At 62.5% G+C, this 112,973-nt stretch carries 103 protein-coding genes, 1 tRNA gene and 4 pseudogenes (1 of these 108 running past the window's edge); 58 read left to right on the top strand and 50 right to left on the bottom strand.

Annotated features, from left to right (window positions below):
- The 3 genes in view from WBQ96_RS21515 to WBQ96_RS21505 are tightly spaced (each overlapping or abutting the next) and all read left to right on the top strand, a layout consistent with a single transcriptional unit that may run on beyond the window.
- Positions 1–232 carry the end of a glycosyltransferase gene (locus WBQ96_RS21515; RefSeq protein WP_336554135.1) on the top strand. It extends 944 nt beyond the left edge of the window, so only the last 232 of its 1,176 coding nucleotides appear in the window; its start codon lies beyond the left edge, outside the window; it ends in the stop codon at positions 230–232.
- Complete coding sequence (locus WBQ96_RS21510; protein WP_165114833.1) at positions 229–1,011, top strand: WecB/TagA/CpsF family glycosyltransferase; 783 nt, start codon at positions 229–231, stop codon at positions 1,009–1,011. Before WBQ96_RS21515 ends, WBQ96_RS21510 begins: the two co-directional genes overlap by 4 nt.
- A complete protein-coding gene (locus WBQ96_RS21505; RefSeq protein WP_165114835.1) occupies positions 1,008–1,925 on the top strand; it encodes a DUF6492 family protein in 918 nt (305 codons plus the stop codon). Before WBQ96_RS21510 ends, WBQ96_RS21505 begins: the two co-directional genes overlap by 4 nt.
- A gap of 18 nt (positions 1,926–1,943) precedes the next feature.
- Here the strand turns inward: WBQ96_RS21505 and WBQ96_RS21500 are convergent, their stop codons facing one another.
- Positions 1,944–3,239, bottom strand: coding sequence for a lipopolysaccharide biosynthesis protein (locus WBQ96_RS21500; RefSeq protein WP_336554131.1), 1,296 nt, complete (start codon positions 3,237–3,239; stop codon positions 1,944–1,946).
- 168 nt (positions 3,240–3,407) lie between these two features.
- On the opposite strand from WBQ96_RS21500, the gene WBQ96_RS21495 reads away from it, so the two are divergent.
- From WBQ96_RS21495 to WBQ96_RS21485, 3 genes are all read left to right on the top strand, one after another.
- Positions 3,408–6,017: a GumC family protein gene (locus WBQ96_RS21495; RefSeq protein WP_336554129.1), complete on the top strand. Its 2,610-nt coding sequence runs from the start codon at positions 3,408–3,410 to the stop codon at positions 6,015–6,017.
- A 129-nt stretch (positions 6,018–6,146) separates the two neighbouring features.
- Positions 6,147–7,046, top strand: a complete 900-nt coding sequence (folD, locus tag WBQ96_RS21490) for a bifunctional methylenetetrahydrofolate dehydrogenase/methenyltetrahydrofolate cyclohydrolase FolD (protein WP_336554127.1) — start codon at positions 6,147–6,149, stop codon at positions 7,044–7,046.
- 67 nt (positions 7,047–7,113) lie between these two features.
- The gene (locus WBQ96_RS21485; RefSeq protein ID WP_091914284.1) at positions 7,114–8,076 is read left to right on the top strand and encodes a GlxA family transcriptional regulator; all 963 of its coding nucleotides are present in this window, start codon (positions 7,114–7,116) and stop codon (positions 8,074–8,076) included.
- A 3-nt stretch (positions 8,077–8,079) separates the two neighbouring features.
- On the opposite strand, the gene WBQ96_RS21480 is transcribed toward WBQ96_RS21485, so the two are convergent.
- Entirely contained in the window at positions 8,080–8,880 is an 801-nt protein-coding gene (locus tag WBQ96_RS21480; RefSeq protein ID WP_336554123.1) for an SDR family NAD(P)-dependent oxidoreductase, read from the bottom strand.
- 77 nt (positions 8,881–8,957) lie between these two features.
- On the opposite strand from WBQ96_RS21480, the gene WBQ96_RS21475 reads away from it, so the two are divergent.
- Positions 8,958–9,401, top strand: a complete 444-nt coding sequence (locus WBQ96_RS21475) for a MarR family winged helix-turn-helix transcriptional regulator (RefSeq protein ID WP_197716886.1) — start codon at positions 8,958–8,960, stop codon at positions 9,399–9,401.
- Between the two features lie 211 nt (positions 9,402–9,612).
- Here WBQ96_RS21475 and edd read toward each other — a convergent pair whose 3' ends face one another.
- The 3 genes from edd to zwf all read right to left on the bottom strand — a co-directional run bounded on the left by edd (position 9,613) and on the right by zwf (position 13,739).
- On the bottom strand, positions 9,613–11,436 hold the full coding sequence (gene edd, locus WBQ96_RS21470; RefSeq protein WP_336554120.1) for a phosphogluconate dehydratase: 1,824 nt from the start codon (positions 11,434–11,436) through the stop codon (positions 9,613–9,615).
- 127 nt (positions 11,437–11,563) lie between these two features.
- Positions 11,564–12,265: a 6-phosphogluconolactonase gene (gene pgl / locus WBQ96_RS21465; protein ID WP_336554118.1), complete on the bottom strand. Its 702-nt coding sequence runs from the start codon at positions 12,263–12,265 to the stop codon at positions 11,564–11,566.
- A gap of 4 nt (positions 12,266–12,269) precedes the next feature.
- Positions 12,270–13,739 carry a glucose-6-phosphate dehydrogenase gene (gene zwf / locus WBQ96_RS21460; protein ID WP_336554117.1) on the bottom strand — a complete coding sequence of 490 codons (1,470 nt, stop codon included), beginning with the start codon at positions 13,737–13,739 and terminating at the stop codon, positions 12,270–12,272.
- A 197-nt stretch (positions 13,740–13,936) separates the two neighbouring features.
- Between zwf and WBQ96_RS21455 the strand changes: the two genes are divergently transcribed.
- The 3 genes from WBQ96_RS21455 (at position 13,937) to WBQ96_RS21445 (ending at position 17,328) form a co-directional block, all read left to right on the top strand.
- Complete coding sequence (locus WBQ96_RS21455; protein ID WP_336554115.1) at positions 13,937–15,412, top strand: aldehyde dehydrogenase family protein; 1,476 nt, start codon at positions 13,937–13,939, stop codon at positions 15,410–15,412.
- A gap of 15 nt (positions 15,413–15,427) precedes the next feature.
- Entirely contained in the window at positions 15,428–16,177 is a 750-nt protein-coding gene (locus tag WBQ96_RS21450; protein WP_336554113.1) for an SDR family oxidoreductase, read from the top strand.
- Positions 16,178–16,380: 203 nt separating this feature from the next.
- Positions 16,381–17,328 (top strand): cell wall hydrolase, encoded by a 948-nt coding sequence (locus tag WBQ96_RS21445; RefSeq protein ID WP_336554111.1) that lies wholly within the window; start codon positions 16,381–16,383, stop codon positions 17,326–17,328.
- Positions 17,329–18,621: 1,293 nt separating this feature from the next.
- Here the strand turns inward: WBQ96_RS21445 and WBQ96_RS21440 are convergent.
- The 7 genes and pseudogenes from WBQ96_RS21440 to aceA form a co-directional block, all read right to left on the bottom strand.
- Complete coding sequence (locus WBQ96_RS21440) at positions 18,622–19,314, bottom strand: outer membrane protein (RefSeq protein WP_336554110.1); 693 nt, start codon at positions 19,312–19,314, stop codon at positions 18,622–18,624.
- Between the two features lie 131 nt (positions 19,315–19,445).
- Positions 19,446–20,732 carry an NAD(P)/FAD-dependent oxidoreductase gene (locus WBQ96_RS21435; RefSeq protein WP_336554217.1) on the bottom strand — a complete coding sequence of 429 codons (1,287 nt, stop codon included), beginning with the start codon at positions 20,730–20,732 and terminating at the stop codon, positions 19,446–19,448.
- Between the two features lie 48 nt (positions 20,733–20,780).
- Positions 20,781–21,099, bottom strand: a pseudogene (locus tag WBQ96_RS21430) (four helix bundle protein).
- Between the two features lie 94 nt (positions 21,100–21,193).
- Positions 21,194–22,627 (bottom strand): glutamine synthetase family protein, encoded by a 1,434-nt coding sequence (locus WBQ96_RS21425; protein ID WP_336554107.1) that lies wholly within the window; start codon positions 22,625–22,627, stop codon positions 21,194–21,196.
- 96 nt (positions 22,628–22,723) lie between these two features.
- A complete protein-coding gene (locus WBQ96_RS21420; RefSeq protein ID WP_336554105.1) occupies positions 22,724–23,182 on the bottom strand; it encodes a response regulator in 459 nt (152 codons plus the stop codon).
- Between the two features lie 252 nt (positions 23,183–23,434).
- Positions 23,435–23,674 carry an SMc00767 family acetate metabolism repressor gene (locus tag WBQ96_RS21415; protein WP_091914306.1) on the bottom strand — a complete coding sequence of 80 codons (240 nt, stop codon included), beginning with the start codon at positions 23,672–23,674 and terminating at the stop codon, positions 23,435–23,437.
- 92 nt (positions 23,675–23,766) lie between these two features.
- Complete coding sequence (gene aceA / locus WBQ96_RS21410) at positions 23,767–25,056, bottom strand: isocitrate lyase (RefSeq protein WP_119820240.1); 1,290 nt, start codon at positions 25,054–25,056, stop codon at positions 23,767–23,769.
- 389 nt (positions 25,057–25,445) lie between these two features.
- Between aceA and WBQ96_RS21405 the strand changes: the two genes are divergently transcribed.
- Complete coding sequence (locus tag WBQ96_RS21405) at positions 25,446–26,885, top strand: helix-turn-helix domain-containing protein (protein WP_336554101.1); 1,440 nt, start codon at positions 25,446–25,448, stop codon at positions 26,883–26,885.
- Positions 26,886–27,030: 145 nt separating this feature from the next.
- A complete protein-coding gene (locus WBQ96_RS21400; protein WP_165114869.1) occupies positions 27,031–27,918 on the top strand; it encodes a DUF2167 domain-containing protein in 888 nt (295 codons plus the stop codon).
- 57 nt (positions 27,919–27,975) lie between these two features.
- Here WBQ96_RS21400 and WBQ96_RS21395 read toward each other — a convergent pair whose 3' ends face one another.
- The 3 genes from WBQ96_RS21395 to WBQ96_RS21385 form a co-directional block, all read right to left on the bottom strand.
- On the bottom strand, positions 27,976–29,196 hold the full coding sequence (locus tag WBQ96_RS21395; RefSeq protein WP_336554098.1) for an MFS transporter: 1,221 nt from the start codon (positions 29,194–29,196) through the stop codon (positions 27,976–27,978).
- Positions 29,193–29,741, bottom strand: coding sequence for an NADPH-dependent FMN reductase (locus WBQ96_RS21390; protein WP_336554096.1), 549 nt, complete (start codon positions 29,739–29,741; stop codon positions 29,193–29,195). Before WBQ96_RS21390 ends, WBQ96_RS21395 begins: the two co-directional genes overlap by 4 nt.
- Positions 29,742–29,866: 125 nt before the next feature.
- A complete protein-coding gene (locus WBQ96_RS21385; protein ID WP_336554094.1) occupies positions 29,867–30,742 on the bottom strand; it encodes a LysR family transcriptional regulator in 876 nt (291 codons plus the stop codon).
- Positions 30,743–30,827: 85 nt separating this feature from the next.
- Between WBQ96_RS21385 and WBQ96_RS21380 the strand changes: the two genes are divergently transcribed.
- Both WBQ96_RS21380 and WBQ96_RS21375 read left to right on the top strand, forming a co-directional pair.
- A complete protein-coding gene (locus WBQ96_RS21380; RefSeq protein WP_337035922.1) occupies positions 30,828–31,007 on the top strand; it encodes a hypothetical protein in 180 nt (59 codons plus the stop codon).
- A 129-nt stretch (positions 31,008–31,136) separates the two neighbouring features.
- A complete protein-coding gene (locus WBQ96_RS21375) occupies positions 31,137–32,084 on the top strand; it encodes a DMT family transporter (RefSeq protein WP_336554091.1) in 948 nt (315 codons plus the stop codon).
- A 35-nt stretch (positions 32,085–32,119) separates the two neighbouring features.
- On the opposite strand, the gene WBQ96_RS21370 is transcribed toward WBQ96_RS21375, so the two are convergent.
- Complete coding sequence (locus WBQ96_RS21370; RefSeq protein ID WP_337035921.1) at positions 32,120–32,305, bottom strand: hypothetical protein; 186 nt, start codon at positions 32,303–32,305, stop codon at positions 32,120–32,122.
- A gap of 91 nt (positions 32,306–32,396) precedes the next feature.
- Here WBQ96_RS21370 and WBQ96_RS21365 point away from each other — a divergent pair, with 91 nt between their 5' ends.
- The 5 genes from WBQ96_RS21365 (at position 32,397) to WBQ96_RS21345 (ending at position 37,927) form a co-directional block, all read left to right on the top strand.
- A complete protein-coding gene (locus tag WBQ96_RS21365) occupies positions 32,397–33,650 on the top strand; it encodes a glutamine synthetase family protein (RefSeq protein ID WP_246245647.1) in 1,254 nt (417 codons plus the stop codon).
- Positions 33,651–33,769: 119 nt separating this feature from the next.
- The gene (locus WBQ96_RS21360) at positions 33,770–34,867 is read left to right on the top strand and encodes a polyamine ABC transporter substrate-binding protein (protein ID WP_091914321.1); all 1,098 of its coding nucleotides are present in this window, start codon (positions 33,770–33,772) and stop codon (positions 34,865–34,867) included.
- Between the two features lie 120 nt (positions 34,868–34,987).
- Positions 34,988–36,130 (top strand): ABC transporter ATP-binding protein, encoded by a 1,143-nt coding sequence (locus WBQ96_RS21355; RefSeq protein WP_336554084.1) that lies wholly within the window; start codon positions 34,988–34,990, stop codon positions 36,128–36,130.
- 8 nt (positions 36,131–36,138) lie between these two features.
- Positions 36,139–37,107, top strand: a complete 969-nt coding sequence (locus tag WBQ96_RS21350) for an ABC transporter permease subunit (protein WP_336554082.1) — start codon at positions 36,139–36,141, stop codon at positions 37,105–37,107.
- 1 nt (position 37,108) lies between these two features.
- Positions 37,109–37,927 (top strand): ABC transporter permease subunit, encoded by an 819-nt coding sequence (locus tag WBQ96_RS21345; RefSeq protein ID WP_165114887.1) that lies wholly within the window; start codon positions 37,109–37,111, stop codon positions 37,925–37,927.
- 6 nt (positions 37,928–37,933) lie between these two features.
- Here the strand turns inward: WBQ96_RS21345 and WBQ96_RS21340 are convergent, their stop codons facing one another.
- Positions 37,934–39,823 (bottom strand): AsmA family protein, encoded by a 1,890-nt coding sequence (locus tag WBQ96_RS21340; protein ID WP_336554080.1) that lies wholly within the window; start codon positions 39,821–39,823, stop codon positions 37,934–37,936.
- Positions 39,824–40,020: 197 nt separating this feature from the next.
- On the opposite strand from WBQ96_RS21340, the gene WBQ96_RS21335 reads away from it, so the two are divergent.
- Both WBQ96_RS21335 and WBQ96_RS21330 read left to right on the top strand, forming a co-directional pair.
- Entirely contained in the window at positions 40,021–41,979 is a 1,959-nt protein-coding gene (locus tag WBQ96_RS21335) for an acetoacetate--CoA ligase (protein WP_336554078.1), read from the top strand.
- Between the two features lie 332 nt (positions 41,980–42,311).
- Positions 42,312–43,901, top strand: coding sequence for a peroxidase family protein (locus WBQ96_RS21330; RefSeq protein WP_336554076.1), 1,590 nt, complete (start codon positions 42,312–42,314; stop codon positions 43,899–43,901).
- 302 nt (positions 43,902–44,203) lie between these two features.
- Here the strand turns inward: WBQ96_RS21330 and WBQ96_RS21325 are convergent, their stop codons facing one another.
- Positions 44,204–45,682 (bottom strand): ABC transporter permease, encoded by a 1,479-nt coding sequence (locus WBQ96_RS21325; RefSeq protein ID WP_442920877.1) that lies wholly within the window; start codon positions 45,680–45,682, stop codon positions 44,204–44,206.
- A gap of 307 nt (positions 45,683–45,989) precedes the next feature.
- On the bottom strand, positions 45,990–47,039 hold the full coding sequence (locus WBQ96_RS21320; RefSeq protein WP_165114895.1) for a Fe(3+) ABC transporter substrate-binding protein: 1,050 nt from the start codon (positions 47,037–47,039) through the stop codon (positions 45,990–45,992).
- A gap of 344 nt (positions 47,040–47,383) precedes the next feature.
- On the opposite strand from WBQ96_RS21320, the gene WBQ96_RS21315 reads away from it, so the two are divergent.
- Complete coding sequence (locus WBQ96_RS21315; RefSeq protein WP_336554073.1) at positions 47,384–47,848, top strand: GNAT family N-acetyltransferase; 465 nt, start codon at positions 47,384–47,386, stop codon at positions 47,846–47,848.
- An 18-nt stretch (positions 47,849–47,866) separates the two neighbouring features.
- Here the strand turns inward: WBQ96_RS21315 and WBQ96_RS21310 are convergent, their stop codons facing one another.
- Positions 47,867–48,220 (bottom strand): hypothetical protein, encoded by a 354-nt coding sequence (locus tag WBQ96_RS21310; protein WP_336554071.1) that lies wholly within the window; start codon positions 48,218–48,220, stop codon positions 47,867–47,869.
- A 170-nt stretch (positions 48,221–48,390) separates the two neighbouring features.
- Here WBQ96_RS21310 and WBQ96_RS21305 point away from each other — a divergent pair, with 170 nt between their 5' ends.
- The gene (locus WBQ96_RS21305; RefSeq protein ID WP_336554070.1) at positions 48,391–48,834 is read left to right on the top strand and encodes an SRPBCC family protein; all 444 of its coding nucleotides are present in this window, start codon (positions 48,391–48,393) and stop codon (positions 48,832–48,834) included.
- An 82-nt stretch (positions 48,835–48,916) separates the two neighbouring features.
- Here WBQ96_RS21305 and WBQ96_RS21300 read toward each other — a convergent pair whose 3' ends face one another.
- The gene (locus WBQ96_RS21300) at positions 48,917–52,588 is read right to left on the bottom strand and encodes a PAS domain S-box protein (RefSeq protein WP_336554068.1); all 3,672 of its coding nucleotides are present in this window, start codon (positions 52,586–52,588) and stop codon (positions 48,917–48,919) included.
- Between the two features lie 271 nt (positions 52,589–52,859).
- On the opposite strand from WBQ96_RS21300, the gene WBQ96_RS21295 reads away from it, so the two are divergent.
- From WBQ96_RS21295 to WBQ96_RS21285, 3 genes are all read left to right on the top strand, one after another.
- Positions 52,860–53,321, top strand: coding sequence for a phasin (locus tag WBQ96_RS21295; RefSeq protein WP_165114905.1), 462 nt, complete (start codon positions 52,860–52,862; stop codon positions 53,319–53,321).
- A gap of 270 nt (positions 53,322–53,591) precedes the next feature.
- Positions 53,592–53,668: transfer RNA gene (locus WBQ96_RS21290), tRNA-His, on the top strand.
- A 583-nt stretch (positions 53,669–54,251) separates the two neighbouring features.
- A complete protein-coding gene (locus WBQ96_RS21285; protein WP_336554065.1) occupies positions 54,252–54,506 on the top strand; it encodes a hypothetical protein in 255 nt (84 codons plus the stop codon).
- Between the two features lie 35 nt (positions 54,507–54,541).
- On the opposite strand, the gene xseA is transcribed toward WBQ96_RS21285, so the two are convergent.
- The gene (xseA, locus tag WBQ96_RS21280) at positions 54,542–56,107 is read right to left on the bottom strand and encodes an exodeoxyribonuclease VII large subunit (RefSeq protein WP_336554064.1); all 1,566 of its coding nucleotides are present in this window, start codon (positions 56,105–56,107) and stop codon (positions 54,542–54,544) included.
- A gap of 125 nt (positions 56,108–56,232) precedes the next feature.
- Here xseA and WBQ96_RS21275 point away from each other — a divergent pair, with 125 nt between their 5' ends.
- The gene (locus WBQ96_RS21275; protein ID WP_336554063.1) at positions 56,233–57,177 is read left to right on the top strand and encodes a DMT family transporter; all 945 of its coding nucleotides are present in this window, start codon (positions 56,233–56,235) and stop codon (positions 57,175–57,177) included.
- A 40-nt stretch (positions 57,178–57,217) separates the two neighbouring features.
- Complete coding sequence (locus WBQ96_RS21270) at positions 57,218–58,255, top strand: zinc-dependent alcohol dehydrogenase family protein (RefSeq protein ID WP_336554062.1); 1,038 nt, start codon at positions 57,218–57,220, stop codon at positions 58,253–58,255.
- 234 nt (positions 58,256–58,489) lie between these two features.
- Here the strand turns inward: WBQ96_RS21270 and WBQ96_RS21265 are convergent, their stop codons facing one another.
- Positions 58,490–59,446: a LysR substrate-binding domain-containing protein gene (locus tag WBQ96_RS21265; protein ID WP_336554061.1), complete on the bottom strand. Its 957-nt coding sequence runs from the start codon at positions 59,444–59,446 to the stop codon at positions 58,490–58,492.
- 183 nt (positions 59,447–59,629) lie between these two features.
- Here WBQ96_RS21265 and WBQ96_RS21260 point away from each other — a divergent pair, with 183 nt between their 5' ends.
- Positions 59,630–59,920, top strand: a complete 291-nt coding sequence (locus tag WBQ96_RS21260) for a DUF1127 domain-containing protein (RefSeq protein WP_336554059.1) — start codon at positions 59,630–59,632, stop codon at positions 59,918–59,920.
- A 110-nt stretch (positions 59,921–60,030) separates the two neighbouring features.
- Here WBQ96_RS21260 and WBQ96_RS21255 read toward each other — a convergent pair whose 3' ends face one another.
- Positions 60,031–61,092: a DUF937 domain-containing protein gene (locus WBQ96_RS21255; RefSeq protein ID WP_336554057.1), complete on the bottom strand. Its 1,062-nt coding sequence runs from the start codon at positions 61,090–61,092 to the stop codon at positions 60,031–60,033.
- 92 nt (positions 61,093–61,184) lie between these two features.
- Positions 61,185–62,558, bottom strand: a complete 1,374-nt coding sequence (locus tag WBQ96_RS21250; protein WP_165114921.1) for a glutamate--cysteine ligase — start codon at positions 62,556–62,558, stop codon at positions 61,185–61,187.
- A gap of 198 nt (positions 62,559–62,756) precedes the next feature.
- Here WBQ96_RS21250 and WBQ96_RS21245 point away from each other — a divergent pair, with 198 nt between their 5' ends.
- The gene (locus WBQ96_RS21245) at positions 62,757–63,161 is read left to right on the top strand and encodes a GNAT family N-acetyltransferase (RefSeq protein WP_336554054.1); all 405 of its coding nucleotides are present in this window, start codon (positions 62,757–62,759) and stop codon (positions 63,159–63,161) included.
- Positions 63,162–63,202: 41 nt separating this feature from the next.
- Here WBQ96_RS21245 and WBQ96_RS21240 read toward each other — a convergent pair whose 3' ends face one another.
- Positions 63,203–63,937, bottom strand: coding sequence for a 16S rRNA (uracil(1498)-N(3))-methyltransferase (locus WBQ96_RS21240; RefSeq protein ID WP_336554052.1), 735 nt, complete (start codon positions 63,935–63,937; stop codon positions 63,203–63,205).
- Positions 63,938–64,151: 214 nt separating this feature from the next.
- A complete protein-coding gene (locus WBQ96_RS21235) occupies positions 64,152–64,799 on the bottom strand; it encodes a hypothetical protein (RefSeq protein WP_336554050.1) in 648 nt (215 codons plus the stop codon).
- A 74-nt stretch (positions 64,800–64,873) separates the two neighbouring features.
- Between WBQ96_RS21235 and WBQ96_RS21230 the strand changes: the two genes are divergently transcribed.
- Positions 64,874–65,572, top strand: coding sequence for a type 1 glutamine amidotransferase (locus WBQ96_RS21230; RefSeq protein WP_336554048.1), 699 nt, complete (start codon positions 64,874–64,876; stop codon positions 65,570–65,572).
- A gap of 221 nt (positions 65,573–65,793) precedes the next feature.
- The gene (locus WBQ96_RS21225; RefSeq protein WP_337035924.1) at positions 65,794–65,925 is read left to right on the top strand and encodes a hypothetical protein; all 132 of its coding nucleotides are present in this window, start codon (positions 65,794–65,796) and stop codon (positions 65,923–65,925) included.
- Between the two features lie 20 nt (positions 65,926–65,945).
- On the opposite strand, the gene WBQ96_RS21220 is transcribed toward WBQ96_RS21225, so the two are convergent.
- The 4 genes from WBQ96_RS21220 to WBQ96_RS21205 form a co-directional block, all read right to left on the bottom strand.
- Positions 65,946–66,470 carry a hypothetical protein gene (locus tag WBQ96_RS21220; protein ID WP_336554044.1) on the bottom strand — a complete coding sequence of 175 codons (525 nt, stop codon included), beginning with the start codon at positions 66,468–66,470 and terminating at the stop codon, positions 65,946–65,948.
- Positions 66,471–66,508: 38 nt separating this feature from the next.
- Complete coding sequence (locus tag WBQ96_RS21215) at positions 66,509–67,216, bottom strand: metallophosphoesterase (RefSeq protein WP_336554216.1); 708 nt, start codon at positions 67,214–67,216, stop codon at positions 66,509–66,511.
- A 79-nt stretch (positions 67,217–67,295) separates the two neighbouring features.
- Complete coding sequence (locus WBQ96_RS21210; RefSeq protein ID WP_336554042.1) at positions 67,296–68,432, bottom strand: alpha-hydroxy acid oxidase; 1,137 nt, start codon at positions 68,430–68,432, stop codon at positions 67,296–67,298.
- A gap of 16 nt (positions 68,433–68,448) precedes the next feature.
- Positions 68,449–69,255, bottom strand: a complete 807-nt coding sequence (locus WBQ96_RS21205; RefSeq protein WP_336554040.1) for a FadR/GntR family transcriptional regulator — start codon at positions 69,253–69,255, stop codon at positions 68,449–68,451.
- 177 nt (positions 69,256–69,432) lie between these two features.
- Here WBQ96_RS21205 and WBQ96_RS21200 point away from each other — a divergent pair, with 177 nt between their 5' ends.
- The 6 genes from WBQ96_RS21200 to glcF all read left to right on the top strand — a co-directional run bounded on the left by WBQ96_RS21200 (position 69,433) and on the right by glcF (position 75,475).
- Positions 69,433–70,929, top strand: a complete 1,497-nt coding sequence (locus WBQ96_RS21200; RefSeq protein WP_336554038.1) for an FAD-linked oxidase C-terminal domain-containing protein — start codon at positions 69,433–69,435, stop codon at positions 70,927–70,929.
- 89 nt (positions 70,930–71,018) lie between these two features.
- The gene (locus tag WBQ96_RS21195; RefSeq protein WP_442920876.1) at positions 71,019–71,486 is read left to right on the top strand and encodes an endonuclease domain-containing protein; all 468 of its coding nucleotides are present in this window, start codon (positions 71,019–71,021) and stop codon (positions 71,484–71,486) included.
- Positions 71,487–71,754: 268 nt separating this feature from the next.
- Entirely contained in the window at positions 71,755–72,996 is a 1,242-nt protein-coding gene (glcE, locus tag WBQ96_RS21190; RefSeq protein WP_336554036.1) for a glycolate oxidase subunit GlcE, read from the top strand.
- A 10-nt stretch (positions 72,997–73,006) separates the two neighbouring features.
- Positions 73,007–73,387: a DUF4870 family protein gene (locus WBQ96_RS21185; RefSeq protein WP_336554034.1), complete on the top strand. Its 381-nt coding sequence runs from the start codon at positions 73,007–73,009 to the stop codon at positions 73,385–73,387.
- A gap of 2 nt (positions 73,388–73,389) precedes the next feature.
- A complete protein-coding gene (locus WBQ96_RS21180) occupies positions 73,390–74,139 on the top strand; it encodes an endonuclease NucS domain-containing protein (protein WP_336554032.1) in 750 nt (249 codons plus the stop codon).
- Positions 74,140–74,146: 7 nt separating this feature from the next.
- A complete protein-coding gene (gene glcF, locus WBQ96_RS21175) occupies positions 74,147–75,475 on the top strand; it encodes a glycolate oxidase subunit GlcF (protein ID WP_336554030.1) in 1,329 nt (442 codons plus the stop codon).
- Between the two features lie 55 nt (positions 75,476–75,530).
- Here glcF and WBQ96_RS21170 read toward each other — a convergent pair whose 3' ends face one another.
- The gene (locus WBQ96_RS21170) at positions 75,531–76,142 is read right to left on the bottom strand and encodes a hypothetical protein (protein ID WP_336554028.1); all 612 of its coding nucleotides are present in this window, start codon (positions 76,140–76,142) and stop codon (positions 75,531–75,533) included.
- A gap of 87 nt (positions 76,143–76,229) precedes the next feature.
- Positions 76,230–76,868 carry a DNA-3-methyladenine glycosylase I gene (locus WBQ96_RS21165; protein ID WP_336554027.1) on the bottom strand — a complete coding sequence of 213 codons (639 nt, stop codon included), beginning with the start codon at positions 76,866–76,868 and terminating at the stop codon, positions 76,230–76,232.
- A gap of 195 nt (positions 76,869–77,063) precedes the next feature.
- On the opposite strand from WBQ96_RS21165, the gene WBQ96_RS21160 reads away from it, so the two are divergent.
- The 5 genes from WBQ96_RS21160 (at position 77,064) to WBQ96_RS21140 (ending at position 81,411) form a co-directional block, all read left to right on the top strand.
- A complete protein-coding gene (locus WBQ96_RS21160) occupies positions 77,064–77,870 on the top strand; it encodes a L,D-transpeptidase (RefSeq protein WP_336554026.1) in 807 nt (268 codons plus the stop codon).
- A 163-nt stretch (positions 77,871–78,033) separates the two neighbouring features.
- The gene (locus tag WBQ96_RS21155) at positions 78,034–78,432 is read left to right on the top strand and encodes an iron chaperone (protein ID WP_336554024.1); all 399 of its coding nucleotides are present in this window, start codon (positions 78,034–78,036) and stop codon (positions 78,430–78,432) included.
- Between the two features lie 238 nt (positions 78,433–78,670).
- Positions 78,671–79,588, top strand: a complete 918-nt coding sequence (locus WBQ96_RS21150; RefSeq protein ID WP_336554022.1) for a bifunctional 5,10-methylenetetrahydrofolate dehydrogenase/5,10-methenyltetrahydrofolate cyclohydrolase — start codon at positions 78,671–78,673, stop codon at positions 79,586–79,588.
- A 272-nt stretch (positions 79,589–79,860) separates the two neighbouring features.
- A complete protein-coding gene (locus tag WBQ96_RS21145; protein ID WP_336554020.1) occupies positions 79,861–80,361 on the top strand; it encodes a DUF4145 domain-containing protein in 501 nt (166 codons plus the stop codon).
- Positions 80,362–81,066: 705 nt separating this feature from the next.
- A complete protein-coding gene (locus WBQ96_RS21140; RefSeq protein WP_336554017.1) occupies positions 81,067–81,411 on the top strand; it encodes an immunity protein Imm33 domain-containing protein in 345 nt (114 codons plus the stop codon).
- A gap of 113 nt (positions 81,412–81,524) precedes the next feature.
- Here the strand turns inward: WBQ96_RS21140 and WBQ96_RS21135 are convergent, their stop codons facing one another.
- Positions 81,525–82,400, bottom strand: coding sequence for an aldo/keto reductase family oxidoreductase (locus WBQ96_RS21135; protein WP_336554016.1), 876 nt, complete (start codon positions 82,398–82,400; stop codon positions 81,525–81,527).
- A gap of 95 nt (positions 82,401–82,495) precedes the next feature.
- Here WBQ96_RS21135 and WBQ96_RS21130 point away from each other — a divergent pair, with 95 nt between their 5' ends.
- Positions 82,496–83,437, top strand: a complete 942-nt coding sequence (locus WBQ96_RS21130; protein ID WP_336554015.1) for a LysR family transcriptional regulator — start codon at positions 82,496–82,498, stop codon at positions 83,435–83,437.
- Between the two features lie 63 nt (positions 83,438–83,500).
- Complete coding sequence (locus WBQ96_RS21125) at positions 83,501–83,692, top strand: hypothetical protein (RefSeq protein ID WP_165114965.1); 192 nt, start codon at positions 83,501–83,503, stop codon at positions 83,690–83,692.
- Between the two features lie 101 nt (positions 83,693–83,793).
- Here the strand turns inward: WBQ96_RS21125 and WBQ96_RS21120 are convergent, their stop codons facing one another.
- Positions 83,794–84,024 (bottom strand): hypothetical protein, encoded by a 231-nt coding sequence (locus WBQ96_RS21120; protein WP_336554014.1) that lies wholly within the window; start codon positions 84,022–84,024, stop codon positions 83,794–83,796.
- A gap of 513 nt (positions 84,025–84,537) precedes the next feature.
- Here WBQ96_RS21120 and WBQ96_RS21115 point away from each other — a divergent pair.
- Positions 84,538–85,884 (top strand): DUF2778 domain-containing protein, encoded by a 1,347-nt coding sequence (locus WBQ96_RS21115; protein WP_336554012.1) that lies wholly within the window; start codon positions 84,538–84,540, stop codon positions 85,882–85,884.
- A 10-nt stretch (positions 85,885–85,894) separates the two neighbouring features.
- Here the strand turns inward: WBQ96_RS21115 and WBQ96_RS21110 are convergent, their stop codons facing one another.
- The gene (locus tag WBQ96_RS21110; RefSeq protein ID WP_336554010.1) at positions 85,895–86,215 is read right to left on the bottom strand and encodes a putative quinol monooxygenase; all 321 of its coding nucleotides are present in this window, start codon (positions 86,213–86,215) and stop codon (positions 85,895–85,897) included.
- A gap of 1,429 nt (positions 86,216–87,644) precedes the next feature.
- On the opposite strand from WBQ96_RS21110, the gene hisS reads away from it, so the two are divergent.
- From hisS to hisG, 3 genes are all read left to right on the top strand, one after another.
- A complete protein-coding gene (gene hisS / locus WBQ96_RS21105) occupies positions 87,645–89,177 on the top strand; it encodes a histidine--tRNA ligase (protein WP_336554008.1) in 1,533 nt (510 codons plus the stop codon).
- A gap of 219 nt (positions 89,178–89,396) precedes the next feature.
- Positions 89,397–90,515 (top strand): ATP phosphoribosyltransferase regulatory subunit, encoded by a 1,119-nt coding sequence (locus WBQ96_RS21100; protein ID WP_336554006.1) that lies wholly within the window; start codon positions 89,397–89,399, stop codon positions 90,513–90,515.
- Positions 90,512–91,210, top strand: a complete 699-nt coding sequence (hisG, locus tag WBQ96_RS21095) for an ATP phosphoribosyltransferase (protein WP_336554004.1) — start codon at positions 90,512–90,514, stop codon at positions 91,208–91,210. The genes WBQ96_RS21100 and hisG overlap by 4 nt, the downstream gene beginning before the upstream one ends.
- Positions 91,211–91,213: 3 nt before the next feature.
- On the opposite strand, the gene WBQ96_RS21090 is transcribed toward hisG, so the two are convergent.
- Positions 91,214–92,128, bottom strand: coding sequence for a hydrogen peroxide-inducible genes activator (locus WBQ96_RS21090; RefSeq protein WP_336554002.1), 915 nt, complete (start codon positions 92,126–92,128; stop codon positions 91,214–91,216).
- Positions 92,129–92,404: 276 nt separating this feature from the next.
- Here WBQ96_RS21090 and katG point away from each other — a divergent pair, with 276 nt between their 5' ends.
- From katG to WBQ96_RS21050, 8 genes and pseudogenes are all read left to right on the top strand, one after another.
- Complete coding sequence (gene katG / locus WBQ96_RS21085) at positions 92,405–94,600, top strand: catalase/peroxidase HPI (RefSeq protein WP_336554000.1); 2,196 nt, start codon at positions 92,405–92,407, stop codon at positions 94,598–94,600.
- A gap of 183 nt (positions 94,601–94,783) precedes the next feature.
- Positions 94,784–96,073 (top strand): RsmB/NOP family class I SAM-dependent RNA methyltransferase, encoded by a 1,290-nt coding sequence (locus WBQ96_RS21080; RefSeq protein ID WP_336553999.1) that lies wholly within the window; start codon positions 94,784–94,786, stop codon positions 96,071–96,073.
- Positions 96,074–96,174: 101 nt separating this feature from the next.
- Positions 96,175–96,633, top strand: coding sequence for a PaaI family thioesterase (locus WBQ96_RS21075; protein ID WP_165114985.1), 459 nt, complete (start codon positions 96,175–96,177; stop codon positions 96,631–96,633).
- 4 nt (positions 96,634–96,637) lie between these two features.
- A complete protein-coding gene (locus tag WBQ96_RS21070) occupies positions 96,638–97,270 on the top strand; it encodes a 5'-methylthioadenosine/S-adenosylhomocysteine nucleosidase (protein ID WP_336553997.1) in 633 nt (210 codons plus the stop codon).
- Positions 97,271–97,382: 112 nt separating this feature from the next.
- Complete coding sequence (gene guaA / locus WBQ96_RS21065) at positions 97,383–98,945, top strand: glutamine-hydrolyzing GMP synthase (protein ID WP_336553996.1); 1,563 nt, start codon at positions 97,383–97,385, stop codon at positions 98,943–98,945.
- 97 nt (positions 98,946–99,042) lie between these two features.
- A pseudogene (locus WBQ96_RS21060) lies at positions 99,043–99,457 on the top strand (zincin-like metallopeptidase domain-containing protein); the annotation flags it as partial.
- Positions 99,454–99,798, top strand: coding sequence for a DUF2958 domain-containing protein (locus WBQ96_RS21055; protein WP_336553994.1), 345 nt, complete (start codon positions 99,454–99,456; stop codon positions 99,796–99,798). The pseudogene WBQ96_RS21060 and the gene WBQ96_RS21055, both read left to right, overlap by 4 nt.
- Positions 99,799–99,892: 94 nt before the next feature.
- Complete coding sequence (locus tag WBQ96_RS21050; protein ID WP_336553992.1) at positions 99,893–100,819, top strand: LysR family transcriptional regulator; 927 nt, start codon at positions 99,893–99,895, stop codon at positions 100,817–100,819.
- A gap of 437 nt (positions 100,820–101,256) precedes the next feature.
- On the opposite strand, the gene WBQ96_RS21045 is transcribed toward WBQ96_RS21050, so the two are convergent.
- Positions 101,257–102,993, bottom strand: coding sequence for an FAD-dependent oxidoreductase (locus WBQ96_RS21045; RefSeq protein WP_336553990.1), 1,737 nt, complete (start codon positions 102,991–102,993; stop codon positions 101,257–101,259).
- Positions 102,994–103,225: 232 nt separating this feature from the next.
- On the opposite strand from WBQ96_RS21045, the pseudogene WBQ96_RS28310 reads away from it, so the two are divergent.
- Positions 103,226–103,342, top strand: a pseudogene (locus tag WBQ96_RS28310) (helix-turn-helix domain-containing protein); the annotation flags it as partial.
- A 230-nt stretch (positions 103,343–103,572) separates the two neighbouring features.
- Here the strand turns inward: WBQ96_RS28310 and WBQ96_RS21035 are convergent.
- The 12 genes and pseudogenes from WBQ96_RS21035 to WBQ96_RS20980 all read right to left on the bottom strand — a co-directional run.
- Positions 103,573–105,072 carry a tripartite tricarboxylate transporter permease gene (locus WBQ96_RS21035; protein ID WP_336553986.1) on the bottom strand — a complete coding sequence of 500 codons (1,500 nt, stop codon included), beginning with the start codon at positions 105,070–105,072 and terminating at the stop codon, positions 103,573–103,575.
- A gap of 9 nt (positions 105,073–105,081) precedes the next feature.
- The gene (locus WBQ96_RS21030) at positions 105,082–105,552 is read right to left on the bottom strand and encodes a tripartite tricarboxylate transporter TctB family protein (RefSeq protein WP_336553984.1); all 471 of its coding nucleotides are present in this window, start codon (positions 105,550–105,552) and stop codon (positions 105,082–105,084) included.
- Positions 105,553–105,599: 47 nt separating this feature from the next.
- The gene (locus WBQ96_RS21025; RefSeq protein WP_337035920.1) at positions 105,600–106,565 is read right to left on the bottom strand and encodes a tripartite tricarboxylate transporter substrate binding protein; all 966 of its coding nucleotides are present in this window, start codon (positions 106,563–106,565) and stop codon (positions 105,600–105,602) included.
- A gap of 236 nt (positions 106,566–106,801) precedes the next feature.
- A complete protein-coding gene (locus WBQ96_RS21020; protein WP_336553980.1) occupies positions 106,802–107,452 on the bottom strand; it encodes a PulJ/GspJ family protein in 651 nt (216 codons plus the stop codon).
- Positions 107,449–107,817 (bottom strand): PulJ/GspJ family protein, encoded by a 369-nt coding sequence (locus WBQ96_RS21015; RefSeq protein WP_336553977.1) that lies wholly within the window; start codon positions 107,815–107,817, stop codon positions 107,449–107,451. Before WBQ96_RS21015 ends, WBQ96_RS21020 begins: the two co-directional genes overlap by 4 nt.
- Positions 107,814–108,290: a hypothetical protein gene (locus tag WBQ96_RS21010; protein WP_336553976.1), complete on the bottom strand. Its 477-nt coding sequence runs from the start codon at positions 108,288–108,290 to the stop codon at positions 107,814–107,816. The genes WBQ96_RS21015 and WBQ96_RS21010 overlap by 4 nt, the downstream gene beginning before the upstream one ends.
- Positions 108,271–108,714 (bottom strand): type II secretion system major pseudopilin GspG, encoded by a 444-nt coding sequence (gspG, locus tag WBQ96_RS21005; RefSeq protein ID WP_336553973.1) that lies wholly within the window; start codon positions 108,712–108,714, stop codon positions 108,271–108,273. Before gspG ends, WBQ96_RS21010 begins: the two co-directional genes overlap by 20 nt.
- A gap of 8 nt (positions 108,715–108,722) precedes the next feature.
- Complete coding sequence (locus tag WBQ96_RS21000; RefSeq protein ID WP_336553972.1) at positions 108,723–109,931, bottom strand: type II secretion system F family protein; 1,209 nt, start codon at positions 109,929–109,931, stop codon at positions 108,723–108,725.
- A 3-nt stretch (positions 109,932–109,934) separates the two neighbouring features.
- The gene (locus tag WBQ96_RS20995; protein ID WP_336553970.1) at positions 109,935–110,432 is read right to left on the bottom strand and encodes a hypothetical protein; all 498 of its coding nucleotides are present in this window, start codon (positions 110,430–110,432) and stop codon (positions 109,935–109,937) included.
- Complete coding sequence (locus WBQ96_RS20990; RefSeq protein WP_336553969.1) at positions 110,429–111,040, bottom strand: GspMb/PilO family protein; 612 nt, start codon at positions 111,038–111,040, stop codon at positions 110,429–110,431. Before WBQ96_RS20990 ends, WBQ96_RS20995 begins: the two co-directional genes overlap by 4 nt.
- A complete protein-coding gene (locus WBQ96_RS20985; protein WP_336553968.1) occupies positions 111,037–112,104 on the bottom strand; it encodes a hypothetical protein in 1,068 nt (355 codons plus the stop codon). Before WBQ96_RS20985 ends, WBQ96_RS20990 begins: the two co-directional genes overlap by 4 nt.
- A 29-nt stretch (positions 112,105–112,133) precedes the next feature.
- A pseudogene (locus tag WBQ96_RS20980) lies at positions 112,134–112,973 on the bottom strand (dihydroxy-acid dehydratase domain-containing protein); the annotation flags it as partial.

Genomic DNA, 112,973 nt, shown 5'->3' with positions numbered 1-112,973 from the left:
TCCCGCGGTGGCGACCCGAAGTGCGCTCCGCGGCATAGACCATATGCCGGAAAACTGCGTCGTGACCGACAATCCGGCGGTATTTGCCAAGGCGCTCGAACGGGCGGCGTCCGGCAAGGTGGCCGACGCCGATGGCCGTATCTTCTATCGCCAGCAGCGCGCGGCACTCGACGCGCAGGTCATGCGCGGCCTGGACAAGATCGGCTACCAGAGAAACGGAGCCGCCGCATGAACGTCCATGCCGGCCGCCGGTCCTCAGATGTGAAGTCCTGGAGAATGATACTTGGCATCCACGTTGCCAATATCGAATGGGGCGAGGCGATCACCATCCTGAAGCGCAAGCTGGATGACAACCGCTTCACCAAGATCAGTTTTCTCAACGCGCACAACGCCAACATCGCCTGCGTCGACGAGGCCTTCGCCGATGCGCTGAACGATTTCGTCATCCTGCCGGATGGCATCGGCGTCGATATCGCGTCGAAACTGCTTTACGGCGCGCCGTTTCCGTCGAACCTGAACGGCACCGATTTCATTCCCGCGTTCCTGAAAGCGTCTGCCCGCCCGCTGACGGTCGGGCTGATCGGTGCCACGCGCCGCAACGCCGACGAAGCCGCGCGCAAACTCGCAGCATTGGCCGAACAGCACAGCTTTGCCGTCATCCATGACGGCTATTTTGCGCCCAAGGATGAGCCGGAAATCCTCGAACGCATCAGAATCCTGCGCCCCGACATCCTGCTGGTCGCCATGGGCGTGCCGCGCCAGGAATTGTGGATCGCCCGCAACCTCACCAAGCAGCATTGCATTCTGCCGATCGCGGTCGGCGCGCTGCTCGATTTCCTCAGCGGCTCCGTGCCGCGCGCGCCCGGCTGGATGCGCACCCTGCGGCTCGAGTGGCTGTTCCGCCTCATCATCGAGCCGCGCCGCCTGTGGCGCCGCTATATCGTCGGCAATCCGCTCTTCCTCGCCCGTGCCTTGCATCAGAAGTTTTTCGGCGTGAGGGAAGAACGGTGAACAGCCGGTTCGTTCCCTCCGATGACAGGCGCTCGAACATGCCGGTGACCTTGCAGTCGGCAATGGTGACCGCCAGCTACGCGCCCGATTTCGAACGCTGCCGGCTGCTTTGCGAGACCGTCGACCGCCACGTCACCGGCATGGCGCATCACTACATCCTGGTCGAGCATCGCGACGTGCCGCTGTTTCGCCAGCTTGAAACGCCGAACCGCACGGTGGTCGACGAGCGCGACCTGCTGCCGAACTGGCTTCATGTTCTGGACGACCCGCTCAGCCTGTTTCGCCGCCGCGTCTGGCTCAGCCTGCGCACCATGCCGCTGCGCGGATGGCATGTGCAGCAGTTGCGCCGCATCGCGGTAGCAGTGCATGCGAAGGAGGACGTTCTTGTCTATGTCGATTCCGACGTCGCCTTCCTGAAGCCGTTCAACTTCTCCGCCTTCCAGCGCGAGGGCAAGGTGCGGCTTTTCCGGCGCGACAACGCGATGGCAGGCGGCGATCAGGGCGAACACCGCATATGGTCGCGCAATGCGGGTGCCGCGCTCGGTATTAAAAACCCCGAAACATCCCCGCATGACTACATCTCGACGCTGATCGCATGGCGGCGCGACAGCGTGCTGGAAATGTGCCGGAAGATCGAGGCGGTGCATGGCCGCCACTGGATCGCGGTTCTCGGCTCGGCGCGAAAATTCTCCGAATGCCTGCTCTATGGCCGCTTCGTCGACGAGGTTCTGCAAGGGCAGGGCCATTTCCACGGCGCGGAGGAATTCTGCCGCGTGCACTGGACGGGCTCGGCCATGTCGGAGGCGGAATTCCGCGAATTCGTCGCCACCATGTCGCCCGAGCAGGTGGCGATCGGCATGCAGTCCTTCATCGGCACAGATCTCGATCGCATCAGGCGGCTGGTCGAAGCGTAATAACCAGCGCGTGGCCGCTTACACGGCCTTCGCCGGCAGCTTCAATGCCGAATAGGTGAGGGCCGCCGAGGCCAGGTAGAGCGCCGCGAAGACGCCGTTCAGCCACCAGATCAGGTCCGGCGTTTCGAGCCCGCGCGTCAATATCCAGATCAGAAGCACAGCCTTGAGCCCGGCCAGCAGCGCGAGGTTTATCGCCCGGATCAGCGTCTGCCCCCGCGCGAACAGCAGTTCGGCCTGATACTCGACCAGGTTGCGCAGGCCCGGAACGAAGATTGCCAGCGCCACCAGCGGTGCGGCTTCCGAAACGTTCCTGCCGAGTGCGTTGGGGAAGAAATGCAGGACTATCGCTAGGCAGAACAGGGCCAGCGTCGAGACGAGGAAGACGCCGAGTTCGATGCCGCCGCGTACTTTCAGGCGCCTCAGCATTTCGGGCGCGCGCATCATCCGCTGCACCAGCATCATCGAAAAGGTGCGGATCGGTATGGCGGTGAGATCGACCAGCCGCATGATGATGGCATAAAGGCCGGCAAGCTGCGGCCCGCCGATCGACAGCACCAGCAGCTTGTCGAACTCCATCTGCAGGTAAAACAGCACTTCCGCGCCGGCGACATAGACCGAATCCGCCAGCCGCCGCATATAGAGCGGAATGCGCAGCCGCAGGCGTTGACGCGGGTAGAAGAAGCCAAAGGCGATGACCGCCGAGATGGCATTGGCGGCGACGTAGAACAGTGCCCAGTCTTCCAGCGCATGCGTCGGCCAGAAGAAGAATGCCGCTGCAAAAGCAGCGCGCGCCACGGTTCCGAGTATCGCCATGATCGCCGCGCGCCCGAAGCGGCCGAGACCGTTGTTGACGATCAGCGCCACCTCGACGGGCCGCCACAACAGTGCTTCGGCAAAGACCACCGTCGCAAAGATCTTGAGCGGCAGTTCGCTTGAAAAGAACAGCAGATAGATCCCATAGGAAGCCGCCGCGAGCAGCGGCAGCGACAGGACCGCAAGCAGGATGAAACCCGCCGTGAAGGTGCCGATAAGGTTCGGCCGGATCGTGGCCGTCCGGTAAAGTGCTGAGATGAAGCCGAAAGCGAGGATGCGCGACAGCATGACGCCCGCTGCCGAGGCGGTTGCGAAGAGGCCGAAGTCAGCCAAAGACAATGTGTTGGCGAGTGCTATGAAATAGATGAGTGAGAAGACCAGCCGCCCGCCGGCGCCACTGATCGCCGAAAAATAGTCGCGTACGAGGTTGCGTCGTTCCGACAGGAACGCGGTCAGTCGCGCGGTTGGCCGCGCAGGCCTTGTGTTGTTGCTCTGGGTCATATTTGAGTCGAGAAACTACCGTTGAAAGCTTAATGTCCCGCAAAGCAGGATGCACGCTGGCGCTTACCGCAAGTTGCACCTAAATTAACGTTTTGTTTCCCATACTTGTTTAGCGTGACTTAACGATCGGTTCTCGATCACCGTGCCCCGTTTGGAAGCTGTCGCAGAATGTTCGACACCGAAAATCGTGATGATCGAAAGCGTTCGCTGCTTGCCTATGCCGGCGATGATCGTGATGCCCGAAAGGCACCACGCCCCGGTTCCCTGCTTTCTATGGCGAATTCGGAGCCGGAAGCCGATCCGGTAGAGCGCCATCGGGCAGCAAGGGCACAGCGCGAAAGCCGCCGGGAAGCACCTATTACGGCAGAAGCGCCGAGCGCGCAGCCGGCAGAAACCTCAACTGAGGCTCGATCTTCGTGGCACATCGCCGATCTGGTTCCTGGCTGGATGTCGCGTATGGCGCAGCATCGCCAGCATCAGCTATCATCGGTCTCCGCCGAAGCCGCCTCCGTCGATCAGGACCGGCGGCTTGCAACGCGGCGGCAGGATGATGACAGCGTGCGTGGCAACGAAGATCAGTTCGCTCAAAGGGGCGATGATGGTGACGACCAGCAGTGGAAGCCGCTGGTCGACCCGATGAAGGTCATCGGCGGTGTCGCCCGCTCCAAATTGCTGATTGCAGCGACGACGATACTCGGCGCGCTGCTCGGCATCGCCATCGCATTGTCGACGCCCAAGACATACGAGGCGGCAACCGAGTTGCTGATCGATCCGCGCGACCTCAAGCTGGTCGACCGGGACCTCACCCAGGCCGGCTTCTCCAACGAGGCGACGCTCGCCATCGTCGAGAACCAGGTTCGCGTCATCACGTCGGGAACCGTGCTCAACAAAGTCGTCGACCGCCTCAATCTCGAAAGCGATCCCGAGTTCAACGGGCAGGGCGGGGGCGGGCCTCTGTCATTCGTCCGCTCGCTGCTGTCACGCGGCAGCAACGGCGCCGACGATCCCGGCCGCCGCCGCTCGCTGGCCGTCGGCAATCTCGCCAAGGCCCTTTCGGTGGAGCGCGGCGGCAAGACCTTCGTGGTCGTCATCGACGTAAAGACGCAGGACGGCGAGAAGTCGGCGCTTATCGCCAACACCATGGCGGATGTGTTCCTGAAAACCTATGGCGAATTGCAGTCCGATACGGCCGGCCGCGCCACCGACGAACTGACGGCCCGCCTCGACGAGCTTCGCAGCGGCGTGGAAGCGGCCGAACGCAAGGTCGAAGCCTTCAAGGCCGAGAACGACCTCATCAACGCACAGGGCCGCCTGATCAGCGACGACGAGATATTGAAGCTCAACGAGCAGCTTTCGATCGCGCGCGCCCGCACGCTGGAACTCAACGCCAAGGCCGCCTCCACAAGAGGCGTCAATGTCGATTCCGTTCTCGGCGGCGTGCTGCCGGAAGAAATAGCATCGGCGAGCATGACCGAACTGCGCTCGCAATATTCGACGCTGAAGGGCGAGGCCGACCGTCTCGCCGTCAAGCTCGGGCCGCGCCATCCACAGCGTCAGGCGGTTGAAGGCCAGCTTGCCGGCGCGCGCGACCAGATCGCCGCCGAACTGCGCCGCATCGTCTCCTCGGTCCAGACCGAGCTGAAGCGCGCCGTGCAGCTTGAACAGGAGCTCTCCTCGCGGCTGGCCCAGCTCAAGGTGCGTTCGGGCAGCGTCAGCAGCGAACTCGTGACCCTGCGCGAACTGGAGCGCGAGGCGACCGCCAAGCGCGCCGTCTACGAATCCTTCCTGCTGCGCGCCCGCGAGACCGGCGAGCAGAGGGACATCAATACGGCCAATATGAGCGTGATTTCGGTCGCATATGCGCCGTTGCAGGCCAATGGGCCGTCACGCTCGACGATAACGATCGCCAGCACGATCCTTGGCTTCCTAGCGGGCATCGGGCTGGGCGGCATGCGCGGTGCTTATGAAAGCCTGCGCGATACCGCCGACGATCGCCGTCGCCGGCGCAATCCACGCAAGCGCAGTGCTGCACCGCTGGATGTCCCCCCGGCCAACCGCGAGCCAGCGCAGCGTCCATATCAGCCGGCCCCACAAGCCGCATCCTCCGCGTTTGGCGAACCAGCCTTCGCACGCGATACTGCTGTGCACGCCGGCTCATATTCCGTCCCGGAACGGGCAGTTCCGCAGCCGGCTCCAATGCCGCAACAGCCTTCCTATCCGGAGGCAGGCCCGAGGCAAAATCCCGCCGCCGGCTATCCGACTTATCATGCTCCGCAGCCGGTTCAGGCGCCTGTGACCTATCAGCAGGCTGCGGTGCCGCCTTTCGTCCAGCCGACGCCTCAGCCGCAAGCCTATCCGCAGCAGCCGGCGCCGCATCCTTATACCGGGCAGTATGCGCAGCCGCCGGTGCAGCCCGCGCCGCAGCCGATGACTTATGCGCCACAGCCAACGCCTTATCCGCAGGCTCCCGCGCAGGTGTATCAGCCGCTGCATCCCCAGGTTCAGCCGCAGGGCTATAATCCCTATCCACCGCAAGCGCCTGCCTTCGAACAGCAAATGCCTGTTCAGCCTCAGCCGGCAGCACAGCCCGCATATCAGCCGATGCCGGGGGCATTCCAGCCCGCGCCCGCACCGCAGCCGCACGCACCCGCCGGCCAGCAGATGCCGGACCCCGCGGCACACCAGCCGCCCATCGAGGAAATCCGCGCCAGCCTGCGCGACTTCCGCCAGGCCGTGGAAGAGCTCGCTACATCACGCGCGCGCCGCCGCTATTTCTAAATAATTCGCCGGGTTTCACGTTAGCGGCACGCGGTGCCGTATTGACGGGATTGCGCCGCGAATTTTTCGTGACTATGCCTGTTATACGGATATGCTTACCATGCAAGAAAAATGCATAGGAGGAAATAAATGGCTGAAGTGATCGATGGCAAGCTGGTGGCCGAAGATGTTGTCGCAACGGTCAAGCGCCTGACTGCCGATCTGTTGGCCAAGCACGGCGTGACGCCCGGCCTTGCCGTGGTCATCGTCGGCGAGGATCCTGCCAGCCAGGTCTATGTCTCCTCCAAGGGCAAGAAGGCCAAGGAGTGCGGCTTCCATTCTATCCAGCACACGCTGCCCGCCGACACCGGCGAAGCCGAGCTTCTGAAACTTATCGGCGACCTCAACGCCGACCCGGCCATTCACGGCATTCTGGTGCAACTGCCGCTGCCCGATCATGTCGACGCCGGCAAGGTCATCCAGACCATAGCGCCGGAAAAGGATGTCGACGGCTTCCACTTCCTCAATGTCGGCAAGCTCGGTACGGGCGAACTGGCGACGGCTTTCGTGCCCTGCACGCCCGCCGGCTCGATGCTGCTGATCGAGCGCGTGCGCGGCAAGGATTTGTCCGGGCTCAACGCGGTCGTCGTCGGCCGTTCCAACATCGTCGGCAAGCCGATGGCCAATTTGCTGCTGGCCGCCAACTGCACCGTCACCGTCGCCCACAGCCGCACCAAGGACCTGCCGGCAATCGCCCGCACCGCCGATATTCTCGTCGCCGCCGTCGGCCGTCCGGAGATGATCAAGGGCGACTGGGTCAAGCCGGGCGCGACCGTCATCGACGTCGGCATCAACCGCATTCCGGCACCCGAAAAGGGCGAGGGCAAGTCGCGGCTGGTCGGCGATGTCGCCTATGCCGAGGCGGCGAAGGTCGCGGGCGCGATTACGCCGGTGCCCGGCGGAGTCGGCCCGATGACCATCGCCATGCTGATGGCAAACACGCTCGTCTCTGCTAGTCTCACCGCAGGCATCGAACGCCCGTCTTTCTGACTATCTTTCAGCCCAAACGCAGGTGGCATCTTTGCCGAAGCTTCCCGTTCCGGTAGATATGCCGCCCATGGCCGATTTGGTTCAAGGCGGCCGGCAGTTCGCTTTCCTGCTGGTCGACAAGTTCTCGATGTTTTCCCTGGCAGCCGCGATCGACACGGTTCGTTCGGCGAACCGTCTGCTCGGCCAGGATTATTACGGCTGGACGACTGTCTCCGCCGACGGCGATTCCGTCATTGCCTCGAACGGCCTGCCTTTGAAGGTCGACTACAGCGTCGCCGATGTACCGCCCGTCGACATATTGTTCGTCTGCGTCGGCCTGACCACGGAATTCCCCGGCAAGAGCAAGGTGCTCGGCGCGTTGCGTAACTGGGGCCGCCGGGGCGGCACGCTGGGCGCGCTCTCGGTCGGCTCCTACCTGCTGGCCGAGGCCGGCCAGCTCGAAGGCCACCGCTGCACCATCCATTGGGAAAACCGCGCCGGCTTCATGGAACGTTTTCCCGACATCAACTGCACCGGCAACGTCTTCGAGATCGACCGCAAGCGCTATACCTGCGCCGGTGGCACCACCTCGATCGACCTGATGCTGGAGATCGTGCGCACCGATTTCGGCTCAAACATCGCTAATGGCGTCGCCAATCAGTTCCAGCATGAGCGCATTCGCTCGGCGGGGGACCGCCAGCGCGTCGGTCCGGAGCGCGACCTTACCGGCAAGTCGGAAAAGCTGCGCAAGATAGTCGAACTGATGGCAGACAATCTCGACGAGCCGTTTTCTGCCGTGCAACTTGCGAAATCGGCGGGGCTGTCGGTGCGTCAGGTCGAGCGCCTGTTCCTGCGCCATCTCACGGTCACGCCGGGCCGCTACTACATGCGCCTGCGGCTGGAGCGCGCGCGCGAACTTTTGCGCCAGACCAACATGCCGATCCTCGACGTGGCGATCGCGACCGGCTTCACCTCGCATTCCTATTTCGCCCAGAGCTACCGCCTGCAATTCGGCCGCCCGCCCAGCGAAGAGCGCCGCACGACCTACTGAGGCTCAAGCGGCGAGGAAGCCGCCGTCGGTAGCCAGAACATGTCCGACGACAAAGGCCGACTGGTCGGATGCAAGCCACACGACCGCTTCCGCAACTTCCTCGGGTTCGCCCATGCGCCGCAGCGGCAGCCCAGCCGCCACCGCATCCAACCCTCCGACGCCTGAAGCCGCCAGCTTCATCATGTCCGTCACCACTCGGCCGGGCGCGACCGCATTGATGCGCACGCCGCGCGAGGCATAGGTCATCGCGGCGGAGCGCATCAGCGAGATCACCGCTGCCTTGGAGGCCGAGTAGAGCGCGAAGCCGGGATTGGGATTGCGGACACCGCTGACCGAGGTGTTGATGACGATGCGCCCGCTGCCCTGCGGCAGCATCACCGCCAGCTGCTGTTTCAGGCACACGAACACCGACCGCACATTGGTGTCGAACACCGCGTCGAATGTCTCGGTGCTCTGCGTCTCCAGCGGCCCTGGCCGTTCCTGATAGCCGGCATTGTTGAAGGCGACATCCAGCCGCCCGAACCGCTCGACTGTCGTGCGCACCAGATGCTCGACTTCCTCGTCCTGGGTCACATCCGTGCGCACGAACAGGCTTTTCGCTCCGGCGGCGCGGCAGGCTTCGGCCACGGCTTCGCCTTCCTCGGCGCGGCGTCCGGCGATGACCACTGCCGCCGCTCCTTCCGCAGCCATCTTGAGTGCAGTCGCTTGTCCGATGCCGCTGCCGCCGCCGGTGATCAGGCAGACGCGGCCAGCCATTCGGGCATGTGCTGCTTGCTCGTTTAGGTTCAAGGTTTCTACCGACATGCTACCCGTTCCACGCAATTCGGATTGAATTCATGAAAGTTGTATCATACAACTAATTATAAACAAGAGGATCATGAATGCTGGAAAACGAAGAGATCGAAAAGGTCCGCGATTCCTCGCGCAAGCTCGTGCGCGAACTCGGTTTCATGAGGCCCACACTTGCCTCAAGCGGCCTGCCGATTTCCGCCGTTCACGCGCTGATCGAGATTGGCGGCAACGAGGCGATGACTGCCGGCATGCTCAGCGAAATCCTCAACCTCGAAAAATCCAGCGTCAGCCGGATGCTGCGCAAGCTGATCGATACCGGCGAAATCGAAGAGCGGACAAGCCCCGGCGATGCCCGCTCAAAACTCCTGACGCTGACGACGCGCGGAAAGGCGACGCTCGCGGCAATCGACAGCTTTGGGCAAAATCAGGTCGCTGCGGCCTTCCGGCATCTTTCGCAGGACCAGCGCCACCTCGTCGTGGCAGGCCTGACGGCCTATGCCGAGGCGTTGCATAGCGTTCGCGCGGGTAAATAATGCAGAGCTCGACGCTCCTCTAAGGAGGCAGGCACTTGCGGAGGGACCCCCACCCCTAGCCCCTCCCCACAAGGGGGAGGGGGATTTTGTTGGCTGCTGCCTAGGCCAATCTTCAACGTTTTTGGTCGAAGAGGTGATGAAATCGTCCCCCTCCCCCTTGTGGGGAGGGGCTAGGGGTGGGGGTCCCTCCGCAAGTGCCTGCCACCCGCCCTCAAGCCATCCCGAATGCACTTGCCCCCTGGTCGGCACGGCCGGCCATCTGGCGGAAGCCGGCAAACAGCTCGCGCCCAAAGCCGTACTCGTTTGCCGTAAGATCAATCAGTGGCACCTTGCGCGCCTTCAACTCAGCCTCGGGAACGAACACTTCCAGTGTCCCATTGTCGGCATCAAGCCGCACGATATCGCCGTCGCAAATCTTGCCGATCGGCCCACCCTCAAGCGCTTCCGGCGTCACATGGATCGCCGCCGGCACCTTGCCGGATGCGCCAGACATGCGCCCGTCGGTGACAAGCGCCACCTTGTGGCCGCGGTCCTGCAGGATGCCCAAAATGGTGGTCAGCTTGTGCAGTTCCGGCATGCCGTTGGCGCGCGGCCCCTGGAAGCGGATGACGGCGACGAAATCGCGGTCGAGTTCGCCCGCCTTGAAGGCGTCGTTCAGCGCCTGCTGGCTGTCCAGTACCACGGCGGGTGCCTCGATCAGGCGGCGTTCCGGCTTGACGGCAGACGTCTTGATGACGGCGTGGCCGATATTGCCCGACAGCATCTTCAGGCCGCCATTTGATTGAAATGCCTTGGCGAAGGGCGCCAATACCTTTTCGTCACCGCTGAGCTTGGGTGCGGCTTCGCGGGTGACGTTGCCGTCCGCGCCGAGCTTCGCTTCGACAGCATAGGGGCGCAGGCCTTCGCCCCACACGGTCTGCACGTCCTCATGCAGCAGGCCGGCGTTGAGCAGTTCGCGGATCAGGAAACCGAGCCCGCCGGCGGCGTGGAAATGGTTCACGTCGGAAAGGCCGTTCGGATAGACGCGGGCCAGAAGCGGGGTTGCGTCGGAGAGATCGGAAATATCCTGCCAGGTCAGCTTGATGCCCGCCGCCGCCGCCATCGCGAGCAGATGGATCGTGTGGTTGGTCGAGCCGCCGGTGGCGTGCAGGCCGACGACGCCATTGACGATCGAACGCTCGTCGATCATCCGCCCGACCGGCGTGTAGGCATTGCCGAGCGCGGTGATCGCCAGCGCCCGCTTGGCGGCTTCCCTGGTCAGCGCATCGCGCAGCGGCGTGCCCGGATTGACGAAGGATGCGCCCGGCGTGTGCAGGCCCATGATCTCCATCAGCATCTGGTTGGAATTGGCCGTGCCGTAGAAGGTGCAGGTGCCGGGGCCGTGATAGGACTTCGATTCCGCCTCAAGCAGCTCGGGACGGCCGACCTTGCCCTCGGCATAGAGCTGGCGAATCCGGGCCTTCTCGTCGTTCGGCAGGCCCGAAGTCATCGGCCCCGCTGGAATGAACACTGCCGGCAGATGGCCGAAGGTGAGAGCCCCGATGAGCAGCCCCGGCACGATCTTGTCGCAGACGCCGAGGAAGACGGCGGCGTCGAACATGTTGTGGCTGAGGCCGACAGCCGCCGCCATGGCGATCACGTCGCGCGAGAAAAGCGAAAGCTCCATGCCCGGCTGGCCCTGGGTGACGCCGTCGCACATGGCCGGCACGCCGCCCGCCACCTGCGCGATGCCGCCCACTTCGCGTGCCGCCTGCTTGATCATCTGCGGAAAGGTCTCGAAGGGCTGATGCGCCGACAGCATGTCGTTGTAGGAGGTGATGATGCCTAGGTTCGGCACCTTGTCGCCGCCGAGCGCGATTTTCTCAGACGGGCTGCACACCGCAAAGCCATGAGCGAGATTGCCGCAGGAAAGCACCGCGCGGTTGGCCGAGCGGCTGGAGGCCTCAGCGATGCGCCCGAGATAGATTTCGCGCGAGCCTCTGGACCGCTCGCGGATGCGGTTGGTGATGGCTTCGATGTCGCTTCTCGCGGTCATGGCTCTCGGTCCTGTCTTGTTGTTTGACCATGACCTTTTCGAAACCGGTTCCCGTCTTCGGGATCATGGTCTGGAACATGCCGCGGAAAACGTGGAGGAGCGTTCTCCGGCTCGACATGCAGAAATTTTACGGCGCCCAGAACACCTGCACAGGTGTCTTTGCGTGGTCGAATACGGCGCGGATGGGCAGATGACTTTCATTGCCGAGCGCTGCTTCCAGAACGCGGCGCTTTTCCGCGCCTTCGATATGCAGCGCGATAAATCCGGCCTCGGCAATGCGCGGCAGCGCCAATGTCAGGCGCGGCTCGATGCCGCTGGCCGCATGAACCGGCAGCACGTTCGATTTCGAAGCCGGGTCGAGCAGCGCGGTCAGATTGCCGGCATCGGGGAAGAAAGAGGCCGTGTGGCCGTCGCCGCCCATGCCGAGGATCGCGGCATCCAGCGGCAACGCGCTGCGGGCGATGAAATCGTTTGCCCGCTGCGCCGCACTCTGCACGTTGCCTGCCTCGGAATAGAGGCCGACGAAATTTGCCGCCGCCGCTTCGTGCTGGAGCAGGTTCGCGGCCACCAGTCCGGCGTTTGAGCGCGGTGAATCCGCCGGCACGAAACGCTCGTCGATCAGCGTCACCGTCACCTTGGCCCAGTCGAGCTTTTCGCGCGAAAGCGTGCGGAAAAACAGGCCGGGCGTGGTGCCGCCGGAAACGGCAATCGTTGCTTTTCCGCGTATGGCGATAGCGTCGCCGAGAACCTTGGCGACAGTACCGGAAAGCCCCAGCGCCAGTGTCTCGGACGACGCGAATTCGTGCCAGTTGCGGGTGGCCACGTCCATGCGCTCAGCTCTCGTGCCAGGTGCGGCCGTCGCGTTCGATCAGCGCGATCGAGGCGGACGGACCCCAGGTGCCCGAGGTGTAGCCCTGCGTTTCCTGATGGCTGTCGGCCCAAGCGCCCTGGATCGGGTCGATCCATTTCCATGCCGCCTCGACCTCGTCGCGGCGCATGAACAGCGTCTGGTTGCCGCGGATCACGTCCATCAGCAGGCGTTCATAGGCATCCGGGTTGCGCTCTTGGAAGCTTTCCGCAAAGCTCATGTCCAGCGCGACGTTGCGCAGGCGCATACCGCCCGGACCCGGATCCTTGATCATGATCCATTGCTTGACGCCGTCGTCGGGCTGCAGGCGTATCACCAACTGGTTGGCGATGACGTTGCCGGCACTTTCCTCGAAGATCGAATGCGGGATCGGCTTGAACTCGATGACGATTTCGGAGACGCGCGAGGCCAGCCGCTTGCCGGTGCGCAGGTAGAAAGGCACGCCGGCCCAGCGCCAGTTCTCGATCTCGGCCTTGATGGCGACGAAGGTTTCGGTCTCGCTTTGGCCGTTGCCGAGTTCCTCGACATAGCCCTTCACCGGGCCGGTGGCCGATGCGCCGGCGCGATATTGCCCGCGCACGGTCGATTTCGGCGCTTCCTGCCCGTTGATGCGCTTCAGCGAGCGCAGCACCTTCAGCTTTTCGTCGCGCACCGCGTCCGCTTCCATCGAGGCGGGCGCTTCCATGGCGACTAGGCACAGAAGCTGCAGCATGTGGTTCTGCACCATGTCGCGCAGCGCGCCGGCCTTGTCGTAATAGGTGATGCGGTCTTCCAGGCCGACGGTCTCGGCCACGGTGATCTGGACGTGGTCGATATGGGCAGAATTCCACAGCGGCTCGTAAAGCGCGTTGGCGAAGCGCAGCGCCATCAGGTTCTGCACCGTCTCCTTGCCGAGATAGTGATCGATGCGGAAAATCTGCTGCTCGGAAAAGACCTTGCCGATCTGGTCGTTCAGTTCGCGCGCGGAAGCAAGATCGCGGCCGATCGGCTTTTCCAGGACGATTCGCGCCGTTGGCGTGACGAGGTCGTTGGCCTTCAAATGGGTCGAGATATCGCCGAACAGCGCTGGCGCCACAGCAAGATAGAAGACCAGCACGTTCTTGCTGTTGCCGATGGCCTTTTTCAGCTTCGGGAAACCATCGCCGGTTTTCGCGTCCACCGCGACATACGAGAGGCGTGCAATGAAGCTTTCGAGCTGGGCGGGGTCGATTTCCTCCGCTTTTACATGCTCGGAAATCGCCTTGCTCGCGAATGCGCGATACTCGTCGTCGGTCATCGTGGTGCGCGAGGCACCGATAATGCGGGTAGGTTCGGAGAATTGCCCGGCGCGCTGGCGCTGGTAGAGCGCCGGCAACAGCTTGCGCTCGGCAAGGTCGCCCGTGCCTCCAAAAACGACAAGGTCGAAGGCTTCGACGGGGATGATCTGGCTAGTCATTGCAGTTCCGTGTTCACGACGGCGGTGAGTCCGCCGTCTATTAATCTAATCGATTTAAAATTACCAGTGTCAGACTGTCACAGCTTCAACCTTGACACTGGTCCAACCGGGGCGTTTCTCATCAGGCGATAGTCACTCCGGTCTGTTCGCAAACGCAACATAAGACTTGAACGTGACGATTTCCAAAGGAGATTGCGATGGGAACGCATCTTTCCAGAACGGTGGCGGAAGGCCGCGCCTTCATGCAGATCGTCGATGGAAAGCAGGTCGACGCGCTTTCGGGCGAGCGGATCGACGTGCGCTGCCCTTCCGACGGCAAGGTTTTCGCCTCAATTCCCGCCGCCGGCGCTGCCGATGTCGACCGTGCCGTGCAATCGGCCCGCACAGCTTTCGATAACGGGCCATGGAGCCGCACGCCTGCTGTCGAGCGCGGCCGCTGCCTCACCCGGCTTTTCCAGCTCATCGAGAAAAACGGCACCGAACTCGCCGCACTCGAATCGCGCGACACCGGCAAGCCGGTCCGGCAGGGCAGGGCGGATGTGAACGGCGCCATGCGCTATTACGAATTCTACGGCGGTGCAGCCGACAAGATCCACGGCGACACCATCCCGTTTCTGGAAGGCTACACGGCGCTGACCTTGCGCGAGCCGCATGGCGTGGTCGCCGGCATCATTCCCTGGAACTATCCACTGCAGATCCTTGCCCGTGTAGCGGGTGCAGCACTCGCCATGGGCAACACGCTGGTGGTCAAGCCGGCCGAAGACGCCTCGCTGACCACGATCCGCATTGCCGAGCTGGCGCTGGAAGCCGGCATTCCAGCCGGAGTGTTCAACGTCGTCACCGGCTATGGGCGCGAGGCGGGCGCGGCGCTTTCGGCGCATCCGCTGGTCGATTACGTCACCTTCACCGGCTCGCCGATGACCGGCACCGCCATCCAACAGGCCGCCGCCATCAACAACCGCGGCGTCACCATGGAGCTTGGCGGCAAGTCGCCGCAGATCGTCTTTGCCGACGCCGATATCGAGGCGGCGTTGCCCGTTCTCGTCAACGCGATCATCCAGAATGGCGGCCAGACCTGCTCGGCCGGCAGCCGCGTGCTGATCGAAAAGCCGGTCTATGACCGGATTGCCGCCGGCCTCACTGAGCGGTTCTCAAAACTCGTCGCCGGTCCGCATGACGCCGATCTCGATCTCGGCGCGCTCATCAGTCCCAAGCAGAAGAACCAGGTGGCCGGCATGATCGCGGCGGCGGAGGAGGCCGGCATTCCGGTCCTTGCGCGCGGCTCGGTCCATCCTGACGCACCCACCGAGGGCTATTATCAGGCACCGGTCCTGTTCGGATCGGTCGATCCGGCGGCGGCAATCGCCCAGAACGAGGTGTTCGGGCCGGTGCTGACGCTGTTTCCGTTCGAAGGCGAGGAAGAAGCGATACGCCTCGCCAACGGCACAGATTTCGGCCTCGTCGCCGGTGTCTGGACCAAGGACGGCGCGCGCCAGCACCGCGTCGCCAAGCGTGTGCGCGCCGGCCAGGTTTTCGTCAATGGCTACGGTGCCGGGGGCGGCATAGAACTGCCCTTCGGCGGCTTCAAGAAGTCCGGCCATGGGCGCGAAAAGGGTTTTGAGGCGCTTTACGATATGTCGGCCACCAAGACGGTGGTGTTTAATCATGGGTAGGAGAAGCAGGAAAACATGCCACGCCTAAAAAACAAGGTCGCAATCATCACCGGTGCAGCAGCGGGTTTCGGCGAGGGCATGGCCAAGCGCTTTGCCGAGGAAGGCGCGAAAATCGTCGTGGCCGACCTCAATGTGAAGGATGCCGAGCGCGTTGCCGCTGAAATCGGCCACCAGGCGATCTTCGTTCAGACCGACGTGTCACAGAAGGCCGAGTTCGATGAACTGGTCGCCGCCACGATGAAGGCTTTCGGCCGCATCGACATCATGGTCAACAATGCCGGCTACACCCATCGCAACGGCGACATGCTGGAGGTCGAGGAAGACACCTTCGACCTGATCACCGCCGTCAACATGAAGGCGATCTACCACGCCGCCCGCGCCGTCGTGCCGATCATGGATGCGCAGGGCGGCGGCTCCATCATCACCACCGCCTCCACCGCCGGCCTACGCCCGCGTCCGGGCCTGACCTGGTACAACGCCTCCAAGGGCTGGGCGATCACCGCGACCAAGTCGATGGCGGTGGAACTCGCGCCGAAGAACATCCGCGTGAACTGTCTTTGCCCGGTCGCCGGCGAAACGGGAATGCTGGCGCAGTTTATGGGCGAGGACACGCCCGAGCTTCGTGCGAAATTCCGTGCCTCGATACCGCTAGGCCGTCTGTCGACGCCGCTCGATATTGCCAATGCCGCTCTCTGGCTGGCGTCCGACGAGGCGAAATTCATCACCGGCGTGGCGCTCGAAGTCGACGGCGGCCGCTGCATCTAGCCGGCAGTCCCGCCTCCTTGCCGTGCGCTCCGGCGTATGAGAAAAGCGAAAGCTGACATGGTTAAGGCTTTCGCCATCTTTTAGCCTGAAAAATGCACAATCTCGATTCTGGGCTGGGGACGACCAAGGAGTAAGGGGCCCTTTTGCTAAATCTCCCAAGGTGGAGGACGTTTCTTGCGTTCAGCACCGTCGTATCCGGTTGTGTGCTTGCTGGTTGTACCACGCAGGGCGCTGGCGGTCTGACGGAAGGCCTCAAGACCTCGTCCCTCGGCAAGACATCGTCCAAAACGTCCTACGCCTACACGGCCAAGGACAAGGAATGTCTCGCCCGCGCAATGTTCTTCGAATCCAACCGCTCGAGCCGTTCGGGACTTGTCGCCGTCGGCACGGTGGTGATGAACCGCCTGGACTCCGGCCAGTATGGCGACACCGTCTGCCAGGTCGTCGGACAGAAAGGCCAGTTCGCGCCCGGCGTGCTGTCGCGCCGCATGGACTCCAAGGCGCTTCCCGACGTGGTCGACGCAGCCGATTCCGTGCTGAAGGGCGAACGCCATCCGAAGGTGCAGAGCGCCATGTTTTTCCACACCGCCGGCCTGCGCTTTCCCTACAAGAACATGCATTACGTGCTGGAAGCCGGCGGCAACGAGTTTTACGAGAAGCGCAGCCGGCGCCGCGCAAAGCCGGCGGTCGAGGAAACTCAGGTTGCAGAAGCCAGCCCGCTTCCCGGCGTGCAGGAGACGACGGCAAAGGCGGCTGCTCCGGTCGAGACGCAGATCGCCATGACCGAGAACGGACCGCGTGTCGTTTCGGCGAGCGCACGTTCTGCAGATTCCGCGCCGGTTGCAACAACCGCCTCCGCCTCGGCAAAGGGCGCTCGCGTTGTTGCCCGCAGCAGCAGGTCCGACGACGCCGCGCCAGTCGAGACGCGGGCGAGCACCACCGGCAAAGGCCCCCGGATTCTCACGCAGGATGCGAAGCCTGAGGCTCCAACGCCGCAGGTCGCAGAAGCCACGCCTTCTCTGCCGACCGAAGCGCCGCAGCCATCCGATCTGGCGCAGACGGCGATGTCCTATGAGGCCGACCCGAAGGCAGTCGACGCCATCGGCGCCATGATCGCCTCCCAGACGCGGCCGATGCCGACGGTGGAGTGAAAGGTAGCTCGGCGGCGCGCTTCATCATCGCCACGCCTGCTTTCGCATCTGGCCATTGTCAAAGATCGGGAAGCGGGGCGCATGGCCGTGCCTTCCTAGTGTTTAGTAAGTGGCGCGACTTCCACGCCCCGCCGGCGATTTCTGTTCCCGTCCGTTCCGCTGCTCCCTGCCTTCATTCATTTGCGAATAAAGGCAGAGCCTATGTGCTCGTCCAGCACGCGCGGGCCGTATTACCCGCAGGGGAACCCTCGGACGGAACCTCCCCGGGCTCGTCGCTACGTTTGCGACAAACCGGAAGCGCCGGTTCCTCCCCACAGATCACCGTCGCGACCGGTGTTCCCGTGGGAGGAACTGGAGCGAATTATGAAAGGTGCTCGAGGGGTGGGGAAAAATCAGGCGTTAGAAAGTTAGAGGCATAAGTAAAAACAATAGCTTGAGTGAAACCCGCCTGAAAATCTTTCCCCCACTTCGCAAGCTTCCGCTTCGGCAGTTCTGCACCGCTGCGGCCTTCGCGGATGGTCCGGCATGGATCCCTGGGTTCTACGCCCTTCGCTTCGCTCGTGCTGCGACCCGAGGATGACGAGCTTGTTATTTGCCGCCTTCGCAAACCGCCAACGCCAAATCACCAACGCTTGGGATTGGCGGCAAGCCTAAATGCAATTCGTCATTCTTGACCTCGTGAGCGAGGAACGAGCGGAGAGTGTCGGGAATCCATGCCGGAACGCAAAAGCGCTTCGGTGGTGCAGACCGCAATGGCGTCAGGATCGGTCCGTGCCTGACGATACCGGCCAATGGATCCCGGATAGCCTTCGCTTCGCTCCAGCTTCCGGGATGACGAATTGCATGTTTGGCCTTCGCTGATCGTCAACGCTGGGGCGCAGCAATTGCGTCTCTGGTCTTAAGCAACGTTTGCGATTAGCGGCGACACCCCTCCCTTCGTCATCCCGGGCGGAGCATGAGCGAAGCGAATGCGGAGACCCGGGATCCATGCCTGAATGGAGAAGAGCTTCAGCGGTGCAGAACGCGTCAACAGCAGGACCGGGCCGTGCCTGACGATGCTGCGGCCAATCGATCCCGGATAACCTGCGCTTCGCTTCGGTTTCCGGGATGACGAGCTGCCTTCGCTAGTCGTCGACATTGGATGGCAGCTTTCGGAATGACGACTTCACGGTTGTCACGGCTAGTCGCCCCTGCGCCAAGACGCGAAGACCACTTCCCGCATGCCGCACGAGCCCCGCGCAAACAAAAACCCCGGCGCGAGCGCCGGGGCAGTTCAGCCAATGAGACGGTTCGTTAGAACTTGTAGTTGAAGCCGAGGCGAATGCCGTCGGACTTCCATTTGGCTTCGACAGGCGCGCCATCCGACAGAGTGTAGTCATCCTTGCCGAGATCGATATGCAGGTATTCGAGCTTGGCGGTGAACTGGTCGGTGAAGGCATATTCGAGGCCGACGCCCGCTGCCCAGCCGAACCGCGTCTGGTCGTCGCTGACGCTGTTGCCGGTCACCGAGTCGCGGGTCGTCAACTCGACATTGCCGAAGGCTGCGCCGCCGGTGATGTAGGGCAGGAAGCGGTCATAGGCATAGCCGAGGCGCGGGCGCACCGTGCCATACCATTTCACTTCCGAGTCGCAGGAGAAGGTCGGGTTCGGGCAGGTCACGCTGCCATCGGCGCCTGACCAGGAGAGATCGCCTTCAAGGCCGAGCACGACATTGTTGGGGAACTGATAGTTGTAGCCGACCGTGCCACCGACCGAGCCGCCATTGGTGTCGAAATCATTGTTGTCGCCGGTGTCGGTGAAGGTCCAGTCGGTCTTGCCCCAATGGTAGCCGCCGACGATGCCTATGTAAGCGCCGGTCCAGCTGAAGATCGGTGTTTCGGCAATGGGAGCTGGTGCTTCGGGCTCCACGACGTCAGCGGCATAGGCCGCCGTTCCGGTGGAAAGAAGTGCTGCGAGAACCGCAGCGCGTGCAAACCCTTTGGTCAAGGCTGCCTCCTGCACATGCGAATGCCCCACGCCACCCGACGTGATGGGAGCGACCTTAGCCCAAATCCGGCGCTTTGGCTGTCACACCTGCGCAACAGTGCACCCGGGCCCGATCACTAAAACGAGAGGTGTTAAAACCTGTCCCTCAGCGCGAACCAGTTGAGCGCGAGGAACATCAGCGGCGCGCGGAAGCGCCGGCCACCGGGAAAAGGCGGGATTTTGAGGTCTTCGAAGAGCTTCAGCCGGTCGCGGTTACCGGCGATAGTCTCGGCATAAAGCTTGCCGACGAAGTTGGACAGCATGACGCCATGGCCGGAATAACCGCCGGCGAAAATGACATTGGGCATGACCTCGCGCACATAAGGTTTTCGCGGCACGGTGATGCCGACATAGCCGCCCCAGCCATGGGTGATCTCGACATCTTTCAAGGCCGGATAAAGCTCGGCGATCTGCTTGCGGATGTGGATATGAATGTCCTTGGGATCATCGACCCCATAGACCTCGCGCCCGCCGAACAGCAGCCGGCCATCCCTGGATTTGCGGAAATAGCGCACGACGAAGCGTGAATCGTCGACGGATTCACCACCTGGAATGACCGGGCTATCAGCGCCCAGCGGCACGGTCGCGCCGATGAAGGAGCCGATCGGCATGACATGGGCCGCACTCACCGGTTCCAGATTGCCGCCATAGGCATTGACCGCGATCAGGCATTTGTCGGCGGTTATGGTGCCAGTCGGCGTCGTCACGCGCACCTTGCCGGCGGCGGAGATGATGCCGGTCGACGGCGTATTTTCGAAAAGCTGTGCGCCTGCCTCCGCCGCGACCCGCGCCGTGCCGATGACCAGTTTCAGCGGATGAATATGGCCGGTGCCGGTGTCGCGCGTTCCACCGAAATAGGCGGTTGAGCCGAGCCGCTCGGCCGTCTCCTTCTCGTCCATGAAGGAGATGTGCTCATAGCCGAAGCGCGTCGCCATGATCTCTGCATGGGCCTTGTAGTCGTCGACATAACGCTTCTTGTGCGCCACAGACAATTGGCCGGGCATGAAGTCGATTTCGATATTGTTCGCTGCCGAAAATTCCAGGAGATGCGCCTTGGCCTCCTCGGCGAGTTCGAACAACGCCTTGGCGCGCGAAAGACCAAGCTCGGCCTCGAGGTCCTCCGCCCAGGCGCGCTGGCCCGTTCCGAGCTGGCCGCCATTGCGCCCGGATGCGCCGTCGCCGAAACGATGCGCCTCGATCAGCACGACATTCGTGCCCGCCTTGGCCAGATGCGCCGCCGCCGACAGGCCGGTAAAACCGCCGCCGATGATGACGACATCGGCGCTGCGGTCGCCGTCCAGCGCCGGATAGACCGGCCGCTCGCCGGCAGTGGCTTCGTACCAGGAATGGCCGGGGGAGATGGGGGAATGATGCATGATAGGGAAGTAAGGGAATAAGGGAGTAGGGGAAAGAGGAATCGGATGGGGCTACGTCGAAGCTAGTTTACGGAGCAGGAGACGCAGCAATTTCCCGACACTCTCGCTTCTGGTCATCAGTGGCGATACCGAGCCGGTAATCGCGACGCCGGCACGTTCCGCCAGGAGCAAATGAGTTTCAAGTTCTTTCAGCGAACCTTGGGCGATGCGGAGGAACTGGAGGTAGGAGCCGCGATGCTCGCGGCCATAGCTTTCGGCAATGTTGGCGGGGATGGATGTGGCGGCGCGGCGAGCTTGGCTGGTCAATCCGTAAATCTCTTCCTTGGGCCAGGATCTGGTGGTCGCATATACCAGCAACGGCCAAATCCATAGCCTGCTGCCAGACAACAAGGTCTTGATAAGAACCGCTCTTATCCGGCAACTTCCCCTACTGCCCTACTGCCCTACTGCCCTACTCCCCTAACTCACACATTCAACAACAGATACTCCCGCTCCCACGGGCTGATCACTTCCATGAAGGTCTCGAACTCGGCGCGCTTGATGGCGGCATAGGTGGCCGCGAAGGATTCGCCCAGCATTGTTCGCAACTCCTGATCGCCTTCGAACAGGTCGACTGCTTCGAGCAGTCCTCGGGGCAGGTCGATCTCGTCCGCATTGGCTGTGGTCAGGACCGGCGCATCCGGCTTCAGGCCGTTGTTCATGCCAATAAGCCCGCAGGCGAGCGAGGCAGCCAACGCCAGATAGGGATTGGCGTCGGAGGAGGGGATGCGGTTCTCGACGCGCCGTCCCGCGGGGTCCGAGCGCGGCACGCGGAAGGCCACGGTGCGGTTGTCGTAGCCCCATTTGGCGTTGACTGGAGCGGAGGCCGCCTGCGTCAGCCGGCGATAGGAATTGACGTAGGGCGCAAACATCACCAGCGCGTTCGGCACATGGCGCTGCATGCCGCCGATGAAGTTGAAGAAAGCCTCGGTCTCCGATCCGTCTGGTGCCGAGAAAATGTTCTTGCCGGTCTTGCGATCGACGATCGACTGATGGATGTGCATGGCCGAGCCCGGCTGGCCCTGGATCGGCTTGGCCATGAAGGTGGCATAGGTGTCGTGCTTGAGCGCCGCCTCACGGATGGTGCGCTTGAACAGGAACACCTGGTCGGCAAGCTCGATCGGATCGCCGTGGCGCAGGTTGATCTCGAGCTGGCCCGCACCCTCTTCGTGTATGAGCGTATCGATCTCCAGGCCCTGGTTTTCGGAGAAATGATAGATGTCGTCGATCAGTTCGTCGAACTCGTTGACGCCGGCGATCGAATAGCCGGCGCCGCCGCCGATCGGCCGGCCGGAGCGCCCGACAGGTGGGGTCAGCGGATAATCCGGGTCCGGGTTCTTGCGCACGAGATAGAATTCGATTTCCGGCGCAACGACCGGGCGCAGGCCCTTCTTCTCATAGGCTGCGACCACCTTCTTCAGCACATTGCGCGGCGTGAATTCCACGGCGCGCCCGTCCTGATGGACGAGATCGCAGATCACCTGCGCCGTTGGATCCTCCTCCCAGGGCACGACCGTCAGCGTCGAAAGATCCGGCATCAACTTCAGGTCGCCATCGTCTTCCGGGTAGGCGAATCCGTTGCCGTCTTCCGGGTAGTCGCCCGAGATCGTCATCATGAACGGTGCCGAAGGCAGCGCCAGCGAGGTGTTGGAGGTGAATTTGCTCGACGGCATCATCTTGCCGCGTGCCACGCCCGCCTGATCGGGGGTGATGCATTCTATGTCTTCGATGCCGCGCCATTCGAGCCAGTCGCTGACTTCCTTCCAGTTCTTTACGCCACGAAGGTTTTTTACATATGCGGGGGTTCGCGCACGCCCTCCGGCTTTCGAGGGGCGGGCTTCCTTTTTAGGGGCAGGCATCAATCACCAGGATTTGATTTCGGATTTGCGAGTATAGCCATGCCCCACGAGGGAAGGAAAGGGGGGCTTTCGCGGCCTTTTGTGGGGCGCGCGGTCTCAGCCGCGCAAGCGATCCAGCAGCCGATCGACCACCGGCTGGAGCAGTTCGGGAGTGATCGGCTTGGCGACGGCGGCATCGATCGCCGTCAGCGCAGAGAGATCGTCGGCATCCATGATCCGGGTCGAGAGCAGGATCACGCAGGGCGCTTCCGTTCCCGACAGCCGCCGCAGGGTCACCAACTGGCCCATCAGCGCCTCGCAGTCGGTGTTGTCGACGCCGCCGTCGAGCACCACCGTACCCGGCACCATCGTCTGCAGCGTCCGGAGTGCTGTTTCCGGATCTTCTGAAATCGGCCTCAGCCCGGATTTCTCGACGATCTTGGAAACCACGATGCGGTTGATCTGCGATTTGCCGACCACCAGAACCTTGTTCAGATCGACCGTGAAAACAGCGGGACTCTGGTCAGTCGGGCCGGTGCCCGGGCGACGGCTGCTGTCGCTACGTGACTTGATCATGCACTAGCCTGTCCGCCCGTAGCTCAATTTATGGTTGAGGAAACGGTGCAAGTAACCGCAGGCCCCACCTTCATGTCAAGCGTAAAACCATTGCGTGGCGAGCGTGAGCAAAAAGTGAAGGGATTAGCCGCGCCGCGCTTGCGACCAAAGGCGCAGCAAGGGCCATGGCGTTAAAAAAAGATCACCCACGCGAAACCGCGCAGGTGATTGAGTGGGCCTTGGAACTGTTTGTCGGTTGACGGATGCCGGTTGTTAGCGGGTGCCCTGGGTGACGATCACCGGGATGAGCAGGTCGCCCCAGTTGCCGTCACCGCCATGATGGCGCGCCGAGCGCACGAGCTCGACCGAGACGCCGGCTTCCACCGCCTTCATCACCGACTGGTTGAGGCGGTGCAGGTCGTTGGCGACGATGCGTATGACCGCCTGCTGATCCATATTCATGGCCGAAGACTGTTCCTCGGCCCGCTCCTTGACGCGTGTTCTGGTTGCCATGGTCTTCTCCCGTGCGCTGTTTATTGCCCTTCGGGCGTTTCCTCTGTTTGTTGCCCGGGGCTAGTCGCCCCGGGATATTGCCTGCGGCCCGATTATTCCGCTGCCGGACGGAACTGGTCGTGCTCGGTCGATTCCTTCATCGCCGTGGTGGACGACTGGCCGCCAGTGATCGCCATCGACACGGCGTCGAAATAGCCGGTGCCGACTTCGCGCTGGTGCTTGGTCGCGGTGTAGCCGTTGGCCTCCGAAGCGAACTCGGCTTCCTGCAACTCCGAATAGGCTGCCATCTGGCGATCCTTGTAGCCGCGCGCCAGCTCGAACATGCCGTGGTTGAGCTGATGGAACCCGGCCAGCGTGATGAACTGGAACTTGTAGCCCATGGCGCCCAACTCGCGCTGGAACTTGGCGATCGTGGCATCGTCCAGATGCTTCTTCCAGTTGAAGGAGGGCGAGCAATTATAGGCGAGAAGCTTGTTGGGGTGATGCTTGCGCACGCCCTCGGCAAACTTCTTCGCCTGCGCCAGATCCGGCTTGGAGGTCTCGCACCAGATCAGGTCGCAATGCGGGGCATAGGCAACGGCGCGCGCAATGCACGGCTCGATGCCGTTCTTGACGTTGTAGAAACCTTCGACCGTGCGGCCGGCATCATAGTCGACGAAAGGCTGGTCGCGCTCATCGATGTCTGACGTCAAGAGCTTGGCCGCTTCCGCGTCGGTACGGGCGATCACCAGCGTTGGCGTGCCCATAACGTCGGCGGCAAGGCGGGCCGCATTGAGGTTGCGGATGTGGGCAGCGGTCGGGATCAGCACCTTACCGCCGAGATGGCCGCACTTCTTTTCCGAAGCGAGCTGGTCTTCATAGTGGACGCCGGCGGCGCCCGCCTCGATGAAGGCCTTCATGATCTCGAAGGCGTTGAGCGGACCGCCGAAGCCGGCTTCTGCGTCAGCCACGATCGGCGCGAACCATGTGTCGACCGACAGGCCCTTGCCTTCCGAGGTCTCGATCTGGTCGGCGCGCTGCAGCGTCTTGTTGATGCGCTTGGCAAGCTCGGGCGCGGCATTGGCCGGGTAGAGCGACTGGTCAGGATACATGGCGGATGCCGTGTTGGCGTCGGCTGCGACCTGCCAGCCCGAAAGATAGATCGCCTTCAGTCCGGCGCGCACCATCTGCATCGCCTGGTTGCCGGAGAGAGCGCCCAGCGCGTTGACGAAGCCTTCCTCGTGGATCAACTGCCAGAGGCGGTTTGCGCCCATTTCGGCCAGGCTGTGCTTGATCTGCACGGAGCCGCGCAGCTTCTTGACCGTCTCGGCGGTATAGGGCCGCTCGATGCCTTCGAAACGGCCTTCAGGCGCGGATGGGACGAGATTGTAAAAATCGGTCATATTTCTCTCCGAACAGTCAACGGTGTTACATTGGCGGAGCAGCTTCCCGCTGCTTCTGTGTTACGGAATTTACATTGCGATGCGATATAAGCGAGGTAATTCGGGAAAATCGTCTGGGAAATAGGGAAAACCTGTATTGTGTTTGACAGGATCGCGTTGTAAATTTGTAAATGTTGTAAAGGATTTTGGCGGTGAGGAATTTGTCAATTCCTGTAAATAAACGCGATCTGTCATACAGCAAGCCTGCAGTCGTCATCCCGGAAGCCGGGCTATCCGGGATCCATTCCGCGACGACAACCAGCAGACCGGAATGGGTCCCGGGTATCCCGCCGCTTTGCGTCGCTCGTCCGGGATGACGGCGTCTTCCGGTGTATTGAAGGTCGAGACTGATGGCCGAGCAAAAAATCTTCGCCGGGCCGCGCATCCGCCGCATCCGCAACGCCAAGGGCCTGACCCAGACGGCGATGGCCGAAGGGCTCGGCATCTCGCCGTCCTATCTCAACCTGATCGAGCGCAACCAGCGCCCGCTGACGGTGCAGCTCATCCTGAAGCTATCTTCCGTTTACAAGGTCGAGCCGGAGGAGCTTCAGGGCGAGGCCAGGGGCTCGATCGCGTCACTCAAGGAGGTGTTTTCCGACCCGCTGCTGGCCGGCGAACTGCCGGGCGACCAGGAACTCGTCGAGATCGCCGAAGGCGCACCGAACGCGGCGGCGGCAGTAATAAAACTGTTCCGCGCCTATCGGGAGCAGGCCGAGCGCCTGTCCGATCTTTCCGAGCTTCTGGCGCGTGAGGGCAGGGCGACCGCTCTGTCCGGCGCGCGGCTGCCCATCGATGAGGTGCACGAGGTTTTCGAGCGTCGGCCCAACCATTTTGCGTCGATCGAAGAAGAAGCGGAAGCGTTCACCTCCGTGCTCGACCCGGGTGATGATCTATTCGGCGCGCTGAAGGCATGGCTCAGGCGCGAGTATGGCATCGTTGTGAAAGTGCTGCCGGTCGCCACCATGCCCAACTGGCGTCGCCGCTATGACCGTCATTCGCAGCGCCTGTTCATTTCCGAGCGCCTTTCGCCCTTCGATCAGCTGCGCGAGGTGGCGATGGAAGCCTGCCTCATCCGCATGTCGGTGGCGGTCGCCGCCGAAATACAAGCCCTGAAGCTTTCATCCGACGAGGCCCGGCGGCTCGCACGATTCGAGCTTGGCCGCTATGCGGCGCATGCGCTGATGATGCCCTATCAGGCGTTCCAGTCGGCAGCGCAGCGCTCACGCTACGATGTCGATGTCTTGCGCTCGCGCTTCGGCGTCTCCTTCGAGCAGGCGGCAAACCGGCTGACCATGCTGCAAAGGCAGGGCGCCTCGGCGGTGCCGTTCTTCATGCTCGAGGTCGACAATGCCGGCAACCGCTTCCGCAAGGCTGGCGCGCAAGGCTTTCCGCAAAGCCGCTTCGGCGGCGGCTGCCCGAAGCTGCCGGTGCATGCAGCCTTCACCCAGCCGGGGCAGATTTTTGTCGAGGCGGTGGAAATGCCGGACGGTGCCGAGTTCCTCTGCGTTGCCCGCACGCTGGAAGGACCGCAAGGCGCCTTCAACGAGCGCCCGCGCCGCACCGCCCTGCTAATCGGCTGCGACATCGCCTTCAAGGACGAGATCGTCTACGGAGCAGCATTGCCCGGAGCCACCGGCGCGAAGCCCGGCCAGGTTCCCGCAACCCCGGTCGGCCCCGCCTGCCGGCTCTGCGAGCGCACCGGCTGCCTGTCCCGCGCCGAGCCCCCCGTCACCCGCCCGCTCGGACTGGACGAGATGGTGACGGGGTTGAGCGCCTTCGATTTTCAGTAGTGGATAGCCGATGCGCGAGCGTGCAACAGCTTGCAATGCTGGGTTGTCAGGCTATCATTCCGCGCAGCATTTGATGGGGCGGCAACCGCATTGAGATGCCGGTTGCGATGACTTTCGGGGGCATGCTTTGAGGAAAACGGCTTTGTTGCTGGGCTTGACACTCATGTTGTCAGCCGGGTCGGCTTTGGCGGAAACATCGGCGGAATTCTTCAAGTCCTATCAGGACTACGGAGATACGGGAAAAGAATTTCTCGACAAGATCGAGCCGAAAACCGGTGCCATCGATCTCGCCGATGGCGTTCACCTGGAACTCAAGGACAAGTTCTATTTCCTCGACCACGACGACGCCGTGCAGGTTTTGACCGAAGGCTGGGGCAATCCGGCCGACACCACCGTCGAAACGCTGGGGATGATCTTCCCCAAAGATTACGACCCTCTGGCCGACGGCACCTGGGGTATCGAACTGCGTCACGAAAAGATCGGCTATGTCGATGATCTGGATGCGGCCACCATCGACTACAGCGATTTGCTTAGCACGATGCAGTCGGACACGAACGCGCGCAACGAGGAGCGCGTCAAGGAAGGGTTCTCGCCGGTAACGCTTGTGGGATGGGCTTCGCCGCCCACCTATGACACCGTCAACAAGCGGCTTCATTGGGCCAAGGAGCTTCAGTTCGGCGAGGCGACCTCGCGGACGCTCAATTACGATGTGCGTTTCCTCGGCCGCGAGGGCGTCTTTGTCATGAGCTACATCGCGACAATGGATCAACTGCCCGAAATCAAGCAGAGCCTCGGTGAGGTGCTGAACCTTGCGAGCTTCGCCGAAGGCAAGCGATATGCTGATTATCTGCCGGGCGTCGACAGCGCCGCCACGATTGGCATCGGCGGGTTGATCGCGGGCAAAGCTGCGATCAAGACTGGGCTCCTGGCTGTGGCGCTGGTTGCACTCAAGAAGTTCGGCTTTGTCTTGCTCCTGCCATTGATCGGGCTTTGGCGGTTCGTTCGCAGCAAGTTCTCGCGCAACGGCGCATAAGCGTTCATCATCGTCGCCACGCGTCCGATAAGCGCGTGGCGACGTGGTCTTCCTTTGTCAGCGGGAAACCGCCGCCGGTACGCGTGCAGCCCGAAATACAGCCGTGCCGGCAGCGATGATCGCGACGGCACCGACTGCAGCGCCAGCATAGAGATAGGTCTGCCCGAAGCCGAATGCCGCGATCATCGGCTGGCTGACGAAGGGCGAGATGAAATGACCGGCAAAGACGCTGGCCGTCATGCCGCCGGCGACACGTCCTCTCATCTCCGGTGCGGCTGCGGTCATGGCAGCGGCAGCGATGTTCGGCATCATCATGCCCAGGCCGAGCCCGACCACGCTGGCCGCTGTCAGCACCGCCGGCAGCGAGCCCGCCAATCCGAGCAGCGCATAGCCGGTCGCCATCAGGCCGAAGGCGAGGCCGAAGACGCCCGTCACGCCCAGTCTTGCGCGCAAGGGGGCGTAGAACAGCGAGACGCCAGCGCTGACAACGTTGCCCAGCCCGATGGCGAACCCCGCCAGCGTCGGCGAACCGATCCCCATGGCATTGAGATAGAAGGGAAGTTGCGTCGGTATCAGGTAGTAGGCGACGCTGTTGAGAACGGAAGCGAAGTACACCGCGGCAATGGCAAGCCATGCCGTCGTGCCCACGGCTCCGGCGAGCACGGTCGTGCCGCGGGCAAGATTGGGCTCTTTGATGAAGGCCAACATGGCCGGGATCAGCAGGAGCGAAAGGCCATAGACGGCAAAGGGCGCGCGCCAGTGCAGTTCGGCCAGCAGGCCGCCGCCGGTCAGGAAAACCAGCCCGCCGATGCCGACGAAAGCCGCCTGCAACCCCATGAAGCGGTCGCGCGCCGGTCCGGTGAAATAGTCGCCGACCAACGCGGTCACCGTCGTCATCACCCCCGCCACGGCAATGCCGAGTGCGGCGCGGCCGATCAGCAGGCCGACAAGCGAATCCGCCAGCAGGCCCGACATGCCGCCGATGCCGTAGAGCAGGGCGCCAGCCATCAACAAAGGCCGGCGGCCGAAGCGGTCGGCAAGGCCGCCGGCGAAGGGCGCGCAGATGACGATGAAGAGCGCCGGCAGCGTCAGCACCAGCCGGGTCAGGATCTCGACATTGTCGCTGCCGGCGAAATGCGCTTCGATGGCCGGCAGGGAAGGCGCGATCGTGGCGCCCGACATGATGGTCAGCATCGCCGCCAGCAGCAGCGTGATGTTGCGTCCGCGATGCAGGTGACGGCCTGGTGCCGTGTCGATCGGGCGAAGTTGCGCATTCATGCTGCCACCTCGAAATAAGACGAGCTGGCACGGGCGTCGCGCAGGGCCACGGCCCACCAGTGAAGGCGGGCGAGCAGCGTTTTCATCGCCTGCTCTGCGTCCTTCGGCTCGATCAGCGACCCGGCGCTGTCGAATCTATTCCAGGGGTTGGCGAAGCTTACCGTATCGCGGATGCCGACGGCATGAAGTTCGGCGAATATCAGCCGAAGCTGCTCGACGGCCCGCAGCCCGCCTGAAACGCCGCCATAGGAGACGAAGGCGACCGGCTTGATCTGCCATTGCTGGTTGTAAGCGTCGATCAGCGATTTCAGCGCGCCGGTGTAGCCGTGATTGTATTCGGGCGTGACGATGACGAAGGCGTCCGCCTCGTCGAGGTTGCGGCCGATCTCGGCGCTATTCGTCTCCATATCTCGCGGGTCGATATGGCTTGCGGCAAACCGCCCGTCACTGAGAATCTCGGTTGCCGCCCAATTGACCATGGTGTCGCAAAAGCGGCCTTCTCGGGCGCTGCCATAGATCAGGCCGAGCTTTGTTTTCTGGGGCATTTTGGGTAGGCACTCCGTTCAATGAAAGTTCAGGAGCACCCCTATAAAACCTCAGGTATAGTTGAGGTCAAGCATTAAAAAGCACCGCCGTGTTTTTTGGAAACGCAGCGGGTTTGCGCCGGCGTTCAGTCGCCTCCCAAGGGCCTTTCCCCGGCAAACAGCGGCGCATGCGCAGCGATAAGCGCGGCCATGCGCTCTATGACCTTTCGCACCTCCGGGCGGTGGCGGTCGTCGTCATGCATGACGATCCATTGCCTGTGATGCAGTTCGGCAATCGGCTCGCCGGCGCGCTCTAGCAGCGGGTCGCGGTCGCCGGCAAAGCACGGCAACACGCCGGTGCCGACGCCGGCACTGATGAGATCGTAGAGCGTGCGTGGCGTGTTTGCCCACGCGGCAATCGACAGGTTCGGTTGCGCATTCGTCCAGCGGGCCGACGGCGTGGCGGCGTCGTCGGGCGCGATCGCCACCCAGTTTTCTGGTCCCTGCATAGGCTGGTTGCGTGCCCGGAAAGGCGCATAGGCGACTTCGCCCGCCGGCCGCGAAGCCAGGTTCATGCCCTCGGCCGGACGATTGCGAACGCCGATCTCGACCTCGCGATGGGCGATGTCGAGCCGCGCTTCCGCCGTCTTGAAGCCGATGTGGAAAGGGTCGTCGGGCGTCCATAGCCGCGAGAAATTGGCCGACAGCAGATTGGCGATCCAGGTGCCGGCCGATATCCGCACCACCGGGCGTCGCATGTCGGCCGAAAGCCAGTCCTCGATGGGCCGGGCGCTCGCCTCCATCGCCTGCGCCTTGGCAAGCAGCGCACGGCCGTCTTCGGTGAGTTCATAGCCGGTCTGGCGGCGGATGAAGAGCCGCCGCGCGAGCGCCTGTTCCAGCGACAGCATCTTGCGGCCGATCGTGGCCGGGCTGGAGCGCAGTTCCTCGGCTGCCGCCGAAAGCCCGCCGCTGCGCGCGACATGGATGAAGGCCTTCAGGTCGTTCCAGTCGAGATTTTTCATAATTGAAAAAGATAGCGCGAAATACGCCGGAGATACATCCGAAATCGCCCGATATCTTTCGATTATGAACTTCAAGGGAAAGGATATGGCGATGGAGCCGCTTCACGTCTGGACAATGATACAATACGAACTGAGCCGAAAATCCCGCGACCGCCAGCGCTCGTATAATGGCGAAGCGCAGGACGTTCCCTCCAGAAGCATCCTGCGCAGGCTGTGGTCCGGCCTGTTTCGCAGCCGCCGCGAAAGGCGCGACAACGCCTGCTGAGCGACCGGGTGCCACAACCACAAGCCCGGACTGGACCACCCGCAAAAAACATCTTTCGACTATCGGATTCCGAACGTGTTTGTCGCTTGGCGACATGCGCGGCCTTTTCGAAACATCGATAGTCGAGCCATGACAGAAACCGCCGTTTCACACGCAGGCTCCCACATCTCTCGGCGCGAGGAGCGCATCGGGATGCTGCTGGTGTTCCTGTCGGCGCTGATGTGGAGCTTTGGTGGCGCGATCGCCCGCTTCATCGAGGTTGACGATAGCTGGACGGTCGTGTTCTGGCGCTCGTTCTGGGCCGCCGTTTTCCTGCTCGGCTTCATGGCCTGGCGCGATGGCCTGCGCGGCACGCTGAAGCTGTTCCGCAGCATGGGCCTGCCCGGCCTTGCGGTGGCGCTCTGTTTTGCGGTGGCCTCGACCTCTTTCGTCGTCGCGCTCGCCTACACCACGGTTGCCAACATCCTTCTGATGCAGGCCGGTGTTCCGTTGTTTGCGGCGCTGATCGGCTGGCTGGTGTTCCGCGAACGTGTCAGCGGGCCGACCTGGATAGCCATTGCCGCCGTGATCTGCGGTGTCGCCATCATGGTCTCGGAATCCTTCAACGGGCAGGTGTCGCCCATCGGCGACGGTCTCGCGCTGCTGATTGCCATGGTGTTTTCGATAGCCACCGTCATCACCCGCCGCTTCGCCCATGTGCGCATGACGCCGGCAACGTGCCTGGGTACGATTCTCGCCGGCATATTCGCCGCCACACAGGTCGACGCCTTTGTCGTGTCGCCCCGCGACATGGGTTTCCTGTTTGCTTTCGGCGCGCTCAATCTCGGCCTCGGCCTCGCCTTCTTCGCCACCGGCGCGCGGCTGGTTCCGGCTGCCATCGCAGCCCTTCTCGGCTGTTTTGAGCCGATCCTCGGACCGATCTGGGTATGGCTCATCCACGGCGAAGTACCGTCAGCCCGCACCATCGTCGGCGGTGCGGTCGTGTTCACGGCATTGCTGGTTCACATCGGGCTGGAATTCCGGCGCCAGTCGCGTCCGGTGAGACCGGGCGTCACAGGCATGCCGTCTCCCCATTGACATAACTGTTACAGAGCAGGCAGGTTATGTGATCTTCAACCAGTAAACAGGTATATCTTGCGTGAAATAACCGGAAGCATAGAAACCGGAACCAAACCTTCTTCCACAGGCGGCTCTTCTTTTCCCTCAAGCGGCACCGCCGGGAAAAAACGCCCGCCCGAAATTCCTTCCCCTGAAATTCCCCCGGTTCCAGCCTCTTCCGGCCAGAAGTCCTCATTCATTTCACCTGAGCACGAAGCTGAATATCGCGCCTTCGTCGAAAAGCATCCCGACATCGAAGCAGTCGAATTTCTGCTGGTCGATCCCAACGGGATGATGCGCGGCAAGTGGGCGCCCGGCGACGCGCTCAAGAAAGCCTTCCAGGACGGCGTCAATTTCCCGATGTCGCTGCACGGCCTCGACGTCTGGGGCCGCGAGGTCAGCGAGACCGGCCTGCATATCGAAACCGGCGACAAGGACGGCTACTGCCGCGCCACGCGCGGCTCGCTGTCGATCGTGCCGTGGGCCAAGCGCAAGACCGCACAGGTGCTGCTCCAGACGTTCTCGCCAGAAGGCGAACCTTTCATGGCCGATTCCCGCCAGGTGCTGAAGCGCAAGGTGGCCGAGGTCAACGCCAAGGGCTTCTTCCCGGTCGTCGCCTTCGAGCTGGAATTCTATCTCCTCGATCCTGAGGTCGAATGGGACGACGGCATGCCGGCCCCCGTCGGCGCCACCGCCGGCCCGGACCGGTTGCGCATGTATGGCCTCGACGATCTCGCCGAACATGCCGACCTGTTCGACATGATCCGCGACGCCGCCGACGATCAGAACCTGCCGATCGACACCATCATCAAGGAAGCCGCCCCCGGCCAGTTCGAGGTCAATCTCAAGCACCGGGGCGATCCGCTTCGTGCCGCCGACGATGTCATCATGCTCCAGCGCATCGTCATCGGCTCCGCCCGCGCCCATGGGCTGACGGCCACCTTCATGGCCAAGCCTTTCCTCGAATATGCCGGCAACGGCATGCACGTCCACGCTTCGATGCTCGACGCCGATGGCCGCAACATCTTCGGCGGTGTTGCGGGTCGCAAGACGCTCGAATCGGCCGTAGCAGGTCTCTTGAGGACCATGCCGGAATCGCTGCTCCTGTTCATCAACACCTGGAACGGTTTCAGGCGCATCACGCCGGGTTCCTACGCGCCGACCCGCGCTGTCTGGGGCGAAAACAACCGCTCGGTCGCCCTGCGCATTCCGGTTTCCTCGGAAGAGAACACGCGGCTCGAGCATCGCATCGCCGGCGCCGATGCCAACCCCTATCTCGTCATGGCGACGCTGTTGCAGGGCATGGTCGAAGGCATCGAGAACAAGGAAGTGCCGCCGCCGCCCGTTCAGGGCAACGCCTATGACGATGGCGGGCTTTTCCTGCCCGACGACATGGACGATGCGCTGCAGCTGATGGCCAAGAGCGCTTTCGTCGACAGGGCGCTCGGGCCGTTGATGGCCAAGGTCTACCAGGACCTCAAGCGTGCCGAAATCCTGGCCTTCTGGGCCGAGATCACGCAGCTGGAACGCACAACCTATCTGTGAACTACCGGCGCGATTTCGCGCTTGTCGCACTGCAAAAACGCCAATAGGCTAAACCAAAAACCGCCCGGGCCAGGCTTGGCCCCGGAGCCGGAATGGAACACTAAAAACAGGAGATTGAGATGATACGCAAAGCGCTTTGGCTCACCGCCACGACGACTTTCGCAGCGGTTTTGACATTCTCGGCCAACGCGCAGGAGCGCGTCGTCAATGTCTACAACTGGTCGGATTACATCGATGATTCGATCATTGCCGACTTCACCAAGGAAACCGGCATCAAGGTCGTCTACGACGTCTTCGATTCCAACGAAATCCTCGAAACCAAGCTGCTCGCCGGCGGCAGCGGCTACGATGTCGTGGTGCCGACCGCGAACTTCCTTGCGCGCCAGATCACGGCGGGCGTCTTCCAGAAGCTCGACAAGTCCAAGCTGCCGAACCTCTCCAACATGTGGGACGTGGTTTCGGAGCGCACCGCCAAATACGATCCCGGCAACGAATACTCCATCAATTACATGTGGGGCACGGTCGGCATCGGCTACAACAAGAAGAAGGTCGAGGAAGCGCTCGGCACCGACAAGGTCGATACCTGGGAAACGGTCTTCAATCCCGAGAAGCTCGCCAAGCTGAAGGATTGCGGCGTCTACATGCTCGATTCGCCGACCGATATGGTCCCGACCGTTCTCAAATATCTCGGCCTCGATACGGAATCGACCAATCCCGACGATCTCGCCAAGGTCGAGGAGACCTTGCTGAAGGTACGGCCTTTCGTCCGCAAGTTCCATTCGTCCGAATACATCAACGCACTCGCCAATGGCGACATCTGCCTCGCTGTCGGCTGGTCCGGCGACGTGTTCCAGGCACGCGACCGCGCTGCCGAAGCCAAACAGGGCGTGGAAGTCGCCTATGTCGTGCCGCAGGAAGGCGCGGAGATGTGGTTCGATCAGATGGCGATCCCGGCCGATGCCAAGCATGTCGAGGAAGCGCATGAATTCCTCAATTACATCATGAAGCCGGAAGTGATCGCGAAGGCGACGAACTTCGTCTACTTCGCCAATGGCAACAAGGCCTCGCAGGAGTTCATCGAGAAGGACATCACCAGCGATCCGGCGATCTACCCGGACGAGGCGATGCTGGCCAAGCTGTTCACCGTCTCGCCCTACGATCCGAAGTCACAGCGCAACATCACGCGTCTTTGGACCAAGGTCGTCACCGGCCAGTAAAACTTGGAAAAGAGAGCCCCGCGGAAAGCTTCGCGGGGCTCTTTTCGGAACGTATCCGCAAGCGCCCGCAAAGGGGCCGGAACGATCTAGAGTGGGAATCCGTACAGGACGGAGAGGGACATGAAATCGCTTGGAAGCATTCGCAGGAGCTTTGCGCCGTGGAGCGATCCCGCCGCCAAGCCCTACATCGTCTTTGAAAACGTCACCAAGCGCTTCGGCGATTTCACTGCCGTCAACGACCTGTCGCTGAGCATTTTCGAGCGCGAGTTCTTCGCGCTTCTCGGCGCGTCCGGCTGTGGAAAATCGACGCTGCTGCGCATGCTGGCCGGTTTCGACGAGCCGACGTCGGGCCGCATCCTGCTCGACGGTCAGGATCTGCGCGGCATCCCGCCCTACAGGCGGCCGGTCAACATGATGTTCCAGTCCTATGCGCTGTTCCCGCATATGACGGTCGAGAACAACATCGCCTTCGGCCTGAAGCAGGAAGGCATGGCGAAAGCCGATATCGAAAAGCGCGTTGCCGACATGCTCAAGCTGGTCAAGCTGGAGCAGTTCGCCAAGCGCAAGCCGCACCAGCTTTCCGGCGGCCAGCGCCAGCGCGTGGCGCTCGCCCGCTCCGTCGCCAAGCGCCCCAAGGTGCTGCTGCTCGATGAGCCGCTCGGCGCGCTCGACAAGAAGCTGCGCGAGGAAACGCAGTTCGAGCTGATGGACCTGCAGCAGGAACTCGGCCTGACCTTCGTCGTGGTGACCCACGACCAGGAAGAGGCCATGACCATGGCCGACCGCATCGCCATTCTCGACAAGGGCGAGGTGATGCAGGTGGCGACGCCGACGGAAGTCTACGAGGCGCCGGCATCGCGCTTCGTCGCCGGCTTCGTCGGCAACGTCAATATGTTCGAGGGCAAGGTCGCCAGCCGCGATGCCGGCAGCGCGCGTATTTCGGGTGGCAACGGCCTGACCATCAAGACCGAGAATGCGGGCGATGCCTCGGCCGGAAGCGATGTCGTCTTCGCCATCCGGCCCGAGAAGATCAAGGTTTCGTCGAAGAAGCCGGCCGATGCGGACGCCAATGTCGCTGAAGGTGAAATCTACGATATCGCCTATCTCGGCGACATGACCGTCTATCACGTCAGGCTCGCCGACGGGCAGGTCGTCAAGGCAAGCTCGCTCAACGCGGTGCGCATCTCGGAAGACCCGTTGAGCTGGAACGACAGGGCCTGGATTTCCTTCCGTCCCGATGCGGGCGTGGTTCTGACACGGTAGGTGCGGCCATGACGGACACAGCCATAGCCGCATCGAGCGCCACCGAATACGCAGGCAGGTCGCCGCTTGCCCGCGCCTTGAACGCCTTCGTCAGCCGCCTCGTCATTATCGTTCCCTATCTCTGGCTGCTGTTCTTCTTCCTCGTCCCCTTCATCATCGTTTTCAAGATTTCGCTGTCGCAGACGGCCATCGCCATGCCGCCCTACATTCCGGTGCTGGGCTTTGGCGAGGGCTTGAGTGGTTTCTGGGCGCAGCTGAAGCAGCTCAGCATCGACAATTACCTCTGGCTGACCGAGGACGCGCTTTACTTCAACGCCTATGTGTCGAGCGTCGTCATCGCCGGCATCTCCACCATCCTGACGCTGCTGGTCGGCTACCCCATCGCCTATGGCATGGCGCGCGCGCCGGCAACGCTGCGGCCGACGCTCTTGATGCTGGTCATCCTGCCGTTCTGGACTTCGTTCCTGATCCGCGTCTATGCCTGGATCGGTATCCTGAAGCCCGAGGGCCTGCTCAACCAGTTCCTGCTCGCCACCGGCATCATCGACCAGCCGTTGATCATCCTCAACACGCACACGGCGATCTTCATCGGCATCGTCTATTCCTATTTGCCGTTCATGATCCTGCCGCTCTATTCAGCGCTGGAGAAGATGGACTTCTCGCTCATCGAGGCGGCGCAGGATCTCGGCTGCCCGCCGATCAGCGCCTTCTGGAAGATCACTTTTCCGCTGTCGATCCCCGGTGTCGTCGCCGGCTGCCTGCTGGTGTTCATTCCGGCGGTCGGCGAATTCGTCATCCCCGATCTGCTCGGCGGCTCGCAGACGCTGATGATCGGCAAGACGCTGTGGAACGAGTTCTTCGCCAATCGCGACTGGCCGGTGTCGTCGGCCGTGGCCGTCATTCTGCTTCTGCTTCTGGTGATACCGATCATGATCTTCCAGCATGCGCAGGCACGCGCTCAGGAACAGGGCAGGTGACATGAACAGCAGCTGGAGCCGTTTCAACATCACCTCGATCGTGCTGGGCTTTGCCTTCCTCTATCTGCCGATCGTGCTTCTCGTGGTCTTCTCCTTCAACGAGTCGAAGCTCGTCACCGTCTGGGGTGGGTTCTCGACCAAGTGGTACGGCACCCTGTTCCAGAACAAGGGCCTGATGGACGCCGCCTGGGTCACCGCACGCGTCGGCGTCATCTCTGCCACCGTCGCCACCGTGCTCGGCACGCTCGCCGCACTCACCCTGACGCGCTACACGCGCTTTCGCGGACGGGTGCTGTTTTCGGGCATGGTGTTTGCGCCGCTGGTCATGCCCGAAGTCATCACCGGCCTGTCGCTGCTGCTGCTGTTCGTGGCGGTCGGCCTCGACCGCGGCTTCCTGACGGTAACGCTGGCACACATCACCTTCTCCATGTGCTTCGTCGCCGTCGTCGTGCAGTCGCGCCTGCTCACCTTCGACCGGTCGCTGGAGGAAGCAGCGATGGATCTCGGCGCCCCACCGGTAAAAACCTTCTTCCAGATCACGCTGCCGGTCATCCTGCCCGCGATCGTCTCCGGCTGGATGCTGGCTTTCACCCTGTCGCTCGACGATCTGGTGATCGCAAGCTTCACCTCCGGACCGGGCGCGACCACCTTGCCGATGAAGATCTATAGCCAGGTGCGTTTGGGCGTGACGCCGGAAATCAATGCGGCCTGTACCATCCTGATCGCGGTGGTCGCGGTCGGCGTGATTGCGGCCTCGGTGGTCAACAAGCGCCGCGAAGTGCAGCGCCTGCGCGACGAACAGGCGGCTCAACGCGGGTAATAAGCCTCACTGCACCGGTGCTGCCGGCCCTGCCAAGGCAGGCGGCGTCGAGCGTATCGGCGAAATGAAGGGCGCGTTCCACGAGCCGCCGACGAAGAACATCGCCTGCGGTGGTGTTGCGCCGTTCTGCGCCGCGGGCTGGTCCGGTGGCACGATGCCGCCCGAAAGCGCCAGCCCCCGTCCGACATAGGGAACGATGCCGGTCAGCCAGAGCCTGCCCTGCGGGCTCTTTGCTTCCGCCTTGTCGATCTTGACGACGCCGCGCGAGATGCTTGCCTTGAACTCCGCGCCGTCTATCGGCAGCGTACCTTTCGAGACGTCGCCGAGTGCGAAGAACCCACCCTCGGCACTGCGCTTCTGGAATCCTGCCAGATCGAAATCGGAAAGCGCACCGGGGCCGAAGGTCGCCGATATCGTGCCTTCGGCGTTGTCGAGAATGGATCCCCAGGTCCGCCCCGGACCCTTCATGATCAGCGAAATGTTGCCGCGCCCGATTGGAAAAAGCCGCGGCATGCCGGTTGCCGCACCGAAAGCGCCGCCCTCGATGTCGGAGGCCAGAAGCCGCATTTCCACCTGCGTTCCCTCCGGCTTGCGGTCGAAGCGGATGCCGGCCTGAAGATTGCCGTCGAAGGCGGCGGCGTCCGAAATATCGAAGGCAGCCAGCCCGTTCTTCACCTGCACATTGGCGGCTACCTCCGACAGCGTGACCGAGCCGGCAACCGCGTGCCCGGCCGACAGGCGCAGGTCCAGGTTCATGCGGTTGGCGAAGGTCGTGTCGATCTCGGAGGGCCCCGCTTGAACCGCATCGGCCGTACCCGCTACTGGTGCCAGCGGCGTGAAAGCGGCAAGGAACGAACGCAGGTCCAGCGTCTCGAACGCCAGCGTGCCGGCGATTGAAGGAATCCCATCGGCAAAGGACGCATTCAGCACGCCCATGCCCGGATTGCCGTCCAGCCCGATCTCCGCGTTGTCCAGCTTGAGCCGCTGTGCATCCCCGCTCATGCGCCCCGCCACCGAGAGCGAGCCGATGGCGCTGCCCGGCGAGACATCGGCACGCGACCATTCCAGCATGCGCCGCAGCGAAGGTGCTGAAAATTTCACCGCGCCGTCGACGAAGGGGTTCTCGGTCGTCTTCACTATGCCGTCGAAGGAGGCGGTGGCCGGCTTTGCGGTGAGAGAGGCGGTGACGGGCGCTTCGCCGCCGGCAAAAAGCATCAGCGGCTTGGCTGACGACGCCTCGATCGCAACCGACTCGCCGCGCCAGATGCCGGTAACGTTGAGCGTTGCGGTGCTGTTGAGCGTCGGCCAGCTCACCCGGCCGGCAACGCCGGTCAGGATTTCGCGGTCCTTGCCATCGGCAAAGACGGTCACGCGGCCGTCGCTGACCTCGACCATGCCGAACGGATCGGAGGAGACGCGTCCCGGTTCGGCCTGGCCGGCATTTGCCGCCACGGCTTCCCGCGTCGCCTTGACCGAACTGGCGATGCGTCCGCCGGCCGGCAGGGCCGGCAGATAATGACCGTCGGCCGTGCGCTCGACGCGCAGCGTCGGCCGGATCATGCTGGCGGAGGAAAAGACAACATTGCCGCCGAGTGCTGCCAGCGCCGAAAGCTTGATTTCCATGCGCTCGGCTTCGATCACCGGCGGGTGGTCGGGCTCTCCCCATTGGGTCATCGCCACATTGGTCAGGACGGCGCGAAAGCTCGGCCAGACTTCTATCTCCGGCGTCGAATCGATGGTGACTCGGTAGCCGCTCCATGAACTCATCTCGTAGGCGATGCGATCGCGCACCAGCCGCGTCGAAGCGATAAGCGGGAGCATGGCGATGATCAGGCCGACGATCAGCGCAGCCGCGCCAATCACCCAGATGCTGCGCCTGACCAGAGGTGACGGCATTGTGCCTCATTCATGCTTGTGGTTGATCGGCCGCCGTGCCGATTACCTTGTTGTCCGGTTTAGCGGACATGCGCGGCATTTCAACCCTTTGTGTCAGAGCTATGGCATTTTGTGAACGATGACGCCGCGACAGGGCCAGACGCCTTGCCTTGTTGCGCTGCAATATGCATAAGAAACCGCCGCTGGGAGGACCATGTATGACCGAGAAAACGCCACTCTGGACACCCTCGAAGGACCGGATAGCCGCAGCCCCGCTCACGACTTTCATGTCGCAAGCCTCGAGCCGCGCCGGCAGGGCATTCTCCGATTATGCCGAACTGCATGCCTGGTCGATCGATGACCGCGAAGCCTTCTGGGATTTGGTGTGGGACTTTTGCGGCATCGTCGGCGACAAGGGCGCCCGCATCCTGGCCGATGGCGACCGCATGCCGGGCGCGAGCTTCTTTCCCGATGCAAAACTCAATTTCGCGGAAAACCTGCTGAAGAAGACCGGGCCCAGTGAGGCGATGGTCTTCAAGGGCGAGGACAAGGTTTCGCGGCGGCTCTCCTGGGACGAGCTTCACGGTCTGGTGTCAAAGCTGCAGCAGCTGTTCGTGAGGCTCGGCGTCAAGCAGGGCGACCGCGTTGCCGCGATGATGCCCAACATGCCCGAAACCATTGCTGCCATGCTGGCGACTGCCTCGCTGGGCGCTGTCTGGTCCTCCTGCTCGCCCGATTTCGGCGAACAGGGCGTGCTCGATCGCTTCGGCCAGATCGAGCCCGTCGTCTTCATCGCGCCCGACGGCTATTTCTACAACGGCAAGGAAATCGACGTCGCCGCCAAGATCGCGACGGTGGCGGAAAAGCTTCCGACCGTCCGCACGGTGCTGGTCGTCGACTATGTCGGCAAGGCGAAAGAGGTCGCCGCCGGCGTCGAGAAGGCCGAGGCGCTGGATACGGCACTTGCGCCTTTCACCGCAGGCAAGGTGAGCTTTGAGCGGCTGCCCTTCGCCCACCCGCTCTACATCCTGTTTTCGTCGGGCACGACCGGCATTCCGAAATGCATCGTCCATTCCGCCGGCGGCACGCTGATCCAGCATGTCAAGGAACAGCGGCTTCATGCCGGCATCGAGGATGGCGACCGCTTCTTCTATTTCACCACCTGCGGCTGGATGATGTGGAACTGGCTGGTGTCCGGCCTCGCTTCCGGCGCGACGCTGCTGCTCTATGACGGCTCGCCCTTCTATCCCGATGGCAATGTGATCTTCGATTTCGCCGACGCCGAGAAGATGACCTATTTCGGCACCTCCGCAAAATTCATCGATTCCGTGCGCAAGGCCGATCTGCATCCGATCAGGACGCATGACCTGTCGACCGTCCGCACGCTGTCCTCCACCGGCTCGCCGCTGTCGCCGGAAGGCTTTTCATTCGTCTATGACGGCATCAAGAAGGACGTGCATCTGGCCTCCATTTCCGGCGGCACCGACATCGTCTCCTGCTTCGTGCTCGGCGTTCCGACCGAGCCGGTCTGGACCGGCGAAATACAGGGCGCAGGCCTCGGCATGGCCGTTGATGTCTGGGATGACGACGGCAAGCCGATCCGCGGCGAGAAAGGCGAACTGGTCTGCACCCGCGCCTTCCCGGCCATGCCGATCGGCTTCTGGAACGATCCGGACGGCGCAAAATACAGCGCCGCCTATTTCGAGCGCTTCGACAACATCTGGTGTCATGGCGATTTCGCCGAATGGACGACGCATGGCGGCATCGTCATCCATGGCCGCTCCGACGCGACGCTCAATCCGGGCGGCGTGCGCATCGGCACAGCCGAGATCTACAATCAGGTCGAGCAGATGCCGGAAATCCTCGAGGCGCTGTGCATCGGCCAGACCTGGGACGACGATGTGCGCGTCGTGCTGTTCGTGCGGCTGGCTGAGGGCGTCACACTCGACGAGGCGCTGGACAAGCGCATCAAGACCAAGATCCGCACCGGCGCCAGCCCGCGCCATGTGCCGGCAAGGATAGTCGCTGTCGCTGACATCCCACGCACCAAATCCGGCAAGATCACCGAGCTTGCCGTGCGCGACATCGTTCATGGCCGGCAGGTCAAGAACAAGGAAGCGCTGGCCAATCCCGAAGCGCTGGAGCTCTATCGCGATATTCCGGTGCTGCAGAACTGAGACGCCGGCGCGGTTCCTCGGTCGGAAGGCGATACCAAATTAGAAGTACATCTGTTTCGATTCCGCTTTTGTTTATAGCATCTTACCTGAATCGATTTGAATACGGATATATTCATTAAAGCATCTTCGGTTGAAAATACGAAGTTGCTTAAGTATTATTATGTCATCGTGAAGGGTGCGACGGCATACCATAAAATTGTATTTTAATAATAGGCGCTTGCGGTTACGGCAACGCACGCCCGTCCTTTGTCTCATCGTTGGATTTCGCGAGGGTAGTGGGGGTTATCTCATGCGTCGGCCCGATATTGGCCGATGTATTCAGGAGGATGGCAATGTCCCTGAAAACAAAGAGCTTGCCCAAGAGCTCCAAGGCAGGCGGACTTCCAACGGAATTGTTGAACACGCTCAAGCTGGCCGCCACTGCGGTCAAGACCACCCCCGGCCATGGCGTGGCCGGCCGGCATCCGAACAGGGAAATGCTCGACACGCTGACCGGCAACAAGGATCCGGGCATGTTCGGCCGGATGTTTCCCAGGCTGCCGCCATTGCAGGTTTCCGATGCCAAGTTGAAGGCGCTGGCTGAGGCGATGCTGGACGCAAATCCCGGCGATCCCAATGGAAACAACCCGAATGTGCCGGCCGGCTTCACCTATTTCGGCCAGTTTATCGATCATGACATCACGCTCGACCTCACCTCGCTCGGCGAGAAGGAGAAGGACCCGCTCGGCATCGAGAATTTCCGCACGCCGAGCCTCGACCTCGACTCCCTCTATGGCCTCGGCCCGGACGGCAGCCCGCAACTCTACGCCCGCAATCCCGTCGCTGGCGAAAAGCATGGCCCGAAGTTCCTTATCGGCAAGAACTTCAATTCGGGCGAGGGCGAGTTCCGCAACGACCTGCCGCGCAGCCCGGAAGGCTTTGCGCTGATCGGCGATCACCGCAATGACGAGAACCTGCTGGTTGCCCAGACCCATCTCGCTCTGCTGAAGTTCCACAACAAGGTTTGCGATACGCTTTCGGCAGCCCCCAACCCGCCGCCGGATGTGTTTCAGGAAGCCCGCAGGCTGGTGACATGGCACTATCAGTGGATCGTGCTGCATGATTTCGTCGAGCGCATCACCGAACCCGGCATCGTCGCCAAGATCCTGCACGACGGCCGCAAGTTCTACCGCTTCAAGCGGGTACCCTTCATGCCGGTGGAATTCTCGGTGGCGGCCTATCGCCTTGGTCACAGCATGGTGCGCCAGCGCTACGCCCACAACAAGGTGTTCACGGCGGCCGACTTCAACCTGTTCTTCGCCTTCACCGGCCTGTCGGGCGGCATCGTCGGCGATCTCGCCCCGACGCCGCCGACCCCGCCGCCCAATACGGCGTTCCCGCGTCTGCCCAGCAACTGGATCATCGACTGGCGTCGGTTCCATGAACTCGGCGACATGGGCGGCGCGCCGGTCAACATGACGGCCTCGCGCAGGATCGATCCTTTCCTCGTGTCCTCGCTCCACACTCTACCGGGCGGCGGCGGCAATCTCGCCTTCCGCAATTTGAAGCGCGGCGTGATGCTGGGTCTTCCCTCCGGCCAGGATGTCGCGCGGCATATGAGGATCAGGAACCCGCTGACACCGGCCGAGATCGCGTCGGGAACGGATGGCGCGGTGGCAAAGCAGCAGGGTCTCGATAAGACGACGCCGCTTTGGTACTACATCCTGAAGGAAGCCCAGGTGAAGAAGGGCGGACTGGGGCTCGGGCCGGTCGGCGCAACGATCGTCTCGGAGGTTTTCGTCGGGCTCGTGCATGGCGACCAGACGTCCTATCTCTGGCGCGAGGCCAACTGGAAGCCGACCTTGCCGTCGGCGGTGCCGGGCAAATTCACCTTCGCGGATCTCCTGCGGTTCGTGAACGACATCAACCCGATCGGGGATTGAATAGCCCCGCCGCCTGTCGGGCAGAACGCGACGGGCGGCGGTATGGTTAACCAAAGATAACCGTGAAATTTACCGAGATTTCATGAGTGGTACACTTTCGTAAACTGAATCGCATTCCGGTAAGGACTTGTTAAGGATTGGCCGCGATATTCGTTCGTAACTTGAGGGAGAAATCCCGTTCCTCACCTCCCGAGGAAAGCCAGTTCGCTCAAGTCCCCGTTGTGACAGCAATCAACACTCAGGCGTTCCCTTTGGAACGCCTTTTTCTTTTCTGCAGAGGGAGTTGGCGGCCGGCGCTACCGCTACATCTGCGCTTCACGGTCGCGGGCGAGCGCGCCGGACAGAAGCAGCACCGGCACCAGCGCTGTCAGGATGATGAGGATCGCTGCCACCGCGCCATCTTCCGGCACGCCGCGCGAGGCGTTCTCGTAAACATAGGTCGCCAGCGTGTTGAAGCCGAAGGGCCGCAGCAGGATCGTCGCTGACAGTTCCTTGATCGTGTCGACGAAGACGAGAACGGCGGCGGTGAAGATCGCGGGCTTGAGCAGCGGCAGCAGCACACGCGCGGCACTGCGCGCCGGCGTCTGGCCGAGGCTGCGGGCCGCTTCGTCGAGATTGGGCGGCAGCTTCTCCATGCCCGAGCGGATCGCGCTTTCGGCAAGTGCCAGGAAGCGGATGGCGCAGGCGATCACCACGGCAGCCGCCGAACCGGTCAGCAGAAGCCCTGTGCTGAAGCCGAAATGCTCGCGGGCAAAAGCGTCGATCGAGTTGTCGAAACGGGCCAGTGCGAACAGCAGCCCGAGCCCGAGAATGCCGCCGGGCAGGGCATAGCCGATCGAGGCCAGCCGCACTGCGCCGGTGATCATATGCGAGCGTGCCAACCGCACCGCGTTGATGAGAAACAGCGCCAGCACGACGGTGATGAACGCCGTGACCGCAGCGGTGGCGACGCTGTGCAGAAAGGCTTGCCCAAGGGCCGGCGAGGAGAACTGTTCCAGCCGCCGCGCCGCATACTGACCGAAGACGAACATAGGAATGCCGAAGCCGCACAGCACCGGCAGGCAGGTCGCCAGCAGCGCCAGCACGGCATGCCAGCCGGTGAGCCGCACGCGGGGAGGGCGCGCGCGCATATGCGTGGCGCGGCCGGTGTGAAAGCGCTGGCGCCGCCGCGCCCATTGCTCGGCGGCGAGCAGCAGGAAGACCAGCAGCAACATCAAAAGCGCGATCTGCGCGCCGCCCTCAAGGCTGCCGCGATTCAGCCATGTCGCATAGACCGAGAAGGTCAGCGTGCGCACGCCGAGATATTCGGCGGCACCGATGTCGTTGATCGTCTCCATCAACACCAGCGCCACGCCTGCGACGATCGCCGGCCGCGCCACCGGCAGCAGCACGCGCCAGAAGACCTTTGATGGTTTCGCACCCAGCGTGCGCGCGACATCGGCGATGTTGCGACCCTGCATCAGGAAGATGATGCGCGTGGTAAGGTAGACATAGGGGTAGAGCACCGAAGACAACACGAAGGCTGCCCCGGGCGTCGAGCGGATGTCGGGAAACCAGTAGTCGCGGATGGTCTGGAAGCCGAAAATGTCCCGCACCAGGCCCTGCACCGGCCCGGTATAGTGAAAAAATTCGCCAAAGGCGTAGGCGGCGAGATAGGGCGGCACCGCCAGCGGCAGCACAAGGGCCCATGACAGCGTCTTGCGCAACGGAAACTCGTAGGCCACGACCAGCCACGCGCCAGCGACGCCGGCGATCGAGGTCAGTATCGCCACCAGCGCCATCAGGTAGAGCGTGGTGACGCTGGAGCCCGGCAGCACATTGGCAATCAGGTGCGGCCAATCCTCGCCGGTTCCGCTCAGTGCGACATAGGCGAGCGACAGTATCGGCAGGAGAACGCAGGCCGATACCGCAAGCGCCAGCAGATGCGCCGGCACATGGCGGTTGCGCTTGACGCGCAGCGGCTGCGGGGGTTTGGCCCCGACGGCCGGCGCGTCCTCGATGCGTTGCAGTGCGGTCAATTCACGCTCGGTTCAAAAACGGGAAAGCCGGGCCATGATTGCCCGGCTTTCCCTTGATCAATTCATGGCCTCAGCTTGCCGGGCCGTCGTCGAGGCCGACGCGGTCGACCATTTCGGAAGCGGCCTTGCGGTTCTTGGCGATCTCGGCCAGCGGCAGCGTGTCGGCCTTCAGCTCGCCGAATTCCTTGACGACCGGCGACGGCTCAAGGCCCGGCTCGACCGGATATTCGAAGTTCTTCTCGGCATAGACCTGCTGCGCCTTGTGGCTCGACAGGAACTGGATGAGCTTGACGCCGTTGTCGTGGTTCGGCGCGTATTTGGCGAGAGCGGCGCCCGAAATGTTCACATGGGTCAGGCCGTTTTCGAAGGTCGGGAAGATGACGTTGATGGCATTGCCCCATTCCTTCTCCTGCGGGTCCTTTTCGTTGGTCCGCATCAGGCCGACATAATAGGTATTGCCGATGGCGATGTCGCATTCGCCGGCAGCAATCGCCTTGGCCTGCGGACGGTCGCCGCCTTCCGGCTTGCGCGCCAGATTGGCCTTCACGCCCTTCATCCACTCTTCGGCCTTTTCCGGACCCCAATGGGCAATCGCCGCGCCGAACAGCGCCAGATTGTAGTCATGCTGGCCCGAACGGATGCAGATTTTTCCTTTCCACTTCGGGTCGGCCAGATCGGCATAGGTGATCGCCGTGTCCTTGACGCGGTCCTTCGAGGCATAGACGACGCGGGCGCGCTTGGTCAGGCCGAACCAGTGGCCTTCCGGGTCGCGATATTCGGCGGGCAGGTTGGCGTTGATTGTGGCGTCGTCCAGCGCCTGCGTTACGCCCTTTTCCTTGGCGGTGGTGAGGCGGGCGACATCGACCGTCATGATGACGTCGGCCGGCGAATTCTGGCCTTCGGCGAGGATGCGTTCCTCAAGACCCTTGTCGAGGAACAGAACCTCGGTCTTGATCCCGGTCTCGGCGGTGAAGGCGTCGAGCACCGGCTGGATCAGCTCGGGCTGGCGATAGGTGTAGATGTTGACCGTGCCGTCCGCCAGCGCGGTGCCTGCAAAGAGGGTGGCGAGGGCAAAAGCAGCGTATCCGGCCATCTTCGACCGGGCGTTTCCAATTGTCATTGTCTCTCTCCTGACCAGAGGGGTTCAAGGCCCCAGGGGTTTGCTGGCGACGGCGCCATTGCCGGGCCGATCGTCTACTCGTCTATTTATAGAGAGGGGTCAATACAAAGGCCAATGAATTCAATAGTTTAGAATTATTCTAAACTGGATGCTTTTTGACAGCTTTTCAAGGGTTTGGGGGCCTCACAATGCGCAAGCGGTGGTCTCGCCTGTGGGCAACGAATGAGCGTCATTCCCGACTTTTCGCATTCCGGCCGCAAGGTCTCCACAAACACATCCAATTTGCCCTCGATGCTGGTTTGCGGACGTTGCTTTGCGCGCGTCCTGACCGTTAGAGAAAAGGCATGAACGATAACAATCCGACCTATGAACTCCGGCCAGCTGCCAAGGCCGACCATGATGCGATTGCCGATATCTGGCACAGCAGCGCGAGCCTGGAAGGTGTCGGCCCTCCGACCATGCCGACCTTGAATGAGCTGAGAGCGCGCGTCGATCCGGAGTTTGCCGCTGGCTGGGTGGTGACGCTCGCCGTTCGCGGCGACGAGGTGGTTGGCTTTGCCGCGATCAAACCGCGCGAAGCGGTTCTCGCCGAACTCTTCGTTCGCCCCGGTTCGATTGGCGGCGGCATCGGCCGGGCGCTTCTTGCCCACTGCAAGATGGCAATGCCGGAGGGCTTCACCTTGTACACGCGATCCTCCAACATCAGGGCTCGCCGCTTTTACGAGAAAGCCGGCCTGATCTTTCTCCGCGACGCTGTGCATCCGCGAACCGGCGACCCGGTAACGCATTATGGCTGGAACGTACGATGAGGGTGTTACAGCGACACCCTAGCCGCACATCTCGGGAACAGCGTCATTCAGGCGCTGCTCCTTCACGGCGGCAACGAGGTTGACGCCAAGCGCCAGGCAGACCAACAGACAAGCGCAGGCAACAACGAGTTTGAACGGCTTCCTGAGGTGCCGCCCATTCACGAACGCTCCGGCACCGTACAAGACCAGTCCCAGCCCGGCGAAAAAGAACACCAGCCCCGGCCCGTCGCAATCGATCCCGTCTCCGCCCCAGGCCTTGTATTCGTTCGCCGGCAACAGTCCCATCAAGGCGACGGGCAGGGCGATAACGAGAGCCGCATAGCCCAGGAAGGCCCAGATGCGCCGTTGCGGATGATGTTCGATCTCAGTCATGGTCGCAATTCTTGAGGGTGTGCAGTGGGTGAAGCCGAGGCGGGCAGTCGGCGACATTTGAGATGCCGACGGCTACCATTCCAAGAAAAAATTGAAGACCTGTGTCGGATTGACGAAGCTTCATTCGTCCTAGGAGCATAGACAGCAGTTCAACCACAAGGATAATCGATATGCCCAGCACCGTACGCTTGCATCGCGTTTTGGCAACCAGCCCGGAAAAAGTCTATCGCGCGTTTCTCGAGGGAGATGCAGTAGCAAAATGGCTTCCGCCCAACGGCTTCGCCTGCACGGTTCATCATCTGGAAGCAAAAGTCGGCGGCACGCACAGAATGTCGTTCCGCAATTTCACGACGGGCAACAGCCACGCGTTCGGCGGCGAATATCTCGAACTCGTTCCGGGCGAACGCCTGCGCTATACGGATAAATTCGACGATCCTAACTTGCCCGGCGAGATGGAGGTTACCGTGACGTTGAAGAAAGTATCGGTCGGAACCGAGCTGGATATCACGCAGGCCGGCATTCCGGACGTCATCCCGGCCGAAGCCTGTTATCTCGGTTGGCAGGAGTCGCTTCGAAACCTGGCAAAGCTCGTCGAACCGGAAATCAAAGAATAGCCCATCATTCTGAAAGGCCGGAAGCGGAAGCATTCTCTCGCTGAAAGCATTCGAAGCATTCGATGCATTCGTTACCGGCCTTCTACTCCGCCAGCACCCGCGTCGACGGAAACGTCACCTCCACCATCGTGCCTTCGCCGGGCGTCGAGGTAATCGAGAAGCGGGCGCGGTTGGCTTCCACCATCGCCTTGGTCAGCGGCAGGCCGAGGCCTGTGCCGTCGCCGCGCGCGCGCTTCAGCGCGTTGATCTGCTTGAAGGGTTTCAGCGCCTGTTCGATCTCGGCATGGGTCATGCCGATGCCGGTGTCGCGCACCCGCATGACGATGTCGCCTGAGGCCTCATAGGCGGTCGATACAATGACCTGCCCGCCGGCCTGCGTGTAGCGGATGGCGTTGGACAGCACATTGAGCGCGATCTGGCGGATCGAGCGCAGATCGGCGACCACGTCGGGCAGTTTCGAGGCAAAACTGGAACGGATGATGACCCGCTCGCGGTTGGCCTGCGGCTGCATCATCGCCACCGTCTCGCCCAGCGTGTCGTTGAGCGACACCGCCTCATGGGCCATTTCCTGCTGGCCGGCCTCGATCTTCGAAATGTCGAGCAAATCGTTGACGATATCGAGCACATGGTTGCCCGAGCGGTTGATGTCGCGCAGATAGTCGCGATAGCGGTCGTTGGCGATCGGCCCGAACTTTTCGTCCACCATCAGTTCGGAAAAGCCGATTATGGCGTTGAGCGGCGTGCGGATCTCGTGGCTGACGCGAGCCAGGAAATCGGTCTTCTGCGAGGAGGCACGCTCGGCCACGCTGCGCGCCTGGGTCAGTTCCTCCTCGGCGCGCTTCCATTGGGTGATGTCGCGCACGACAGCGCAATAGCCGCTCTCATTGGGCAGGCGGCCGATGGTCATGAACAGCGGAATGAAGCGGCCCTGCGCCTCGCGGCCGATCACCTCGCGCCCGTCATTGAGCACGCTGGCGACGCCATGGTCCGACATGCCGTTGAGATAGTCATGCGCGGCGCGCTGGCTTTCCATGGCGAAAAGCGAGGCGAAGGGCTTGCCGGTCACCTCGTCGCTATCGAAGCCGAACAGCGCCTCGGCTGGCCTGCTGATCGAGCGGATCGTGCCGTCATTGGAAATCAGCACGACGCCGTCGGTTGCCGTGTCGATGATGGTGCGCATTTCGGCAACACGGCTGTGAAGCTCGTTCTCGCTCGGCGACAGCACCTGAAGCGGCGCGATGTCGGCCTCGCCGGTGCGGCGTATGACCAGCATCAGCGCCTTGCCGCCCTGCCAGGGCACGGAGCGCAACAGCGCCTCGATCGGAAATTCCAGCCCGTCGGCAGTGCGCAGCTTGAGATGATGCTGTTCGGCCGGTTCGTTGTCGTCATAGCTTTCGGCAAACAGCGCATCGAGCCCGCCCGCCTCGGCGAGTTGCTCGACCGACTGATAGGCGGTCAGCGTCAAAAACTCTTCATTGGCGTAGTGCAGTACATCGCCCGAATGGATCAGCACCGGCACCGGCAGCTTTTCGAGGATCGGCGTGTCAGAAGGCGCGGATTCGCCAGTCTCGGCGATCTCAGGCTGCAGCTCTGCCGTCTCCTCGGCCATAGCCGCATGTTCGGTGGTTGCCCCATCGGCATCGTTGCCGTTTGCCGCAACCGGACGCTCGTCGTCATGCGCCAGCCGGCTCGCATCGTCGATGCCGATAACCGGAGGGATGGTGTCGTTCGCGGCGTTCCCGATGACGGGCTCGTCCCGCGAGACGTCGACATACGTCTTCTCTTCCGGCGCGCCTGCGTCTTCGCTTGGCTTGTCGGCCGTTGCCTCAGCTGCCAGATCCGCTTCCGGGGCATCAGCCGCAGGAGCAAACATTTCGCCCTGAACCTCGGCAGGGCGCGTTTCCGGCCCGGCCATGTCGGTTGCCGTTGGGACGATTGGCTCCGATGTGGCGTCTTCGGCTTCCTGCAATTCGACAGGCGAAATCTCGTCTGCCGGACCGAGCAAGGGCTCTGCCTGCGGTTCGACCGTCTCCTGCCTGCCGGCCTCGTCGTCCGCTGGCTGCTCGCCTGTTTCGCTCTCAGCCGCGCCGACAGTCTCGCCACGCTGCTTCAGCCTTTCGCCGATCTCGCGAAACGCGCTGCGCTCGATAGGGGAAAGGCCTTTTTCAGGCACGGCAGCCGGGCGATGCTCGGCCAGGCGGATGACCTTGTCGGCGAAGCGGCGGTTGTCGGGCTTCGGCACGATCGTCAGCGCCGGCACCTCGCCCTGAAACGGGTCGGGGGCCTGCGTGTTTTCAGGCACTGGCTGCGCGCGGGTTTCTTCGGCGGTGGTGCTTTTGCGCGGCTCGCCGGTCGAGGGCACCAGAACCAGCCCAAGGCCCTCCGGATCGGTCACGGCATCGGCCTTGCGGGCGACGCCGAAACCGCGAAAACCTTCAAAGTTGCGGTCGCGGCCATAGACGGGCAAAGCGGCGAGATCGACGGGGATCTTCAGATCCGTTCCGGCCACCGGCCACAGTACAGAGCGGCCCGACCACGTGTCGCGGCGCTCGAGCAGATCGGCAATCTCGCCCGAGGGATCGAGCCCGAAGGTCATGGCGACATCGCGGAAGCGCCGGCCAATCACGTCTGCTGCAAGCGGCCCGACCACCTCGATGAATTCGCTGGAAACCGCGCTGAATTTCCCCTCGGCATCGGTGCGCCAGACGAAACGCGTGGGCGGTGTCAAGCGGTCAATCTCCACCGGCCTGCGTTCCGCGGCGGCTTCGGTCCTGCCCGCTTCGCTGGCATTGAAATACCAGTTATCGTGGTCGCCTTTGGCGGCGGCCTCTGCAGGCGTTTCCGAAATCGGCAGCTGCGGCGATTCATCGTCTTCCGGAGCGGAAACCTTCGCTGCGGGACTTTCCGTTGCGGCTGTCACCGGGCTTTCGGCAGCGGTGGCAGGCTTTGCGTCGGTCGATGCCGAGACATGCGCCAGTACATCAGCCACCGAGGCGGCCGGCACCAGCGGAACCTCGGCCACCGGGGCCGCAGGCGCAAAAACCTTGTCGTCGGGAACTTCTGCAGTCGAAATCTCGTCATCGGCAAACTGGCGCTCGTCGATCACCACCAGCAGATGCCGCGCCGGCTTATCGACCAGCCGCGCCAGTCCGGCGGGGAAGGAGCGCCCCGCTCCCGGAACCATCCGCTTCACCAGCCGCTCGCGTTCGCCGCTTAGTTCCACGACCATCTCGGCCAGCGTTTTTTGCGAGATGCCGAGTTCGGCGAAACCTTGCGAGGCTGCTTCCACCGCGCCCTGTGCGTCGATCAAGGCTGCGAACTGGCCGCGCTCGTTGAGGCCGCTTATGGCGCGCTCGGCAATGTCGCCGTCGCTGCGTCCGCCTTCCGGTATAGCCGGCACCGCCAGCAATATTGCGTCCTCGCCGTCCGGCAGGGTCAGGGCGCTTGCGGTGAAATTGACGGCGCGGCTGCTGACCCCGGTCGCCAGCCGCACGGCGAGGTTCCGGTCGCGGCCGATTCGCGGAAAGCAGCTCGTCGCCATGATCTGGCGTCTGGCGGTCGGCCCGAGCAGGGGCGGCTCGCCGATGATCGATTCGATGTCCGGATAGCCGAGCAGGGCCGCACCCGGTCCGTTCGCCCAGATCACCTGGTCGAGGTCGGTCGTCAGGATGGCCAGCGCGTCGCCGGCTGCAAAACGCTGCCGCACGTCGTCGAGTATGGCTACATCGATGAACGAATACGAAGCTGACGGCATGCGCTGCACGAACTCCCAGGCGGAGACAGATTCTCTGCGGTTAACTCTTTGTTAATAACAAGGCGGCGGGGCAAACGTCCACAAAACAGCGCGTTTGAGCACCGAAACCCGATGGTTTGGTTAACGCGCCGCGATGGCTTGACCCGCTTGGATGACGGTTTTGTTGCAGTGCACAAAAGATATTGCAATGCACCATTGGCTACGCTATATGGAGATTACGCATGAACGAGACCGGCTTTCGCAAGATCGGTCCACCGAAAAGGATGGAAATATGTCCAAGACCGCAACCAAAACTGCTGAATTCGCCAACGTTGAATTCCCGACCTTCGATGCCTCCAAGGCCACCGACCAGTTCCGTGCCTTCGCCGAAAAGGGCGTCGAGCAGTCGAAGGAAGCCTACACCAAGATTAAGTCCGGCGCCGAAGAGACCCAGAAGGCTTTCGAATCGACCTTCGAGACCGCCAAGGCTGTCGGCAGTGAACTGTCGCTCAAGACCATCGCCACGCTCCGCACCAATGCCGAGACCGGCTTCTCGCATCTCGAAGCCCTGTTCGGCGCCAAGTCGCTGTCCGAGGTGATCGAGCTTCAGACCGCTTTCCTTCGCAAGGGCGCCGAGACTGCCGTCGAGCAGGCCAAGGAATTCCAGGCCGTTTCGACCAAGGCTGCCACGGACGTGACCAAGCCGATCAAGGACGTCTTCGAAAAGACGTTCAAGGACCTCAAGGTCGCCTGATTTCAGGTGACTTCATAAATACCCGAAGGGCGGTACCTCCTCCCACCAAACTTCGGGCATGACGGCCGGAATCCTCCTCCCTCCGGCCAGATACAAGGAAAAGACCGGCACCTCCTCCCGCCGGTCTTTTTCTTTTTGGGCAAGGCGTTGCGCACTTTCCTGTGACTCTTATTCGCCCTGCGGCCAAATTGACCGGAATAACCGTCGCCAAGCGTCTTGAAATCTCCGTCGTTTGTCCGTATTGGAGCGCTTCGCCAGACGATGGCCTGCGCGGTTGTAGCTCAGTTGGTTAGAGCGCCGGATTGTGGATCCGGAGGTCGGTGGTTCGAGCCCACCCAACCGTACCATTCCTTTCTCAATAAAATCAGGCATGCTCTACAGGCGGGCGATAGCTCCTCCGCCGATGGCGCTCATGCCACGCAGGTGCCGCATAGCCGAGCATCTTGCGGGTGCCAGATGTCCGGTTAGTTTCCGCAGAGGAGGCGATAGCACTCTACGGCGCGGGCATATTCCAGGTCGTCTGGCGGGGGCATCCGACGTCCACCGTCGTACCGTTCAAGGACGCGCGAACAGGGTGCGCCGTTCACCGCAATTGCGTTCGGGGCAAGCAACAGCAATCCGCTCAAGAAGACGCATCCGGCACTGGCAGCGAGGAAAAGATAGCGCTTGTCCATGGCGACAAGGATATGGCGGGCGAACGCGCAAGACAACCGCTGATTGCATCCGTGTCTAGCCGAACATGGCTCGGCCATCTTTCCCGGCACCGCCAAAAGGCAACATCGCGATATCATCATGTTCGCGCTTGTTTTTATGCTTGATTGGAGCGGCCCCTGGAAAAATGCTAACTTCATTCGTCGCCGCACATTGTCCACGGACACTGGCGATCGAGAGACAAGACTTGGCTCCCGCCCTCGAAAAAGGGAGTAAGGCATGGCCACCAAATCGCCGACGCAACCGACAGGACGCGTCTATTTTCCCAACGAGCTGAAACTGCTGCGGGAGATTTTCGACAATTGCACCGCTGGCCGGACCGACCGCGAAAAAGTGGCCGGCATAGTCGCCAAGCGGCTGATGGATGCTTATGAAAACGGCATTCGGGATGAGAAGCTATTGCGGCTCATAGCTGTGGGAAATCGCGCTACCACGGTAACGCATCCCGCCACGACCGTCCAGCATCATCTCTGAAAGGCACGCTGGCGCGTTGCCGTGTTCAACACATCCTAAAACAGCGAACCCTGCGTGCCGGGGACTTTGGCCTTGGGCGCCGGTTTCGGCTGCGGCTTGGGCCGTGCGGTACCTTCGCCGGCAACGACGCCCACCGTGCCGTCGGCGAAGGTGAGCGAAAGTGCTGCATCGGCCGCCACCTCCGCCGCCCGCTTCACCAAAACGCCGTCCGCATCCGTCACCAGCGCAAAGCCGCGCTCGAGAATCGATTGATGCGAAAGCGTCGACATCAGCCGCTCGGCCTGCGTCAGCCGGCCGCGCAGCCGTTCCAGCCGGATTTTCGTCACCTGATCCATCCGCCGCTGCAGGGCGGTCAGCGTATCGCCAGCCAACCGTTGCCGGCGCACCAGCGGCTCCGGCGTGATGCGCTGCGCCGTGCGGTCGAAACGCGTGCGCCGCTCGCGCAGCATGGCGCGAAGGGCGGCATAGGCGCGGGCGATGTCGCGGTCTGTGGTCCTGCGGGTTTCGGCAAGCCGACGGTCGAGCGTCGCCGGCGACAGGCGGATGGCCGAAAGCCGCGCCCGCTTGCGCTCGGTGCTGACGATCAGCGCGCGCGAAAGCCGGCTGGTCGCCTCGTCGAAGTGCCGGCGCGGCAGCGCTAGCAACTGATCAGGCGAGGGCAGGGCGCGCGCAGCTGCCCGCAGCGCCTGCCGCTTGCGGTCGAAATTGCGCGACATGCAGCCTTTCAGCCGCGCGCCGAGATTGGCCAGCGTCGCCTCGAGATCGGCTTTCACCGGCACCGCGATTTCGGCCGCACCCGTCGGTGTCGGCGCGCGCACGTCTGCGACCAGATCGACCAGCGTCCAGTCGGTTTCGTGGCCTACCGCCGAGATCACCGGAATGCGGGACGCAGCGACGGCGCGCGCCAGCGCTTCGTCGTTGAAACCCCAAAGATCTTCCAGGCTGCCGCCGCCGCGCGCCACGATCAGAAGATCGGGCCGCACGATCGCGCCGTCCGCAGCAAGTGCGTTGAAGCCGGCAACGGCGGCGGCAACTTCTGCCCCGGACGTATCGCCCTGCACACGCACCGGCCAGAGTAGCACATGCAGCGGAAACCGGTCCTTGATACGATGGATGATGTCGCGGATGACGGCACCCGTCGGCGAGGTGATGACGCCGATGACCATCGGCATGAACGGCAGTCGCCGCTTGCGTTCGCTGTCGAACAGACCTTCCGCGGCCAGCCTGCGCTTGCGCTCTTCCAGCAACGCCATCAGTGCGCCGGCGCCGGCTGGCTCCAGATTGTCGATGACGATCTGGTATTTGGACGATCCCGGATAGGTCGTCAGCTTGCCGGTGGCGATGACTTCCATGCCCTCTTCGGGCCGGAATTTCAGCCGGCTCATCGTGCCTTTCCACACCACGGCCTCGATGCGGGCGCGGTCGTCCTTCAGGCTGAAATAGGCGTGGCCGGAAGAATGCGGCCCGCGATAGCCGGAAATCTCGCCGCGCACCCGCACATTGCCGAAGGCATCCTCGACCGTGCGCTTCAGCGCGCCAGAAATCTCGCTCACCGTATATTCGGCGGCGTTGGTCTTCGATTCGGGCAGAAAATCACTCATGGCGCGATTGGGGCCATTCCCGTGCGTCGGGTCAAGTCCGTTCGCCCGCACATATCGTTTGTCTCAATGTTTCAATCAGAAGAATTGGATGGACGCCTGCCACCTCGACGACCTACCTGAGGCGCATGAGCACGCAGACCGAAACCATCGCCACCCCTCAGGCATCGCCCGCCGTCGACAGGCCGTTCCAGCCGCTCGACTATGGGCTTTATGTCCTGACGGTGCTGTCATGGAGCGTTTCGTGGTTTGCCATCTCCCTGCAGGTCGGCACGGCTGTGTCGCCGGAGGTCAATCTCGTCTGGCGCTTCGCCATCGCCACTGTGCTGATGTTCGGCTGGGTGATCTTCAGCGGCAAGCAACTGCGCTTCCCGCTCTCCGATCATCTGCGCTTTGCGCTTCTCGGCGTGCTGATCTTCTCGTCCAACTTCCTGTTTTTCTACTACGGCGCGCTCTATCTGGTCAGCGGCCTTTTGTCGGTGGTGTTTTCGCTGGCATCGGTCATCAACATGCTGCTGGGGGCCGTCATCATGCGCGAGCGCCCGGCGCCGCGCATATTGATTGGCGGTCTGCTTGGCTTTGCCGGCATCGCCTTGATGTTCTTCCCCGAAATCGCCGCCCACGGCCTGTCCGGCGGCACGCTCACGGGCCTGCTTCTGTGCATCGCCGGCACGTTTTCCTTCTGCCTGGGCAATCTGGTTTCGGCGGCCAATCAGCGCAGAAAACTGCCGCTGATTTCCACCAGCGCCTGGGGCATGCTCTATGGCACGATCTGGGCGGCGTTCCTCGCCCTCATGCTCGGCAAGCCGTTCATCATCGCCACCACGGTTTCCTATCTCGGTTCGCTGGTCTTCCTGGCGGTGGTGTCGACGGTCATGGCCTTCGCCTCCTATCTCACGCTGCTCGGCCGCATTGGTGCCGCGCGGGCTGGCTATGCTACCGTCATTTTCCCGGTCTTCGCCCTGCTCGTCTCGACCGCACTCGAAGGCTATGTCTGGACCGCTTACGCCATTGCCGGCCTCGTTTTTGTCGGGCTTGGCAACGTGCTGGTCATTCGCGGCGGCCGGCGATAGTTTCGCGGTCTTTCCAATCCGAAGCTCCCAAGGATTATCGATGAAAGCTGTTCTGTTCGAGCATTTCCGCGAAGCGCCAAGCATCCGCAACGTGCCTGACCCGAAACCCTCGACCGACGGTGTGGTCATCAAGGTCGAGGCGACCGGCCTGTGCCGCAGCGACTGGCACGGCTGGATGGGCCACGACGCCGACATCGTGCTGCCGCATGTGCCGGGCCACGAGCTTGCCGGAACGGTGCAGGCGGTTGGCCGGCAGGTCACGCAGTGGCGCGTCGGCGACCGGGTCACGGTGCCGTTCGTCGGCGGCTGCGGCCATTGCCACGAATGCAATTCGGGCAATCATCAGGTCTGCGAGCAGCAGTTCCAGCCGGGCTTCACCGCCTGGGGTTCGTTCGCCGAATATGTCGCCATCGACTATGCCGACACCAATCTGGTGCGCCTGCCGGAAGCGCTGGATTTCGTCACCGCCGCCAGCCTCGGCTGCCGCTTCGTGACGTCCTTCCGGGCCATCGTCGACCAGGCCAAGGTGCTGCCCGGCGAATGGGTGGCGGTGCATGGCTGCGGCGGCGTCGGCCTGTCGGCAATCATGATCGCCACCGCCATGGGCGCCAATGTCGTCGCCATCGATCTCACCGAGGAAAAGCTCGCCTTCGCCCGCGAGCTCGGCGCGGTCGCCACCATCAACGGCGCGGAGCAGGATGTCGTCGCGGCGGTGAAGGAAATCACCAAGGGCGGCGCGCATGTCTCGGTCGACGCACTCGGCCACCCTTCCACCTGCTTCAATTCCATCGCCAATCTACGCCGGCGTGGCCGTCACGTTCAGGTCGGGCTGATGCTCGGCGATCACGCCACGCCGCAGGTGCCAATGGACAAGGTCATCGCCCATGAGCTGCAGATCGTCGGCAGCCACGGCATGCAGGCGTTCCGCTACAAGGCGATGATGGACATGCTCGAAACCGGCAAGCTGCAGCCGCAGAAGCTGGTCGGCAAACACATCAGCCTCGCCGAGGCGCCGGTGGCACTGATGCAGATGGACCGGTTTGATGGGACGGGGATCAGTGTGGTGGACAGGTTTTGAGTAAGTTGCGGTAACAAGATTGCCCCTCACCCTTACCCATTCCGGGGCGAGCCACGGGTCTCGCCCGTCCTTCGGACCCCCGTGAAGTACGGGGAGAGGGAGGCTTGAACGTTGAGGCTCTCCTTCTCCCGTTGCAAGCAGAGGGACACTGGCCGCAACGCTGGCGACCCCCTCTCCCCGTCCTTACGGGGAGAGGGTAAGGGTGAGGGGCAGCGCAAGCCTAGAAGGAAAATCTCACCACCCCGGCATGACATGGCTCGGCTTCAGCCGCTTGCTGCGAATGCCAGTCAGCGCCGCAAAATCGAATGTTCCCGTCTCCTGACCCGCCGGCACAGAAATATTGTCGAGGCTTTCGGCGATGTGCCGGGCCAGCGCCTCGACGATATCGGCGCTGGCAGTGTGCCCGCGCATGATGCCAATCTTGCAGTCGGGCAGGGCGCCGAACCCGTCGGCCTCGCCAAGCACGCGCATGCCCGGCCTGAGCGCGCATTCCGGCAGCACCGAAATGGCCAACCCTGAAAGCACGGCGGCGGTGATGACGGTGGCCGACCAACTTGTGAACAGGATGCGATAGTCGCGCTGCATGCGGTCGAGCACGTCGCATGCCCCGCGCCGCCAGATGCAGGTCGGGCGGCCGAAGGCCATCGGCAGGATTTCCTGCTCATGCGTGGCGTGGTTGGCCGAACTCACCCACAGAAGCGGCTCGCGCCGCACCACTTCCGACTGCCCCTTCACGTCGTCATGCGTCACCAGCGCCAGGTCGAGATGCCCGCGTTTGATGTGCTCGACGAGGTTGAAGGTAGGCTCGCATATGACGGTCAGCTCGACGCGCGGGTTCGACCGGGCAAAGCGCGCCATGATCTCCGGCAGGAAGCGGTCGGCATAGTCGTCCGGCGTGCCGATACGGATCGTGCCTTCCAGGCTGCGGTCGTCGAAGGCGGCCAGCGTCTCGCGGTTGAGATGGATCAGCCGCCGCGCATAGGAGAGCAGCTTTTCGCCTTCTTCCGTCAGCTTGTTGGTGCGCCCGTCCTTTTCAAACAGCGGCTTGCCGATGCGCTCTTCCAGCCGGCGCATCTGCATGGACACCGCCGATTGCGTGCGGTGAACCTCGTCGGCGGCCTTGGTGAAGCTGCCGGTGTCGGAAATCATGATGAAGGTTTGCAGTTGATCGAGATCGAGCGGCGCGGCCATGACTTTCATCCATCATCGATGTTGATGATAAAGATTAAAAACATTCGTTGGATTAATCAATACGGCGATGGCAAAGTCATAAGCGTCCACAGGAAGCGACGCAAAACACCGATGCGGAGCGCGATTTGCGCGTGTTCGTCTCGGAACGGCTTTCTGTGCCCTAACTCTTGAAAGGAGAGTGCCATGACCACGATCGATTACGCCGCCAAGACGATGCAGACTGCAGCGCGTCCGGTGCTTACCGTTCGCATCGTGAACTGGCTCTCCAACACATATCGCGCCCTGAAAAATCGCCGCGAATTCTACCGAATGGGCGAAATGACCGACCATGAACTGGCTGATATCGGCCTGACGCGGGCTGACCTCCACGTCGTCGTCGACCTGCCGTTCGGCGTCGATCCGACCGCGCGCCTCGGCTCGATGGTCAGCGCTCGTTCGGACGTGATCGAAGATATGGCCCGCCGGGTGCATTAAGCCCGACGCCTGAATTACTGCAGGCTCCCCACTCCCTGCCGGTTTCCCTCCGGCCCGCCTGCACGCTGCCCGGTCCTCACGGACCGGGCATTTTTATTGGCCGAACAGCCTCAGCGCCGCCGGTCCATGCCCTTCGTAAACTGCTCGAAGATCGATTCCACGCCCTTCTGGTAGTCGTCGCGCTGCTGTGAGCCGGTCTCGAACATCTTGCCGAACAGATCGTCGTACGGGTTTTTCGGTTGCCCGCTCGGAGCGGCCTGCGGCTGCGCCCCGCCGCTCGGTTGAGCAGCACCTCCACCGAACATGCCCTCGAGAATCTGTCCGAGCGGATTGTCGCCAAGCGGGTTCTGGCCCTGGGGCTGCGCGCGGCCAGTGGGCTGCTGCCCGGCCTGTCCGCCACCGAACATGCCTTCGAGGATTTGTCCAAGCGGGTTGTCGCCAAGCGGGTTCTGGCCCGGCTGCTGCACCCTGCCGGTCGGCTGAGCCGCGCCACCGCCGAACATCCCCTCAAGAATCTGGCCAAGCGGATTGTCGCCGGCCGGGGCCTGCGCCTGCCTTTGCGGCTGGCCTGCCTGACCGCCGCCAAACATGCCTTCGAGGATTTGCCCGAGCGGGTTATCCGAAGGGCTTGCCGATTGCGGCGCCTGCTGCTGTTGGGCAGCACCGCCCATGCCGCCCTGGCGCATCATCTGCTCGATGATGTCGCCGAGCGGATTGCTGCTGCCGCCGCCAAGACCGGCTGCCTGGACCTGATTGGTCGATTGCTTGAACAGCCCGCCCATCACCATCGTCGCGATGGCCGGCAGCATCTGCTTCAGCACATCCTGGCCGATGCCGGTGGCTTGCGCCGCCTGTGTGGCAACTGCGCGCGAAAGGTCTTTCGAACCGAACAGATGGCCCAGAATGCCGTTGCCCTCGGCCATGCCGGCCGGAGAAAAGGCTGCTGCCGGGTTCTCGAAATATTTGGCGTGCTGCCCGCTCGCCATCGCGCTCAGGAACGCGCCGGCGCCATAGGGATCGGCGGTGTTCTGCTTCAGCCCTTGCGAAAAGGCCGGCAGCAAGGCCGCGACGGCCGATTGCGCCTGCTGCGGCGACAGCCCGAACTGCCGCGCCAGCGCATCCATGCCGTTGCCGTTCTGGGCATTCGTCAGCATGTCGAATAGTGAAGCCATTTTCGATCTCCTCGGAGTGTCTCGCCGGGGAGCAGCCTAACCCAAACCCGTGGACCCGCCTACGGGATTGTTACGGGCGAATGCAGAGACCGTTAATACGCATACTCAAGGAAAGCCGGCTCGATCGAGCCGCCCCAGCGGGTGTGATAGGCGTTGAGCATTTCCTGTGCGCTGGTGGTGCCGCGCGCCACCACTTCATCGAGCGTGGAGAGGAATGTCGTCTCGTCATAGCCGTCGCGGTTCAGGCGGGCGCGGTTCTTCAGGCCCTTGCGTGAAATCGCCAGCACCTCGCGCGAAACCTCGCGCAGATCGGTGTTGCGGAATGGTGCGCCGATGCCTTGCGCCGGCACCGCGTTGCGCATCGCCAGCACCTCCTCATAGGTCCAGCTTTTCGTCAGGGCTTCCGCCGCATCCAGCGCTTCCTCATCATAAAGCAGCCCGACCCAGAAGGCGGGCAGCGCGCAGATGCGGCGCCATGGTCCGCCATCCGCGCCGCGCATTTCCAGAAAACGCTTCAGCCGCACATCGGGAAACAGCGTCGACAGATGATTGGCCCAGTCGCCGATGGTCGGCATGCCGTCCGTCAGTTCCTTGCGCGCGGCACCCGCCATGAACTGGCGGAAGGTTATGTGGGTCATGTCGTGATAGCGGCCGTCGCGGATGACGAAATACATCGGCACGTCGAGCGCCCATTCGACATAGTCGGCAAAGCCGAATTCCGGCGAGAAGCAGAATGGCAGCAGGCCCGAGCGCTGGTTGTCGGTGTCGGTCCAGATCTCGCCGCGCCAGCTCTGCAGCCCGTTGGCGTGGCCGTCGGTAAAGGGCGAGTTGGCGAAGAGCGCCGTCGAAAGCGGCTGCAGTTTCAACGAGACCTGCATTTTGCGGCGCATATCCTCTTCCGAGGAGAAGTCGAGGTTCACCTGGATCGTGCAGGTGCGATACATCATGTCCAGGCCCTTGGTGCCGACCTTGGGCATGTAGTTGGTCATGATGTCATAGCGCGATTTCGGCATGCGCGGCGTCTCGGCCAGCGTCCATTTCGGGCTGCCGCCGAGGCCGAGGAAGCGGATGCCGAGCGGCTCGGCAATCTCGCGCAGCTGCGCCAGATGCGCATTGCCCTCGCGGCAGGTCTGGTGGATCGTCTCCACCGGCGCGCCGGAAAGCTCGAACTGCCCGCCGGGCTCCAGCGAGATCGCGCCCTGCCCGGTCGGCTCGACCAGCCCGATGATGCGCTCGGCATCGACGATCGGCTCCCAGCCCAGCGTGCGCTGCATGCCTTCCAGAAGCGCGCGGATTCCGCGGTCGCCGCCATAGGGAACCGGGCTGTTGCCGTCGACATAGAAGGGGAATTTCTCGTGCTCGGTGCCGATGCGCCATTTTTCGCGCGGCTTGTTGCCCTCGGCCAGATAGGCGACGAGTTCGTCCACGCCTTCGATCGGCCGGAAATCGGTGGTGTCACGCGCCATAGTCTACCCTCTCGCCGCTCGAAAAAAGCGTCGCGCTTGATGGACGCAATCATATCTCGCGATCAAGCAAAAAATCCTGATCATTGGTTCAACTCAAATTGAGCATGCTGGCGAATCGAAAAAGCGTCGAAAATCATGCTCAAACGACAGCGTGCCGTGTCTTGAGCCGCACATCGCGAACCCGGAGGGCATTACTGCATGAATTTTACGTGGATCGAGCATTTTGGCGGCGACCGTGAGCAGGAACTGTTCGAGCTTTACCGACAGGAATGGTGGACCAGGGATCGCAGCTTTGAAGACGTCGCCCATATGCTCAAGCATTCCGACATCGTGCTTGGCTGCTGCACCGACGGCGACCGGCTGATCGGCTTTGCGCGGGCGCTGACGGATTTCACCTTCAAGGCGATGATCTTCGACGTGATCGTCCACGCGGATTTTCGTGGGTCAGGCGTCGGCAAGGCGATCGTGGAGAGGATCATCGGCCTGCCGTCCCTGGCGCGCGTTTCCAGTTTCGAGCTGTATTGCCCGGAGCGGCTCGTCCCCTTCTATGAGAAACTCGGTTTTGCCGAAGGGTCGGCGAAACTGCTCTTTCATCAGCGGTGAAACTCAGACGGCCGGCGCAGCAGAGTTCGCGTGTTGCCTGTTCACCAGTCCCCGATCGTCGCCTGCAGCACCGCCATGGCAGCCACCGCTGCTGTGTCGGCGCGCAGGATGCGGGGCCCGAGCGGAATGGCGCTCACGAAGGGCAGGGCATAGAGCTGCTTGCGCTCATCTTCGGAAAAGCCGCCTTCCGGGCCGATCAGCAGGCCAAGCTTGCGCTCGGTGATGGCCTGAAGCGCGGGCAGTGGATTGTTGGTCTCGGCACTCTCGTCGCAGAAGATCAGCCGCCGGTCCGTCTCCCAACCGGCGATCAGCCTGTCGAACTTCTGCGCCTCGCGCACTTCCGGAAGCGCAAGGATGCCGCATTGCTCGGCAGCTTCCACGACATTGGCGCGCAGCCGGTCGATGCCGGGCTTGGCGATCTGCGTGTGCTGGGTGACGACGGGCTGCAGCACGCCCGCGCCCATCTCGACCGCCTTCTGCACGAGATAATCGAGCCGCCCCTGTTTCAGCGGCGCGAAGCAATAGACGAGGTCGGGGAGTGGCGGTTGCGGCCGCGTTTCCTCGACCGCACGTAGCCGCACCGTTTTTTTGGTTTTGGCCTCGATCCGCGCCAGCCATTCGCCGTCGCGGCCGTTGAAGACGAGCAGTTCCGCGCCTTCGGAGAGGCGCAGCACGTGGATGAGATAATGGCTCTGCTCCGTGCCCGTTTCGAAAACGGTATCCCTGGCGAGGTCCTGCGGCACGAACAGCCGCTGCATTTTGTAGTTTGCGCGCATGGCCGATGAATGCTGGAGAGGAGAGGGGAGGTCAAGTGTTGGGTGGTAATCGGCTTGGGATTCCCCCTCTCCGTCGCGCTTCGCGCGCCACCTCTCCCCCATTTCATGGGGGCGAGGAACCTAGGTTCTGTGAAGCAGCGACCCCTCAGAACTTGGGTTCCTCGCCCCTGCGAAGCGGGGGAGAGGTGGCGCGCGAAGCGCGACGGAGAGCGGGTTACCTCCCAACACTCTCATGCCAGACCGGCCCATACCCAGCCCGCAGCACCGCAACCGTTATCGCCGGCGTCAGCAGCAAAAATCCCGGCGATGCAATATCAAAGCCCTCCCGCGGAAGCTCATAACCTTCGAAACTCCAGCGCCGAAGCCCGCCCTGATGTACCGCATAAGCATCGCCGTCCCGCGCCACCATCGCCCCATCCGGCAGTCGCTCCAACGCACCCGCCTTCAGCGCCACCGCCCGCCCACCGGCCGCCAGCCGCTCGCCATGCAACCTTGCATCCATCTCCGGCGCTTTCGGCTTCACCACCCCGAATGCCTCGCCATAACGCCCCGCAAATTCCTTCGCCTGCTCGCGCTGGCAGTAGAAGCAGGGCCGATGCCCTGCTGCCAGCGCCGTCACCTCGTCGAGAAAGAATAGCTCGGTCCAGCCGGCATTGCCGCTCGGCGTGTTGCGGCCCATCACATCGCGCCGCTTGCCGCGGAATTGGCACACGCAGATGATCCATGCGCGGGTGGCCCAGCGCCGCTTCAGCAGCGTGCGCGTTGCGGGATCGTGGATGACGCCGCGATTTCCCGTGAACAGGCCGCGCGCCGGCACCGCATGGATATCGCCAAAGGGATCGACCCGGTTTTGCAGTGGCATATCGGTTCCTCTCTTTTTGGCGATTGCCGCGCATGATATCGGGGCGGGAGAGTTTGTCATCGCGAGGGTCCTTCATGCGGGTGCTGGTCGTCCAGAATTACGACAATACCGGTCTCGGCCAGGTCGGCGCCGCATTGCGCGAAGCCGGTGCCGAAATCGACCTGCGCAATGCTCATCACGGCGATGCCATGCCGAAAGACGCCAGCGGCCACGACGCCATCGTCGTGCTCGGCGGCGGGCAGAATGCGCTGGCCGACGACAAGTATCCCTATATTCCGGCCCTGCTCGACCTGATTCGTGATTTCGAGGCCAAGGATCGTTCGATCCTCGGCATCTGCCTCGGCAGCCAACTCATGGCGCGGGCCTTTGGCGGCGAGAACCTGATCGGCACCTCTCCCGAATTCGGCTGGCGGCGGATCGCGCTGACGGAAAATGCAGAAGCCGATCCCGTTCTCGGCGCGCTGCCGAAGGATTTTTCGAGCTTCCAGTGGCACGACGACACCTTCACGCTGCCTGAAGGCGCTGTGCATCTTGCCGCGAACGAGGCGACGCAGAACCAGGCATTCCGCGTCGGCCGCGCCGCCTACGGTTTTCAGTTCCATTTCGAGGCCGACCAGCCGCTGGTGCGCTACTGGAACGCGTCGTTCCCCGACCTTCTGCGCGAGCGCCAGCCCGGCTGGCTCGAGCGTCACGAGGAAGAGGCAGCAGCCCACGGCGCCGAGGCTGATGCCGCCGGCTTGTCGATCGCCCGCGCCTGGGTCGCCACCATCTGAGGGCCATCTACCTCTTTTGCACGTGGCAAAAATAACACGTCCGTAAGATTACGTGACTGTGTGCTTTTCGAGCACTGGACGTCCCGGAGGCCGCAAGCCTAGAAGGACGCCGCTTCCGCCAACAAACCGGACGATTCAACCGACGGGCTGCCCGCCGAAGCGAAACACATTCGTAATAATTTCATGAAGAGATGCAGGAAGCCGCAACCGAGATGACCGCCGTGAAAGCCGCTTTACTGTCCTTTGCAATGCTCTCTGCCATCGTTATCTGCGGTCTCGGCATCTATGCTGCCGATGCTTCTGCCGACCACAACGTGGTCGATGGCTACGGCGTCACCGCCGCAAGCTACTAAGGCGCTGCGGGTCACTCCCGTCAGGGGCGACTGGAATCCTGCAGGCCTAGTTTTTCGACCGTCGTCTTGAGCGGAACGGCAAAGGAAACGTATTTTGCCGTCGCGTCCTCGCGGTAGAACGCGCCGACCTGCACATCGCCTTTCATCCAGTGATCCCAGTCGATTTCGCCGTCTTCCTGTTCCGTATGAAACGGATCACCGAACTCGCGCAGTGCATCGTTGCGATCATGGATAGGGCCGCTGCTGAAGGGTATCGGGCCGACATATGCCTGCCGCTTCTTGCCGGGCCTGTCGTAGGCGAAGATGGCGGAAAGGATCGCCTTGCCGCCATCCTTGGGCACGCCGAAGCTATGTTTGTAGTCCGTGTGAAATTGGAATGCGAGTTCGATACCGAGCGAATTCAACTCGCAATGTCCGGTGCCGCCGCCACGTTGCGCGCGGCCCGGCATCAGCGAGACATCGAACCCGGCGGTTGCCAGCAGATCGGACAGCCCGGTGTTTTGTTCGGAATGCCCGAGGAAGGGCAAAAGTGCGCTCAGTTCCATGGTTTCTCCGGTTTCAATCCTGCAGTGCCACGCTCAGATCACGAACTTATGTCGCCGTTCACTGAAAGAATGCGCTTTTGGGCGCCGTCTATGACGAGCGCGGTCAGCATGCCCGACTTGTAGGCAAGCGTGTCGACATTGACCCGGTTGGCCATCACTTCGGGTTCGTCTTGCGGCGTGTGACCGTGCACGACCACCTTCGGGTGCGGGTACGGATAGTTCAGGAATTCTCCGCGTATCCAGATCAGGTCCTGGCTGTCCTGCATTTCGAGCGGAATGCCCGGCCGAATGCCTGCGTGGCAGAAGAAGAAATCGCCGAAACTGGCCGAGTAACCGAGATCGGCGAGAAAAGTCAGATGATCCGCCGGCACCGCATCCATAAGCGCGGCATGGCCTTTCCTGCAACGCTCCGCACTCGTGAAATCGAGGTCGATGCCGTAGGAAAGTGCTGTCTCCTTGCCGCCATAGCGCGCAAACAGACCGTCGGGCTCGGGATTTGCCAGAAAATCAAGGAAACCGCGATCATGGTTTCCGGCAAGCGAGATGATCCGGCTGTCGCGCTTTTCGGCCTTGAGCAGAAACTGCACAACGCCCTTCGAGTCCGGCCCGCGATCGACATAATCGCCGAGATGGACGATGCGCCAGTCGGCCGGAGGGTCCCGCTCCAGTTCACCTTCGATCCGCGCATGCATCTTTTCGATCAGGTCCAGCCGTCCATGCACATCGCCGATCGCATAGATGCGCATGCCTTCCGGTCCGGCAGCGTCGAGATAATGAATGCCTGTGCTCAATGCGCCCGCCGTAGGTTCTTCATGTGCGCCGGCGTCATCTGCAGAGCATCTCCTTGCTGGCATCGTTGATGTCGCGCTTGCCGCACAGCGCCATCGTCATGTCCAGCTCCTTGCGGATGATTTCCAGCGTCGTCGTCACACCTTGCTTGCCCATAGCGCCCAGCCCGTAGAGGAAGGGCCTGCCGATATAGGTTCCTTTCGCGCCCAGGCACAGCGCCTTCAGCACGTCCTGGCCCGAGCGGATGCCGCCGTCGAAGTGAACTTCTATCTTGTCACCCACGGCCTCAATGATTTCCGGCAGCACCGAAATCGAAGAACGCGCGCCGTCGAGCTGGCGGCCGCCATGATTGGAGACGATGAGGGCATCCGCGCCCGTCTTCGCCGCCATGATGGCGTCCTCCTTGTCGAGAATGCCCTTCAGGATCAGCTTGCCGCCCCAGCGTTCCTTGATCCAGGCAACGTCATCCCATGACAGGCTCTGGTCGAATTGTTCCGCCGTCCATGAGGACAGCGAAGCCAGGTCCGTCACGCCCTTGGCGTGGCCGACGATATTGCCGAAGCTGCGGCGCGGCGTGCCCAGCATGCCCATCCACCAGCCCGGACGCCTGCCGATGTCGAACAGGGTCTTCGGCGTCATCTTGGGCGGTGCCGAGAGGCCGTTGCGCAGGTCTTTGTGGCGCTGCGCCAGCATTTGCAGATCGACCGTCAGCACCAATGCCGAGCATTTCGCAGCCTTGGCGCGGTCGATCAGGTTGTAGACGAAATCCCTGTCGCGCATCACATAGAGCTGGAACCAGAACGGCTTCTTCGTAACCTTGGCGACGTCCTCGATAGAGCAGATGCTCATCGTCGACAGCGTGAACGGCACGCCGAATTCTTCCGCCGCCTGCGCCGCCAGCATCTCGCCGTCGGCATGCTGCATGCCCGTCGATCCGGTCGGCGCCAATGCGACCGGCATCGCCACCTTCTCGCCGATCATGGTCGAGGCCAGCGAGCGATTGTCCATGTCGACCAGCACGCGCTGGCGGAATTTTATCTTGGAAAAATCTTCCTCGTTCGCCCGGTAGGTGCTTTCCGTCCATGAGCCGGAATCGGCATAGTCGAAGAACATCTTCGGCACACGGCGGCGAGCCAGGTTCTTGAGGTCGTCGATGGTGAGGATTTGTGACATTCGTCTTTATTCCTGGCTACTTCCCGGTTCCGGTCTTGCGCGCCGCATCGCCCGCTTCGGAGCGTTGACGCAGTCTCAGTTTCGATACGCGCTGCCAGTCGCCGGTGCGTTCGGCTTCCGTCATCGCGCGTTCGACATAGGTTATGTGGTCCATCGCCGCCTTGCGCGCTGCGGCTGGCTCGCCGCCCGCCACCGCCGCGTGGATGGCGCGGTGCTGGGCAAGCAGTTCGTCGCGCGCGCCGGGCAGGGCATAGACCAGAAGCCGGCTCTGGAACACGCCGTCCGACAGCAGCCGGTAGCAGGAGCGCAGCGTGTGCAGCAGGATGATGTTGTGCGCGCATTCGCCCACCGCGTGATGAAACTCGACGTCGATCTCCGCCTCTTCCTCGAAGTCGACGCGCTCATGCACCGCTTCCATGCGCTCCATGATGCGCTCCAGCAGCGCGCGGTCGTCGGCGGTGGCGCGGCGCGCGGCGTATTCCGCCGCCACGCCCTCGATTTCGCGGCGATATTCGAGATAGTCGGAGGCCGCCTTGCTGTGCGTGCCGATCAGGTCGAGCATCGGCTTGGTGAAGACCTGGCCGATGACGTCGGCAACGTAGGTGCCGCCGCCGTGGCGCGTCACGATCAGCCCGCGTGTTTCCAGCGCCTTCAGAGCATCGCGCAGGATCGGCCGCGACACGTCGAACTGGCGCGCCAGTTCGCGCTCGCCCGGCAACCGGTCGGAAACGCGCAGCACACCCTCGAGGATGAGGCTCTCGATCTGCTGCACCACCTCGTCGGCGGTGCGCGAATGCTCGATCCTGGAGAAAATCTCGCTCAAGCGAAGTGTCCGGTGAGGCCGATAATCTGTCGAGAATAACGGCATCCCGCATAACTGGTCAATTTATTTATCCAATTGAGTAGATATCGCGGCCTAAATCAAAAGAACCGGCCCCGGTTTACAGGCGGCGTCGATAACTGGTAAAAGCTTTTTACCAGTATTCTGAGGAGCGAACCCATGTCCGGTCTGGCCATGCCGGCACCCGATCAATCGACGCTTTCGCGTCGCGCCGAGATCGTCGCCGACATGCGTATCATCGTGCCGGGCGAGGGGGTGGTCGATGCCGTCAACGAAATGCGGGCCTTCGAAAGCGACGGGCTCACCGCCTATCGCCAGCTTCCGCTGGTGGTCGTGCTGCCCGAAACGGTGGCGCAGGTGTCCCGCATCCTGAAATATTGCGACGACCGCAAAATCCGCGTCGTGCCGCGCGGCTCGGGCACTTCGCTGTCGGGCGGCGCGCTGCCGCTGGAAGATGCCGTGCTACTGGTCATGAGCCGCTTCAACCGCATTCTCGAGATCGACTATCCCAACCGCACCGTCACCGCGCAGCCGGGCGTCACCAATCTCGGCATCACCACCGCTGTCGAGCAGGAGGGCTTTTACTATGCCCCCGATCCATCCTCCCAGATCGCCTGCTCGATCGGCGGCAATGTCGCGGAAAATTCCGGTGGCGTGCACAGCCTGAAATACGGCCTGACGGCCAACAATGTGCTCGGCATCGAAATGGTGCTGATGAACGGCGAGGTCATTCGCCTCGGCGGCAAGCATCTGGACAGCGAGGGCTACGACCTGCTCGGCATCATGACCGGCTCGGAAGGGCTTCTGGGCGTCGTCACCGAGGTCACCGTGCGCATCCTGCGCAAGCCCGAAACGGCGCGCGCGCTGCTCATCGGCTTCCCGACCAGCGAACAGGGCGGCCAGTGCGTCGCCGACATCATCGGCGCCGGCATCATTCCCGGCGGCATGGAGATGATGGACCGCCCGGCAATCCACGCGGCCGAGGATTTCGTCCATGCCGGCTATCCCCGTGAATGCGAGGCGCTGCTGATCGTAGAGCTCGATGGGCCGAGCGTGGAGGTCGACCACCTCATCGGCCGGGTCGAGGCCATCGCGCTCAAAAACGGCTCGACCACCTGCCGCATCTCGCAATCCGAGCAGGAACGCATGACTTTCTGGGCCGGGCGCAAGGCGGCATTCCCCGCCGTCGGCCGCATCTCGCCGGATTACTACTGCATGGACGGCACCATCCCGCGCAAGGAATTGCCGCGGGTGCTCGCTGGCATGCGCGAGCTGTCCGAGCAATACGGGCTCGGCGTCGCTAATGTCTTCCACGCCGGCGACGGCAATCTCCACCCGCTCATCCTCTATGACGCCAACATCCCCGGTGAGCTGGACAAAGCTGAAAGCTTCGGCGCCGATATTTTACGCCTCTGCGTCAAGGTCGGCGGCGTGCTGACCGGTGAACACGGCGTCGGCGTCGAGAAGCGCGACCTGATGCCGGAAATGTTCAACCAGATCGACCTCGACCAGCAAATGCGCGTAAAATGCGCCTTCGACCCCAACCATTTGCTCAATCCCGGCAAGGTGTTCCCCCAACTGCGCCGCTGCGCCGAACTCGGCCGCATGCATATCTCGGGCGGCAAACTGCCGTTCCCGGACATTCCGAGGTTTTGATGGGGATGGCATCTCAAGACGAGGGTTCCTCGCCCCCGCAAAGCGGGGGGTCCAAAGGACGGGCGAGACCAGTGGCTCGCCCCGGAACGGTGGCTCGGGCAAAGCCCAAGACGGAGAGGGGGACTGCCGCCCCGCCTACCCGGCGTTCGCCACAAAATATCGAGCGAGCCCGGCAACTTCGCCACGGCGACAACCGGGCAGAAGCCACCCTTTGGAACCAACTAAAAGCCAAAAAGCTTGGCGGCTACAAATTCGTTCGTCAGATGCCATTAGGGCCGTATTTCGCGGACTTCGCATGCCGAAGCGGCAAGCTGGTTGTCGAGCTGGACGGTAGCCAGCATACCGAGAGTTCATACGACCGGCATCGCGACGAATTCATGCGAGCACAAGGCTATTCGGTCATTCGTTTCTGGAGTGCTGATGCGGTGAAGAACTTGGCGAGCGTTTGCGAAACCATTCTCGCGGCGCTGGATGGTCGGTTGAGTGAAGAGGTGGTTAGCTCGGATTTGCGGTTCGTTTTTGCGAGGACCAAGAAGGCAGGGGACGGTTCTCTATGATCGCCCCCTCTCCGCCTCCCTTCGGTCGGCACCTCTCCCCCGCTTCGCAGGGGCGAGGAACCGGCACTCGCCGAGGTCACGACATGGCAGAACTTGGGTTCCTCGCCCCTGCGAAGCGGGGGAGAGGTGGCTCGGGCGAAGCCCGAGACGGAGAGGGGGTCCTCTCCACTGGGCTCGGCTTATTTTCCCGGCAGAGATCTGCCGCACTGACCCCCTCTGGCTGCTTCGCAGCCATCTCCCCCTCAAGGGGGGAGAAAGCGTTGGCGCCATGACCACCTTCACCCCCACAACCCCCGCCGAAACGCTCGCCGCCGTCGAATGGGCGCTGGCCAACGAATCCCCGCTGGAAATTCTCGGCCACGGCTCCAAGCGCGGCCTGGGCCGCCCGCTCCAGACGGAACACACGCTTGACCTCTCAAACCTCACCGGTGTCACTCTGTACGAGCCGGAAGAGCTGGTGCTGTCGGCGCGGGCCGGCACGCCGCTCGCCGAGATCGAAAAGCTGCTGGCGGATCATGGCCAGGAACTCGCTTTTGAGCCCATGGATTACGGCCCGCTGCTCGGGCGGCCGGCCGGGCGTGGCACCATTGGTGGCGTGCTTGCCGCCAATCTCGCCGGCCCGCGACGCCTCAAGGCGGGTGCGGCGCGCGACCATATCCTCGGCATCAATGCGGTGTCCGGCCGCGGCGAGGCGTTCAAGTCCGGTGGCAGGGTGGTCAAGAACGTTACCGGCTACGACCTGTCGAAGGCCATGGCCGGCTCATGGGGCACGCTGGCTGTGCTGACCGACGTCACCTTCAAGGTGCTGCCCGCCGCCGAAACCGAAGTGACGCTCGCCATACGCGGCCTGTTCGACGAGGACGCCAGCGCCGCCATGGCGCTGGCGCTCGGTTCCAGCGAGGAGGTTTCGAGCGCCGCCCATATGCCGGAAAATCTCGTCGGCAGCATTGCCGGCGGCGCGTTGAAAGGCGCATCCGCCACGCTGCTGCGCGTCGAAGGTTTTGGACCTTCCGTCGCCTTCCGAATGAAGAAGCTCATCGATCTCCTGAAAAACGCCGGCCCGATCGACGAGATTTCCGGCGATGCCTCAAAGGCGTTGTGGCGCGATATACGCGATTGCCGGCCCTTCGCCGACGGCACCGAGCGGCCCGTCTGGCGGGTTTCGATGGCGCCGGCGAGCGCCCACGCGATGGTCATGGCGCTGCGCATGGAAGAGGCCGCCGACGCCTTCTACGACTGGCAGGGCGGCCTCGTCTGGCTGCGCCTGCAGGCCGATCCCGAAGCCGATCTGCTGCGCCGGCTGGTCAAAAAGTTCGGCGGCGGCCACGCCACGCTGGTGCGCGCCAACCACTCGCTGCGCGCATCGCTTCCCGTGTTCGAGCCGCAACCGCCGGCCCTTGCCGGCCTCTCGGCGCGGCTGAAGGAGCAGTTCGACCCCAAGGGCATTCTCAATCCGGGCCATATGGTGCCTCTCGGCAAGTCTGCTACGCTCGGTGCGTCAACAGAGTGAGGGGCAATTCATGAGCGATATCAACAACGGACCGACCGCGCCGCGCCAGACCGACCGCTGGCTGGAACCGGGCGCGACCAATGCGCAGGTCATCTACATCCTCTATCTCGCCGGCCTCGTCATCGGCATCAGCGGGCTGGTCGGCATCGTGCTCGCCTATATCAATCGCGGCAAGTCTGAAGCCTGGGTCGAGACCCACTACACCTGGCTCATCCGCACCTTCTGGATCGGCCTGCTCTACGGCCTGGTTTCAGCTGTTCTCATCGTTCTGGTCATCGGCTTCTTCATGCTGTTTGCGGTCGCCGTCTGGTTCATCGCCCGCTGCATCATCGGCCTTCAGGCACTCGGCCGCGGCGAGCCGATCCGCAACCCGAACGGCTGGTTTATCTGAAGATGCGACAAGATTATAAAAACTGGCTTGAGGAGCAGAAATATTCGTCGGGGACTGTTACCGCGCAGCTTCATCGAGTTGGCCGGGTCGAAGATAGCTATGGCAGCCTCGATGAGCACTTCGCAAACGGTACGTTGCAACAGGTTATCGACGAACTGAACTATTCGACGCACGACGAGCGCGCTAGCAAGCCTAATCCATCAAAGATTCCCTTTGAAGGCAATATTCGTAACAATCTGCAGTCCTATAAGAACGCAGTTGTAAGATACCGAAAGTTTCTTACCGGTTGGGATCGGGCAGATTCAGACGTACCGGAGGCGTTTGAGACTGTTCATTCACGCATATCAATGCCGATCGATCAGCTGGAGCTTCCTGCACAGAAGCTTTCGTTAGAGCGCGATATGCAAGCAGCACTAAGACGCAACATAGGGCAGCTCGGGGGAATGCTTTCGATTGTCGATGACGGAGCCGAACGGTCGGTCCACTCCGGATTTATTGACATCACATGTGCCGACAAAACCGACAACGCTCTCGTGGTCGTAGAATTGAAAGCAGGAAAGGCCGATAGCCGTGCGATAGGACAAATCCTTGGCTACATGGGTGATCTTGCTGAGGAAGAGGAAGGTCGTGCTGTGCGCGGCATTCTCGTCGCCCATGAGTTCGACAAGCGGTCCCGTTCCGCCGCTAAGGTCGTCCCGACCCTTAGCCTAATGCGTTATGCCGTCGATTTCCGGTTCGAGCCAGAAGAGTAAGCGGGCCATGCAGACCAGTTTCACTCCCGCGCAGCTTGCCGACCCACATGTCGCGGAATCGGAAAAGATCCTGCGCAAATGCGTGCATTGCGGCTTCTGCACGGCGACCTGCCCGACCTATGTCACGCTCGGCAACGAGCTCGACAGCCCGCGCGGGCGCATCTACCTCATCAAGGACATGCTGGAGAACGGCCGCCCGGCCGACAAGGAGATCGTCACCCATATCGACCGCTGCCTGTCCTGCCTTGCCTGTATGACGACCTGCCCGTCGGGCGTGAACTACATGCATCTGGTCGATCATGCCCGCGCCCATATCGAAAAGACCTACAAGCGGCCGCTGCCCAATCGCGCAATCCGGGCGCTGCTCGCCTTCGTGCTGCCGCACCCCGCGCGCTTTCGCGCAGCCTTGAAGCTGGCGAAGCTGGGCAGGCCGTTCGCCGGAGTGTTCGAAAAATTTACCGCGCTCAAGCCGTTGGCCGCGATGCTGAAGCTTGCGCCTGCCGCCGTGCCGGAAGCCTCGGCGATGGCGTCGCCGAGCAGCCATGCGGCATCGGGCATAAGGCGCGGCCGCGTCGCTATCCTCACCGGCTGCGCCCAGCCGGTGCTGGAGCCCGGCATCAACGAGGCGACGATTTCGCTGCTGACGCGGCTCGGCGTCGAGGTCGTGGTGCCGCAAGGCGAGGGCTGCTGCGGCGCGCTGGTGCACCATATGGGCCGCGAAGAGCAGGCGCTTGCCTCGGCGCGGCAGAATGTCGACGCCTGGACACGCCAGATAGACAATGGCGGGCTCGATGCCATCGTCATCACCGCGTCGGGCTGCGGCACGACGATCAAGGATTACGGCTTCATGCTGCGGCTCGACCCCGCCTATGCCGAAAAAGCGGCTCGGGTCTCGGCGCTGGCAAAGGACATCACCGAATATCTGGCCACGCTCGATCTGCCGGAGCCAATGCGTAAGTCTGGCCTTACCGTCGCCTATCATTCGGCCTGCTCGATGCAGCACGGCCAGAAGATCACGCGCCAGCCGAAGGAGCTTCTGGCGCGCGCCGGCTTCATCGTGAAGGAACCGCGCGAGGGGCATCTGTGCTGCGGCTCGGCCGGCACCTACAACATCATGCAGCCGGAGATTTCCGCGCGCCTGCGCGACCGCAAGGTGAAAAACATCGAGGCGACCGGCGCTGACATCGTCGCCACCGGTAATATCGGCTGCATCACGCAGATAGCGTCCGCTGCCAACATGCCGGTCGTGCACACGGTCAAGCTGCTCGACTGGGCCTATGGTGGTGAGAAACCTGCCGGCGTGCCGGAGGGCAGGGTGCTGGTGGCGGCGGAGTGAACCGGCGTCTGACCGCTGGCACTGCTGCGGTCAAAAGGAAGCCGAGAGGCTATCCTCACTCATCCCCGCCATTGTCCAGCTCGATGATCTGCGTGAATTCCACGTTGCGCAGTTCGCTGACGACGCTCTTGTCGGCCTTGTAGTTGGGCATGACGACGACTTCTACGGCCTTGGTGCCGGGCCGGAACTGACGGTGGCTGTCGTCGCCTTCCTCGGCGATGACGCCCTCGAGCCGGGTCCAGCCATCCTTCGAGCTGATCTGCACATTCGCCGCGCCGGCAAAGCGGTAAGGCCCGGGGCCGGTCCTTATTGCCTTTCCCTTGGCGTCATACGTCTGCACGCCGAGATAGACTATGGAAACCTGCGGCGAGCCGTCTTCCTTGGGCAGCACGCGAATGTCGGCTCCGATCCGGTACCGCCGGCTCGTATCGACGGGAATCAGCTTCGACCTGATCCTTTGCGACCCGGCAATGCTTGCAGGCCGGTCGATCTGCAGTATCCTTTTGGCCGTCGGCATGTCGGGCGTGAACCAGCCCAGCTGCGTGCCTCCGAGCGCGAAGATGCCGATCAGGGCGAGCAGCACCGTTGCCACGCGCAGATAGAGTATTCCGATCTCGGCAAACAAGCCGTGCGTCTGCCCCCTGTCCGTCAACGCCTCTACCGCCACCCGAAATTCCTCACAGTATCGCTCCTCACACTCCCTTATGCGGGCGCGATCCATCAGCGACTAGTGAAATAAGGCAACACTGGAGCTTTATCTCGGCCGCTTGAAGGCCGCGCGCTCGCGTTCGATCTCGGTGCGGCACACACAGCCTTCGATATGGTCGTTGACCAGGCCCATCGCCTGCATGAAGGCATAGACGGTGGTAGGGCCGACGAAACTCCAGCCGCGCTTCTTCAACTCCTTGGAAATGCGGGTGGAGGTCGGCGTGGTCGGGTTGGCGATCAGCGAGGCGTAGTCGACAGTGGCGGGGCGCTCGTCGGCACCGGGCTCGAACTTCCAGAACCAGGCGGCGAGAGAGCCGGCCTCGCCGGCGAGTTCGCGGGCGCGCTTGGCGTTGTTGATGGTCGAGACGATCTTGCCGCGATGGCGCACTATGCCGGCATTGCCCAGCAGGCGCTCGACATCGGCGTCGGTGAATTCGGCGACGCGCTCATATTCGAAATTGGCAAAACCCTCGCGAAACGCCTCGCGCTTGCGCAGGATGGTCAGCCACGACAGGCCGGACTGGAAACCTTCAAGGCAGATCTTTTCGAACAGCCGGCGGTCGTCGGCCACGGGCCGGCCCCATTCATGGTCATGGTAGTGCTGGTAATCCGGCAGATTGCCATGCCAGGCGCAGCGCGTAACGCCATCTTCGCCTTCGACCAGGCCGGTTTTTACGATTTCCATCAAGCCTATTTCCTATTTTTACCCGGCCTTTACCAGATTCCTGAACCGGGCGGTAACCACACCAAAAGGTTTAAACCCGGTTTGGCTTTTTGCGCATTCCGATTCACGTTTCGGTTGCCACTGGCGGACAACATCGCACACGGAAGGGGTGCAATCCCCGCTTGTTGATGACGATCGAGTTCGAGAGTGCGTCCGATGAAACATCTTTTTCTACTGGGGGCCACGGCCCTTGCTGTCAGCATGGCGTCAGCAGCCTTCGCCAACGACCGTTATGCCGAACGCCCGCCGGTGGTGGTAAGCCCCGATCTTTCAGCACCGTGGGTGATGCAGCTCGGCCAGCAGCCCGGCAAGGTGGTGCGCCGTCAGGTGCGCCAGGTCCGGCAGCAAGTCCCGGCCGGCGTGCAGGTCCAGCCCTATGCGACCGAGCCGCGCTTCGACCAGCGCTATGCCCCGGCTCAGCGGCGCCAGCAGCCGCAGCCGGATGCGCAGCGCACCGCCGGCATCGTTGCCCCGGCACCGGCCAAGCGCGAAGTGCGCCGGCAGATCGACCCGATGTATCTGCCGCAGCAGGTTTCCTATGACGGGCCGCACAAGCCGGGCACGATCATCATCGATACCAAGCAGAATTTCCTCTTCCTCGTACAGGCCAATGGCGAGGCGCGGCGCTACGGCGTCGGCACCGGCAAGCCGGGCTTCGAATGGGCCGGCACCCACAAGGTCACCGCCAAGCGCGAATGGCCGGACTGGCGTCCGCCGGCAGAGATGATCGTGCGCGAGCGCGCCAAGGGCCGCGTGCTGCCCGTCCACATGGCGGGCGGCCCGGAAAACCCGCTCGGCGCGCGCGCCATGTATCTCGGCTCGACGCTCTATCGCATCCACGGCACCAACCAGCCATGGACGATCGGCGGCGCGGTGTCTTCCGGCTGCATCCGCATGCGCAACGAGGATGTCGTCGACCTCTATGAACGCGTGAAAATCGGCACGCAGGTCGTGGTAATGTAGCGGCCGACCCGATTCGATATTTCCGGGGGACGGTCCGGAAGCGGCGGTTTTCGCCGCCGCAGCAAGGGCAGCATGATGGGGATCGTGCTGCCCTTTCGCTTTGAGACGGGTTGGATCGAACCGGTCATCGGATAATATCGCGCCCTCTGATGTTCGGGAGGACATGATCGCGAAGACCGTTTTTCAGTCCGTGGACGACTATCTCGCCACGCAGCCCGAAGCTGCAAAGGGCGTGCTCGAAGAAGTGCGCGGCATCATCCGCAAGGCCCTCCCCGAGGCCGAGGAAGTGATCTCCTACCAGATCCCAGCATACAAGGTGCCGGGAGGTACTGCGCTCTATTTCGCCGGCTGGAAGAAGCACTACTCGCTCTACCCGGCCAATGGCGAACTGGTCGCGGCATTCAAGGACGACCTCGCCCCTTACGAAGTCAACGACAAGGGCACGATCCGCTTCCCTCTCTCGGAACCGGTCCCCGCGAAGTTGATCGAGCGCATCGCCAAATTCCGCGCAAAGCAGGTCGCAGGCGAAGCAAATGCGAAGGCAGCCGCGAAGAAGCGATAGCACGGCGCAATTGCGTCAATGGACGCCTGCCGTTTCCAATAGACAAGCTCCTGCCCTTTCGTTTTGTCGCACTGCCAAACCGGCCGAAATCGGCTATAGGCGGCGGTGAGAGCGAAATTGCTCTGGACTTTCCTTTCGTGAAAATATTATTCTTCATGGTGGGAAGTTCCAGGCAGCATTCCATACGAAGTCCGGCAACGGATTGCCGGACATCCTGTCCGCCGAAGGAAGCTAAAAAATGCCTCTCGACGACACACGCTATCTGAAGGGCGCGCCGGTTGCGGCCCGCATCATCGCCGAAGTGCGCGCGGCAGCCGACAAGGCTGTCGAGGAAGGCTTTCCGCCGCGCCTCGTTTCGATCACCGTCGGCGACGTGGCGGCAGTCGATGTCTATGTGCGCAACCAGCGCGCCAAGGCCGGGCTTGCCGGCATCGATTTCGAGGAGCGGCGTTTCCCCGCCGAAACGACGGCAGCCGAACTGGAAGCCGCCATCCACGGCATGAATGCCGACCCGCGCGTCACCGGCATCATCATCCAGCGGCCGGTGCCGGCGCATATCCCGGTCAAGGCGATCCAGGCGGCGGTGCATCCGCTGAAGGATGTCGAGGGCATGCACCCGGCCTCGATCGGCAACATCGTCTACAACGAGATCGAGCTGGCGCCCTGCACGGCGGCCGCCTCGGTGGAACTGCTGAAAGCCACCGGGCTCGACCTCAAGGGCCTCGAAGTCGTCGTCGTCGGCCATTCCGAGATCGTCGGCAAGCCGATCGCCTTCCTGCTGATGAGCGAGGGCGCAACCGTGACCGTGTGCCACCACATGACACGCTCGGTGGCAGCCCATACGCGCCGTGCCGACGCGCTGTTCGTCGCGGTCGGCAAGCCACGCCTGATCAAAGGCGACATGGTGAAGCCGGGAGCGGCCGTGATCGACATCGGCATCAATGCCGAAACCGCGCCCGACGGCTCGACCCGCATCGTCGGCGACGTCGACACCGACAGCGTCAAGGACGTGGCCTCATGGATCACGCCTGTGCCCGGTGGCGTCGGGCCGGTGACGGTCGCGATCCTGCTGCGCAACACCATGGTGGCCCTGAACCGCCAGCGCGCGCTGTATCAGAGCACCTATGCGACCGAGGGCAAGATCGCCGCGGAGTAGGGTTGGGGTCGTCAGGATCGGCTCAAACCAGCAAGGGATTTAAGGCTTCGGCGACGAAGGGCTGCTGCTTGTCGGTCAGTGCCATTTCTGATTACCTGACTGCGGGTTTGATCCAATTGGGGTAGGCAATGATATTTGCAACGACGGTTTCAGTTCAGACTGGTTATGCACCTGGAGAGAAATTATGGGGTCTTGGCCGCTGCCCTCATTGTTCGATTGCCAACCCGAATATGAACAGAGTTTGGACGGACAGTTGGGTTAATCGAGGCCAAATGAACTGGGCAGCCTTTCGTTGCAATAGCTGCAGATCCGTAATTGCCGTCCAGATGGTTTGGGACGACGATCAAATGAAGGCGTTGAGGGTCTGGCCAGATGCGAAAACCGCCCACGAAGACATTCCACAACCAGCCCGAACGTTCTTGCAGCAAGCGTACGAGACACTGCAAGCTCCCGACGCTGCCGCTGTTATGGCCGGCAGCGCGGTAGATGGCATGCTGAAGGCCATAGGCTATGAGAAAGGTTCCCTCTACGAACGGATTGACCAAGCTCTCACCGCCAACCTGCTAACGCAAGGTATGGCCGACTGGGCGCATTCCGTTCGGCTTGGCTCAAACAGGCCGCGTCATGCAGACAAAGATAGGCCTCACGTCACCCCTGATGAGGCCAAGCAATCCGTTGATTTCGCCGAAGCTCTTGGCAACTTTCTATTTGTGCTGACCGCCCGCATCGATCGCGGTATTAAAGCCGCCGAAGCGGCCGAACCTGCGAAATAACTCAGTCCGGCTGGACCGCTCGCTTCCCCCACGTTCGTACGCAACGGTGAGCCACAATGGTAGGAACGCATCAACCAGAATGGGTGAAGGCCGGGATCGCCGCTGCCAAAGACAAAGATGCGCAAATTCCGTGCCCGGTGTGTAGTGCCGTCCTCGAAATGCTTGATTCTGCGGCGAACAACGCCTTATTTGAGTATCATATGCGGTGTGTGAGGTGCGGGGCGTACAACTCACTTCGCATTGATACATCTCACCGGGATTGACCGCTCGCTTCCCGCCCCGGCTTGGAAACGGCATTATGGAAATTGAAAGAGACCGATGGGTGCTACTCATCAAAGACATCAGGCGCGAGACTGGTGCGAGCATTTTTGAGGCCGAGCGGTTGGCACTGTCGAAACCCGAATGGCGCCGGTGGGCAGAGCGACAAATCAATACCGATGCCGAATGCCGGAAGATGGCCCGACTTCACATGCGGATGCACAAGACCAATTCATTGATCTGCGCAGACGGCAACAGGTTGCTCGTCCGCTAGTTCCTCGTCCTGATCTGGAGCCACGCCCATCATGGAATTTGACACTATTCTGAGTGCCTTCGAAGGTCACACGATCGCGATTCCTTCGACTGACGAGGCTTGGTTCTTTTTGTCTGAATGGCACATCTGTAAGCGTGCTGTGGACTTAATCGCCGGGATTTCTGAGTGAGGCTATGGCGGATCTTGAGTTGTTACAGCGAGTGTTGTGTGTGCGCTTTGAAGCTCAGTTCTACGGCTGCGATCTTCGGCTGAAACTCGGCGTTTCCAGGGCGGTTCGGGAGAGGCTGCGGCCTCTGAATGGGCTGCGGATGCCGCCGGAGAACGGAACGTCAGGTTGGTATATCTGGGCCGGCGAGGCTTTCTCGGATGCCGACGATTTCTTCGTGCCTCTCCACGGGGAACACCTCGACGAGTGGGCACCGGCCGTGTTGCCATATTTAGCCCTTCCGCCGGGCTGGCGCTTCCTGATTGATGGGTCGTATGAAGATGTCTGGCATGATGAGCAGCTTCTTCGGTAAACGGTGCTCTCATTAATCAAGCGCACGCCGAAGTCGTATATTGATCAGGCTGGCGTTACCTGAGCTCGCGATGCCGCGCTGATGTCGGAATGCGACAACCTGCCTGTGCACCGTTAGGCACCAATCCTAGCCACCGCATCCAGTTCCATCACCACATCATCACTCAGCACCAGCCCACCCGCGGCGAGATTTTCCTTCAAATGCCCGACCGAGGAGGTGCCCGGGATCAGCAGTATGTTGGGCGCGCGGCGGAGCAGCCAGGCGAGTGCGACCTGCATGAGCGTCGCATCGAGGCGCTTGGCGACGTCGTTCAAGGTTGACGACTGCAACGGGTTGAACCCGCCGAGTGGAAAGAACGGCACATAGGCGATGCCGTCGCGGGCAAGATCATCGATCAGGGCGTCGTCGGCGCGATGCGCCAGATTGTACTGGTTCTGCACGCAGACGATCTCGGCGATCCGGCGGCCTTCAGCGATCTGTGTGGGCGTGACATTGCTCAGGCCGATGTGACGAACGAGGCCCTGCCGCTGAAGCTCGGCCAAGGCGGAAAGCGGCGCCTCGATCGACCCTTCCGCGGGGCCATGCGTGTCGAACATGATGCGGAGATTGACGACGTCCATCGCCTCGAGCCCGAGATTGCGCAGATTGTCATGCACGGCCTGGGTCAGTTCTTCGGGCGTGAATGCCGGCAGCCATGATCCATCTGCGCCGCGCCGCGCGCCGATCTTGGTGACGATGACAAGATCGTCGGCATAGGGATGCAGCGCCTCGCGGATGATCCGGTTGGTGACATGCGGGCCGTAGAAGTCGCTGGTGTCGATGTGGTTCACACCGGCTGCCACGGCCGCGCGCAGCACGGCCAATGCAGCGTCATGATCCCTGGGCGGGCCGAACACGCCTGGGCCTGCAAGCTGCATGGCGCCGTAGCCGAGCCGCTTCACGGTGCGGTCGCCGAGGGTGAAAGTGCCGGACTGTTCGATGCTGGACATGATCTCTTTCCTTTTGATCTGACCCTGTATTTAGGCGATGACCATATTCATGATAATGGGGTACAATCGGTACAGGCTGTGCGGAATTACGAACAATGAAAACCGATCTCGGTGACTTGAACGCCTTCGTGGCGGTGGCGCGCGCCAAGGGATTTCGCGATGCCGCCCGCCTCAGCGGCGGCAGCGCGTCGAGCCTGAGCGAGGCAGTGCGGCGGCTGGAGGCGCAACTGGGCGTCAGGCTGCTCAACCGGACGACGCGCAGCGTCGTTCCGACCGAAGCCGGCGAAGGGCTGCTTGCGCGCCTCGGCCCTGCCTTGGCCGAGATGGAAGCAGCACTTGATGTGGTGAACAGCTTTCGCGACAATCCTGCGGGTTCGCTGCGGCTCAATGTGCCGGTCAGCGCGGCAAGGCTGGTGCTGCCGGCCATCGTGCCTGCGTTTCTCGCCGCCTATCCCGACATCGTGCTGGAGGTGATAACCGAGGAAAGCTTCGTCGACGTAATCGCAGCCGGGTGCGACGCCGGCATCCGCTACGACGAGCGGCTGGAGCAGGACATGATCGCGGTGCCGATCGGGCCGCGCTTCCAGCGCTTCGCCACCGCAGCCTCCCCGGCGTATCTCGATCGCCGGGGCCGGCCCGAACACCCGCGCGATCTGCTCGGCCATTCCTGCCTGCGCGGCCGCTTTTCCAGCGGCGCGATGCCGCCATGGGAATTCGAGCGCGACGGAGAGGTGGTGCGGGTCGATCCCACAGGCCCCTTGATCGTAAGGCTGGGTGGGGCGACCGATCTCGCCGTAGACGCGGCGATCGCGGGCACCGGCATCGTATCCCTCTTCGAGGACTGGCTGCGCCCGTATTTCGACAGCGGCGTTCTTGAACCCGTGCTGGAACCCTGGTGGGATCGCTTCTCCGGGCCGTTCCTCTACTACCCCGGACGACGCCTCGTGCCGGCGCCGCTGCGAGCCTTCGTCGATTTCATCAAGACGTCGGCAAACCAAGCCGGAATGACTCCAGGGCCGTACCACAACAAAGCGTGATTTTGCCCGCGGCGCTGCCGCTGTTAGCCTTTCGGTGCACCAATGCAGCGAAGGAGACAGACGATGAAGACAATTCTCGTGCTTGCCGCCGCGATCGGCCTGACGGTATCGGCCGCATCAGCAGAATGCGTGGGCCACTCGAAGGTGAATGCTTCGATAGACACCGAAACCAAAGTGGCGAGCGTTTCAACGGCCGACACGTCAACGGCCACGGTTCCGCAGACCGTCAAGCAGCAGGAAACCAAGGCCGAATAGGCCACCCAACCAGACATCCCGCCCCGTCGCGCTTGCTGGTGCGGCAGGTCGAATTGTCGTGAGGTGATGCCAGGCATCACCGCGTTATCCAGCCAGGGTGACTATCTGTTTTTGAACGGGTCGATGGAGATGACGGATTTCAAAATCTGGTCCGGGCTCTTGATGCCAATCTCGAACAGCGTCAGCACCTTGTAGGCCAAGTCGCTTATATCGCTCTGGTCGGTAAGTTGGAGATGCTGCTTGGCCGACTGCAGGACAGCATCCAGCGTAGACAGATCCTGCGGCGAGTATATGCCGGTGCAACCCAAGTGTTTTACGAGATAGTTGGTCATGGCAATGCTCCACACAAGCGTTGCAACATATCTGCTGCTGGAACAGCCCTCTATTAACTTTGACGTACAAGCCAAAAAACTGCTTCGACGCGCCCGCATCCCATCCGTTGCTGTTTGAACGCCTCGCCAGATCATCCCCGATCGGCTCCTGGCCTTCCGGACAATTCGCGACCGAGGTTGACCAACCGTCAACCGATGTCCTACAAGCGGCCCTGACGGGCCTTACCGTCAAAGGGCATTCGTGCCGTTTGACGTTTGTTGTCGGTTTTGAATTGGTGACGCCGAAAGCTCTGCTCAGGCGTTGAAAATGCCGGATCCCAGATATTCTGGGTTTCTGGAAAGCAAAATTTAACCATATTTGCCCATCTTCAGTCGATCACTTGGTCTAAATGGGGACATTCTGGAAGTCACGCAACTACGGTCGCTTGCCGACCCTGAGGCCGTTTGCGGGATATGCCGGTTTGGCGCACGTTTGTGAGTAAGGTCGTTCGTACACATTCCTGGCGCCGCCTGATGCGTCCACTGCTGGTCACCTCCGTTGGCATCGGTTTTGCTGGTGCGGCTGTGTGGTCCGTCGCTGGCATGGTCGCGATGAACAGCTCATTCGCCTCCAACTCAGGCAGCCTTCTCCCCAAGCCGCAGTTCTACGGAGTCGAGCCGTTGCAGGCGCGATTGCCGCAGGAGCATGGCAGGACCGGCAAGGCGCCGCGGCTGGTCATTGCAACGGCACAGCCCTTCGTGACCGGGAGCATTGCCGCCGGCCCAAAGAAATCCGCCCGCCATCCCGAGGTGGCCGCGGTCACCGGTACGAACGCCAATGCAGCGCGCTTCGACGCCATCGTGAAGAATGCCGCGCTGACGTCCAAGAAACTCGCCAGCCTTTTCGACGCCCCCAATTCCGGTAAGTCGGCCCGCACGGTCGCAAAGGGCACTGTCGCAAAGGCCGGTACGCCCGCGCAGGAGCGGTTCGCAACGCTGCCCGCTGCTACCGAACAGCATCCGACCTTGCTTGCCTATGCCGATCCGTCCCCCGGTGGAGCAGCCGACGCGGCACTTTCGGCCTTGCTGGCGCCGCCGCTGGAGGACGACCTCGCGGCATCGCAAAACCCGGACCTCGACACGGGCGAAGACGCCGCATCCCTGCCGGACTACGAAAACACGCCGTCCGACGGTCCCCTGCCGCAGCTTCGCCCGCGCTACGAACAGGCACGCAAGCCCGTCCCGGAGACGGAAAAGCCCGACGTTCAGCAGGCCGATGAACCGGCAGCACCGAAGCCCGACGAGCAGCCCGTGCGCAAAGCCGACGAGCCGAAGAAGGCAGACGAACGCGCAGCACCTAAGCCGCAGAAGCTCGCTTATGCGCGGCCGAGCGATCCGGGCGACAGGCCGACAAGCGGCGGCGGCTTCGGCCGAGCGCTGCAGAACCTGTTCGGTGGCGGAGCCAGGGCAGGCGGCGGCGTGGCTGTCTACGACATCAGCGCCGCGAAGGTGTACATGCCCGACGGCAGCGTGCTCGAGGCCCATTCCGGCGTCGGCAAGATGGCGGACGATCCGCGCTACGTGAACGTCAAGATGAACGGCCCGACCCCGCCGCACACCTATAACCTCAAGATGCGCGAAAGCCGCTTCCACGGCGTCGAGGCGATCCGCATGCTGCCCGTCGACGGCCGGAACAAATATGGCCGCGACGGCTTCCTGACCCACAGCTACCTGCTGCGCGGCCGGCAGGCGGAATCGCATGGCTGTGTCGCCTTCAAGGACTATGAGCGCTTCCTGACCGCCTTCAAGAAGGGCAAGGTCAAGCAGCTCGTCGTGGTGCCGAGCGGCGGACGATCAACCATGGTTGCGTCCAACGGTTAAGGCCGGCTAATCACGTCTTCATTGCCTCGGCGCTGTCACTTCTCAGCGGTTTCCAGACCGAAATATCGCGCGGCGCTTCCAGAAGCTCGTCGAGCGCAGCATGCCATTCCTCGCGATAAGGACGCTTGATCTGTACGTCGAGCACGTCCTGATGATCGACCCACGTCTCGTGCAGCAGGAAATGGCAAGCGTTGTTCGGGTCCTCATGAAAATTCGCGCTGACGAACATCGCCTCATGGCGCATCGCATCGAGCACGCCGTTGAGCAGCGCCAGAAAACGCTCGCGCTGAGCGGGCCGGACGTTGAAGCCGATGATGTAGGTGATGCTCATTCACGTTTTCTCCATGCAGGATCGGAAACGCCGATCTCATGACGAGAGAAATGCCGGAACGAGGGCGGTTACAATTACGCTGGAGGTAATAGGATCGCGTTAGCCTCTCGGTCGCTGCTGCCGTTTGAGCGTTCGGGCGGACCCTCGGGCTCTGCGCATTTCGCTTCGCTCATGCCGCGTCCAAGGATGACGAAGGAGAGGTCCGCGCTTCGAAGCTCAACTTTGGCGATTAGCGGTGACAACCATGAAGTCGTCATCCCGGAAACCGTAGCGAAGCGCAGGTTGTCCGGAATCTATTGGCCGCGGCATCGTCAGGCAGGGCCCGGTTCTGACGCTGATGCATTCTGCACCGCTGAAGCTCTCTGCCGTTCCGGCATGGATCCCCGGGTCTCCGCCCTTCGCTTCGCTCGTGCTACGCCCGAGGATGACGAAGAGAGGGACGATGCCGCAAATCGCAAACGTTGCTGGCCATAAACGTGAACATCGCAAAATGCAGGAGCATCGAGTGGAATGGTGGCGACCACTACCGCAGGCATAGTCCCCGCACCGCGCACATGACTGCCGCGCACCAGCGTTGACGATTAGCGAAGACCAAACATGCAGTTCGTCATCCTCGGGGCCGGAGCCGAACGAAGTTCGGCGGAGGAACCCGGGGATCCATGCCGGAACATCGATGAAGGCTACAGCGGCGCAGAACTGCCGAAGCTGAAACTGTGGGAAAGATTCTCACCCAATTTCCACTCAACCCATTGTTTTCGCTCACCCACACATTTTTTCACGCCCGATTTATCCCCACCCCAAAACACCGCCGGCATAATTCCCTCATCGCTCCTGCGGGACCGGGTCTGGAACCGGGATCAAGGGGGAGTGGCGGTGACCTCCCGCCCTGGTGTGGTAGCCAGGGCTCCGAGGGCCCGACACAGGCCGGCGTGGAACGAGCACGGCGCAAATGCCACTGCCCAAAACCATGCGGAGAACCCGCGGCGTCTTGTCCATGGAATGTACATGGAGCGGGCGTTGTGACCGGCCGACTTCGGGACAAGCACCGAGCGGGGTGCAGAAGCTGCGCCACGTATTTTACACTAGGAAGGCACGGCCATGCGCCCCGCTTCCCGGCTCTTTGACAATGGCCAGATGCGAAAGCAGGCGTGGCGATGATGAAGCGCGCCTCTCCTTCTCCCCTTGTGGGAGAAGGTGGCCAACCCGAAGCGGAGGTCGGATGAGGGGTGTTGGACGGAGTGTGGACGCCGGAATTTCTTCCAACACCCCTCATCCGTCTTGGCGCTGCGCGCCAATCCACCTTCTCCCACAAGGGGAGAAGGAAGGGCACCGCAACCCTTGCCGCTCCGGGCCGCATAAGTTAGGACACGCGCGCTGTAACTTTATACGGGTTACAACGTATTACACGAGCGACAAGAGCGAACACGACATGGCCGAGAAGACCGAAAAAATGAAAGCGCGCCAGCCGCGCGGCTTTGCCGATCGCTCTGCCGACGATATTCGCGCCGTCGAAAAGATGATGGGCAAGATCCGTGAGGTCTATGAGCTCTACGGTTTCGAGCCGGTCGACCAGCCGATGATCGAATACACCGACGCGCTCGGCAAATTCCTGCCCGACCAGGACCGACCCAACGAGGGCGTGTTCTCGTTCCAGGACGATGACGAACAGTGGCTGTCGCTGCGCTACGATCTCACCGCGCCGCTGGCCCGCTATGTCGCCGAAAATTACGAGCGCCTGCCAAAGCCTTACCGCAGCTACCGCGCCGGCTGGGTGTTCCGCAACGAGAAGCCGGGGCCGGGCCGTTTCCGCCAGTTCATGCAGTTCGATGCCGACACGGTCGGCACGCCGGGCGTGGCCGCCGACGCCGAAATGGCGATGATGATGGCCGACGTCATGGAAGCGCTCGGCATCAAGCGCGGCGATTATGTCATCCGCGTCAACAACCGCAAGGTGCTCGACGGCGTGCTTGAAGCCATCGGCCTTGGCGGCGACGACAATGCCGGCCGCCGGCTAACCGTGCTGCGCGCCATCGACAAGCTCGACAAGTTCGGCCCGGAAGGCGTGAAGCTGCTGCTGGGCAAGGGCCGCTGGGACGGTGGCAAGGAAGGCGAGGGCGATTTTACCAAGGGTGCGGGGCTGGATGATGAGCAGATCGCACGTGTAACTTCTTGGCTTTCTTATAGGCCTGACTTTAACGAGCCTGACGTGGCATTTCACACGCTAGCTATTCTCAAAAATACAGCGATGGGGAATGCAACGGCAACTGCCGGTATTGATGAACTCGAGTTGATTTCGAGTTTAATTGAGGCGGCGGGATACTCCGACCGAGTTTATATCGACCCCTCCGTCGTCCGCGGCCTCGAATACTACACCGGCCCGGTCTACGAAGCCGAACTTCTGGCCGAAATCCCCAATGACGACGGCCAGATCGTGCGCTTCGGCTCGGTTGGTGGTGGCGGGCGTTATGACGGGCTCGTCTCGCGCTTCCGCGGCGAACCGGTTCCGGCGACGGGCTTTTCCATCGGCGTCTCGCGCCTGATGACGGCGCTGAAGAACCTCGGCAAGCTCGACACCTCGGACGTGATTGCGCCGGTTGTCGTGCTGGTCATGGACCGCGACACCGAAAGCCTTGGCCGTTACCAGAAGATGGTCTCCGCGCTGCGACAGGCCGGCATACGCGCCGAGCTTTATCTCGGCGGCGCCGGCATGAAGGCCCAGATCAAATATGCCGACCGCCGCGGCTCGCCCATCGTCGTCATCCAGGGCGGCGACGAGCGCGCCAAGGGCGAAGTCCAGATCAAAGACCTGATCGAGGGCGCGCGGCAGGCGGCGGCGATCGCTGGCCATGCCGAATACAAGGAAGCGCGGCCGGGGCAGATAACGGTGGCGGAAGCCGATCTGGTCGCCGAGGTGCGCAAGATATTGGATGCGCAGGCGGAAGAGCGTGGTCGTGGTCAGTAAACGTCGCGGTCCTTCGCGCCCCCCTCTGGTCTGCCGGCCATCTCCCCCACAGGTGGGGAGATCAGCCGTCATTGCGACTTTCGCCAATCTTCAGCGTTGCAGAGCAGGCGAGACGAACGACACCGCTAATCTCCCCACCTGTGGGGGAGATGTCCGGCAGGACAGAGGGGGGCAACGTAGAGCGCCTGCCTCCGCGCCTAGCCTCTTGGCGGTGTACTCATGAACTCCCGCTACCCCGCCATCGCCCCCGATCTCCTGAAACTCTTCGCAGCGCGCGAGGCCGATCCCGTCGATGTGGCGGTGATCCAGCCGGCTGATCCGTTTCTCGACATGGCCGGCGAGGACCTGCGCCGCCGCATTTTCCTGACCGAAAGCGAGACCGGCCAGACGCTGTGCCTGCGCCCGGAATTCACCATTCCGGTCTGCCTCGACCACATCGCCAGCCAGTCCGGCACGCCGCGCCGCTATTCCTATCTCGGCGAAGTGTTTCGCCAGCGCCGCGAAGGCGGCAACGAGTTTTTCCAGGCCGGCATCGAGGACCTTGGCGATACCAACATAGCCCGCGCCGATGCCCGCTCGGTGGCCGATGCACATGCGCTGCTGCAGCTGGCGCTGCCCGGCAAAAAACTCGGCGTCACGCTGGGCGACCAAGCGGTGTTTGAGGCCGTTCTGGCAGCACTTGGCTTGCCGCGCGGCTGGCGCATGCGCCTTGCCCGCGCTTTCGGCTCGGCCGAAATGCTGGCTGCGGCCTTGGCCGATCTCGCAACGCCGGCGCGCAACAACGCACTTGCCGAACCGGCCGCCTCGCTGGTCGCCGACGGCGATTTCGAGCGCCTCTCGGCCCATGTCGCCACACGCATGGAGGCAGCGAGCCTGTCTCCTTCGGCCGGCCGCACACCGGGCGACATCGCCCGCCGGTTGATCGAAAAGGCCGAACTGCGAGCCGTGCGCCTGTCGAACGAGGCCTTCGATGCGCTGAAGGCGTTCCTGGCGATCAACGTGCCGGTGGATGAAGCAGCAGACGCCCTGCGCGATTTCGCCGCCGGCGCGTCGCTGTCGCTGGGTGCGGCACTGGACAATTTTGATGCCCGCGCCGCTGCTCTTGCCGAGCATGGCCTGTCGCCGCAGGCGATCCACTACGACGCTGCCTTCGGCCGCCCGCTAGATTATTACACCGGCTTGGTCTTCGAGATCATGGCTGACGGTGACGACCGCCCGCTGGCCGGCGGTGGCCGCTACGACCGCTTGCTGACGCTGCTCGGCGCGACGCAACCCATCCCCGGGGTCGGCTTCTCCGTCTGGCTCGACCGCATCGAACGCCTGCGGGGTGCCGCATGACCATCACGCTTGCGATCCCCTCCAAGGGCCGGCTCAAGGAACAGACGCTGGAAGTGCTGGCCAAGGCCGGGCTTGCCGTCAGCCTGCCCGACGACGAGCGCAAGTATCGCGCCCGCATCGAAGGCCGCGACGATATCGAGGTGGCGTTCCTGTCGGCCTCGGAAATCGCCGGCGAGATCGGGCAGGGCGCCATCGATCTGGGCATTACCGGCGAAGACCTGCTGCGCGAAAACCTGGTCGATTGGGAAGCGCGTGCCGAGATCGCTGCGCGGCTTGGCTTCGGTCATGCCGATGTGGTGGTTGCTGCTCCCGATGTCTGGCTCGATGTCGACACCATGGCCGATCTGGACGATGTCGCCGCCGATTTCCGCCAGCGCCATGGCCGGCGGCTGCGCATCGCAACAAAGTACTGGCGGCTGACGCAGCAGTTCTTTTCGCAAAAGCACGGCATTCAGGTTTATCGCATCGTCGAAAGCCTGGGCGCCACCGAAGGCGCGCCGGCGGCTGGCTCGGCGGACGTCATCGTCGACATCACCACGACGGGCTCGACCCTGCGCGCCAACCACCTGAAGATCCTTCAGGACGGCGTCATCCTGCGCTCGCAGGCCTGCCTCGTGGCCTCGAAGAAATCGCGCAGCGCCAATGACGAGGCATCGCTGCGCTCGATCGTCGAAGCTGTGGCTGGGATCGTGTGATCCTCAAGCCGCTTGCGGCAGAACGACCTCGCGCAGGCCCCGCACGATCTTGGCCAGCTCCACGCATTCCTCGTGGCGCTGGCTGTTCCGTCGCCAGGCGAGGCACACCGTGCGCGACGGCATCGGTTCCATGAAGGGAACGATCTTCAGGTCGCGCACCGCACTCGCCGGCCCGGTCGCCATTTCGGGGATGAGCGTCACGCCCAGCCCATGCGCCACCATCTGCAACAGCGTCGTCAAGCTGGTCGCGCCATAGCTCGCCATCGCCACGGGTTTGACATTGCCGCAGACGGCCAGCGCCTGTTCGCGCAGGCAGTGGCCTTCTTCCAGCAGCATCAGCCGCTCCAGCGCCGGACTGTCGGGCGCCACCGGTGGCGCGATGAAGCCGGGGTCGTTCTCGGCAACGGCCAGGAAAAACCGGTCCTGAAACAGCTCTTCTTTGACCAGCCCGGGAAAATCCAACGGCAGCGCGGCGATGAAACCGTCGAGCCGCCCGGCTGCCGTTTCCTCGATGAGCGAAGCTGTCACCGCCTCGCGCAGTTCGAGCTGCAGCGCGGGAAAGCGCGACTTCAGCTCCGGCAGAACATGCGGCAGCAGATAGGGCGCGATGGTCGGGATTATGCCGAGCCGGAACCGGCCTTCCATGGAAAGCCGGCCGCGCCGCGCGATGGTCTCGACCTCGCGAATATCGGCCAGAATGGTCTCGATGCGCGGCAGCAGCGCCTGCGCTTCCTCGGTCATGCGCACACTCTTGCCGCCGCGCTCGAACAGCCGGCAGCCGAGCCTTTCTTCCAGCTCAGCAATCTGCGCGGAAAGTGCGGGTTGCGTCACACCTGCAAGCTCCGCCGCGCGGCCGAAATGCAGCGTTTGGGCCAGCGCGTCGAAATACTGCATCTGTCGGACGGTCAATCGTATCATAAGGAAAAGCTATCGATAAAAATAGAAAAGGCAATTTGTTTTTATGGAAGTGGCGGCCTAGTCTGGAACCGTTCCAGACTGAATGAGGCGCGCCGCACGCGCCCTTAGGTCGTTGGATTCGGCAAAACCTAGGCAGGCCAAGGGAGGCGAAAGCCATGACGAAAACGTCAGCAATGACTATTTCCGCGCCGATTCCCGACAACCAGAATTAAGCCCCACCGCCTTCAATTCAGGCGGAACCGTTGAACTATCTGCAGAATAGGTTCGGAGAGAAACATGGACGCAAAGACAGACGACAAGAGCGCCGGCAAATGCCCGTTCACGGGCGGCAGCAGCGGTCGCTCGAACCGCGACTGGTGGCCGGAGATGCTGGACCTCCAGATGCTCCATCGCAACTCCACCCTGTCCGATCCGATGGGCCAGGATTTCGATTACGCTGAAGAGTTCAAGACCCTCGACCTCGATGCTGTGATCAAGGACCTGCATGCGTTGATGACGGACTCGCAGGATTGGTGGCCGGCCGACTTCGGTCATTATGGCGGCCTGTTCATCCGCATGGCATGGCACAGCGCGGGCACCTACCGCATCACCGATGGCCGCGGTGGCGCCGGCGCCGGTCAGCAGCGTTTTGCGCCACTCAACAGCTGGCCGGACAACGCCAATCTCGACAAGGCGCGCCGGCTGCTGTGGCCGATCAAGCAGAAATACGGCAGCAAGATTTCCTGGGCCGACCTGATGATCCTCACCGGCAACGTTGCGCTGGAATCGATGGGCTTCAAGACTTTCGGTTTCGCCGGCGGCCGCGCCGATGTCTGGGAGCCCGAAGAGCTCTACTGGGGCCCGGAGGGCACATGGCTGGGCGACGAACGCTACAGCGGTGAGCGCGAGCTCTCCGAGCCGCTGGGCGCAGTGCAGATGGGCCTCATCTACGTCAACCCGGAAGGCCCGAACGGCAATCCGGACCCGATCGCGGCGGCCAGGGACATCCGTGAGACGTTCTTCCGCATGGCGATGAACGACGAGGAAACCGTGGCGCTCATCGCTGGCGGCCACACCTTCGGCAAGACCCACGGCGCCGGCGATCCGTCGCTGGTGGGTGCCGACCCCGAAGGCGGTGCCCTTGAGGACCAGGGCCTCGGATGGAAGAGCAAGCACGGCACGGGCGTTGGCGCCGATGCCATCACCGGTGGCCCTGAAGTCACCTGGACGCAGACGCCGACGCAGTGGAGCAACCTGTTCTTCAAGAACCTGTTCGAGCACGAATGGGAACTGACGGCGAGCCCCGCCGGGGCGAAGCAGTGGAAGGCGAAGAATGCCGAAGCCTCTGTGCCTGACGCCTTCGATTCGTCGAAAAAGCATCTGCCGACCATGCTGACCACGGACCTGTCGCTGCGCTTCGACCCGGAATATGAGAAGATTTCGCGCCGCTTCTTCGAGAATCCGGACCAGTTCGCGGACGCGTTCGCCCGTGCCTGGTTCAAGCTGACCCATCGCGACATGGGGCCGCGCGTCCGCTACAAGGGCCCACTCGTTCCGCAGGAAACGCTGATCTGGCAAGATCCGATCCCGGCCGTCGATCACCCGCTGATCGACGATCAGGACATCGCCGCACTGAAGGCGAAGATTCTTAGCACCGGCCTGTCGGTGTCACAGCTGGTCTCGACCGCCTGGGCGTCGGCCTCGACCTTCCGCCGCTCCGACAAGCGCGGCGGCGCCAACGGCGCACGCATCCGTCTCGCGCCGCAGAAGGACTGGGAGGTCAACCAGCCGGCTCAGCTCCAGACGGTGCTTGCGAGCCTCGAGGCGATCCAGAAGGGGTTCGGCAAGAAGGTCTCGCTCGCCGACCTGATCGTTCTCGGCGGCGTCGCGGCAGTGGAAAAGGCTGCGAAGGATGCCGGTGTCGACGTGAAGGTTCCGTTCACGCCGGGTCGCATGGACGCCTCGCAGGAAGAGACCGACGTCGTCTCCTTCGCCCCGCTGGAACCGCGTGCCGACGGTTTCCGCAACTACGTCAATGGCAGCAAGCTTCAGTTCCTGAAGCCCGAGGAAGCCTTGGTGGACCGGGCGCAGTTGCTGACGCTGACTGGCCCCGAAACGACGGTTCTCGTCGGCGGGCTGCGTGTCCTCGGCGCCAATGCCGGCGATAGCAAGCATGGTGTCTTCACCAGCAAGCCGGGAACCTTGACGAACGACTTCTTCGTCAACCTGCTCGACATGAACACGCAGTGGCAGCCGCTGGCCGGCTCCGATGGGGTGTATGAGGGACGCGACCGCAACACCAACGAGCTCAAGTGGACCGGTACACGTATCGATCTGATCTTCGGTTCGCATTCGCAGCTGCGCGCCTATGCGGAAGTCTACGGCAGTGCGGACGCCAAGAAGAAGTTCGTGAATGACTTTGTGTCGGCATGGATCAAGGTGATGAACGCGGACCGCTTCGAAGCTGCGCAGCCGCTGCGGAAAGCCGTGTAGCTTTCAGTATCGCCGAAAGGCGGAACTGACCGTCCTCCCACGACGGCAATTCAGGCGCGGAGCGATCCGCGCCTGATTTCCTTTTTTCGCAGCAGAACATTTTTTGCGCTTCGCCTTGTGTCCGCCGTGCGCCAAGGCTAGTCAGGCCCTCTCTCGGGTACACCGAAATAGGGATCACCGATTATGCGACTTGGCGGAAGACTGGCTGCGGCCATTGAAGTGCTGGAAGATATCGAGCGGCGGCATCGCCCTGCCGCAGATGCGCTGAAGGATTGGGGCCTGTCCCATCGTTTCGCCGGCGCCGGCGACCGTGCCGCAATCGGCAACATTGTCTATGACGGGCTGCGCCGCAAACGCTCGGCCGCCTGGTTGGTCGGCGACGATACGCCGAGGGCGATCGGCTTTGGAGCATTGCTGCTCGAGTGGCGCGAGACCGCCCAATCCCTCAATCAGACGCTTGACGGCGACAAATTCGCCCCGCCGCCGCTGACCGCGGACGAATTGAGCGCAATCGCTGCGCGCAATCTGAATGATGCGCCCGATGCGGTGCGCGCCGATTGCTCGGAATGGTGTGCACCGTTGCTAGAACGTGCCTTCGATGGTCAATGGGTCGGGGAGGGTGCAGCGCTTGCTGCCCGCCCGCCGCTTGATTTGCGCGCCAATACGCTGAAATCCAGCCGTGCCAAGGTACTGGAAGAGCTTGCCGAAACAGGTGCCGCGCCGACAGCACTTGCCGCCAACGGCATTCGCATCGCGCCGATCGACGGCAGCGGCCGTCACCCCAATGTCCAGGCCGAACCGGCGTTTCAAAAGGGCTGGTTTGAGGTTCAGGATGAAGGCTCGCAGATTGCCGCCGAACTGGCCGGCGCGAAGCCGGGCATGCAGGTTCTGGATTATTGTGCCGGCGCTGGCGGCAAGACGCTGGCGCTGTCGGCTGCCATGGAAAATCGCGGCCAGATTTTCGCCCATGATTCCGAAAAGGGGCGTCTCGCGCCGATTTTCGATCGCATCCGCCGTTCCGAAAACCGCAACGTTCAGGTGGTGACGAAGCAGGCCGAACTTGCCGGCCTGCAGCAGCAGATGGACATAGTGCTGATCGACGCGCCTTGCACCGGCAGCGGAACCTGGCGCCGCCGCCCTGACGCGAAGTGGCGCCTGACACAGCGGCAGCTCGATGTCCGCAAGAGCGAGCAGTCGACGATCCTTGACGCGGCGAAGACTTATGTGAAGCCAGGCGGGCTCTTTGTCTACATCACCTGCTCGGTCTTCGACGAAGAGAACCGCGATCAGGTCGAGGCCTTTCTGGCACGCGAGAAGGCCTTTGCGCCGGTTGACCATGCCGAGCTTTGGGAGCGCAGCTTTCCCGGAAAGGCCGATGCCGCGCGTATCGACAAGGCAATGGGCATTTCGCTCACGCCGGCACGCAGCGGCACCGACGGGTTCTTCTTCGCAGCGCTGCGCCGGCAGCAATAGATCGACGATTAACCGGCCAAGTCTATTGCGCCGCAACATTGCCGATTGCTTGCAGCCGGAGCGTTTGCAATAAGCCTTTGAGGCAGCGAAGGTCAGGCGTCATGGCAACGAAGATAGAATCCTCGCCGAATTATGAAGAACGGGTGAGGGCATCCTTCGCCCGCCAGCAAGTGATGACAACGGTTGGTGCGACGCTGACCCTCGTGACGCCGGGCACCGTCGAAATCGAAATGCCCTATTCCGACGCGCTGACGCAACAGCATGGCTTCCTCCACGCCGGCATCATCTCGACCGCGCTGGATTCGGCATGCGGTTATGCTGCTTATTCGCTCATGCCTGAAGACGCCGCCGTGCTGACCATCGAATTCAAGGTCAACCTGCTGGCGCCGGGCAAGGGCGAGCGCTTTCTGTTCCGCGGCTCGGTCACCAAGCCCGGCCGCACCATCATCGTAGCCGATGGACAGGCCTATGCCTTTACCGTCGACGGCGAGGCAAAGCTCGTCGCCACCATGACCGGCACGATGATGACCATAACCGGCCGTGACGGCATCGAAGGCTGAGCCGATGACCCTGACGAACCTGAGCGGCAAGAAAATCCTGTTCGTGATGGCGGTGGACGCCGAATATGGCCCGCACCTGAAAAAGCTCTTCGTGCCCTTCATGACCGGCGTCGGCCCCGTCGAGGCAGGCGTCATGCTCGGTGCGGAACTGGGGCGGCTGAAGGCATTGGACGCCCTGCCTGACCTGGTGGTTTCGCTCGGCTCAGCCGGAAGCCGGAGCCTTGAGCAGACCGAGATCTATCAGGCCCTATCCGTTTCCTATCGCGATATGGATGCCTCCGCGCTCGGGTTCGAGAAGGGCGCGACGCCGTTCCTCGATCTGCCGGTGACCGTACCGTTGCCTTTGCGCGTGCCCGGTATCCGGCAAGCGAGCCTTTCGACCGGCGCTGCAATTGTCTCAGGCGCAGCCTATGACGCCATCGATGCCGAGATGGTCGACATGGAAACCTTTGCGGTGCTGCGCGCCTGCCAGTTGTTCGGCCTGCCGCTGATCGGCCTGCGCGGCATATCTGATGGTGCGGCGGAACTGAAGCATGTCAACGACTGGACGGAATATCTTCACGTCATCGACGAAAAGCTGGCCGACGCTGTCGGCAAGCTGGGCGATGCCTTGTCGAACGGCACGCTGCGCCTTTGATCTCATCATTTGCGTGAACGCGATGAATCAATTCGCGAGGTCGATGAATCGGATCGTTCATACGTTGTCGCAACCCATTGCGCCGACTCACTCTTTTCTCTAAATGCTCGCCATGAAAACCAACAATCATCCCGACACCGTCCTTATCATCGACTTCGGCAGCCAGGTGACGCAGCTGATAGCGCGTCGTATCCGCGAGGCTGGCGTCTATTCCGAGATCGTGCCGTTCCAATCCGCCGCCGAGGCTTTCGAGCGCGTTCAGCCCAAGGCGGTCGTCCTCTCCGGAAGCCCACACTCCACCATCGACATAGGTAGCCCGCGCGCGCCGGATGCGATATTCCAGGCCGGCATACCGGTTCTCGGCATCTGCTATGGCGAGCAGACGATGTGCGCCCAGCTTGGCGGCAAGGTTGAGGGCGGTCACCATCGCGAATTCGGCCGGGCCTTCCTGGAGATCGAGGACGAAAGCGCGCTGTTCGAAGGCGTCTGGGCCAAGGGCACGCGCCATCAAGTCTGGATGAGCCATGGCGACCGCGTTACCGAAATCCCCAAGGGCTTTCGCGTCATCGGCACTTCGTCCGGCGCGCCCTTCGCGGCGATTGCCGACGAGAAGCGCAAATTCTACGCCGTGCAGTTCCATCCCGAAGTGGTGCACACGCCCGACGGCGCCAAGCTGCTGCGCAATTTCGTGCACAAGATCTCCGGCATCGAGAGCGACTGGAGCATGTCCGCCTACCGCGAAAAGGCGGTCGCGTCGATCCGCGAGCAGGTCGGTGACAAGAAGGTCATCTGCGCGCTCTCCGGTGGCGTCGACTCTTCCGTTGCGGCGCTGCTTATCCATGAAGCGGTCGGCGACCAGCTCACCTGCATCCTCGTCGACCACGGCCTGATGCGCAAGAACGAGGCGGCCGACGTGGTTGCCATGTTCCGCGAGCACTACAATCTGCCGCTCATCCTGGTTGATGCCGCGGACCGCTTCATCGGCGCGCTGGAAGGTGAGGCCGATCCTGAAACCAAGCGCAAGACCATCGGCCGCCTGTTCATCGAGGTGTTCGAGGAAGAAGCCAAGAAACTCGGCGGCGCCGAGTTCCTGGCCCAAGGCACGCTCTATCCCGACGTCATCGAAAGCGTTTCCTTCACCGGCGGCCCGTCGGTCACCATCAAGTCGCATCACAATGTCGGCGGCCTGCCCGACCGCATGAACATGAAGCTCGTCGAGCCGCTGCGCGAATTGTTCAAGGACGAGGTGAGGGTGCTCGGCAAGGAGCTCGGCCTGCCCGATCATTTCATCGGCCGCCACCCTTTCCCCGGACCGGGCCTGGCCATCCGCTGCCCCGGCGGCGTCACCCGCGAAAAGCTCGAAATCCTGCGCGAGGCCGACGCCGTCTATCTCGACGAGATCCGCAAGGCCGGTCTCTATGATGCAATCTGGCAGGCCTTCGCGGTGCTTCTGCCGGTGCAGACGGTCGGCGTGATGGGCGACGGACGCACCTACGAATTCGTCTGCGCTTTGCGCGCGGTGACGTCCGTCGATGGCATGACCGCCGACTTCTACCACTACGACATGAGCTTCCTCGGCCGCGCCGCCACCCGGATCATCAACGAAGTGCGCGGCATCAACCGCGTCGTCTACGACGTGACAAGCAAACCACCCGGTACGATCGAGTGGGAATGATTCAGGCCCATCCGGACGTATCCAAAAAAACGCTAGGCTACGACACAACACATTGAAAACAAATAGAAATCCTGACGAAGTCTATCGGTGGCTTTTGGCAGGGCGCATTCCATTCCTGAAGCGCTTCACCGTGTTCAACGCCGCGCAATGCGAGAGACTGCCCGATGACGTCGCGATCGAGGCCCCGCCACCGCCGCCCGGCCTGATCGAGCCTCGTGTTGAGACGTTGATCCGCGCGACCGGCGTTGATTTTCGGATCGGTGGGGACCGCGCCTTCTACATGCCGTCGCTGGACTATGTCCAGGTCCGCCTCCGCAGGCCTATTTCGAGCCAATCAACTGGCATCGCACGGCCCGGGGTCCTGGCTGGAAGTGCTGCGCGAGGATAATCGCGCCATTGTCCGCGCTGCCTAGCAGGCCAGCAAGGCCGCCGACTGGCTGCTCTCGTATCTGCCTGTCGAGGATGCACATGAACCGTATTCGGCAACCACCGACCGGAGGGCAGCGGCATGATCCTCCTGACCGGCACACAGCGTGATCGGCTTCTGGCCAATGGCCACCAGCGGCATCAGGATCACATCCCGGTGATGAAGTTCTTCAATCCGTTCGGTGCCGGCGTCTGGCTCGCCACCGAACTGGATGAGGACGGCGACATCATGTTCGGCCTGGTCGACATTGGCTACCCTGAGCTGGGCTCGTGGAGCCTGGAGGAATTCTCCTCGGTTCGTTTGCCCCTCGGCATGGGCATCGAGAGCGATTTGCTTTTCACTGGCGATTTCCCGATCTCGGTCTGGGCCGAGGCCGCGCGCGAGACCGGCAGCGTCGGTGACGAGAAGGGTTTGATCTCTCTGTAGTGTGGGACCCAATCTGGCGGAGGACCGCCAAGGATCTTCATTTGAAATCCTTGCGGTCGATGTGATCTCGGTATAACGTTTACGCAACTCAGACATGACCCCACCGCTCCACTCGATCATTTCCAGGCTCCACCTGAAACAGCTGCGGCTCCTGGTCGCTCTGGGTGAGCACGGCTCGCTCCTGAAGGCCTCGCAGCAGGTCGCGTTGACGCAACCGGGCGCGAGCAAGGCATTGCAGGAAATCGAGACGACCTTCGGCACGCCGCTGTTCGTTCGCACCAACCGGGGCCTGGAGCCCAATGCCGTCGGCCATTGCGTGATCCGCTATGCGCGCCTGATCCAGACGGATCTCGCTCACCTGCGCGACGAGATCGTCGGAATCATGCGTGGCCAGGGCGGGCGGGTGGCGGCCGGCGTCATCATGGGCGCGGTGCCGCTGCTCACCGATGCCATCTCCGCGCTCGTTGCGCAGCAGCCCGACTTGTCCGTCGAGATCGTCGAGGACACCAGCGCCGCCCTGCTGGCCCAACTCGACGCCGGCCGGCTCGACCTGGCGATCTGCCGCACGACCATCAGCCAGGAGCCGCAGGTCTACGACAGCGTGAAGCTCCAGGATGAAACGCTCGCGGTGATCGCGAACGTCGGCCATCCGCTGCGGCACGCGAAGAAGCTCACCCTGCAGGAGTTGGCGCCATACCGATGGGTGGTATACCGCGCGAACATGCCGATGCGGCTCTCGCTCGAACGCGAATACCGCGATTGCGGGATGCGGTTCCCGCAGCACTTACTCGAGACGACCTCCGCCTTTGCGACGCTGGCGCTGCTGCAGGCCAACCCGTCCTTCGTGGCCTTGGTGTCTATCGAAGTCGCGCAGTTCTTCGCGCACCGGCAGATGACGCGCATCCTGCCGCTGGCCCTGACGTCGCGAAGCGAGCCCTATGAGCTCGTCACCCGCAAGGGCGCGCGGGCCCCGCCCGCCGCCAAACTGCTGATCGACGAATTGGTCCATCGCCAGTCCTGAGCATCAGGTCGGCGCGACCGCGCCGGTCAGCGCTGCATCCGCCAGGGCGTCGCCGTCTGCGCGACACACGACGGCCCGCTGCAAAGCTTTGCCATGATCGCATTCAACGAGGCGGCCGCGTCGATGCGCGAGGAGGACAAGCTCGACCGCATGGCCACGGCGATGGACCTGGCTACCGGGTCCTCGCCCTCGCGGTGGCCGGACCACTCAGGGATATGAGAAGCTGATGTCGCCGATAGAAGCGGTCGGAGTGGGCGCACTGGCAGCTGCTCGGCTGCGTGCTTTAGGTGACGCGCAATCATGACCGTGTGATTGGGCGACGCTGATGGCCGGTCCCATGCCGCCGGTGCTGGAATCACTGGCCTCGGGTCCGAGAAACAGATAGTCCCGCCGGACCGAGAGGCCTGGCGGGACTATTGTTGAGAGCTGCAGTCCTGCTAAAGCGAACGGACGGCTGCGTGCCTTCCTGCGATGATGCCCTGAGAGAGAGCCCGCCCGTTCCCGTGCTGACTGAATCCGCCAGCAGCTTCGCCGGCGCAATAGAGGCCGGGAATTACCGCACCGGCAAAGTCGAGGACCTGGCTTGAGCCGTTGATGCGCAGGCCGGACCGGGCGTCGTGGATAACCGGCGTCGACCAGGCGGCATAGAAGGGCCCCGTTTGGATCCTGTATTGGGGTGACGGTTTGCCGAAGTCGGCGTCGACACCCCCAACAAAGCTATTGTACCGCGCCACCGTGGCGACCAGGTTTTCTGGCGGCATGGGAACCCGCTGATGCGGCATGACGATCTTCTGTGCGAGTTCCTCCAGGGTATTTGCCTGGAAGAAGAATCCGTCAGGATCGACGAAGGGTGGCGCCACAGTCCATCTCTGGCGGGCGACGGCATCTGCGTCGAATATGGCCCAGATCGGGCCACCGCCATTTTTGCCGTCGCCGATTCCAGCCAAAGCGGCGTTGATCCAGTTTTGTGGGTTATACGTGATGTTCTTGGCGTTCAGGTAGCTGCCCTGAGTGTACGGGTTGACCGAGCGAGAGCTGTTCGTCGGGAATTGCCCCCCCGTTTCGTCGAAGAACCGCTTCCCAAGCATGTTGACATGGATGACGTTCTGGTTGTTGACGCTGGCCAGTCCCGAAGCCTTCGCAAGGTGGAAGACCGGGCTTTGGGGGCCCCACTGCAGGAACGAGTAGTTGTACCGCGTTCCGATGGCGGTTGGCTTGGTGATGTTGGTGCCGAACTCTGCAGTCTGGTTGTACGTGCCCGCGAGGGATGCGCCGACATTCAGCCCTGCGATGATGCCGCTGGCGTCCTGGAAGGAATAGGGCTCGCCAGCGACGCCGCAGTACTCCGCGGTGAGCCGTGGGTCGAACTGCCGGCGGTATTCCACATTGCCGTTTCCGCCACCGCTCGCGATGATGACGCCCTTGCGTGCCTGAATGTTAACCAGGCGGCCTTGATTAGAGGCGACGACCCCGACCACGCCCGCTTTCGTCCGGAGCAGCGACTCCAAACGGTAGTTCAGCAGGATCTTCACGCCACGCGCCTTTGCCGCAGCCTCCAGCGGATATATGAAGCCCGGCCCTTGAGACGTCGTGCGCTGCTGGTTCGCGGCTACCGGCAAGCCGGTCCGGACCGAGGCGTAGTTCATGATCGCCGTATGCATCATACGGTTGACCGAGTTGCCGACTTCATTGCCGCCGACGTTGTCGGGCCTCTGTGTCGTCCACACGACGCCATGGCGGACCAAAAAGTTGTACATGTCGACGTTGACGTCGGCAAATGCCCGGATCAGCTCGCGATCGTTATAGCGGTAGCTCGTAGAGCCGTTCGCCAGGGTAATGGACCAGTCGGTAAGATCGCCATACAGGAGATCTGGCGAGTCCACGATGCCGTTTGCCAGCTGGGCAGGGGTTCCACCTCCCAGGGGAATGTTGCCTGAGCTGACGATGCCACGTCCCCCGATGTGCGGTTGCGACTCGAGGACAATAACCGACGCGCCTGCCTCTGCGGCAGCGACTGCGGCGCCGAGGCCCGCCGAGCCGCAACCTATAACGACGATATCGGCTACGCGCGGGTCCGCGGCATGGCCAATGTTCACCTGCAAAACGCTGCTGGCCACCCCTGCGGCGGCGATTCCGGCACCGGCCTTCAACATTGAGCGTCGGCTGATTTTCATTACGTTCTCCTCCTGATATTTTTAGACCAGCGCATTCGGGCCAGCGCATTCGGGATTGTGTGGATCTGGGCCTGAACAGCGAGACTCATTAATCGTAATCGCCGTAGAGACTTGGCCGACCGCAACTATTGCAGCATTCCCTTACGCGACAACTGAGAAGATGTGATCTCGGTATAACGTTTACGCAACCCAGATATGACCCCACCGCTCCACTCGATCATTTCCAGGCCACCTGAAACAGCTGCGGCTCCTGGTCGCGCTGGGCGAGCACGGCTCGCTCCTGAAGGCCTCGCAGCAGGTTGCGTTGACGCAACCGGGCGCGAGTAAGGCATTGCAGGAAATCAAGACGACCTTCGGCACGCCGCTGTTCGTTCGCACCAACCGGGGCCTGGAGCCCAATGCCGTCGGCCATTGCGTGATCCGCTATGCGCGCCTGATCCAGACGGATCTCGCTCACCTGCGCGACGAGATCGTCGGAATCATGCGTGGCCAGGGCGGGCGGGTGGCGGCCGGCGTCATCATGGGCGCGGCCAAAAGAACGATTTGCGACAGAGCCGTGAGCTTCGGGGCGCTTCAAGGTTACTCGGTTTGGATCTCCGCACGGCTTCTTGGCATGACCCATGAGATGATTATGGACAGCCATATCAAGCAGAAGATCAGGAATATGACGAAGGAAATCGGCCGATTGATGAAGTCCAACAGATTGCCTTGCGATTTGATCAGCGTTGAGATCAGGTTCTTTTCGAGGATCGGCCCGATGACGATGCCGAGTACGCAAGGGGCAATGGGGATCCCGTTTTCTTCCATGAGATAACCCACCACGCCGAAGACGAGCATGATCGTGACGCCGTAGACTGCATTGTTGGAGGCAAATGCACCAACGATACAAAAGATAAGGATCAACGGCATCAGGACCGACTTCGAGACCCGCAGGATGTTCTTTGAGAACTTGATCAGTCCCCAGCCGAGCGGGATCATGATCAGGTTCGCCAAGATGAATATCAGGAAAACCGCGTAGATGGTCTCGGGGTTGAACATAAACAGAGTTGGCCCAGGGTTCATGCCCTTAACGTAGAGCACCCCGATGACAATGGCGGTGATCGTATCGCCGGGGATTCCGAAGACCAGCGCCGGCACCCAAGCGCTGGACAGTGACGCGTTGTTCGCCGAAGATGCTTCGATCACCCCTTCGACATGGCCATTCCCATATTTCTCTGGCGTTTTGGAGAACCGCCGGCTGACTGCGTAGCTGACATAAGCTGCGACGTCCGCTCCCGCACCTGGAAGGATGCCGATCGCCGTACCGGTGACATTGCCCCGAAGGAACTGCTTCCAGTATGTCTTGAGCATGCTCCCCCAGTTCTGGAAGATGTTGCCTACTGCTTTTGGCACCTGCGCCCATTCGCTTCCGCCGCTCAAGACCGTTCGCAGTACTTCCGATATAGCGAAAATGCCGATCATGACGGGAATGAAATCGATCCCTGCCATCATCTCGGTGGAGCCGAAGGTAAGGCGCGGAACGCCGGCTGGGTTATTCAATCCGACAGAGGCGATTGTCAGTCCGATGAAAAGGCTGAGCAGCCCTCTGACCGGGCTGGAGGTTCCCATGAAAACCGAGCAGGTCAGCCCCAGAAGCGCCATCCAGAAATACTCCTGGGAGGAGAACTTCATCGCGAATTCGGCGAGCGAGGGCGCCGCAAAGATGAGGACAAACGTGCCGAAAAGCCCACCGAGGGCGGAAAAGAGCACGCATGCTCCAAGGCCAAGCTCTGCCCGACCCGTCAGCGTCAGCCGGTAGGTGTCCTCCACATAGGCGGCGGAGGCAGGTGTGCCTGGAATGCGCAGAAGTGCACCTGGAATGTCTCCGGCGAAGATCGCCATGGCCGAACAAGCGACCATTGCGCCAACGGCCGCGACGGGTTCCATAAAGAAGGTCAAAGGAACAAGCATGGCCGTCGCCATGGTGGCGGTGAGGCCGGGTACGGCCCCGACGAAGAGGCCGAAGATCGAAGCGGCGAGAACGGTCAGTAACACATTCCAGGTCGCAACCAGGCCCAGCGCTTGCAATATTACATCCATCTCGGTCTCCTACCAAGGCAGTCGTGGCACGAGGCCGAATGGCAACGGTACGAGCAACATGGTCCTGAAAATGAAGTCGCAGACGAAAGCTGCGATGACAGCAATGATGGCGGCCTTCGCGGGGTGAACTTTCAAGATCAGAAACATGGCGAAGGCGATGAGCGTGGCGGTGGGAATGAAGCCAAGCCTGCGCGAGAAAAGGATGTAGAACACGACCAGGAAGATCGTGGCAGCAGCGCCAGCGAGCGCCCGAGTGCTCTTCAACTGGTCAGAGAGAATTACCGGTGGTTCGCCGCCATACCTGATTCCCGTATAAAGAAGACGCGCGGAACAGCCGATCAGTCCCATTGCGATGAAAACGGGAAAGGTCGCCGCGCCATAGTTCTGGCCGGGAATGGACGGCAGTCCAAAGGAATACCAGGCCAGGGAAATTCCCATCAGCAGGAAGATCGCTCCAAGTGTGGCGTCGCTTAATCGCATGTGCAGAATCCCGGTTGATGTCTGTCCTTCATCTCTGGAAGAGCCTGCTACTTGGCCAATCCGATCGCCTTCATCGTCTCGCCAAAGTTCACGTCGTTCGTCGCCATGAACTTTCCGAATTCCTCGCCGGGGAGGAATTGGGCGCCGAACCCTTGCGCACCGATGAACTCATGATACTCATCGCTTTTGTAGACGGCATCGAGCGCGGCGACCAAGCGGTCGCGGATGTCATCGGGAAGGCCCTGCGGAGCAACGATGCCGCGCCACGCCCCGAATTCCCAATCGGATCCCGTTTCTTCCTTCAATGTCGGCACGTCGCTGAACAGTTTTGAGCGCTCGCTACCCATATAAGCCAGTGACTTCACTCGTCCCGCTGCAATCAGAGCGCGGGCTTCGACGAGCGAGGAAGGAACGATGTCGGTGCCACCCGCCAGAAGTTCCTGGAGGCCGCTGGCAGCACCATCGCTTGGCACCCAGGTTACCTTTGACGCGTCGATCCCCTGAGCGTTGAGCAGACCGGCGATGGCCACGTGCCAGCTCGATCCCTGGCCGCTGCCAGTGGCACGGAAGGTTCCGGCCGGAGAATTCTTGATCTCTTCAAGCAGTTCGGCGACGTTCTGGTACTTCGAATCCGCTGAAACCTGAACGCCTGCTGGATCCTGATTCATCAGGGCAAGCGGCGTGTAAACCTCGTAGGTCAGATCGGTGAGGCCGAGCCAGTGCATCAGGTTGACTTCGGTGGTCGCGAGACCGAGCGTATAGCCATCAGCGTCAGCATCGGCCATCGCGGCATGGCCTACTACGCCAGAGCCGCCGGTGCGGTTCACGACGTTGATCGGCTGCCCGAGTTCTTTTTCGAGACCGACCGCGATGACTCGTGCGACCGCGTCGGTGCCGCCGCCGGCGCCCCAGGCCACGTAAAGGGTGATCGGACGATCCGGATAGTCGGCCATTGCGGGAACGGTTGCGGTCGACAGCAGGATCGCTGCGATAATGGCTTTGGCGAATTTCATGTTTTCTCCTCCCAAGAACGGTAGGCTACTCCGAATACCCGGAGTCACCAACACGTCGCCCATAATGTGGGCGGTGCGTCCATATTATGGTTACTGAGGGAGTGAGGCTTGTCAACCTCGTAAGCGTCGGAAGGCTGGCTAGCGTGGATGATTGCATGCGGAAGAGGCGTTCTGGGGCAAAGCAATGCGGCGGAAACACCGCCCAATCCGGGGCCAATCGTACAGCCCTGCGGAGTTCAGAAGCCGGTGCCGTAGCGCTGCAGACACGGCGCGAGCGCTTCAGTCGCGCCGCAACGCGCGGGCAGCTCGACGCGCAACCGCGCATAGGCCCATTGCCGCCAAGGACGCGGAGAACTGCCGGATATCTCGATGCGGACGAATGACGGCATGCGGTTGTTGCTTGCCCATTCGGGGTTGAGCGCGCCGTCCGGCCCGGCATAGCTGAATGAAAGCTTCAGATCGCCGCGTACCAGCGGAAGATCCTCCCCGCCCCCGCTCATCATGAAATCGCGGCGGGCACGAATGAGGGCGTCGTCGGTTCCGGCCCGACCCATCGAATAGGTGATGTCATCAAGCCCCGCACGCGGCTCGTAGCCAAGTGCCGGGCGCACGAAGGTGACCTCGTTGGCATGGCCGGTGAAGCGGACCGCAGCGGCCCCTTCCGTGTTGGAATAGCTGGGCTGCGCCGCCTCCAGATCCTCGACCATCCGGTCGAGAATCACCGCCACCGTGTCCTCCTGCCCGCCTCTGGCGATCATCCCCTGCCATTGGCGCAGCCAGGTTCCGGTGTAGAGTGCCAGCCCACCAAACAGCATCGTCGCAAGCACCAGCGAAGCCAATGCCTCGATCAGCGTGAAGCCGGCCCGAGCGCTGCGTTTCCTCGTCATTGTAGCTTGCCGAGGCGCACGGTCTGTATCACGTCTTCATCCGATCCGTCGGTGCTGCGAACGGTGACGGAGTAAAGCTGCCATCCGGCCTTCGCCAATGCAGCGCCGCGTTCGAAGCGGTACGGTTCCACGATGACCGTGAAATCTCCGATCACGCTCCGGCCCCCTCGCAATGGCTCAAGCGTCATCGCGGCCGCCATGGCAGCCTGCATGCCGACACGGCGTTCGGTCGATCGTTCCAGACCCGCGAACGCACCTGCGGTGCCCGCGATCATCCGCGCGATCGGAACGACCAGCAGCACCGCGACGGCAAGCGAGGCCAGAACCTCGATCAGCGTGAAGCCGCGTCTGCGCCGCGCTGTCATTTCGGGCTCATTTCCACGCGGCCGGTCAACCAGTCGACGCGCAGTTCGATCTCCCGGCCGCTGGCGGACAGTGTCATGACGCCCCCGCAGGAGCGTCCATCGGCAAGGAAGCGCAAGGCTCTGGTTCCGCCTCGTATCGGACACCGGTCCGACGTGACCCAGTTGATGCCCACCCCGTCTCGGATCGAGACCGGATTGGCGCCATCCACCTGGATGCGATTGTTTCCCGGATCGACCGTCACGTCAGCGGTGCTGCCCGTGGTCAGCGCCTTTGCCCTGCCTTTGCGGAATTCCCCGCTGACACGAACTGCCTCCGCAGTAAGCTCGGCCGCCCCGATGCTGGAACGCGGGCGCGGCATCAGCACGAAGGCCGCGAGGGCGACGATCGCAAGCGCCGCGACCACGTCGAGCAGCACGACACCGCGCTGCGCCCCTTTGCGGCTGCTGTTGCCCTTACGGCTGGGCGGAGACATTGGTGCCGCGCCCGCCGGGCCCATCGGCGGTGATATTGAATGTCTTTCCGTCGCTCGCGTATTTGTACTCATTGCCCCACGGATCGAGCGGAACACTCTCGCCGCGCAGGTATGGCCCGTTCCAGACCTGAATGGTCGAGGGCTTGCGCATCAGAGCTCCCAGGCCCTCGGCCTGCACCGGATAACGGCCGACATCGATGTAGAAGATGTCGAGCGCGCTGGAAAACGCCTCGATCTGGAGCTTCGCCGCGCGTTCGCGCGAGTCGGACAACTGCGCGAGAACACGAGGACCGACGAGCGCCGAGATCAGGCCGATGATGGCCAGCACGACAAGCATCTCGATCAACGTAAAGCCCGCCCTGCGGCGCCGGGCACGCTTGCGCTGCATGAGATCGGGACCGACTGCGAATTTGAGGTTCTGCATAATGGCTCCTATCGGACCATGTCGTTGAAGGACATAAGAGTGGACATGATAGATACGATCATACCACCGATCAAAATGCTGATGGTTGCCACCGCCGCAGGGCCGACAAGCCCGACGATACGCGACAGCGAACGCTCCAGCCGCACTTCGTAGAAGTCGGCGACACGATAGGCCAGCCCCGCGAGTTCGCCACTTTGCTCGCCGAGCCTCAACATGCGTACCGCCAGAGGGGGAAGCTGAAGAATCTCGAGCGCATGACCAAGCCTGTTCCCCTGCCTCAGTGCGTCGGACGCCTGCTGCGCACGTGCCCGGGCGGCCTCGCCGTGATCGATGGTATCGCTGATGAGCTTGAAAGCCACGGGAACCGCCACTCCCGTTTCGACCATGATGCCAAGGAGACGGGCGAAGCGCCCCGTCCGATAGCTCCCCGGTATCTCCGACAAGAGCGGAAGTCTTTTGGCGAAGCTCCAGAGCCAAGCCGAGAGAAGGCCGCGCCGCGCCGCCACGAAGCCCAGCAAGACGAGTATCGAGGCCGCGAGCAAAAGGACGAGCCCGTAGGCGCGCAGGAAATTCGAGACCGCGAACATCACCACCATCAGCGTGTCCTTCTTGCCGCTCTGCATGAGCATCGGTTCGAACTGAGGAACGACCCCCACCAGGAAGAAGACCAGTACGCAGATCGTGCCGGCAAACAGAACTGCCGGATACCGAAGCGCCTCGCTGACCTTGGCCTGCAATGCCTCGAAATTCTGTCTCTCCTGCACGATGCGCGACAGGAGCGTGGGCAATTTGCCGGACGTTTCCGCCACACGGACCATGGCAACCTGGAAAGCCGGAAATAGAGCAGGCCAGGCCTCCAGCGCGCTGGAAAATGATTTGCCCGACGCCAGGTCGGTGCGAATGCCGGCAACGACGGGCTGGAGCCTGCCGCTGTCGAACTCCTTTTCCATGATCGCCAGCGCCTCGTCGATCCGGATCCCGGCATTGAGCATGATCGACAGGTCGGACAGCAGCCGCGTGACCTGCGCCGCCGGTATCCGGGTCGAAAACAGCGGTGCGCGCGACGCAGATTGCTCGCTCTGTTCGACACTTACCGGGATCAGCCCGCGCGCCCCGAGCTTCTGGACGGCATCGTCTGAATCGGAGGCATCGATGCGCCCGAGTTCAAGACGACCCTCGCCATTCAAAGCCTTGTATGCGAATGCCATGGAGCTCATGGATCAACCCCCGGAAAGCGTGGGCGGCGGCTGCTCCGGCGGAACCATCGGCTCACCGCTCGCCTGATCGGAAAACCGCAGCGAGGCGCGTCCTCCCGCTCCATCGAGCTTGACTTCAAACTGGCCGACTTCCTTCAGGGTCCAACCTTCCCGGCTTTCCCCCGTGCGCAGCGTGAAGGCCGTCATTTCGGCTGGGGTGGTGAAGGTCGCGCTGTTGAGCCTTTCCGACCGCACGATGCCAACCAATTGCCAATCGGGCGCCGCGGCAGGCGGCGGCTCGGGTTCCGGCTCGGGCTCGGGCTGCACGACGACAGGTTCCGGCTCGGCGGCACCGAACGCGATCGGTGCAGTGCGGTCCGGCGAGAACAGGGGCCGATCCCGAAGCGCCGCATAGTCGCTTACCGGGCGTTCCCTGACCGATAGCTTTTCCGTGCCGAAGGACAGGCTGGAAGAGGCCGCGATAGCTGCGAGCATCATTGTCGCGCGCAGCATGGTCATCATGACTGAGATCCCTTCTCCCGGAAGGCCGACAGGGTGACGTTCAGCGACAGCGGCCGATCCATTGAACTTGAGGTCTGGTCTCCCCCCAGCAGATCGACCTTTCGGTTCAACCGAAGCCTGAAGCTGTCGACGACCATGACGGGCGAACCGGCCTCGATCGCATACATGAGATCGGGAAGCGACTGCTCCATGACCTCGATGTCGGCGGTCAACCGAATGCGTTCCAAAGATTCCAACGGTGGATCGCCTATATCGGCGACCTGACCGTCGTTGGGAACATCGACGCGCCGGATAACGGCACCCACGCTTTCCACGCGGGTGGAGAGCAGACGTTGGAACTCGGCGGAGACGAGCCCGCTTGTCTGCGCATCGAGAAGGATCTTGCCCTCGCCGAGGTCCAGAGCCTGGTTCGCACCCGGGGGCACCAAGGAGGTGGAGGCCTGGCTTTCGAGCAAAGCGGTGCGTTCCTCATAGAGCGCGAGCGAGCCCGCCTCCGCGCGCCAGGACAGCAGCGTATCGGCGACGAGGACAAGAGCGCCGACGACCAGCAGGGCCATGACGACCAGAGATTGAAGCCGCGTGTCGCGCCACAGGGATGTCGTCCTCATCGCAGCGAACCTCCCGTGCGGATGAGTGGGCGGGTGTCGACCTCGAATTCCGTTGTGAGGCCGTCTTCGCCGCGCAAGGCCGATCCGACCTGCATGCTGTCTTCGAAGCGACTTGACGATTCCAGTGCAGTTAGCACTTCGGGTACATCCATTGTCCGCCCGGAGAGGCGCATGCGGCCATTAGCAAAGGCTATATCAGTGGCGTATGAATGCATCGGCAAGGCCTCAGCCAGGTCGTCCAACGCTCCCAGCGCGCTTATCGCGTCGTCCTTGATATTCAGCGCCTCCTGTTCCGGCGCTGTATCAGCTTTGTCCGGAGCCGCCGCCAGCGCGATTGCCTGGCGCGCCTTCTCTGCCCGGATCTCGACAGCGGCGCGGCGCTCGGCATAGCTGTTCTGGATCATCGGCCGCACCGCCACAGCCGTGACGGCAGCGACCAGGCTAACGCCCAGAATTCCGGCAAGGACAAACTTTATGCGGCCACGCGTGCCGGCGACCCGTTGCCGCTGTGTCAATACTGCCACGGCATCGCCTTCCGGAAACGGCGCCAAGATCACAACCTGGCGGGCCACGGCCACATTCAGGCAGGCCAAGGCAGCAGCGACACGCGACCTCGCAACGATCGCGACGGCGACGGTGATCTGCCGCGCCTCACGGCTGATCCCGAGGACCCTGTGGCCGAAATAGATGTCGGAAGCAGACAATGGCGAAAGCGCGCCCATCCGCGACGTAACGATGCCTTCGACGTGACTGGCAGCCTCGATCGGCAGTTCGATCCGGCGCGCGATCACCCAGCTCGCCGGGATGCCGAGATGGACCGTCTTTCCATTCACCGCGGTACGCAATGCGGCTGGCGCCTGTCCGTCTGGAGAAATCGGTGTCAACAGGGGTGCTGACGGCTTTCGACTAGTCGCCGGCTCGATTTCAAGCGCGCTCCCGTCGCCCGCGACCCGCGCGACCACGCGGCTGCTGGATTTGACGCGCGCGAGTTCATCCAGCAGGGCGGCCGGTCCCGCGATCCAGTCATCCATGCCGCGGATCGTCGCGGTGAAAGGAGAAGCCATTCCGGTCAAACCCCCAAGTAGGAACTGTCCTAATGATTGTCGCGCGGCACGCCGCTGGTGCCGGCGATGTTCTGGTACTTCACCGCCGGCTTCAGAACCATTCCCTCGGACAACTGGTCAACCATTGACCGCTGGATCTCCTGCCAGGGTGTCTGATGCTTCGGATATGCATAGCCGCCCTCGTTTTGCAGGTCGACGCGACGGCGCTTGATCTCGTCGTCCGACACGAGGATGTCGGCGGTCCCCTTGCGCAGGTCGATGCGTACCCGGTCACCCGTACGCAGCAGCGCAAGGCCACCACCGACGGCCGCCTCGGGCGAGGCGTTGAGGATCGATGGAGAGCCGGAAGTGCCGGACTGACGGCCATCGCCGATGCAGGGCAGCGAGTGGATGCCCGTCTTCAGCAGGTAGGCCGGCGGCTGCATGTTCACGACTTCGGCGCCGCCCGGATAACCGACCGGGCCGGCTCCGCGCATGAACAGGATGGTATTTTCGTTCAGGCCGAGTGACGGATCCTCAATGCGAAGGTGGTAGTCTTCCGGACCGTCGAAGACGACGGCGACGCCCTCGAAGGCATCGGGGTCTCGCGGATTTGACAGATACCGGTCGCGAAACTCCGGCGAGATAACCGACGTCTTCATGATTGCAGAATCGAACAGATTGCCTTTCAAGTTGATGAAGCCGGCATCCTTCCTGAGCGGATTGGCCACGGTATGGATGACCTTGCCGTCGAGATTCTCCGCCGCGGCGCAATTGTCGCCGATCGTGCGGCCGTTGGCGGTCATGGCTCCAGGATGCGGCAACAGGCCGGCCTTGAGCAGTTCGGCCACGACCGCCGGCACGCCGCCGGCATGATGATAATCCTCGCC

Source organism: Mesorhizobium sp. CCNWLY176, from assembly GCF_037153935.1.
Lineage (GTDB): Bacteria > Pseudomonadota > Alphaproteobacteria > Rhizobiales > Rhizobiaceae > Mesorhizobium_M > Mesorhizobium_M zhangyense.
The sequence above is the reverse complement of the archived record's forward strand: the minus strand, read 5'-3'. Positions and strand labels throughout refer to the sequence as shown.

What these genes read in the sequence shown, in the direction of transcription:
- WBQ96_RS21510 (WP_165114833.1), top strand. Translation starts at nt 229, where the DNA reads ATGAACGTCCATGCCGGCCGCCGGTCCTCAGATGTGAAGTCCTGGAGA.
- WBQ96_RS21500 (WP_336554131.1), bottom strand. Translation starts at nt 3,239, where the DNA reads ATGACCCAGAGCAACAACACAAGGCCTGCGCGGCCAACCGCGCGACTG.
- WBQ96_RS21495 (WP_336554129.1), top strand. Translation starts at nt 3,408, where the DNA reads ATGTTCGACACCGAAAATCGTGATGATCGAAAGCGTTCGCTGCTTGCC.
- folD (WP_336554127.1), top strand. Translation starts at nt 6,147, where the DNA reads ATGGCTGAAGTGATCGATGGCAAGCTGGTGGCCGAAGATGTTGTCGCA.
- WBQ96_RS21485 (WP_091914284.1), top strand. Translation starts at nt 7,114, where the DNA reads ATGGCCGATTTGGTTCAAGGCGGCCGGCAGTTCGCTTTCCTGCTGGTC.
- WBQ96_RS21480 (WP_336554123.1), bottom strand. Translation starts at nt 8,880, where the DNA reads ATGTCGGTAGAAACCTTGAACCTAAACGAGCAAGCAGCACATGCCCGA.
- WBQ96_RS21475 (WP_197716886.1), top strand. Translation starts at nt 8,958, where the DNA reads ATGCTGGAAAACGAAGAGATCGAAAAGGTCCGCGATTCCTCGCGCAAG.
- edd (WP_336554120.1), bottom strand. Translation starts at nt 11,436, where the DNA reads ATGACCGCGAGAAGCGACATCGAAGCCATCACCAACCGCATCCGCGAG.
- pgl (WP_336554118.1), bottom strand. Translation starts at nt 12,265, where the DNA reads ATGGACGTGGCCACCCGCAACTGGCACGAATTCGCGTCGTCCGAGACA.
- zwf (WP_336554117.1), bottom strand. Translation starts at nt 13,739, where the DNA reads ATGACTAGCCAGATCATCCCCGTCGAAGCCTTCGACCTTGTCGTTTTT.
- WBQ96_RS21455 (WP_336554115.1), top strand. Translation starts at nt 13,937, where the DNA reads ATGGGAACGCATCTTTCCAGAACGGTGGCGGAAGGCCGCGCCTTCATG.
- WBQ96_RS21450 (WP_336554113.1), top strand. Translation starts at nt 15,428, where the DNA reads ATGCCACGCCTAAAAAACAAGGTCGCAATCATCACCGGTGCAGCAGCG.
- WBQ96_RS21425 (WP_336554107.1), bottom strand. Translation starts at nt 22,627, where the DNA reads ATGCCTGCCCCTAAAAAGGAAGCCCGCCCCTCGAAAGCCGGAGGGCGT.
- WBQ96_RS21420 (WP_336554105.1), bottom strand. Translation starts at nt 23,182, where the DNA reads ATGATCAAGTCACGTAGCGACAGCAGCCGTCGCCCGGGCACCGGCCCG.
- WBQ96_RS21415 (WP_091914306.1), bottom strand. Translation starts at nt 23,674, where the DNA reads ATGGCAACCAGAACACGCGTCAAGGAGCGGGCCGAGGAACAGTCTTCG.
- aceA (WP_119820240.1), bottom strand. Translation starts at nt 25,056, where the DNA reads ATGACCGATTTTTACAATCTCGTCCCATCCGCGCCTGAAGGCCGTTTC.
- WBQ96_RS21405 (WP_336554101.1), top strand. Translation starts at nt 25,446, where the DNA reads ATGGCCGAGCAAAAAATCTTCGCCGGGCCGCGCATCCGCCGCATCCGC.
- WBQ96_RS21395 (WP_336554098.1), bottom strand. Translation starts at nt 29,196, where the DNA reads ATGAATGCGCAACTTCGCCCGATCGACACGGCACCAGGCCGTCACCTG.
- WBQ96_RS21390 (WP_336554096.1), bottom strand. Translation starts at nt 29,741, where the DNA reads ATGCCCCAGAAAACAAAGCTCGGCCTGATCTATGGCAGCGCCCGAGAA.
- WBQ96_RS21385 (WP_336554094.1), bottom strand. Translation starts at nt 30,742, where the DNA reads ATGAAAAATCTCGACTGGAACGACCTGAAGGCCTTCATCCATGTCGCG.
- WBQ96_RS21380 (WP_337035922.1), top strand. Translation starts at nt 30,828, where the DNA reads ATGGCGATGGAGCCGCTTCACGTCTGGACAATGATACAATACGAACTG.
- WBQ96_RS21375 (WP_336554091.1), top strand. Translation starts at nt 31,137, where the DNA reads ATGACAGAAACCGCCGTTTCACACGCAGGCTCCCACATCTCTCGGCGC.
- WBQ96_RS21370 (WP_337035921.1), bottom strand. Translation starts at nt 32,305, where the DNA reads ATGAATGAGGACTTCTGGCCGGAAGAGGCTGGAACCGGGGGAATTTCA.
- WBQ96_RS21365 (WP_246245647.1), top strand. Translation starts at nt 32,397, where the DNA reads ATGATGCGCGGCAAGTGGGCGCCCGGCGACGCGCTCAAGAAAGCCTTC.
- WBQ96_RS21360 (WP_091914321.1), top strand. Translation starts at nt 33,770, where the DNA reads ATGATACGCAAAGCGCTTTGGCTCACCGCCACGACGACTTTCGCAGCG.
- WBQ96_RS21355 (WP_336554084.1), top strand. Translation starts at nt 34,988, where the DNA reads ATGAAATCGCTTGGAAGCATTCGCAGGAGCTTTGCGCCGTGGAGCGAT.
- WBQ96_RS21350 (WP_336554082.1), top strand. Translation starts at nt 36,139, where the DNA reads ATGACGGACACAGCCATAGCCGCATCGAGCGCCACCGAATACGCAGGC.
- WBQ96_RS21345 (WP_165114887.1), top strand. Translation starts at nt 37,109, where the DNA reads ATGAACAGCAGCTGGAGCCGTTTCAACATCACCTCGATCGTGCTGGGC.
- WBQ96_RS21340 (WP_336554080.1), bottom strand. Translation starts at nt 39,823, where the DNA reads ATGCCGTCACCTCTGGTCAGGCGCAGCATCTGGGTGATTGGCGCGGCT.
- WBQ96_RS21335 (WP_336554078.1), top strand. Translation starts at nt 40,021, where the DNA reads ATGACCGAGAAAACGCCACTCTGGACACCCTCGAAGGACCGGATAGCC.
- WBQ96_RS21330 (WP_336554076.1), top strand. Translation starts at nt 42,312, where the DNA reads ATGTCCCTGAAAACAAAGAGCTTGCCCAAGAGCTCCAAGGCAGGCGGA.
- WBQ96_RS21325 (WP_442920877.1), bottom strand. Translation starts at nt 45,682, where the DNA reads ATGGCGCTGGTGGCGATACTGACCTCGATCGCCGGCGTCGCTGGCGCG.
- WBQ96_RS21320 (WP_165114895.1), bottom strand. Translation starts at nt 47,039, where the DNA reads ATGACAATTGGAAACGCCCGGTCGAAGATGGCCGGATACGCTGCTTTT.
- WBQ96_RS21315 (WP_336554073.1), top strand. Translation starts at nt 47,384, where the DNA reads ATGAACGATAACAATCCGACCTATGAACTCCGGCCAGCTGCCAAGGCC.
- WBQ96_RS21310 (WP_336554071.1), bottom strand. Translation starts at nt 48,220, where the DNA reads ATGACTGAGATCGAACATCATCCGCAACGGCGCATCTGGGCCTTCCTG.
- WBQ96_RS21305 (WP_336554070.1), top strand. Translation starts at nt 48,391, where the DNA reads ATGCCCAGCACCGTACGCTTGCATCGCGTTTTGGCAACCAGCCCGGAA.
- WBQ96_RS21300 (WP_336554068.1), bottom strand. Translation starts at nt 52,588, where the DNA reads ATGCCGTCAGCTTCGTATTCGTTCATCGATGTAGCCATACTCGACGAC.
- WBQ96_RS21295 (WP_165114905.1), top strand. Translation starts at nt 52,860, where the DNA reads ATGTCCAAGACCGCAACCAAAACTGCTGAATTCGCCAACGTTGAATTC.
- WBQ96_RS21285 (WP_336554065.1), top strand. Translation starts at nt 54,252, where the DNA reads ATGGCCACCAAATCGCCGACGCAACCGACAGGACGCGTCTATTTTCCC.
- xseA (WP_336554064.1), bottom strand. Translation starts at nt 56,107, where the DNA reads ATGAGTGATTTTCTGCCCGAATCGAAGACCAACGCCGCCGAATATACG.
- WBQ96_RS21275 (WP_336554063.1), top strand. Translation starts at nt 56,233, where the DNA reads ATGAGCACGCAGACCGAAACCATCGCCACCCCTCAGGCATCGCCCGCC.
- WBQ96_RS21270 (WP_336554062.1), top strand. Translation starts at nt 57,218, where the DNA reads ATGAAAGCTGTTCTGTTCGAGCATTTCCGCGAAGCGCCAAGCATCCGC.
- WBQ96_RS21265 (WP_336554061.1), bottom strand. Translation starts at nt 59,446, where the DNA reads ATGGCCGCGCCGCTCGATCTCGATCAACTGCAAACCTTCATCATGATT.
- WBQ96_RS21260 (WP_336554059.1), top strand. Translation starts at nt 59,630, where the DNA reads ATGACCACGATCGATTACGCCGCCAAGACGATGCAGACTGCAGCGCGT.
- WBQ96_RS21255 (WP_336554057.1), bottom strand. Translation starts at nt 61,092, where the DNA reads ATGGCTTCACTATTCGACATGCTGACGAATGCCCAGAACGGCAACGGC.
- WBQ96_RS21250 (WP_165114921.1), bottom strand. Translation starts at nt 62,558, where the DNA reads ATGGCGCGTGACACCACCGATTTCCGGCCGATCGAAGGCGTGGACGAA.
- WBQ96_RS21245 (WP_336554054.1), top strand. Translation starts at nt 62,757, where the DNA reads ATGAATTTTACGTGGATCGAGCATTTTGGCGGCGACCGTGAGCAGGAA.
- WBQ96_RS21240 (WP_336554052.1), bottom strand. Translation starts at nt 63,937, where the DNA reads ATGCGCGCAAACTACAAAATGCAGCGGCTGTTCGTGCCGCAGGACCTC.
- WBQ96_RS21235 (WP_336554050.1), bottom strand. Translation starts at nt 64,799, where the DNA reads ATGCCACTGCAAAACCGGGTCGATCCCTTTGGCGATATCCATGCGGTG.
- WBQ96_RS21230 (WP_336554048.1), top strand. Translation starts at nt 64,874, where the DNA reads ATGCGGGTGCTGGTCGTCCAGAATTACGACAATACCGGTCTCGGCCAG.
- WBQ96_RS21220 (WP_336554044.1), bottom strand. Translation starts at nt 66,470, where the DNA reads ATGGAACTGAGCGCACTTTTGCCCTTCCTCGGGCATTCCGAACAAAAC.
- WBQ96_RS21215 (WP_336554216.1), bottom strand. Translation starts at nt 67,216, where the DNA reads ATGCGCATCTATGCGATCGGCGATGTGCATGGACGGCTGGACCTGATC.
- WBQ96_RS21210 (WP_336554042.1), bottom strand. Translation starts at nt 68,432, where the DNA reads ATGTCACAAATCCTCACCATCGACGACCTCAAGAACCTGGCTCGCCGC.
- WBQ96_RS21200 (WP_336554038.1), top strand. Translation starts at nt 69,433, where the DNA reads ATGTCCGGTCTGGCCATGCCGGCACCCGATCAATCGACGCTTTCGCGT.
- glcE (WP_336554036.1), top strand. Translation starts at nt 71,755, where the DNA reads ATGACCACCTTCACCCCCACAACCCCCGCCGAAACGCTCGCCGCCGTC.
- WBQ96_RS21185 (WP_336554034.1), top strand. Translation starts at nt 73,007, where the DNA reads ATGAGCGATATCAACAACGGACCGACCGCGCCGCGCCAGACCGACCGC.
- WBQ96_RS21180 (WP_336554032.1), top strand. Translation starts at nt 73,390, where the DNA reads ATGCGACAAGATTATAAAAACTGGCTTGAGGAGCAGAAATATTCGTCG.
- glcF (WP_336554030.1), top strand. Translation starts at nt 74,147, where the DNA reads ATGCAGACCAGTTTCACTCCCGCGCAGCTTGCCGACCCACATGTCGCG.
- WBQ96_RS21165 (WP_336554027.1), bottom strand. Translation starts at nt 76,868, where the DNA reads ATGGAAATCGTAAAAACCGGCCTGGTCGAAGGCGAAGATGGCGTTACG.
- WBQ96_RS21160 (WP_336554026.1), top strand. Translation starts at nt 77,064, where the DNA reads ATGAAACATCTTTTTCTACTGGGGGCCACGGCCCTTGCTGTCAGCATG.
- WBQ96_RS21155 (WP_336554024.1), top strand. Translation starts at nt 78,034, where the DNA reads ATGATCGCGAAGACCGTTTTTCAGTCCGTGGACGACTATCTCGCCACG.
- WBQ96_RS21150 (WP_336554022.1), top strand. Translation starts at nt 78,671, where the DNA reads ATGCCTCTCGACGACACACGCTATCTGAAGGGCGCGCCGGTTGCGGCC.
- WBQ96_RS21145 (WP_336554020.1), top strand. Translation starts at nt 79,861, where the DNA reads ATGAACTGGGCAGCCTTTCGTTGCAATAGCTGCAGATCCGTAATTGCC.
- WBQ96_RS21140 (WP_336554017.1), top strand. Translation starts at nt 81,067, where the DNA reads ATGGCGGATCTTGAGTTGTTACAGCGAGTGTTGTGTGTGCGCTTTGAA.
- WBQ96_RS21135 (WP_336554016.1), bottom strand. Translation starts at nt 82,400, where the DNA reads ATGTCCAGCATCGAACAGTCCGGCACTTTCACCCTCGGCGACCGCACC.
- WBQ96_RS21130 (WP_336554015.1), top strand. Translation starts at nt 82,496, where the DNA reads ATGAAAACCGATCTCGGTGACTTGAACGCCTTCGTGGCGGTGGCGCGC.
- WBQ96_RS21125 (WP_165114965.1), top strand. Translation starts at nt 83,501, where the DNA reads ATGAAGACAATTCTCGTGCTTGCCGCCGCGATCGGCCTGACGGTATCG.
- WBQ96_RS21120 (WP_336554014.1), bottom strand. Translation starts at nt 84,024, where the DNA reads ATGACCAACTATCTCGTAAAACACTTGGGTTGCACCGGCATATACTCG.
- WBQ96_RS21115 (WP_336554012.1), top strand. Translation starts at nt 84,538, where the DNA reads ATGCGTCCACTGCTGGTCACCTCCGTTGGCATCGGTTTTGCTGGTGCG.
- WBQ96_RS21110 (WP_336554010.1), bottom strand. Translation starts at nt 86,215, where the DNA reads ATGAGCATCACCTACATCATCGGCTTCAACGTCCGGCCCGCTCAGCGC.
- hisS (WP_336554008.1), top strand. Translation starts at nt 87,645, where the DNA reads ATGGCCGAGAAGACCGAAAAAATGAAAGCGCGCCAGCCGCGCGGCTTT.
- WBQ96_RS21100 (WP_336554006.1), top strand. Translation starts at nt 89,397, where the DNA reads ATGAACTCCCGCTACCCCGCCATCGCCCCCGATCTCCTGAAACTCTTC.
- hisG (WP_336554004.1), top strand. Translation starts at nt 90,512, where the DNA reads ATGACCATCACGCTTGCGATCCCCTCCAAGGGCCGGCTCAAGGAACAG.
- WBQ96_RS21090 (WP_336554002.1), bottom strand. Translation starts at nt 92,128, where the DNA reads ATGATACGATTGACCGTCCGACAGATGCAGTATTTCGACGCGCTGGCC.
- katG (WP_336554000.1), top strand. Translation starts at nt 92,405, where the DNA reads ATGGACGCAAAGACAGACGACAAGAGCGCCGGCAAATGCCCGTTCACG.
- WBQ96_RS21080 (WP_336553999.1), top strand. Translation starts at nt 94,784, where the DNA reads ATGCGACTTGGCGGAAGACTGGCTGCGGCCATTGAAGTGCTGGAAGAT.
- WBQ96_RS21075 (WP_165114985.1), top strand. Translation starts at nt 96,175, where the DNA reads ATGGCAACGAAGATAGAATCCTCGCCGAATTATGAAGAACGGGTGAGG.
- WBQ96_RS21070 (WP_336553997.1), top strand. Translation starts at nt 96,638, where the DNA reads ATGACCCTGACGAACCTGAGCGGCAAGAAAATCCTGTTCGTGATGGCG.
- guaA (WP_336553996.1), top strand. Translation starts at nt 97,383, where the DNA reads ATGAAAACCAACAATCATCCCGACACCGTCCTTATCATCGACTTCGGC.
- WBQ96_RS21055 (WP_336553994.1), top strand. Translation starts at nt 99,454, where the DNA reads ATGATCCTCCTGACCGGCACACAGCGTGATCGGCTTCTGGCCAATGGC.
- WBQ96_RS21050 (WP_336553992.1), top strand. Translation starts at nt 99,893, where the DNA reads ATGACCCCACCGCTCCACTCGATCATTTCCAGGCTCCACCTGAAACAG.
- WBQ96_RS21045 (WP_336553990.1), bottom strand. Translation starts at nt 102,993, where the DNA reads ATGAAAATCAGCCGACGCTCAATGTTGAAGGCCGGTGCCGGAATCGCC.
- WBQ96_RS21035 (WP_336553986.1), bottom strand. Translation starts at nt 105,072, where the DNA reads ATGGATGTAATATTGCAAGCGCTGGGCCTGGTTGCGACCTGGAATGTG.
- WBQ96_RS21030 (WP_336553984.1), bottom strand. Translation starts at nt 105,552, where the DNA reads ATGCGATTAAGCGACGCCACACTTGGAGCGATCTTCCTGCTGATGGGA.
- WBQ96_RS21025 (WP_337035920.1), bottom strand. Translation starts at nt 106,565, where the DNA reads ATGAAATTCGCCAAAGCCATTATCGCAGCGATCCTGCTGTCGACCGCA.
- WBQ96_RS21020 (WP_336553980.1), bottom strand. Translation starts at nt 107,452, where the DNA reads ATGACGAGGAAACGCAGCGCTCGGGCCGGCTTCACGCTGATCGAGGCA.
- WBQ96_RS21015 (WP_336553977.1), bottom strand. Translation starts at nt 107,817, where the DNA reads ATGACAGCGCGGCGCAGACGCGGCTTCACGCTGATCGAGGTTCTGGCC.
- WBQ96_RS21010 (WP_336553976.1), bottom strand. Translation starts at nt 108,290, where the DNA reads ATGTCTCCGCCCAGCCGTAAGGGCAACAGCAGCCGCAAAGGGGCGCAG.
- gspG (WP_336553973.1), bottom strand. Translation starts at nt 108,714, where the DNA reads ATGCAGAACCTCAAATTCGCAGTCGGTCCCGATCTCATGCAGCGCAAG.
- WBQ96_RS21000 (WP_336553972.1), bottom strand. Translation starts at nt 109,931, where the DNA reads ATGAGCTCCATGGCATTCGCATACAAGGCTTTGAATGGCGAGGGTCGT.
- WBQ96_RS20995 (WP_336553970.1), bottom strand. Translation starts at nt 110,432, where the DNA reads ATGATGACCATGCTGCGCGCGACAATGATGCTCGCAGCTATCGCGGCC.
- WBQ96_RS20990 (WP_336553969.1), bottom strand. Translation starts at nt 111,040, where the DNA reads ATGAGGACGACATCCCTGTGGCGCGACACGCGGCTTCAATCTCTGGTC.
- WBQ96_RS20985 (WP_336553968.1), bottom strand. Translation starts at nt 112,104, where the DNA reads ATGGCTTCTCCTTTCACCGCGACGATCCGCGGCATGGATGACTGGATC.